An 85,358-nucleotide genomic window follows, 5' to 3' on the forward strand; every position below is an offset into this window, starting at 1 on the left:
AATCAATTACTTTTGGCAGTATTTGTACGGTTACACTCGAATCATGCATTAAAATGACTTCTACTTGTTCATCACTTTGATTACGTACTCTTTCGAGTATGGCAGAAGGATTGTCATAGCTTTTCCAGTCGTATGTATCGATTGTCCAATCCCACATTTTATACTGGGCCGATACAAGTGCGTCACGGTAATTCTTTTTTAAGTAAGGCATACTACCATATGGAACGCGAACGAGATGTGTATTTAATTTCGTAACTTGCTGGACAATGCTTTGTGTTTGCTCCATTTCTGCAATTAAAGTGGAAGGGTCACCAGTGTAAAGGCGTTTTACATCATGTGACATGCTGTGGAGACCGATATAATGTCCTTCTTTAATTAATCTTTGCATCGTTTTTGTGTAATGTGGCACTTTTCCGCCAATAACAAAGAAAGTTGCTTTTCCGTTCTTTTCTTTTAAGATGTTTAAAATTTGTGTAGTATATTTGTTTGGCCCGTCATCAAATGTTAAGTACGCAATTTTTTGTGTAGGAGAGGTCGTTTCAGTATTTGGATGATATTCAGCAGGAATAACAGTTGTTGCTTCAGTATTAGATGATGCGTACATAGTAATGGTTAAAAATAAAATAATACATTGCAATACTCGCTTGATCATAACATTCACCCTCAGTTTGACAATCAAGATGTAAAAAGAAAACTTGATACGTTTCTTATTATGTATATCTTTCTCCAATAGAGGAACTCTCAAACAATCTATATTTTGGAAATGTAAAATAATGAATAAAAAAATAGCATCCTCTTATAAGAAAGAGGGTGCTATTTGAATATTTCATAATGGTAAAGGCTATACTACAATTAGTCTTCGCGTTTTTTCACTTTTTTATAAAAGGAAATAAGTGGTTTGTAACGTTCATGTACAAGCCCGATTATTTCAGCAATGATTTCTGTGAAGAAAATCAAAGCGAAAAGAAGAATAATGGATAACCATAACGTTGCACTAGTGAAAATAATGGCATTTACACTAAAGAAAATACCGAATGCGTATATTATTAGTACCGTTTTGCGATGAGAGAATCCCATTGCAAGTAAGCGGTGATGTAAATGCGATTTATCTGGTGCTGAAATAGGTTTTTTATTTACGATACGACGGATGATTGCAAATATCGTATCAAATATAGGTACACCTAAAATGATAATTGGAACAATAAAACTGAATAACGTTACACTTTTGTATAATCCAAGTAACGATATAACAGAAATACAGTATCCTAAAAATAGTGCTCCTGTATCTCCCATGAAAATTTTTGCTGGATGGAAGTTGTAGAATAAAAATCCAATTGTACTTGCTAATATAATTAATGCGAGTGGCAAGATAATCGCTGTTCCAGTACCCCATGGGCTAGTGAAGGCCATATATGCTAGCGTTGCAAGTACGATAGATGAAATCCCAGCAGATAATCCATCTAAGCCGTCAATTAAGTTGATTGCATTCGTAATACCTACAAGCCAAAATACTGTAATTGGATAAGCAAGCCATCCAAGTTCAGTATCCCCAAGGAATGGGATATATAATACTTGCACTAATAATCCACTTTTTACAATCATAATGGCAACTAACAGTTGTCCACCGAATTTTACTCTCGCAGATAACTCGTACATATCATCTAAAATTCCGATGATTACAATGATAATCGCACCTAGCGTTATCGATAACATTCTTTGCTCATATAAGCCGCCGACAACAAATCCTACAGCTACACCGATAAAGATTGCTAAACCGCCAAGACGTGGCATAATCTTTTGGTGCACTTTACGTGCGTTTGGCTTATCTGTCGCTCCTATTTTAAAAGCTAATTTAATAACTAAAGGAGTAACGACGAGTACAGTGATGAAAGATGCCAAAATGGCATAAATCACTTGTGAGTCCATTAATACCCCACCCTTTATAGTCTAACGTAATTTTTTTTTTGAAAATATATTTATCTGAAAATTATGATGTTTATTTACAGGCTCATAACATATGGTATCACAAAAAGATTAGAATTCAATCTTTTTTTCTTTTTACGGTTAATGGAAGCGGATAGAATATATGACAATTGTATATAGAATATTGAATCATATAAGAAGGTTAATCGTACTGGACTTTGGAATATGACATTTCCTCTTTTTCTTCGATAGTGAATACTTTTAGTTCAGTATTATAAGTGTTACACGTAGAAATGAGTAAGTCTCGTGTTAAAATGTGGGAATTTATCTGGAGTGAGCTGGTAACTGGATTCCCAATGATTAAGTTTCACTTTATATTATAGTGCATTTAATTTTACAAAAACTTTAAAAAGAATGAGGGAAGTAATTCATATAATGAAAAAGGAAAAGAGTTTTCTCATTTTTAATGTGAGAGGGGGAAGCACAGGGAGAATTCTATATTTCATATCTTTTCTATTGTATATTCCTGTGCGAAAAGGAAATGAAAATTACGATAGTAGGTACTGGATATGTTGGGTTGATTACAGGAGTAGGATTGGCAAAGTTGGGGCATTCAGTTACATGTTTTGATATAGATGATGAGAAAATTGAACGGATAAAACAAGGGGATTTACCTATTTATGAGGTTAGATTACATGAATTAATAAATCATGCATATGAGAATAATGCTTTAACTTTCACATCAAATAAAGAAGAGGCGTTTGAGGATGTAGAGTTTATATTTATTGCAGTTGGAACACCACCTTTATTAGATGGGACGGCGGATTTAACGTATATTCAGAGTGCTTGTAATGATATTGGAGTATATGCGACGAACGATATTATTGTTGTTACGAAAAGTACAGTTCCAGTAGGTACAAATGATGTAATGAAAGGATGGATTGAGGAGGAGTTAAAGGGGAGATATACATTACATATCGTATCGAATCCAGAGTTTTTGCGTGAAGGTTCAGGTATTTATGATTTCTTTCATGGAGATCGTATTGTAATTGGAGCAGATAGTGAGGAAGTAGCAAGAAGAGTAGAGAGTTTGTATAGCAAATTACGCTTAGAAACGTATGTTACAGATATTAAAAGTGCAGAGATGATTAAATACGCGTCGAATGCCTTTTTAGCTACAAAGATTAGTTTCATTAATGAAATTTCAAATATATGTGAGAAGGTAGGCGCAAATGTATTGGATGTTGCTAAAGGGATGGGAATGGATAAGAGGATCGGTGCATCTTTTTTAAATGCGGGTATTGGATACGGGGGATCATGTTTTCCAAAAGATACGAAAGCGCTGGTGCAAATTGCGGGAAATGTTGCTCATGATTTTCGTTTGTTAAAAGCGGTTATTGAAGTAAATAATAAGCAACAACTGCTATTGATTGAAAAAGCGAAAAAAGTCATGAACATGAATAAAAAGCGGATTGCAGTTCTTGGCGCATCCTTTAAACCGAATACGGATGATATTAGAGAGGCATCATCTCTTATTATAATAGAAGCATTAATTAATATAGGTGCAGATATTGTTCTTTACGACCCAAAAGCAATTCAATATGTGAAAAATATATTTGGAGATGCTATACAATATAGTAGATGTATAGATGAATCGATTAGAGATGCGAGTGCGGTTTTTATCGTAACAGAATGGGAAGATATTCAAACTTATCCGTTAGAAAAGTACGTACAACTTATGAGGGAGCCTATTTTATTTGATGGGAGAAATTGTTATACTGATGAAGATGTTAAGAAACAAAAGATAGATTATTACTCGGTGGGAAGAAAAAGTATTTGTAATAGAAAAGTTTCTGTTATGCGTTAAAAAGGGATGTACTCATACATATTTTTATATGTCATAATAGAAGCTGTAATTAGTGAAAGAAAAGAGGCAATCACATGACTGAACGTTTAAAAGTAATGACAATTTTCGGGACACGTCCAGAAGCAATTAAAATGGCACCTCTTGTATTAGAGTTGCAAAAACACCCAGAAAAAATTGAATCGATTGTGACTGTAACAGCACAACATCGCCAAATGTTAGACCAAGTATTAAGTATCTTTGGAATTACGCCAGATTTCGATTTAAATATCATGAAAGACCGCCAAACTTTAATTGATGTTACAACGCGTGGCTTAGAAGGTTTGGATAAAGTAATGAAAGAAGCGAAGCCGGATATTGTACTTGTACATGGTGATACAACAACAACATTTATTGCAAGCTTAGCTGCTTTTTATAATCAAATTCCAGTAGGTCATGTTGAGGCGGGCCTTCGTACGTGGGATAAGTATTCTCCATACCCAGAAGAGATGAATCGTCAATTAACAGGTGTAATGGCGGATCTTCATTTCTCACCAACAGCAAAATCAGCAACGAACTTACAGAAGGAAAATAAAGATGAGTCACGTATTTTCATCACAGGAAATACAGCGATTGACGCGCTACAAACGACTGTAAAAGAAACATATAGTCATCCTGTACTAGAGAAACTTGGAAATGATCGTCTTGTACTTATGACAGCTCACCGTCGTGAAAACTTAGGTGAACCGATGCGTAATATGTTCCGTGCAATTAAGCGTCTTGTTGATAAGCATGAAGATGTACAAGTTGTGTACCCTGTTCATATGAACCCTGTTGTTCGTGAAATAGCAAATGAAATTTTAGGTGAACATAACCGTATTCATTTAATTGAGCCGCTAGATGTAATTGATTTCCACAATGTTGCAGCTCGTTCATACTTAATGTTAACTGATTCTGGTGGTGTACAAGAAGAAGCTCCATCACTTGGGGTACCAGTTCTTGTTCTTCGTGATACAACAGAGCGCCCTGAAGGTATTGAAGCAGGTACGCTGAAATTAGCAGGAACAGACGAAGAGACAATCTTTGGTCTTGCTGATGAGTTGTTATCAGATAAAGAAGCTCATGATAAGATGGCGAAAGCATCTAATCCTTACGGTGATGGTCGTGCATCAGAGCGTATTGTAGAAGCAATTTTACAACACTTTAATAAGTAAATAAAAAAGGCCCAATCGGATAGATTGGGCCTTTTTGTTATGGCTGATTGCGCATAATCCACTCTGCATGAGCATTTGTAGAAGGTGGCGGATCAGTTGGTGTTTTATTTTGGTTTGTTTCTTTTTTTGTTTGTTCGTTAGAACTTGAATTTGAATCAGGATTTGAGTTGTTTTTTGTAGTTGGATTTTTTGCTTTTTCTCCTAATTCTTTTTCAATTTCGTTACGCACCGTTTCTACACTGATTGGATCTGGAAGGAAGTAATAAATACCGCCTATCTTTTTGTCTTCGCCTTCAAGCTTTAACGTTTGCATTGTAGAAGGATCAAATCCAGAAATTTTATTGTAAAGAGCAAGTCCGTCTGAAATAGGAATGTCGGTTTTTATATATTTTCCAACGACAGCCGTTAAATCTTTAATTTTAAATACAGTAGATGTGGAGTTTAGTTTATGAGCAACAGCGGCCAGTAATTGTCTTTGTCTAGCAGCTCGACCATAATCGCCATTTGGATCTTGCTTTCGCATACGGACGTAAGCAAGTGCTTCTTCACCGTTTAAGTTTTGCTGTCCTTGCTTAAATTGAATTTTTTTGTAGTAATCCACGTCAGAGCGCTCCCAGAAATCGAAGGGTACGTCAACAGTAACACCGCCAACAGCATCAACGATACCTTTAAAGCCTTGGAAATCAATTTTAAGATAATGGTCTACAGGAACTTTTAGAAAGCCTTCGACAGTTTTGATTGCCATTTCTTCTCCGCCGTAAGCATGGGCAGCGTTAATTTTGTCTTCTTTATTTTTACCAACAATTGTAACTCGAGAATCACGAGGAATACTCATAAGTGAAATCTTTTGCGTTTTCGGGTTGACTGTTGCAAACATTAATGAGTCTGTACGACCATTTTGACCGTCTGTCGCATAATCTTCTATACCCATAATGAGAATTGTAAAAGGTTCCTTTGTAATTTCTACATCTTTGTTTCTTAAATCCGATTTTTCACGAGTAAAACCACTATACATCCCCATAAGAGAAGAGTAAGAATTTAACACATAAACTCCTATACTGCCAAATAAAAATGCGAAAATAAGGAAGAAGAAAAGTTTCCTTCTTCGTTTCTTTTTTATTCTGCTATTTTGGAGATGATAATAACGTTCTTCCATATATAATCTCCTTAGTTCGTTAGTTCATTTGTAGGGAAGTAATTCACTACATTAATCTTTAAAGGTGATAAAAGAGTTATGCTTAGATAACATCTTGTTCTAAGTACAACATATCTCCTTCTGTAATTGTACATTTCCCGTTTGTTAATTCAATCATCCAATCTGTAAAGGCTTGTTTGCCGTCTTCTTCAACATACGTATCAAATGTGACATTTTCTAGATAATGTATATCTTTAATGGCATATTTTGAATTGCGTAATTCATTTTCCACTTTGCCAAGTAATGTGTAATCAATCTCGGTTTGCATCACACGCATTAGTTTTCGCTGGACAACACCGACATGATTAATGCCTTCGCTTGTACACTTTCCATATGCACGAATTAATCCACCTGCGCCAAGTTTAATGCCACCAAAATAGCGTGTTACGACAACAACGGTATCTTTTAGTCCACGTTTTTTAAGTACTTCTAGCATTGGTACGCCAGCTGTACCGCTAGGCTCGCCGTCATCATTTGCTTTTTGAATATGATCTTGTTCGCCAATTAAATAAGCGGAACAATTATGTGTTGCATTCCAATGTTGTTTTTTTATTTTTTGTATAAATTCTTGAGCCTCTTCCTCAGTCGTTGCTCGACTAATATAACAAATAAATCTTGATTTTTGAATGACGATTTCGTGTTCGCCGTAGTCTTTGATTGTTAAATATTGTAATAGCACTTGTATACGCCCCTATCTATCAAAATGACTAGTACTTTCCATTTTAAAAGCGAGCCTTTTTATATTCAAACATTTTTTCTAAATACGTTGAAGTTTTTGGTGATTATTTTATCTTTTTGTTGTAATTTGTCGAGATGGTGAGTATAATTTCAACCGGCATTTCCCTGTATGGATGCACCATTTGTAGTTTTCGTGTAAAATTAGGAAATAAAACTTTTTATAAGGCAGGTACGAAAATGAAAATAGCTATTGTTACTGATAGTACAGCATATATACCGAAGCAAATTCGTGATGAACTCAATATATATATGATTCCATTAAACGTTGTGTTTGGAACAGAATCTTATCAAGAAGAAGCTGAAATTTCAGCAGATGATTTTTATGTGAAAGTACGTGAACAAGAGGAACTTCCAAAAACTTCTCAACCAGCAATCGGAAAGTTTGTTGAGCTATATGAAGAACTAGCTAAAGATTATGATGCAGTTATTAGTATTCACCTATCAAGTGGAATTAGTGGTACATATCAAACATCAACAACAGCTGGACAGATGGTAGAGGGTATTGATGTATATACGTATGACTCTGAAATTAGTTGTGAAGTACAAGGATTTTATGTGCGTGAAGGTGCAAAGTTAGCAAGTGAAGGAAAGAATCCAAAAGAGATTATCGCTCGTTTTGATGAAATGAAGAAAACGATGGACGCCTATTTTGTAGTTGATGATTTACATCATTTGCAACGTGGTGGTCGATTAAATAGCGCGCAAGCTTTCATCGGCAGTCTGTTACAAGTGAAGCCAGTTTTATATTTTAGAGATAAAATCATTATTCCGTTTGAAAAGATTCGTACACGTAAAAAAGCATTAAAACGTATCATTGAAATTTTTGATGAGCAAGCAAGTAAAGGTGTACCTATGGAAGCAGTTATCATTCATGCGCAACGTGAAGAGGAAGCGAATGAATGGAAGAAAGAATTAGAAGCAAAATATCCTCACGTCACAATTCGTACAGGTTATTTTGGAGCTGTAATTGGTACGCACTTAGGTGAAGGTGCATTAGGTCTTGGATGGTATACGAAGTAATAAAGATATAAAAAGCTCTCTTTTTAAGAGGGTTTTTTTACGGGTATGTTACGTTTAGTTGACAAGTTAATATTTGGAAATGGTAAAATGTACGTAAAATAAAATAATGAGGAAAGTTTTATAACTTACTTTTTACAAGAAACTATATTATAATAGAAGAGAGGTGAAACATATGGAGCATAATTCTTGTTTATGTCCAAAGTTTGAGTCAGCTTTTACTTTGCTTAGTAAGAAATGGACTGGCTTAATTATTAAATCTTTGCTTGAAGAGTCGAAACGTTTTAGAGAAATCGCAGATATTATCCCAAATATGAGCGATCGTATGTTGTCAGAGCGTTTGAAGGAATTGGAAAGCGAGGGCATTGTAGTTCGTAATGTTTATCCAGAAGTACCAGTTCGAATCGAGTATGGCTTAACTGACAAGGGAAAAGCGTTAGAAAGTGTTATGGATGAGGTCCAAAATTGGGCTGAGAAATGGATGAAGTAGCATTTCATTTGTATTCGTATATTTAATAAAACGTAAGGGATTCCTTACGTTTTTTCTTTGTTCACAGAAGTGAGAAAAGTATATAAATTTCTACACATACATACAAAAATATACGAATTTTGCGCTAGAGCTACAAATAATATTACATTTGTTTTACAAAAACGTAACATTAGCAAAAAAAATCCCGAATTATGGTATAAATTTTATAGGTTATATACGGAAAAAGAAAAAAGAAAGCGGTGTAAAAAATAAAATGAAAAAGCTAAAAATGGCATCTTGCGCATTAGTTGCAGGGTTAATGTTTTCAGGACTAACACCAAATGTATTTGCAGAAGATAAAATTTCTGACGTGAAATCACAAATTAATACACAAAATGACACTTTACATAAACAACAACAAGAACGTGATGAATTACAAAAACAAATGAATGACTTAAACAAAACAATTCAAGGTTTAGATAAGTCTGTTCAAGAGAATGCTGCAAAACTTGATGAAACAACGAAAAAAGTTTCTGATACTGAGCAATTAATTGAAAAGAAAAATAAAGATATTGCAGAATTACAAACAAAGATTGCAAAACGTGAAGAGTTATTAAGAAAGCGTTTAGTTGCACTTCAAGAACAACCAAATACGAACGTTGTAACAGAAGTTCTTGTAAACTCTAAAAACGTTGCAGATTTAGTTGATCGTTTAACTTCTGTTTCTAAAATTCTTGAGTCTGATGAAGATATCATGAAAACACAGCAAGAAGATCAAGCTAGTGTGAAAAAAGATGTTGCAACGGTAAAAGAGAAACAAAAAGAATTAAAAGAAGCACAAGCTCAAATTGAAACTGCTAAGAAAGAACTTGACGCTGAAAAAGAGAAAAAAGCAACAGCGGTAAACGATTTAAGCGGTAAAATGGATACAGTTGTAACTTCGATGACAAGTACGGAAGGTCAATTGAAAGAGCTTGAGAAACAAGCATTACAATTACAACGCATTGCAGAAGAAGAAGCACAAGCAAAAGCTGCACAAGAAGCTGCTGCTCAAAAACAAGCAGAGCAAGCTGCTAAAGCTGCGCAAGCTCAGCCAGCACAAGCACCTGCAGAGCAAGCTGCACCAGCAAACAATGGTGGACAAGCTCAAAAAGAAGAGCCTAAAAAAGAAGAACCTAAAAAAGAGGAACCAAAAAAAGAAGAGCCTAAGAAAGAAGCACCTAAACAAGAAGAGAAAAAGCCAGCTCAAAATGTGGGTGGCGTAATTGGTAAAGCACAAAGCTATTTAGGTTTACCATATGTTTGGGGAAGTGCATCTCCATCAAACGGTGGTTTTGACTGTAGTGGATTCATTTCTTACATCTTTGGTGTAGGTCGTCAAGACGTTGCAGGTTACTGGAACTCAGTTTCTAAAGTAGGTAGCCCACAACCAGGAGACTTAGTATTCTTCCAAGGTACTTATAAAGCAGGTCCATCTCACATCGGTATTTACGTTGGTAATGGCCAAATGATCCATGCTAGTGATAAAGGAATTGCGTACGGTGACATTAACAGCTCATATAACCAAAAACATTTCTTAGGTTACGGTCGATTCTAGGATTTATAAAAGAATAAAAAACGTGTATAAAGTCGATAGCTTACTATTTTATAAGTAGGTTATCGGCTTTTTTGAGTTTTTACGGGATTTGAAGAAGGGTTTATAGTAGTGCTGGAGGTGATTGTTGATGCTGGCGGGGAAACAGTTGCTATTAGACGAACTTTCTTCAGATTTACAGAGGGAATTAAATGATTTGAAAAGGAAGGGAGAGGTCATATGTGTACAAGGTGTAAAAAAGAAGAATTCTAAATATATGTGCCAACGCTGCGGAAATGTAGATCAGCGGCTATTTGCGTCGTTTTTATGTAGAAGGTGCAGTAAAGTGTGCACATATTGCCGGAAGTGTATAACGATGGGGAGGGTAAGTGAATGTGCTGTACTTGTTCGCGGGATTGCTGAAAGAAAGAGAGAAAAGAAATTAAACTTGTTACAGTGGAACGGGAAGTTGTCTACTGGTCAGAATTTGGCGGCACAAGGTGTTGTAGAGGCTATTAAGCAAAAAGAATCATTTTTTATTTGGGCTGTATGCGGGGCTGGGAAAACAGAGATGTTGTTTTACGGTATTAACGAAGCGCTTCAAAAAGGAGAAAGAGTTTGTATCGCAACGCCGAGAACGGATGTTGTTCTGGAATTAGCACCGAGATTACAAGAAGTATTTCCATATATAAAGGTAGCGGCTTTATATGGAGGGAGTGTGGATAAAGAAAAAGATGCAGTACTAGTCGTTGCGACCACGCATCAATTATTGCGTTATTATAGGGCGTTTCATGTCATGGTTGTAGATGAGATAGATGCTTTTCCATATTGTGCAGATCAAATGTTACAGTACGCGGTAAAACAAGCGATGAAAGAAAGGGCGGCGCGTATTTATTTAACTGCGACTCCAGATGAAACGTGGAAGCGAAAATTTAGAAAAGGTGAACAAAAAGGTGTTATTGTTTCTGGACGATATCACCGTCATCCTTTGCCAGTTCCTTTATTTTGTTGGTGCGGGAATTGGAAAAAAAGCCTCATTCATAAAAGAATTCCTCGAGTTTTACTACAGTGGTTACAAACATACTTAAATAAAAAACATCCTATTTTTTTATTTGTCCCCCATGTGCGATATATAGAAGAGATAAGCCTGTTGTTAAAATCATTAAACAAGCGAATTGAAGGTGTACATGCAGAAGATCCGGGGAGAAAAGAAAAAGTAGCGGCTTTCAGAAAAGGAGAAATCCCATTATTAGTTACAACGACAATTTTAGAGCGAGGCGTAACGGTGAAAAATTTGCAAGTAGCGGTTTTAGGGGCTGAAGAAGAAATATTCTCAGAAAGTGCACTCGTACAAATTGCGGGCCGAGCAGGGCGGAGCTTTGAAGCACCGTATGGAGAGGTCATTTATTTTCACTATGGTAAGACAGAGGCGATGGTGCGCGCGAAAAAACATATTCAAGGTATGAATAAAAATGCCAAAGAACAAGGATTGATCGATTAATGCATTGTTTACTTTGTGATGAGTGTTTTGTAGAAAAGGTTAGTTGGTACACTTTTTTTGTAAAGTGTCATAGAAAATATATATGTGATAGATGTGAGCAGAAACTTTCCTATATTATAGGAGAAATTTGCATGGAGTGCGGCCGACCTTTAGAATTTGTTCCTGCCTCATTTCAAGAAAACGGTATTTGCATAGATTGTATAAGGTGGATGAATGAGGAGAAGTATCGTCCTTTTAAAAACCGTTCGTTATACATGTACGATAATGAGATGAAAGAAATAGTAGCACAGTTTAAGTTTCGGGGTGATGCAGAGTTAGTGCGCATTTTTTATCGTCCTTTTCGAAGTTTATTTCAAAAGTATTTTGCTGATGTTTCAAACGTTATCGCTGTTCCGCTTAGTAAGGAAAGGGAAGTTGAACGTGGCTTTAATCAAGCAGAGTTATTAGCAACTTGTTTGCCTGTCCGTATTTCTGATTTTTCCTTAAGACGGCGAGAAACAGAAAAGCAAAGTAAGAAGACGCGTAAAGAAAGGGTGTCAGGAAGCAATCCTTTTTATTTTCAGGGAGAAGAGATGTTTTGTGGGCAACATATTTTACTCGTTGATGACGTGTATACGACAGGAATTACAGTTAGGCAAATCGGAAGTTTGTTATATGAAAGAGGGGCAAGGGAAGTATCTAGTTTGACACTTTGTAGAAGTTAATATGGCAGTGTCGAAAGGGATAATAAAAAGGCGATAAGTCTTCTTTGACTTCATATGTTGTCATTCGTTATAGTCAAAATATGGGGCGAATGCCCTGATTTTTAGAGTGAAGGGAATGGAATGAACATGCAAGGACGAGTGAAATGGTTCAATGCAGAAAAGGGATTTGGATTTATTGAGCGCGAAGATGGTGACGATGTATTTGTCCATTTTTCTGCTATTCAACAAGATGGGTATAAGTCATTAGAAGAAGGGCAACAAGTAGAGTTTGACATTGTAGATGGAGCACGTGGACCACAAGCAGCTAATGTTGTAAAACTGTAGGAATATTGTTTTTGGGAAGAGAAAGCTGCATTTGTGGCAACGTTATATATATGGTAGAACCTCTTGTTTTTCGCAAGGGGTTTTTTGTTATAGGGTAAGTTGTCAAAAAGTTGTTTCTTTTCCGTAACGAATTGGCCACAGTTATATTCGTTATTCACGATGTTAATAGGATAAAATAAAGATAGAAACGATGCATCTTTTCATTTCAACAAAAAACGATAAAAAAATCGCAATTCCACTAATTTTTTTAAAAAAGTTAGAAGGAGTTTTTAAGCCAGTGTCGAAATTATAGTACATAGGCTTGAAAGGAGGAATTCATCTATGAAATTCAACATTCGTGGTGAAAATATTGAAGTAACTCCAGCATTAAAGGAATATGTAGAGAAAAAACTAAGTAAGTTAGAACGTTATTTTGATACTTTCCCAGAGATTAAAGTTAATTTAAAAGTATACTCTGACAAGCAACGTGTCGAGGTAACAATACCATTTACTGATTTATTACTTCGTGCAGAAGAAACTAATAGCGATATGTACGCTGCTATCGATTTAGTAGTTGATAAAATTGAGCGACAAATTCGTAAACATAAAACAAAAGTAAATCGTAAGTTACGTGAGAAAGGTTCTATGAAAACAAACTTTATCCTTCCAGAAGCAGTAGCTGTTATGGATGAGGTAGAAGAGGATGAATTAGAACTTGTACGTACAAAACGATTCGATTTAAAACCGATGGACGTTGAAGAAGCGATTCTACAAATGGATATGCTAGGACATAATTTCTTCGTCTTCACAAATGCTGATACAAATGAAACTAATGTTGTATATGGCCGTAAAGATGGGAAATACGGTTTAATCGAAACTAAATAATAATTCGAAAGCGCAGCCGAATGAGGCTGCGCTTTTTTTGCTGAAAATAGATTTTTAAAAAACTTTTCTTAATTTAGAACGAGACATTCGGCCGATTGTTGTCATAGTTATAAGACAAGTGTTACAATTATCATTAGGTATATACATTTTAGTTTTTTTAATTAGGAGAAAAATTGGCATAACATACATTTGATTTTTACAACGACTGATTGTAATAGAGAAAAAGAAAACAATCGGAAGTTTTATTTTAATAAAAGAGGAGCGTATTTCCTATGATCGGTATTTTAAAAAAGGTGTTTGATGTAAACCAACGCCAAATTAAACGTATGCAAAAGACAGTTGAGCAAATTGATGCATTAGAGTCATCTATTAAGCCACTAACTGATGAACAATTAAAAGGAAAGACGCTTGAATTTAAAGAACGTCTAACAAAAGGTGAAACAGTAGATGATCTACTACCGGAAGCTTTTGCAGTTGTTCGCGAGGCGGCAACTCGTGTTCTTGGAATGCGTCCATATGGCGTACAGTTAATGGGTGGTATTGCCTTACATGAAGGGAATATTTCTGAGATGAAAACGGGTGAAGGTAAAACGTTAACATCTACATTACCTGTATATTTAAATGCTTTAACAGGAAAAGGTGTTCACGTTGTTACAGTCAATGAATACTTAGCACAACGTGATGCGAACGAAATGGGACAACTTCATGAGTTCCTTGGCTTAACGGTAGGAATTAACTTAAATAGTATGTCACGCGAAGAGAAACAAGAGGCTTATGCTGCTGATATTACGTATAGCACAAATAATGAGCTTGGATTCGATTACTTACGTGACAACATGGTTTTATATAAAGAGCAGTGCGTTCAACGTCCACTTCATTTTGCTATTATCGATGAAGTCGATTCTATTTTAGTCGATGAAGCACGTACGCCGCTTATTATTTCGGGACAAGCTCAAAAATCAACAGAGCTATACATGTTTGCAAATGCATTCGTTCGTACGTTAGAAAATGAAAAAGAGTATTCATTTGATGTGAAAACGAAAAATGTAATGTTAACAGAAGATGGTATTACGAAAGCAGAGAAAGCTTTCCATATTGAAAACTTATTCGATTTAAAACATGTAGCACTTCTTCACCATATTAATCAGGGGCTTCGTGCACACGTTGTTATGCACCGTGATACAGATTATGTTGTACAAGAAGGCGAAATCGTAATTGTAGACCAATTCACTGGTCGTCTTATGAAAGGTCGTCGTTATAGCGAAGGATTACACCAAGCAATTGAAGCAAAAGAAGGTGTAGAAATTCAAAATGAAAGTATGACGCTTGCGACAATTACATTCCAGAACTACTTCCGTATGTATGAAAAATTATCTGGTATGACTGGTACAGCGAAAACAGAGGAAGAGGAATTCCGTAACATTTACAATATGAACGTTATTGTAATTCCAACAAACAAACCGATTATTCGTGATGATCGTGCTGATTTAATCTTTAAATCAATGGAAGGTAAGTTCAATGCTGTTGTTGAGGATATTGTAAATCGTCATAAACAAGGGCAACCTGTTCTTGTAGGTACAGTTGCAATTGAAACTTCAGAGCTTATTTCAAAAATGTTAACGCGTAAAGGTGTACGTCATAACATTTTAAATGCGAAAAACCATGCACGTGAAGCAGATATTATTGCGGAAGCTGGTATGAAAGGTGCTGTAACGATTGCGACGAATATGGCTGGTCGTGGTACAGATATTAAGCTTGGAGATGATGTGAAAATCTTCGGTCTAGCGGTTATTGGTACAGAACGTCATGAAAGTCGTCGTATTGATAATCAGTTACGTGGTCGTGCTGGTCGTCAAGGGGACCCTGGTGTGACGCAGTTCTACTTATCGATGGAAGATGAATTAATGCGCCGATTTGGTTCAGATAATATGAAAGCAATGATGGATCGTCTTGGTATGGATGATTCTCAGCCAATTGAAAGTAAAATGGTTTCTCGTGCGGTAGAGTCTGCACAAAAACGTGTTGAAGGAAATAACTATGATGCACGTAAGCAGTTATTACAATACGATGATGTACTTCGTCAGCAACGTGAAGTGATTTATAAGCAGCGCCAAGAAGTAATGGAATCGGAAAACTTACGTGGCATTATTGAAGGTATGATGAAATCTACAGTAGAACGTGCTGTTGCGCTTCATACACAAGAGGAAATTGAAGAAGATTGGAACATTAAAGGTCTTGTTGACTACTTAAATACAAACCTTCTTCAAGAAGGAGACGTAAAAGAAGAAGAATTACGTCTCCTTGCTCCTGAGGAAATGAGCGAACCGATTATCGCGAAATTAATAGAGCGTTACAATGACAAAGAAAAGCTTATGCCAGAAGAGCAAATGCGTGAGTTTGAGAAGGTTGTTGTATTCCGCGTTGTAGATACAAAATGGACAGAGCATATTGATGCGATGGATCATCTTCGTGAAGGTATTCATTTACGTGCTTACGGTCAAATTGATCCACTTCGTGAGTACCAAATGGAAGGATTTGCAATGTTCGAGTCAATGGTTGCTTCTATTGAAGAGGAAATTTCTCGTTACATTATGAAAGCTGAAATTGAACAAAACTTAGAACGTCAAGAAGTTGTTCAAGGTGAAGCTGTTCATCCATCTAGCGATGGCGAAGAAGCGAAGAAAAAGCCAGTTGTAAAAGGTGACCAAGTGGGCCGCAACGATTTATGTAAATGTGGTAGCGGTAAAAAATATAAAAACTGCTGTGGTATTGTTCAGTAATATAGGGCGGTAGCTTTGGCTGTTTTGCAAACTTTTATATCAAAAATGTATAATTAAGAAGGGTTAAACTCTCTCCGTAATAAGTGGAGAGAGTTTCCCTTGTTTTCATACGAAAGTAACAGCAATTACATAGAGGTGAAGGAAATGGAATTAGTAGAAATTAGACAGGAATTAGAGAAAATGGCTAAGCGATTAGCGGCTTTTAGGGGGTCTCTTTGACCTTCCTACTAAGGAGAAACAAATTGCAGAATTAGAAGAAAAAATGATGAGCGCAGGATTTTGGGATGACCAACAAGGCGCGCAAGCTGTAATTAATGAAGCGAATGCGTTAAAAGATATGGTTGGAAGTTTCCGTCAATTAGATGAAACGTTCGAAAATTTAGAAGTAACGCATGAGCTTTTAAAAGAAGAATACGATGAAGATTTACATGAGGAATTAGAGTCAGAAGTAAAAGGCTTAATTCAAGAAATGAATGAGTATGAGCTTCAGTTACTATTAAGTGATCCTTATGATAAAAATAATGCAATTTTAGAATTACATCCAGGTGCAGGTGGAACTGAGTCACAAGACTGGGGTTCTATGTTATTACGTATGTATACACGTTGGGCTGAAAAACGTGGATTTAAAGTAGAAACGGTTGACTATTTACCGGGTGATGAAGCTGGTATTAAGAGTGTAACTTTATTAATTAAAGGTCATAACGCTTACGGTTACTTAAAAGCAGAGAAAGGTGTACATCGTCTTGTACGTATTTCACCATTTGATTCTTCAGGTCGTCGTCATACATCGTTCGTATCTTGTGAAGTTGTACCAGAGTTCAATGATGAAGTTGAAATCGAAGTACGTACAGAAGATTTAAAAATTGATACGTACCGCGCAAGTGGAGCGGGTGGGCAGCACGTTAATACGACAGATTCAGCAGTTCGTATTACACATACACCGACAAATACAGTTGTAACGTGTCAGTCGGAACGTTCTCAAATTAAAAACCGTGAGCATGCGATGAAGATGTTAAAAGCGAAATTATATCAAAAGAAACTAGAAGAACAACAGGCACAATTAGATGAAATCCGCGGGGAACAAAAAGAAATCGGATGGGGTAGCCAAATCCGTTCTTACGTATTCCACCCGTATTCTCTTGTAAAAGACCACCGTACAAATACGGAGGTTGGTAACGTACAAGCAGTTATGGATGGAGAGATTGATCCATTTATTGATGCTTACTTACGTTCTCGCATCTAATAAGTGAAAAAAAGCCAACTAAATTGTTGGCCCACGCTGAGGATATAGAGGATATAAAGAATTTGATTTTATTTTTATAGATGAAGTAAAGAGGAAGAGAAGTTGGAAACGACAACTTCTCTTTTTGATGGGATTATATGTAGATTACAATGGTGTATATTGTTTTGTAAAAAGTAGAGAATAGTAAAATAGAGCGATAATAGGGTAAAGATTTATATAGAACATTTCTAATTTTCCTTTTAAAAAGGATTCTTTATAGAAGTTTTTTAAGCTGTTCACAGAATTGAAACAACTTATGAAAGCTTTATTTTATCAAGGTTCTCACTGTATTTTTGAGGAATATGAAATACACCTTAGTTTTTCTATATAAAGATAATGCTTATAATGAAAATGAGTGTGTTAGGAATAAAAAGAATATCAACAATGGGGAGCGATAGAAGTGAAAAAGAAATTGTTGGCTATTGCGCTAGGGACATCGGTTGTTTTTGCTTTAGGAGCATGCGGAAATAAAGAAGAGAGTAAGTCTTCGAAACAGTCTGCAAGCACAGACAGCGCAGAACAAATTTTCCAAAGAAGTTGTGCTGGATGTCACGCGACAGATTTATCAGGGGCAACTGGACCTGATTTAAGAAAAGTAGGCGGTAAGTACGACGCTGCAGATATCGAAGAGATTATTAAAAAAGGCCGCGGTTCAATGTCACCAGGACTTATTCAAGGTGAAGATGCGAAAAAAGTATCTGAATGGTTAGCTGAACATAAATAAAAAAGGTGAACTGGACGAGTTGATAATATAGGTCAACTCGTTTTCTTTTTCATTTATGTAACATAACTGTAACAAAAATGTATCCGAACTGGAAACCGTTTGATGTTACAATGGGGTTTGTAGAATTTTGCTGAAATATATTACATAGAGTGGTATTGCTTATGAGAAAGCATAAGTAAACTACCTTCAACAAGGATGACTAAGTGAAAATGAAGGATGTCTTTTATTTTCAGATGTACAGAAAAGTATTTCGAAAAAAATCATTAAGTATTGGGTGATAAATAATGATAAAAATGACGAATGTTTATAAGGAGTACCCGAATGGTATGAAAGCCATTGCTGGTCTTACAGTTAACATTAAACAAGGTGAGTTCGTATACGTAGTTGGACCGAGTGGAGCCGGAAAATCTACATTTATTAAAATGATGTATCGTGAAGAGAAGCCATCTACAGGATCAATTAATGTAAATGGACTTGTTATTGAAACATTGGCAGAAAGAGATGTTCCATATTTTCGTCGTCAATTAGGCGTAATTTTCCAAGATTTTAAATTACTACCTAAATTAACGGTATATGAGAATGTTTCGTTTGCTTTAGAAGTAATTGAAGAAGAACCAGATGCAATTCGTGAGCGTGTAACAGAGGTTTTAGGTCTTGTAGGTCTTGAAGATCGTGCAGATGCAATTCCAAGTGAACTTTCAGGTGGAGAGCAACAACGTGTTGCGATTGCAAGAGCGATTGTAAATCGACCAAAGGTTGTAATTGCCGATGAGCCAACAGGTAACTTAGATATTGAAACAGCTCTTGATATTATGAAGATTTTTACTCGCATTAATGAGCGTGGTACAACAATTGTTATGGCGACGCATAATGCAGATATCGTAAATACAATCCGTCATCGTGTAATCGCGATTGAAGGCGGAAAAATTGTTCGAGACGAGATTGAGGGAGGATACGGATATGAAGGCTAAGACCCTTAGTCGACATTTGCGAGAAGGTGTAAAGAATCTATCACGTAACGGATGGATGACATTTGCTTCTGTTAGTGCAGTAACAGTTACATTATTACTTGTAGGTGTCTTTTTAACAGCGATTATGAATATGAACCATTTTGCGACGAAAGTAGAGCAAGATGTAGAGATTCGTGTACACATTGATCCAGCTGCGAAAGAAGCTGATCAAAAGAAATTAGAAGAAGATATGAGTAAGATTGCAAAAGTAGATTCTATTAAATATTCTTCTAAAGAAGAAGAGTTAAAACGTTTAATTAAAAGCTTAGGTGATAGCGGAAAAACGTTTGAGTTATTTGAACAAGATAACCCACTTAAAAACGTATTCGTTGTAAAAGCAAAAGAACCAACAGATACAGCGACAATCGCGAAGAAGGTTGAAAAAATGCAGTTTGTCAGTAATGTTCAGTACGGAAAAGGGCAAGTTGAACGATTATTTGATACTGTAAAAACTGGTCGTAACATTGGGATTGCGTTAATTGCTGGTCTTTTATTCACAGCAATGTTCTTAATCTCTAACACAATTAAAATTACAATTTATGCTCGTAGTACAGAAATTGAAATTATGAAACTTGTTGGTGCAACAAACTGGTTCATTCGTTGGCCATTCTTGCTAGAGGGGTTATTCTTAGGAGTATTAGGATCAATTATTCCAATTGGCCTAATTCTAGTTACGTATAATTCGTTGCAAGGTGTGTTTAACGAAAAACTTGGCGGAACAATTTTCGAGCTTCTACCATACAGTCCTTTCGTATTCCAATTAGCTGGTTTACTAGTGTTAATCGGTGCGTTAATCGGTATGTGGGGAAGTGTAATGTCAATTCGTCGTTTCTTAAAAGTATAAAAAGTTGCAAACATAATTCGTACAAGCTTATCATATAGTAGAAATAGGTAAAGGCATCACACACTGTGTGATGCCTTTTGCTACACCACCTGTGTGTTTTGGAAAGGGGAATTCCGCATTGAAACGTAGAGTTGCAATTATTGGAATGGTTGTTGCATTTTTAATTGGTGCTGGCGGAATGTTTGCAGGCATGTCTGTATTTGGGGTTAACCCAGCAGAAGTAACGCAAACAATTTCGAGTGGGAATGCTAGCACTGCGCAAGGGAATTTGGCAAAAATTAATGAGGCGTATGCACTAATTGATTCACGTTATGTGGAAGACGTGAAAGATGAAAAGTTAGTTGAAGGTGCAATACAAGGCATGTTGTCTACGCTGAAGGACCCTTATTCCACGTATATGGATAAAGAAACAGCCAAACAGTTTAGTGAATCGCTTGATCCTGAATTAGAGGGGATTGGGGCTGAGGTGAACAAAACGGACGATAAGCTTATTATCGTATCACCAATTAAAGGTTCACCAGCAGAAAAGATAGGAATTAAACCGAATGACCAAATTTTATCTGTAGATGGAAACAGTGTGAAAGACTTATCACGTGAAGAAGCAGTATTAAAGATCCGTGGTAAAAAAGGAACGACTGTCGCAATTGAAATTAAACGTGCGGGAGTAACTGATCCGATTGTATTTAAAATTAAGCGTGAAAAAATTCCGATCTTTACAGTGTTTAGTTCTGTGAAGCAAGAGAGCGGAAGAGATATCGGTTATATGCAAATCACTTCTTTTGCTGAAAATACAGCGAAGGAATTTAAGGATCAGTTAAAAGAGTTAGAGAAGAAAAATATAAAAGGCTTAGTTATTGACGTGCGTGGTAATCCTGGTGGCTATTTAAATAGTGTAGAAGATATACTGGGAGAAATTATGACGAATAAAAAGCCGATGCTACAAGTAGAGCAGCGAAATGGTGAGAAGAAGAAATTCTCTACGGAACTGAAAGAGAGAAAACCATATCCAATTTCAGTATTAATTGATAATGGAAGTGCTTCTGCTTCAGAGATTTTAGCTGGTGCACTGAAAGAAGGAGAAGGATACGATTTAATTGGTGAAAAGACATTTGGTAAAGGTACTGTCCAGCAAGCTGTTCCATTTAAAGACGGCAGCAACATTAAATTAACGATGTTTAAATGGTTAACACCGGATGGGAACTGGATTCATAAAAAAGGAATCGCGCCAACAGTAGAAGTGAAGCAACCAAATTATTATCATGCGACACCAATTCAAATTGAAAAAACACTTTCATACAATTCAAATGATGTACAAGTAAAACATGCTCAAGAAATGCTTAAGAGCTTAGGATATGTACCAGGTCGTGAAGATGGATACTTTAGTAAAGAGACAGAATCAGCGCTGAAAGCATTCCAAAATGCGAATGAAATGGAAGCGACAGGACAGCTTGATAAAAAGACAGCTGAAGCGATTCAAACTAAAATTATCGAAAAAATCCGTTCTGGAGAAAATGATCTACAATTACAGTCAGCATTAAAATTAATGGCAAAATAAGAAGAAATACAGGCAGTTTGCTGCCTGTATTTTTTTGTGTTAAACAAACGTTTGTTTAGTTATGATAATATAAAAAGAAAGAATGATATAAATGGTGGTGAATGAGTTCGTGGAGTCGTGGATTTTTGAAATAATGCGGGCAGTTGGACGTTTTTTCTTACACCCTGCTGTCTATATATTTGTAATAAGTAGTATCTTCGTTGGATACTTACGTATGTTAAGAGAACGAAAAGATTTTTCTTTTAAAGTTTATGATATTTGGTTTGAACTGCGAACCTCTCTATTTGCAGGGATTGGATACGGATTAGTAGTATCTATTATTACGATTGGGCTTGGACTTGTTGTTTCTAAAGCAAGCTTATGGGCCATTTTAATTTGGACATTACTATTTGGATTAACGGCTATGTATCGATATTTATCGGCGGCTTATACATTTAGCGTTGCGATTGTATGTGTTCTATTATCTTCTAAGCTACCAGTTTCCTTCTTACAGCTTCGAGAAGGTGAAGAGAATACCATTGTATCCCTTGCTATTTTGCTAGGCGTTATGCTTATTGTAGAAGGCTTATTGATTTCTAAAAACGCAGTAGGATATTCTACACCGAAGATTAGGAAGGGGAAGCGTGGATTAAAGATTGGTTTACACGAATCAAAGCGTTTATGGATCGTTCCTATTTTTATTCTTGTACCGGGTGATGCGGTAACGCAGTTTATTTCATGGTGGCCTGTCGTTTCAATAGGTTCAAATACATATTCTCTATTTCTCGTTCCATTTTTAATTGGATTTATGAGAAAGATTAAAAGTTATGAGCCGACGGAAGCTTTATTATTTACAGGAAGACGTGTTTATGGGTTAGCAGGACTTGTGCTCGTTTTAGGAATCGCAAGTTACTGGTGGCATGTACTTGCAATTATCGCGATGGGAGTCGCAATGCTTGGGCGTTTCACAATTTCGATGCAAGAGAAAATTACTGATGAAACAAGACCAGCGTATTTTGCTGCACGCAATGATGGGCTCGTTGTACTAGATACAATCCCAAATACAATTGGAGCAGAGCTAAAATTACTACCTGGAGAAATTATTACGAAAGTAAATGGAGTCATTCCAAAAAGCGCCGAGGAATTTTATGATGCGCTTCAAACGAAGACGACAGGAGCATTTTGTAAATTAGAAGTATTAGATACAAATGGTGAGCTTCGTCTTGCACAAACTGCATTATATGCTGGTGGACATCACGAATTAGGTATTGTATTCGTTGAGCAGGAGCATGAGTGGGATTCGGAAGCGATGTAATAGAAGGAATGGTATCACCTTGTGGTGGTACCTTTTTTTGTTTGGGGGGAGGGTAGTTAGTAAATGAAATTTATATCGGCGATTATTTGAATATATCGACTCTCTGGAAAAAATGACAAATACCAAAAATCTTATTTTTAGTTTCATAGACGGATAACTTGAATAATTATTTGATAATGGTTATCATTTAGAGAGTCTTTTTAATTTTGGAAAATGGAGGTAAGATATGCTGCGTAAATTTTTTTCTTACTATAAACCGTATAAAGGTTTATTTATACTCGACTTTTCTTGTGCGGTTGTCGCAGGATTACTAGAACTTGGCTTCCCGCTTATCGTAAATCAATTTATTGATAAGTTATTGCCAGGACAAAACTGGACGCTTATTTTATGGGCTTGTTTCGGTTTACTTGCAGTGTATATATTAAATGCAGGCTTACAATATGTTGTTACATATTGGGGACATATGCTTGGTGTTAACATTGAAACGGATATGAGGCAGAAATTATTTGATCATATTCAAAAGCTATCATTTAGATTTTTTGACAATAATAAAACAGGTCATTTAATTTCACGTCTTACAAACGACTTAATGGAAATTGGGGAAATTGCTCACCATGGACCAGAAGATTTATTTATCGCTATTATGACTTTAGTTGGGGCATTTTCATTTATGATGATGATCAACTGGAAGTTAGCGCTATTAACGTTCTTCGTCATTCCATTCTTATTATGGTTAGCACTTTACTTCAACAAAAAAATGACAGGTACATTTAGACGTTTATTCTCAGACGTTGCTGATTTCAATGCATGTATTGAGAATAATGTTGGTGGTATTCGCGTAGTACAAGCATTCGGAAATGAAAAGTTTGAGAAAGAGCAATTTGCTGTTAACAACGCTCGTTTCCGCACAACGAAATTAATGGCGTATAAAATTATGGCATTAAATTCATCGATTAGTTATATGCTCATGCGTCTCGTAACACTCTTCGTCTTAATATGCGGTACATGGTTTGTTCTGCAAGGTGAATTAACGTACGGTGGATTTATTGGATTCGTTCTATTAACGAATATTTTCTTCCGCCCCATTGAAAAAATTAATGCGGTAATCGAAAGCTATCCGAAAGGGATCGCTGGTTTTAAGAGATATGTAGAGCTTCTTGAAACAGAGCCAGATATTGTAGACTCTAAAGGTGCGATGGAAGTTAAACATGTACATGGTGATATTCAATATAACAACATTACGTTCGGATATGAAAATAAAGAACCGATTTTAAATGACATTAGTTTGAACATACATGCAGGTGAAACGGTTGCGTTCGTTGGACCATCAGGAGCTGGAAAAACAACGTTATGTAGTTTACTCCCACGTTTTTATGAACAATCGTCTGGTTCAATCCAAATTGATGGTATTGATACGAAAGATATGACATTATCTTCACTTCGTAAACAAATTGGAATTGTGCAGCAAGATGTGTTCTTATTCTCAGGAACGATTCGTGAAAATATTGCTTACGGAAATTTAAAGGCGTCAGAAGCTGAAATTTGGCAGGCGGTAAAACGTGCGCAGTTAGAAGACTTAATTTACTCACAACCAGACGGTTTAGATACCGTTATCGGTGAGCGTGGTGTGAAACTTTCTGGTGGACAGAAACAGCGTCTAGCGATTGCTCGTATGTTCTTGAAAAACCCACCAATTTTAATATTAGATGAAGCGACTTCTGCATTAGATACAGAGACGGAACTAGCGATTCAAAAATCGCTTGCAGAACTATCTGTCGGCCGTACAACATTAGTTATCGCTCACAGGCTTGCAACGATTAAAAATGCAGATCGTATCGTCGTTGTAAATAAAGATGGTATTGCAGAACAAGGTTCGCATGAGGAACTAATTGAGCAAGGCGGAGGATACAGCCGATTATACGAAGCTCAGTTCAGTTCATAAATATAATTTCTGCTGAATTAGTGCACCATAAGTAAGTGAAAATCTTATATGGGAGGCTATAAAGCATGATTGTAACAACAACGTCTACAATTCAAGGAAAAGAAATTATTGAGTACATCGATATCGTCAATGGAGAAGCGATTATGGGCGCGAATATCGTTCGTGACCTTTTCGCTTCTGTTCGTGACGTTGTCGGCGGCCGCGCGGGTGCTTATGAAAGTAAATTAAAAGAAGCGCGCGACATCGCAATGGAAGAAATGAAAACTTTCGCAAGACAAAAAAATGCGAATGCAATTGTTGGTATCGACGTGGATTACGAAGTAGTTCGCGAAGGGATGTTAATGGTTGCGGTGAGCGGGACTGCTGTCCGTATATAAAAGTGAAAAAGCCGTGCTGATGCACGGTTTTTTCACTTTTATTAATGCTATTCTGTGTCGAAGTTCCAATATTTCTTGGGAAATGCGGAAGGCCTTGTCGATATATAGGGAAGACATTAGAGCGCTTCTTTACATTTTCGGATTTGAACTAATAATGTTTCGTATTCTTGTTCGAGAGATGTGATGTCATCGTGATGATTTGGTATGGAAATTCGGCCGATGATTTCTGTTAATTTTGTTTGTAATCGTAATAATTCTTGTTCAGTAACGTTTACAGAATCCCCGGTTGTTCTTTTTGTGTATTGCTCGTAATTACCATGGAATATTCTTGGTTCACTCTCATCTACTTGTAGAATATGGTCTGCAACAGAGCGAATAAAGGCACGGTCATGGCTAATGAAAAGTATTGTGCCAGGGTATTCTTATAACATAATTTCTAATTCTTCTTGCGTTGCTAAGTCTAAATAGTTTGTCAAACTTATTTCTGTTCGCTATTTTTGAATTTATTATTATACAATTGTGCTTTTGCCAGCGCCTCAGCATCGTTTTGGATTTCATCTAGTCCATTCGCATCCCCAATAATATATCCTTCAAATGATGAACCAACAAAATCAAAGATGTATTGAAACTGAGCGATAAGCGGCAATGCTTTCAGTTTAGGATTGTCTCCGCCAACGATGACAACATACATTTTTTTGCCTTTCATTTTTTCTTTGAAATGAAGAGATGTATCGCGCAAGCTTTGTGACCAACGATCGACGAAGTTTTTCATATGTCCGCTCATTCCGTACCAGTATAGCGGTGTAGCAAAGATAATTGTGTCGTGCTCTAACATGCGTTTCGTTAACTGCTCATAATCATCATTTACAGGTTGGAATCCTTCTGCATCATGACGTTGGTCTGTAATAGGATGGACTGTATGGTCTCGCAAGTGAATTTGTTCTGTTTCAATGCCCTCTATCATCATATGTGTTAAAGCTTCTGTATTTCCGTTTTGTCTTGAACTGCCATGTATAACAAACATGTAATCATCCCTTTTCTTTTGCTTGTTTTAGGAGTGAAACGTGTTTTTGCAAATTTGTTTGGATGTTGGAAAGCAATGAGATTTGCTTTGTTACTTCATTGAGCTTATCTTCATAAAGCGTAAGAATGCTGCTGCACGGATTGTCGTATAGGTGCGGTTCAATTGCAAGGCAACGCAGCATCCTTGCCGTCTCTTCTAAATTTAAGCCAATTTGTAAGTACATTTGAATAAGTTCTACTTTTTCGATGGCACTTTCATTAAAATCACGGTAGCCATTTGCGAGGCGCTTAGAAGGGAGTAGTCCCTTTTCTTCGTAATGTCTTAGTGATCTTTCACTAACGCCAGTTTCTTTTGATAATTCTCCAATTCGCAATGTGTTTCACTCCTTTTACATGTATTGTAAACCTTCACACTAATGTGAAGGTCAATGCTGTTTTTTCGCAAAAGAGTCTACATGATTTAAAAACACCTGAATGGCTTTAGACGGGATGAAGTATTTGCCGCGCACGATGGAGAATGGACGGATGAGTTGTTCATTTGGAACTTCGACGTGGAATAGCTCTTTTGCCAGTAGCTCTTTTCGTACAGTCCAATCAGAAAGTATAGCGATGCCAAGTCCGGCACTAACTGCTTCCTTAACGCTTTGGATACTACTAAATGTAAAGAATCGTTTCATTTTCAAATGGTGTTGATGAATAAAGCGGTCACTATAAGCACGTGTACCAGAACCACTTTCTCTTAATACCCATACTTGATCTTGGAGTGTACTTTCATTTATTTCATTTGTGCGGAGCAGTGGATGATTTGGCGGAACGACGAGCTTCATTTCATCTTGCATAAACGTTTCAACGTCAACGTCGGCGAATACGACTTGCCCTTCCACTAAGCCGATATCGATTTGATTAGAGCGAAGGCTTTGTAAAACGTCTTCTGTATTTGAGATAAAGGTATGAACTTCGACGTGTGGATTTTCATTCGCATAGTTAGCCAGTATTTTTGGAAGTAAGTATTCGCCAATTGTGAAACTAGCACCGATGCGAAGAGTTCCTGTTACAACGTTATGTAATTCGTTAATTTCTTGTTTGGCTTCTTCGTAAAGAGAGAGCATTTGCTTTGCATGTATATATAGTATGTTTCCAGCCTCCGTCACTTGGACGTGCTTTGGGGAGCGCTGAATAAGAGTAGTGCCAAATTCGTTTTCTAAGTTGCGTATATGCATACTTACGCCAGGTTGTGAAAGGTTTAATAATTCTGCTGCACGTGAGAAGTGTTTCTGTTCAACGACAGTAACAAATATTTTTAAAATGTCTACGTTCATGTAATGGGCTCCTTTCTTTTTCTATCATCTTATCATAAGTATTTCTGATGATAGAGATTCAATATTGATATTAAACTTATTATAGAAACTCTCTTATAATGTAAGTAGAAAGAACATGCATGTTCCAATACGATTATTGGAGTGGTTCAAAGTGGAACAAACACTTGTTATACAAAAGAAGAAGGGCTTTGGATTTTCGCAAGGAATTGGGATTACATTATTAATCGCAATTGCCGCGAAATATTTAGCAGAGCTTCCATTTTTAAATATTATGGGACAATTAGTAATTGCTATTCTAATTGGGATGGTTTGGCGAGCAGCTATCGGAGTTCCACAAGAAGCGATAGCTGGAACGAATTTCGCGAGTAAGAAGTTACTTCGCTTTGGGATCATCTTACTTGGAATGCGATTAAATCTTGTTGATATTGCGAAGGCAGGGCCGAAAGTATTGGTCATCGCTGCGGTTGTTATTGCATTTACGATTTTCGTTGTATATGGACTAACGAAAGTATTTAAAGTAGAAAAGAAACTCGGAATTTTAACAGCGTGTGGAACAGCAATTTGCGGTGCGGCAGCGGTCGTGGCAATTGCACCGCAAGTGAAAGCAAAAGATGACGAAACAGCAGTTGGAGCAGCGATTATCGCAATTTTAGGTACTATATTTACGCTTATTTATACGTTATTATATCCAGTGCTTGGTTTATCTCCATACGGTTACGGTGTATTCTCAGGTGCGACGCTTCACGAAATCGCTCATGTCATCGCAGCTGCGGCGCCAGGAGGAAGCACGGCTGTAGATATCGCAGTTATCGTGAAGCTAACGCGCGTTGCAATGCTTGTGCCAGTAGCGATTTTAATCGGATTATGGTTTGGTAAGAGTGAAGGTAGCGAGGAAAAAAGATCATGGCGCGAACTTCCAATTCCGTGGTTCATCTTCGGGTTTTTAGCAATGAGTGCAGTGCATTCGCTTGGGATTATTCCAGAAGTTGTTGCGGGATACATTGTTGTCATTGCTTATATGCTAATCGCAATGGCGATGGCGGGGCTTGGTTTAAATGTAGAGTTTAAAACGTTCCGTAAGTTAGGAAGTAAAGCATTCGTGGCGGGGCTGATCGGCTCGGTTTGCCTTTCTATTCTTGGATACGTTCTTGTATATGCGTTAGGATTTATGTAGTAGGACGAAGAAGCTGTTCCAAAAGATATTTTGGGACAGCTTCTTTCTTATGCTTATAGTGCTATCGATGTCGATATATTAAAAAAACGCTGATATAAATTGAATTACTCTTGTACTTCGTTAGAGTAGATGTTCAGTGAAACGTTTTTCTAAAATTTGTAAAGATATCTTTGCTTAAAACTGGAAAATACTTATAATTCAAGTAAAGATATCTTTACTTTTGAAGGTGGATTCTATGGGTGTGAAAAATATAATAAAAGAATTAAGAAAGCAAAATCATATAACGCAAGTTGAAATGGCAAAGGCGATGCAGGTGACGCGGCAGACGATCGTGGCGATTGAAAATCATCATTACAACCCGAGTCTAGAGCTATCCTTAAAAATCGCCAAATATTTTGGAGTGAAGGTGGAGGAAATCTTTACGCTGGAGTAAGGAGAAAGAAAATAACTGACAAGCTTGAGAGATTTCAATTAAATTAAACGTTTAAATATATAAGGATTGGTTTTGGTTTATTAATAAGTATGGCATCAACGAGCGTGTTAGCAACAAAGAATAATAGATAGAAAAAGGGGAACTGGGATGGAATTACCGGTGTTATGTGTCGCTACAGCTATATTTGCGCTTCTTTGGGGAATGCAAAACTTTTCTCGTAATCCAGTGCCAAGTATTTGTATTATGATTGGTACTGTAGGTTTAACGTATTATTTATTAGTATTAGCCCATTATCATAAAACGGCAACGAGTGTTGTTGTTGGAGCACTTATTTTATTTTGTGGGCGCGCCATACAAAAGGGGTTATTTCCATAAAAGCTGTTTATACACTTTGTATAAACAGCTTTTTGTATTTTTTTACAAATTACTTGAAAGTTACGTAACGTCATCTTTTATAATGAAGGGGAAGAGGTGATGGTAGTGATTTCAATACAAGAATTGACGAGAGAAACAGGGGTTACAGTACGTACATTACGTTATTACGATCAAATAGATTTGTTAAAGCCGAGCGGGAAAACAGAAGGTGGGCATCGTTTATATAGTGAAGTTGACGTAATAAGGCTGCAACAAATTTTATTTTTAAAGGAAATGGGATTTTCATTAAAAGAGGCTGCGAATATGTTAGTAAAAGGTGAGCTTAACTTAAAGGATTCTCTTGAAAAACAACTTCGGTTTGTACAGGAAGAACAAAAGAAATTTAATCGAATGGAGCGTGTTTTACAAGCTGTTGTTTATTCGGTAGATGTGGAGGGAGATCTTGATTGGAAAGTTATGTTTGAACTTATTCAGCTTTCGAAACAGTCTCCTCGTATACGTGAAATATTCCAAAATGAAGTGTTTTCAAAGGAAGAACAAAAGTTGCTTCACAATTTGCCGAATATGAGTGAAGAAGATCCGAATGTTTTAGAATGGGTAGATTTATTAAAGCAATTCCGTACTTTTATGAAGGAAGGTAAAGAAGCTGCTAATGATGAGGTACAAGGGGCAACGAAAAAATTAATGCAGAAGTGTTTAGAAATGGCTAATGGTGACGAAGCATTTTTAGATAAGTTATGGGAAGTTAGAAAATCGAAGGAAGATTCACAGAAAATGAGCATGTATCCAATTGAAGAAGAACTTTTAATATATATGGATGAAGCTTTTCGTATTTATGATGAAAAGGAGAAGGATAAATGAGTATACTCGCAGAATATCGTTGGTATTTTTTAATTGGGGCAGAAATTGTATTTTGGTTATCAGCTATCGGTTTCTTTTTACTCCGTTACGGATTCCGTTTGAAAAAGGCGAGCTTTATTATGGGGATTGTACTCCTCGTAAATGAAGTGTTTATTTTAACATTAGGGGTAGTGGACTATTATCAAACAGGAAAGTTCTCTAATTTTCAAATCATTACTGTAATTATTTTATTGTATGCAGTTTTCTACGGGAAAAAGGATTTGAAGAAGCTGGATATATTTGCGCAAAAGCTAGTTGCGAAATGGCGTAATGAACCAGCGCCAATTATGGAAGAGCACGTAGAATTAACAGGTATGGCCTATGCGAAGCAGGAAATAAAAAATTGGGTATTACATCTTGTTTTATTCGTTGGTGTGCACATATTCTTTTTCTTTGCGTATGGATTTATTTCGTTTGAACAATGGGGTAATTGGTTAGAATCGGGAATCGTTTTAAATAAAGCTGCAAGTCGCGTGAGCCAAGTGTGGGCAATTATATTTTTAGTTGATACAGCGATTTCATTTTCATATGTGATTTTTCCGAAGAAGGAGAAAGGAAAAGAAAAGCTACTTTCATAGTTGAAAGTAGCTTTTGGGTATACAAATAATTTTTATAGGAGAGGATGACAATAGGAAAAAGAATCAGTTTTATATGTCTATTTCTCTTTAGTTTAGTAGCATGTGCACCATCTAACACTACAATTAACAAGAAGAATGATGTCATTGTAAAGGGAACCAGGATTTCCAATCTAGATAAATTCGAGCAGTTCGTTTGGAATGTGGAACAAGGGAAAGTTGATGAAATAAGAATTGTACAGTATACCGATGAAGGTGACCCGGTTTTTCAAACGTTAGAGCATAGTGGGAAAGATATCCTTTATGTGTTAGATAGTAGACAAGACAAATTTGCTGGTGAGGATAAAAGGTTATATAAAGATAGCTGTAAAAGGATTGTTAAAGAGCAGCGTGAATCGCAAACGGCTTATAGGTTAATAGACTGTGTGAATGAAAATGGGCGCAATGGATATGACTTAGTATATGTACCTAAAAAATAGAGTTAGTAGAGGAAGGAAGTATTTACTCCTTCCTTTTTCTATGTGTATATTGTCGAAAACTTTACCGAATATCTGTTCGTTTTTTTAGGTTTTTTATAGGTATTCGTGGTAAAATAATAATACAGATTTTTATGAGGAGGTCGGATTTTCTTGGAACGTCAATTTGAAATTGTCTCAGCGTATTCCCCGCAAGGTGATCAGCCGGTAGCTATAGAGAAGCTTGTAGAGGGAATTAATAGTGGAAAGAAAAAGCAAGTGTTGCTTGGAGCGACAGGAACGGGTAAGACATTTACGATTTCAAATGTCATTAAAGAAGTGCAAAAGCCAACACTTGTCATGGCTCACAATAAAACATTAGCAGGTCAGTTATATAGTGAGCTAAAAGACTTTTTCCCGAATAATGCAGTTGAATATTTTGTTAGTTATTACGATTATTATCAGCCAGAAGCGTATGTACCACAAACAGATACGTTTATTGAAAAGGACGCGCAGATTAATGATGAAATTGATAAATTGCGTCACTCGGCAACGTCTGCATTATTTGAACGGGACGATGTAATTATCGTTGCGAGTGTATCGTGTATATATGGTTTAGGTTCTCCTGAAGAATACCGCGAGTTAGTTGTGTCACTTCGAGTTGGTATGGAGAAGGACCGCAATCAATTGCTTCGTGAACTTGTTGATGTACAGTATGGACGTAATGATATTGATTTTAAGCGTGGTACATTCCGTGTGCGCGGAGATGTAGTTGAAATCTTCCCAGCATCACTTGATGAGCATTGTATTCGGATTGAATTTTTCGGCGATGAAATTGATCGTATTCGTGAAGTAAATGCGTTAACAGGTGAAGTATTAGCAGAACGTGATCATGTAGCAATCTTCCCAGCATCTCACTTCGTTACACGTGAAGAGAAAATGAAGGTCGCTATTGAAAATATCGAAAAAGAATTAGAAGAGCGTTTAAAGGAATTAAATGATAACGGTAAGTTGCTAGAAGCACAGCGTATAGAGCAACGTACACGTTATGATTTAGAAATGATGCGCGAGATGGGCTTTTGTTCAGGGATTGAAAACTATTCCCGTCATTTAACACTTCGTCCAGCGGGTGCAACACCGTATACGTTATTGGACTATTTCCCGGAAGATTTCTTAATTGTTATGGATGAGTCGCACGTATCAGTGCCACAAGTAAGAGCGATGTATAACGGGGACCAAGCACGTAAGCAAGTGCTTGTGGATCATGGATTCCGTCTGCCGTCAGCTTTAGATAATAGACCGCTCATGTTTGATGAGTTTGAGGAGAAAACAAATCAAGTTATTTACGTTTCGGCGACGCCAGGACCGTACGAGTTAGAGCAGTCACCAGAAGTAATAGAACAAATTATTCGTCCAACAGGGCTTTTAGATCCACCAATCGATATACGACCTATTGAAGGTCAAATTGACGATCTATTAGGAGAGATTCAAGATCGTATTGCAAAAAATGAACGTGTACTAATTACGACTTTAACGAAGAAAATGTCAGAGGATTTAACGGATTACTTAAAAGATGTAGGAATTAAAGTGAACTATCTTCACTCTGAAATTAAAACGTTAGAACGTATTGAAATTATTCGTGACCTTCGCCTTGGTAAGTTTGATGTACTTGTCGGTATTAACTTATTACGAGAAGGATTAGATATTCCAGAAGTATCACTTGTAGCTATTTTAGATGCAGATAAGGAAGGGTTCTTGCGTTCAGAACGTTCGTTAATTCAAACGATTGGTCGTGCGGCGCGTAATGAAAACGGCCGCGTTATTATGTACGCAGATCGCATAACGAGATCGATGGGAATTGCAATTGAAGAAACGCAGCGTCGTCGTACTATACAAGAAGCTTACAATGAAGAGCATGGTATCACGCCGAAAACGATTCAAAAAGGCGTTCGTGATGTAATCCGTGCAACGACAGCGGCTGAAGAGACAGAAACATACGAAGCAACTCCTGCTAAGAAAATGACGAAAAAAGAGCGCGAAAAGACAATTGCGAAGATGGAAGCAGAGATGAAAGAAGCAGCAAAAGCGTTAGACTTCGAGCGTGCAGCTGAACTAAGAGATTTACTATTAGAATTAAAAGCGGAAGGGTGAAAAGAGTGAGTAAGAGCAAGGATTTTATCGTTGTAAAAGGTGCTAGAGCACATAACTTAAAAAATATTGATGTAACCATTCCGAGAAATCAGCTTGTTGTTGTAACGGGATTGTCTGGTTCGGGGAAATCATCATTAGCATTTGATACGATTTATGCAGAAGGGCAGCGCAGATATGTAGAATCGTTATCTGCGTATGCGCGCCAGTTTTTAGGACAAATGGATAAGCCGGATGTAGATACGATTGAAGGATTGTCACCAGCGATTTCAATCGATCAAAAAACGACGAGTCGTAATCCACGTTCAACTGTCGGAACAGTGACGGAGATTTATGATTATTTACGTTTATTATTTGCACGAATTGGTACGCCAATTTGTCCGAATCATGGGATTGAAATTACATCACAAACAGTCGAGCAGATGGTAGACCGTGTTCTTGAATATCCTGAGCGTACGAAATTACAAGTGTTAGCGCCTATCGTGTCTGGGCGTAAAGGAGCGCATGTGAAAGTACTTGAAGATATTAAGAAGCAAGGGTATGTTCGTGTACGTGTTGATGGTGAAATGCTTGATGTGTCTGAAGAGATTACGTTAGATAAAAATAAGAAGCATTCCATTGAAGTTGTAATTGACCGTATTGTTGTAAAAGAAGGAATCGCAAGCCGTCTTGCTGATTCACTTGAAAGTGCATTAAAGCTTGGCGGAGGCCGAGTGTTAATCGATGTAATGGGAGAAGAGGAACTTCTATTTAGTGAACATCATGCTTGTCCGCATTGTGGTTTTTCAATCGGAGAATTAGAGCCGCGTATGTTCTCATTCAACAGTCCGTTCGGAGCATGTCCTTCTTGTGATGGACTTGGTTCAAAGCTAGAGGTAGATTTAGAACTTGTTATTCCGAACTGGGATTTATCATTAAATGAACATGCGATTGCTCCATGGGAACCGACAAGCTCACAATATTACCCACAGCTTTTACAATCTGTATGTAATCATTACGGCGTTGATATGGATGTGCCTGTGAAAGATATACCGAAAGATTTATTTGATAAAGTGTTGTACGGAAGCGGTGAAGAGAAAGTTTATTTCCGCTATGTAAATGAATTTGGTCAAGTAAAGGAAAATGAGATTTTATTTGAAGGTGTTATTCCAAATATCGAACGTCGTTATCGTGAAACGAGTTCTGATTATGTCCGTGAGCAAATGGAAAAGTATATGGCAGAGCAAGCTTGTCCGAAGTGTAAAGGTGGACGCTTAAAGCCTGAGAGTTTAGCTGTTTTCGTTGGTGATAAAACGATTGCTGATGTAACGAAGTATTCTGTTCAAGAAGTACAGGAATTCTTCTCGAATGTGGAGCTAACGGAGAAACAACAAAAAATTGCTCATTTAATTTTAAGAGAAATCCAAGAGCGCGTTGGGTTCTTAGTGAACGTCGGTTTAGATTATTTAACGTTAAGTCGTGCCGCAGGAACTTTATCAGGTGGTGAGGCGCAGCGTATTCGTTTAGCGACGCAAATTGGTTCTCGTCTTACTGGCGTACTTTACATTCTTGATGAGCCTTCTATCGGTTTACATCAGCGCGATAACGATCGTCTTATTCGTACATTGCAAGAAATGCGCGATTTAGGTAATACATTAATCGTTGTTGAGCATGATGAAGATACAATGATGGCTGCTGATTATTTACTTGATATCGGACCGGGTGCAGGTATTCACGGTGGGCAAGTTGTATCGGCAGGGACACCAGCTGAAGTGATGCAAGATGATAATTCGTTAACAGGAAAATATTTAAGCGGTAAAGAGTTTATTCCAGTTCCACTTGAAAGACGTAAAGGTGACGGACGTAAAGTGGAGATTGTCGGCGCAAAAGAGAATAACTTAAAGAACGCGAAGATGTCATTCCCACTCGGTACGTTTGTAGCGGTAACAGGTGTATCTGGATCAGGTAAAAGTACGATGATTAATGAAGTACTATATAAATCGTTAGCGCAAAAGTTATATAAAGCGAAAGCGAAGCCAGGTACTCATAAAGAGATTAAAGGTCTTGAACATTTAGATAAAGTAATTGATATTGATCAATCGCCAATTGGTCGTACACCACGTTCTAATCCAGCGACGTACACAGGTGTATTCGATGATATTCGTGATGTGTTTGCACAAACGAACGAAGCTAAAGTGCGCGGATATCAAAAAGGACGTTTCAGCTTTAACGTAAAAGGTGGCCGTTGTGAAGCGTGCCGTGGAGATGGAATTATTAAAATCGAAATGCATTTCTTACCAGATGTGTATGTTCCGTGTGAAGTTTGTCACGGTAAACGATATAATCGTGAAACGTTAGAAGTGAAATATAAAGATAAGAATATTTCTGAAGTGTTAGGGATGACAATTGAAGATGGAGTAGAATTCTTCGCCAATATTCCTAAAATTAAGCGTAAACTTCAAACGCTTGTAGATGTTGGGCTTGGTTATATGAAATTAGGTCAACCAGCAACAACATTATCTGGTGGGGAAGCACAGCGTGTGAAATTAGCTTCTGAATTACACCGCCGTTCTACAGGTCGTACGTTATATATTTTAGATGAGCCAACGACTGGTTTACATGCGCATGATATTGCACGTCTTCTAGAAGTGCTGCAACGTCTTGTTGAGAGTGGTGAGACGGTACTTGTAATTGAACATAATTTAGATGTGATTAAAACAGCTGATTATATCGTTGACCTTGGACCAGAAGGCGGGGACAAAGGTGGACAAATCGTCGCTTCGGGAACGCCAGAGCAAGTAGTAAAAGAAGAGCGCTCGTATACTGGTAAGTATTTAAAAGAGATTTTAAATCGTGATAAAGCAAGAATGAAAGAGAAAATAAAAGAAGTAGAGTTATCGCAATAAGTGTATGAATAAAACCGAGTGGAAATGACGCTCGGTTTTTATTGTATAGGGGGAGATGATGGAGTTTTTAGATGTGTTGCGAAAGAAGAATATGAAGGTAAGAAAGTTCCAAAAGTGGGGTGTATATTTTCGGAAGCGCTGGGAGAATAACTTTGCAAACCATTTAAGTGATGAAGAAAAAGAAGTGCTTAGAAGGAATAGAAGCAGAGAGCGCGTTTCATAATGAAGTGAAAAAGGAGTGCTACATTTTCTACCAACACTGTGATGAGGTACTATTAATAAAGGATGCGAGTTTATTACATATGGATGATACATTGTGTGAGACAGATGATGCGTATAAAGGTGATATCTATATTGTAGATAAAGATTTCACCTGGACTTTTGTAAAAACTCATGAACATAGATGGTGTGGTCCCTATTTCACAAAGAAATGTTGGTAGGTATACAAGCGTGAAGAGTAGAATAAGTTGGTATAAGTATTTGTATGATACTTGCGTTTATTGTCTATTAGCGTATGATGAAATATATATGTTAAAAGGATGTGTAAGAAAATGAGATGGATTGTATCACTTCTTGTAAATAGCGTTGTGTTAATCGCTGTATCGGGACTTTTAAAAGGGATTGCACCAGACGCGTTTTACGTAGCAAATATACAAACTGCAATTATTGCGAGTATTATTTTGGCTGTTTTAAATGTGTTCGTAAAGCCGTTTTTAATTTTAATTACGCTACCAATTACTGTTGTAACTTTCGGCTTCTTCTTAATTGTTATTAATGCGATTACGTTAAAAATAGCAGATTCATTATTAGGAGATGCTTTTAATATATCAGGATTTGGTGTAGCGATTGTTGCGGCAATTTGTATTTCAATTTTTAATATGATTATTGAAAAGGCAATTGTGGAACCTCTATATGAAAAAAAGAGAAAATGACAAAAAGAAAAACATTTCATTATTCGTATGAAATGTTTTTTTCTATTTATCAGAAACCGTATTTCTTGTTTCCAGAAAAAAATGGTACAATATCCGGTAGAATGGAATTTTACATCAAACGAGACTGAACCCGCAGCGGAGTGGAGGTTTATACATATGCCAAAAGTAAGGACAAAAGATTTAATTGAACAATTTCAATTGGAGTTAATAAGTGGTGAGGAAGGAATTCATCGTCCGATTGATACAAGTGATTTATCACGACCTGGAATTGAAATGGCAGGATTCTTTACATATTATCCAGCTGATCGCGTGCAGCTTCTTGGAAAAACGGAGCTTACGTTCTTTGATACGTTAACGACAGAACAAAAACAAGAGAGAATGAAAGCGCTTTGTACCGAGGAGACGCCATGTATTATTATAACTCGTAATCAAGATGTACCAGATGAGTTATTACAAGCATCACGTGAATCAGGCATGCCTTTATTACGTTCTTCTCAAACGACAACGAGATTATCAAGTCGTTTAACCAATTATTTAGAAGGTAAGCTAGCACCAACAACTGCTGTTCATGGTGTATTAGTGGATATTTACGGTGTTGGTGTTTTAATTACAGGTCAAAGTGGTGTTGGTAAAAGTGAGACAGCTCTTGAACTTGTGAAGCGTGGCCATCGCCTTGTTGCGGATGATAGTGTAGAAATTCGCCAAGAAGATGAAGACACATTAGTAGGAAGCTCACCAGATTTAATTGAGCATTTATTAGAAATTCGTGGTCTAGGTATCATTAACGTTATGACGTTATTCGGTGCAGGGGCAGTGCGAAATTATAAGCGTATTACACTTGTTATTAATCTTGAAATTTGGGATCAAAAGAAAAATTATGATCGCTTAGGTCTTGATGAAGAGAAGATGAAAATTATTGATACAGAACTTACGAAGATTACACTTCCAGTTCGTCCTGGTCGAAACTTGGCTGTTATTATTGAAGTAGCAGCGATGAACTTCCGTTTAAAACGTATGGGAGTCAATGCAGCACAGCAGTTCTCAGAACGATTAATGAGTGCGATTGAGTTAGGGAATCAGGAGTAAACATTGGAGAGGGAGGTCATACATATGCTGTTAGGTTCTGTACCGCAGCTTGACCGCGTAGCTGTCCAACTTGGGCCGTTTCCTGTTTATTGGTACGGGATTATTATCGGTACAGGTGTGCTATTAGGTCTTTGGCTAGCAACTCGCGAGGGAGAAAGGCTAGGTATTCCAAAAGATACATTTGTTGACCTTGTATTAATTGCAGTACCGATCGCTATTCTATTTGCGAGAATGTATTATGTTATTTTTGAATGGGAATATTACGCGCAAAACCCGAGTCAAATTATTAATATTCGTCAAGGTGGCTTGGCGATTCATGGTGGTTTAATCGGAGCGGTTATTACCGGAATTCTTTTTGCAAAGCGACGCGGGGTTTCATTCTGGAAGTTGGCGGATATTGCTGCGCCAAGTATTTTACTAGGACAAGCAATTGGCCGATGGGGAAACTTTATGAACCAAGAGGCACATGGTGATGAAGTAACGAGACAGTTTTTAGAAGGTCTTCATTTACCAGATTTCATTATTAATCAAATGTATATTGAGGGTGTGTACTATCATCCGACGTTTTTATATGAATCATTATGGAATTTTGTAGGTTTAATTTTACTACTTGCATTAAGAAAAGTGAACTTACGCCGCGGGGAATTATTCTTCACATATTTAATTTGGTATTCAGTAGGACGCTTCTTCGTAGAAGGCTTACGTACAGATAGTTTAATGCTAGGACCACTTCGCATTGCACAAGTAATGTCAATTGGACTTGTTGTTATTTCTATTATTTTCATTATTGTGAGACGAAAAATGGGGCAAGCTGATAAAAGATATTCGGAAAATTAGAGAAAAGTAGCATCTTATTGTAAGATGCTGCTTCTTTCATATTCAGGAAAGCGAAAGGACTAAGGCAATGAGAATAAATACAGTGTTATTTGATTTAGATGGAACTTTAATTAATACAAACGAACTTATTATTTCTTCTTTTTTACATACTTTAAATACATATTATCCAAATCAATATAAGCGTGAAGATGTGTTGCCATTTATCGGTCCATCTTTGCATGATACTTTCAGCAAGATTGATGAAAGTAAGGTTGAAGAGATGATTACAAGCTATCGCGAATTTAACCATGATCATCATGATGAATTAGTAGAAGAATATGAAACTGTATATGAAACAGTTCGAGAGTTGAAGAAGCAAGGTTATAAAGTTGGTATTGTTACAACGAAAGCGAGACAAACCGTTGAGATGGGATTACAGTTGTCAAAGCTTGATGAATTTTTTGATGTTGTCGTGACAATTGATGATGTAGAGCATGTGAAACCACATCCAGAGCCACTTCAAAAAGCGCTTGAATTATTAGATGCAAAACCAGAAGAGGCATTGATGGTTGGGGATAATCATCATGATATTGTCGGTGGTCAAAATGCGGGGACGAAAACAGCTGCGGTTTCATGGACGTTGAAAGGTAGAGCGTATTTAGAAGCTTACAAGCCGGACTTTATGCTAGATAAAATGAGTGATTTGCTACCGATTTTGTCTAATATGAACCGTTCATAAAGGTCCAAGTAAGTTAGTAGAGGAGCGAGCTCAGTGCGACGGACAACGCGCTATCCTGTTTCAGGAGGAAATTCATTATGGAATGTGTATAAAACAGTGTCTTTTTGGAAGGTAATGAAAAACTTTATTATTATCCAAATTGCGCGTTACACGCCATTTTTATCTGTGAAGAATTGGTTGTACCGTACTTTTTTACGGATGAAAGTAGGAAAGAAAACATCATTTGCACTTATGGTAATGCCGGATATTATGTTCCCAGAAAAGATAACTGTGGGAGAGAATTCGATTATTGGTTATAACACAACGCTTTTAGCACATGAATATTTAATTCGTGAATATCGACTTGGGGAAATCATCATTGGAAATGAAGTGATGATTGGAGCGAATGTAACAATATTACCAGGTGTGAAAATTGGAGATGGTGCGACTGTCTCAGCTGGCACACTTGTTCATAGAGATGTACCGAGCGGAGCTTTCGTAGGTGGAAATCCAATGCGTATTATTTATACGAAAGAGCAAATGACCGCAAGAGAAGGTTCATGGTGAAAATGTAACATTTCTCTTCTTTTTTTATGAATAAAAAGGAAATAATTGAGTAGAATATACTGTTTTGTTTTTTACGGAATCGTTTATACTTATAGATAGAAGAATGTGTGAACGAAGAAAACAAAAAACTGGAGGATATATGGGGAAAAATCAAAGAATATATAAGGAGAACGGACAAGTTATCTCTTTTAATCAGCTAGCGGACTTCTTTTATAAAAAAGGGATGAGAGCTTACAAAGGGCAAAAATTGCAAGATGCAATTAAATATTTTCGAAGAGCGGCACAAAGTGAGAAGGAGCCGTTTATTTTATGTCAATTAGCATCAGTATTATCTGAGGCTGGTGAATATCAAGAATCGAATCAAATCTTCTTAAAGTTAGTTAGATCTAATCCAGAACTTGAACAGTGCTATTATTTTATTGCAAATAATTATGCATATATGGGGTTATTTCAACAGGCGAAGAAATATGCGGATCGCTATTTAGAATTTGCAAAAGAGAAGGAATTCGTAGAAGATACATTAGAACTTCTTGAGATTATGGAAGAAGAAGCAATGGGTGCGGAAGAGATTGAAGATGAAGATGATTTAATTGTTATGCAGGAAGAAGCGAATCGTTATATTCGTAATGGACAATTGGAAGAAGCGATTGCTACATTAGAAATTGTTACGAAAGATTATCCGGAATTTTGGTCAGGTCATAATAATTTAGCCATTGCACATTTTCAATCTGGTAATGTAGACAAGGCACTGAAGTTAACAGAAATGATTTTAGAGAAAAATCCTGGTAATATACATGCGCTTTGTAATACGCTTATTTTTCTATATTCAATTGGAGAGCATAAACAAGTAGAAGCGTTAGCGGGACAGCTAGTTTCAGTATATCCGATTTCATTTGAACATCGTTTGAAACTGGGAACCACACTTGCAACGATTGGTTATTTCGAGCATGCATATAAATGGTTCAAATTATTAAAGCGTCAAGGATACGAGGGAGACGTTAGTTTTTATTATTGGTTTGCATATTCTGCTTATATGGTGAAAGATCAGCAACTAGCTGAAAAAATGTGGCAACATGTCGTGGAATTGCACCCTGATAAAAAAGGAAAAGAGCCCTGGAATGCGCTGAATTTAGCAGATGAAGGACAAAGTTTGCTATTTGAAGAATTACGAAAATCATTTCAGCAAAGTGCGACGTTAGAAGAACAAATGCTGGCTTTATATTTAATGAATGAATTGTCAACGCCGGAGAAGGTTGGATTCTTCTTTGATATAACGCAAGCGAAGAACGGTGTTCCCATCGTATCACAACTTGCAAATTACTTCTTTTTACTTAATAGTCATAAGAGTATTCCAGCTGATTTACAACAATTTGAGCAGTGCGTACGAATCGCGGATGCATTATACAATTATACGAAAAAAGATGATGAATTAATTGAAGAGTGTTTACACTTTTGGTTTTGTACGTTCATACGTTTATATACATCTGGAGATATATTTACAAATGTGTACGGCTGGTCAGCTGCGATTGAATACATTGTACGCGGCGAACAAGGAAATAAAATGACACAGTCGGAGCTTGGAGATGTATATAATGTATCTGTAGCGACTGTCCGAAAGTATGTGCAAGCTGTTAAGCGTACGCACACATAAGATAAGCAAATCATTGGGAAAAAAATGATGCTAACAGTATAATGAGGGTAACTTAATTGTGTAGGAATGGATAGGAGTGAATAGTGTGTCAGAAGAAAAAATTTATGATGTCGTTATTATTGGTGCAGGACCAGCTGGTATGACAGCTGCAGTATATACATCTCGTGCAAATTTAAGCACATTAATGCTTGAGCGTGGTATTCCAGGTGGCCAAATGGCAAACACAGAAGATGTAGAAAACTACCCAGGTTATGAGTCTATTTTAGGACCAGACTTATCAAATAAAATGTTTGAGCATGCGAAGAAATTTGGTGCTGAATATGCATACGGTGATGTGAAAGAAGTCATCGATGGTAAAGAATACAAAACAATTATTGCTGGTAAAAAAGAATATAAAGCACGTGCAATTATCGTTGCAAGCGGTGCAGAGTATAAAAAAATTGGTGTACCGGGTGAAACAGAACTTGGCGGCCGTGGTGTATCATATTGTGCAGTATGTGACGGGGCATTCTTTAAAGAAAAAGAACTTATCGTAATTGGCGGCGGAGATTCTGCTGTTGAAGAGGGTGTATTCTTAACGCGCTTTGCATCAAAAGTAACGATTGTTCACCGTCGTGACACGCTTCGTGCACAGAAAATTTTACAAGACCGTGCTTTCCAAAATGAAAAAGTAGATTTCATTTGGAACCATACTATAAAAGAAATCAACGAAGCAAGTGGTAAAGTAGGAAGTGTAACACTTGTCGACGTAAACAGTGGAGAAGAGAAAGAAGTCAAAACTGACGGCGTATTCGTATACATCGGTATGTTACCATTATCAAAACCATTTGTTGAACTAGGTATTACAAATGAAAATGGTTACCTTGAAACGAACGAACGTATGGAAACGAAAATTCCTGGTATTTTTGCAGCTGGTGATGTTCGTGAAAAAATGCTTCGTCAAATTGTAACTGCAACAGGTGACGGTAGTATTGCAGCACAAAGTGCTCAACATTACGTAGAAGAATTATTAGAGGAATTAAAAACTGTATCAGAAAAATAAGGGATAATATACCTTGTGAGAAGAAAGCTACCGACAGGAGCTTTCTTCTTTTTTTGTTTGAAAATGTCAAAGTTTTGTCAAAAAATATTAGGATTATAAGATTTCTTATTGATATACTGGACTTTACGGAAAAAATCACTATAAGAAATGAGGAATTTATTCAGTATGGAATGGCGTAATATATATCGTGGATTTTGTATGGGCGTTAGTGATTTAATTCCTGGTGTGAGCGGCGGTACAATCGCTGTTGTGTTAGGGATTTATGAACAATTGCTTGCGGCAATTAGTGGATTCTTTAGTCGTGAATGGAAAAAACATTTAGGATTTTTAATTCCCCTTGCAGCTGGTGTGGCAGCAGCATTTTTAACGTTAAGTCACGTTATTAAATATTTACTTGCAAATCATTATGAACCGACTCAATTTTTCTTCCTCGGTTTAATTATTAGTATATTACCGATGTTAATGAGAGAAGCTGATGCAAAGTCATCGTTTAAAGGTAAGCACATTGTTTTATTAATAGTTGCAGCAATTCTTGTTGCGATTACAGTTTTCTTTAAACCAGATAAGGCAGCAGATCCAATTACGACGTTAACAATTTTAAATGCAATTGGTTTATTTTTCGCAGGATGGATGGCTAGTATGGCCATGCTGCTTCCTGGGATTAGTGGATCGTTTATTTTATTAATTATTGGTGTGTATCCAACAGCAATTAACGCTTTAACTACACTTAATTTACCTTTAATCGTGGTTATCGGTGCTGGTGTTATGGTCGGATTTGTTGTAAGTAGTAAAGGCATTAGTTTTTTATTAGATCGTTATAAAAGTATGACATTTGCGGCAATTATTGGACTTGTAATCGGTTCGATTGTAATTGTGTTCCCTGGGATTCCGACTGGCGGATTTTCAATTATAAGTTCGATTATTACCTTTATTTTAGGATTTGCGATTGTTACTTATTTCGGTAAGAAATAAAGGCTTTAATCCCCTTGGCGATAAAAATCGTTAAGGGGATTTTTTATGCTATTCATTGAAAGTCTAAGCATTTACATTGCTTGTTATAGAAAGCTTTTTTAAAATTGTTGAGTAGCATATGCTTAACGAAAGAGGACTGGCTCCTTCGTTGTAGCAAACTGTTTTTGATAGTATAATGAAAGAAGTATGCAGTGAGGAATTTTACTGCAAGTAGCTGAGGTGAAGAAACATGCAAAGAGTGACAAACTGTGTGTTAATTAGAGATAATGAAGTACTCTTACTCCAAAAACCTCGCCGAAATTGGTGGGTTGCACCAGGCGGGAAAATGGAGCGTGGTGAGACTGTAAGAGATTCCGTTGTTCGCGAGTATCGTGAAGAAACAGGTATTTATTTGAAAAACCCAGCGTTAAAGGGGGTCTTCACCTTTGTCATCCAAGAAGGTGATAAAGTTGTTTCTGAATGGATGATGTTCTCCTTTTTAGCGACAGATTTTGCAGGAGAAAACAAACTAGAGAGCGAAGAAGGCATCATTGGTTGGCATACATTTGACAAAATTGATGATTTAGCAATGGCGCCAGGAGATTATCACATTATTGATTACTTAATTAAAGGAAATGGCATAATCTACGGTACATTTGTATATACCCCAGATTTTGAGTTGCTTTCATATCGATTAGATCCGAGTTAAACCGTCAAGGAGAGGATACGATGACAGAGAATAATGATATAAAAATGGTAATTATTACAGGGATGTCTGGAGCTGGAAAAACAGTAGCTTTACAAAGTTTTGAAGATTTAGGATATTTTTGTGTAGATAATTTGCCACCGATGTTATTGCCAAAGTTTATTGAACTTATGGCGGATTCAAAAGGGAAAATGAATAAAGTGGCACTTGGTATTGATTTACGTGGCCGCGAGTTTTTCGAACATTTATGGGGAGCGCTTGATGATTTATCAGAACGTACATGGATTATTCCTCATATTTTATTTTTAGATGCGAAAGATAGTACGCTTGTAACTCGTTATAAAGAAACGAGACGTTCGCATCCACTTGCACCAACTGGTTTGCCGTTAAAGGGAATCGAAGCAGAGCGCGATTTATTAACAGATATGAAGGCACGAGCGAATATTGTGCTTGATACATCGGATTTAAAACCGAAAGAATTACGTGAAAAAATTGTTCACTTGTTCTCAACAGAAACTGAGCAAGCATTTCGTGTAAATGTTATGTCATTTGGATTTAAGTACGGTATTCCAATTGATGCAGATTTAGTATTTGATGTTCGTTTTTTACCAAATCCATATTACATTCCACATATGAAGCCATTAACAGGACTAGATGAAGAAGTTTCTTCGTATGTACTGAAATTTAATGAGACACATAAGTTTTTAGAGAAGTTGACGGATCTGATTACTTTCATGTTGCCTCATTATAAAAGAGAAGGCAAAAGTCAACTTGTAATTGCAATTGGATGTACAGGTGGACAGCATCGTTCTGTTACGCTTACAGAATACCTTGGGAAACATTTGAAACCAGAGTATAGTGTTCATGTATCTCATCGTGATGTGGAGAAGAGAAAGGGCCATTAAGGGATGAAAAAAGAGAGAAAGCCTAAAATTGTTATCATGGGAGGCGGAACTGGACTCTCTGTTTTATTAAGAGGATTAAAGCAATATCCTGTTGATATTACAGCAGTTGTTACAATCGCTGATGATGGTGGCAGTTCAGGTAGATTACGTGATGAGCTAGAAATTCCACCTCCAGGTGACATCCGTAACGTACTTGTTGCGTTATCGGATGTAGAGCCACTGGTGGAAGCTTTATTTCAGCACCGTTTCACAACAGGGGACGGACTGAAAGGTCATGCGTTAGGAAATCTATTGTTGGCAGGTATGACCTCAATTACAGGAGACTTTTTCCATGCAATTACGGAAACAAGTAAAGTATTAAATGTCAGAGGACGTGTATTACCAGCAGCGAATCAAAGTGCGGTACTTCATGCGGAACTTGAAGATGGAGAAATTGTAACAGGCGAATCAAAGATTCCTTATTACGGAAAGAAGATTAATCGTGTCTTTTTAACTCCAGAAGATGTAGAGCCATTGCATGAAACCTTGGCTGAGATTAAACGAGCTGATTTACTCGTTTTCGGTCCAGGAAGTTTGTATACAAGTATATTACCCAACTTAGTTGTTAATAAAATTGGGGATGCTGTTCTTGCTGCAAAGGCGAAGAAGGTGTATGTATGTAACGTTATGACACAAGCGGGTGAAACGATGGGATATACTGCTTTTGATCATGTGCAGGCTTTACACGATCATTTAGGGCAACCATTTATTAATACTGCAATTGTAAATAACCGTGATATTCCTTGTGAATTACGTAAGTTATATGAGGAAGAAATGTCTACACCAGTTGTAGTGGATGAAGAACGTTTTGCTGAAAATAATATTGATGTCATTCAAGGTGGATTAGCGAAGTATGATGATCGTGTTGTAAGGCATGATACGTTAAAGTTAGCTTCGATTTTATATTCATTGTTATAAATATGCGTTGCCTCGTTTGAGGTAGCGCTCCTCATTCATATAGGACAAGAATTTTGTTCCATAATAATCGTATAAGGAGGTGTTGACTGTGTCATTTGCATCAGAAACAAAGAAAGAGCTGACGAACCTTGAAATGAAGGAATGCTGTGAAAAAGCTGAATTATCAGCGTTACTTCGAATGAATGGATCGCTTTCTTTTTCAAACCGTCGTCTATCTATTGATATTCAAACAGAAAATGCGGCAATTGCAAGAAGAATTTATACGCTTTTGAAAAAGGGATATGACGTAACGGTAGAATTGCTTGTTCGTAAAAAAATGCGATTGAAGAAAAATAATGTATATATCGTAAGGCTTGTTGAGAAGTCTCGCGAAATATTAGCCGATCTTCATATCGTGCGAGATGACTTTTCATTTATTCGAAATATATCACAAGAATTGATTGAGAAGAAGTGTTGTAAACGATCGTATTTACGCGGTGCATTTTTAGCAGGTGGTTCAGTAAATAACCCAGAAACATCATCTTATCATTTAGAGATCTTTTCGTTATATAAGGAACATAATGATGCTATATGTGAACTGATGAACGGATTTGATTTAAATAGTAAGACGCTGGAAAGAAGAAAAGGGTACATTACGTATTTGAAAGAAGCGGAGAAAATTACGGAATTTTTAAATATTATTGGTGCTCATAATGCGCTTTTAAGATTTGAAGATATTAGAATCGTACGTGATATGCGTAATTCCGTAAATCGTTTAGTGAACTGCGAAACAGCTAATTTAAATAAAACAATTGGTGCAGCGCTAAGGCAAATTGAAAATATCCGCTATATTGATGAGACGGTTGGTCTTGATATATTGCCAGATAAACTACGAGAAATTGCGCAGCTACGAAGAGATTATCAAGATGTAACATTGAAAGAGTTAGGTGAGATGGTATCCGGGGGGAAAATTAGTAAATCGGGTATTAATCATCGTTTGCGTAAAATCGATGAAATTGCAGAGAAATTACGCGCGGGGGAAACGGTAGCAAAAAAATAAGAGGTTAAAGGGGAAATGGAGCTGTGGTTCAAAAACGAGTTCAGGTTTCATTAAAAAACGGTTTACAAGCACGTCCGGCTGCGTTGTTTGTACAAGAGGCAAATCGCTTTCATGCAGATATCTTCATCGAGAAAGACGGAAAGACAGTAAATGCAAAGAGCATAATGGGGATTATGAGCTTAGCAATTGGAACTGGTAGCATGATAACAATTACAACAGAAGGTTCAGATGCAGAAGAGGCTTTAGAAGCATTAGCTGCATATGTACAATAAGAAGCTATCGCGTATATGCGATAGTTTTTTGTTTTTGCTGTTTACTTAAAGGGAGTTTTCGGGATAGGGGGTATGTAGGTGGTTTGTCCTTGTCGTAGATTGTCGGTAAATCGATATGTTGTGTCGAACCGTTGATATATTAAAAAAATCGTTGATATAATTTGAGTTTTGTTCGATATAATTGAAAAATCGTTGATATATTTAGAGAGATACTGGATGGGGTATGTGAGCGGGGAACAATTATAAAAGAAGCGCCCAATTATAGGGCGCTTCCGCTTTTAGTTGTATCCAGCTCCAGCGGCTAGAATGGTCGGTGGCTTCGCTTCTTCCGCCGAGGTAAAAAGCACCTCTTTGTCAGAAGCTCCATCCTCCTCCCATTCTGAACGAGCCGCTTCCGCTTTTAGTATATCCAGCTCCAGCGGCTAGAATCTCCGGTCGTTTCGCCCCTTCATTCGAGGCAAAAAGCGCCTCGGAATCAGGTGCTCCATCGCCCTGCGATTCTGAACGAGCCGCTTCCGCTTTAAATTAATTAACGATTTGTAAAGATCTTATCGATTAAACCGTATTCTAAAGCTTTTTCTGCTGTCATGAAGTTGTCGCGGTCTGTGTCGCGTTGTAGTACTTCAAGTGGTTGACCAGTGCGGTCAGCAAGAATTTGGTTTAGTTTTTCACGTAAGAATAGGATACGTTTAGCAGCGATTTCGATTTCAGTCGCTTGACCTTGTGCTCCGCCAAGTGGTTGGTGAATCATTACTTCACTGTTTGGAAGTGCATAACGTTTTCCTTTTTCACCTGCTGCAAGTAAGAATGCACCCATAGATGCTGCCATACCGATACAGATTGTTGATACTTGTGGTTTAATAAACTGCATTGTATCATAGATTGCCATACCTGCTGTGATAGAACCACCAGGGCTGTTGATGTAGATGTGAATATCTTTTTCTGGATCTTGAGATTCCAAGAATAAAAGCTGGGAAACGATTGAGTTAGCTACGTTGTCATCAATTGCACTACCAAGCATAATGATGCGGTCTTTTAATAGTCGAGAGTAAATATCGTAAGCGCGTTCTCCACGATTTGTTTGTTCAATTACTGTAGGAATTAAATTCATCTGTTATTTCCTCCTTCTAAAGCTTTCTTAGTCTTATAATACAATTATGGTCAATAAAGGTCAAACGAAACCACTTTAAATCAAAAAAATATGTAGTTGTATCATGAAATATTCGCTATGTTTTCGAAATTCCCTGCTTATGTATCTTCAACATCATAACCGAATTCCATAAATTTAAACGTTATGAAAACTGGAGAAAAAGGAAAAGAACGCTTGTTAACTGAAGCGTTCTTTCGATAATTAGTCTTTTAAAAGATAGGTAACTCTATTTAAAATCTTTTCGATTTGTTTCGCGTTTTTACTATACATTTCGCTTGCTGATTTCGACTTTGTTTCTAGAGAAAATAGTTCAAGATCAGCATGACATTTTTTTAAAGATGCTAATAATAAAGGCTTATTTTGAGGAGAAGGCATTTGTAGTTTGTCATTGTAAATGTCGATAGTAAGTTGTCCGTATGAATCTACTTGACCGAGAAAAACATTTTCGATAACAACACCGAGCTTTTCTAGTTCAGAGTGTAGCCAAGCGCGGTTATGCCCGCTTGCTGAAAGTGGTTCATCTAGTACATTTCCATCCATAATAACAGTTTGTGGTTCTTTTTCATTTGGCACTTTTAAACCGAGATCTTTTGCAGTAAGTGGCTGAGAATCTTTCTTTAATAATACATTTAATTCTCCGCTCGGTTCTAAGACAGCAAATTCGACTTCAGCTATACTGAATGCACCATTTCCTCTAAGAAGCTCAAGTAACTCATCACTTGTATATTTTTCTTTCTTTAAATTATCCTCAAGTACTTTTCCATCTTTTATTAACACTGTAGATTTTCCTTCAAAGAAATCTCTAGCAGTTTTGTTTTTCAAGGAAAGAATTCCGACGAAAAAAGGTACGGAGGCGAAAATAAGTATTGCAAAGACACCGTGGAAAAACTTTTGATCAAGCCCTGTAGCTATTTGAGCAGCGATATCACCGATTGTCATTCCCGCTATGTATTCAAAAAAGGAAAGCTGAGAGATTTGCCTTTTTCCTAAGCACTTTGTAATAGTGAATAAAATAATTAATATGAATACAGAGCGAAGGATGACAAGTGTCCATTCCGGTAGGTGAGACATAGTCATTTCCTCCAGTCTACTTAAAACCCTTTATATTGAGGTTCTTCACGTTCTAATACTGAAACTCTATCCTGTAAATCAGCGATGACACTGTCCATTTCTAACATACATTCATGAAATACGCGTTTAGCTTCATCGTCTGTAGAATTTAGTGAAAGGGAACTTAAGCTTGCTTGAGCGCCTCTTACACTAGCAAGGCAAGTTTTTACGCTAGCGATAACAGTCATATAAACACCTCTTATCCTTTCGGTTTAAATAACAATGCTCCAATGAAGCCGAAAATAATAGCTGCTGATACACCGGCGCTCGTTACTTTAAACATGCCGGTAATAACGCCAACGATGCCATGTTTTGCAGCTTCTTCCATTGCGCCATGAACGAGGGCATTACCAAAGCTTGTAATAGGTACAGTTGCCCCGGCTCCAGCGAAATCAATTAATGGCTCATACAAATTAAATCCATCTAATATAGCTCCAGCAACAACGAGTGTTGCCATTGTATGAGCGGGTGTTAGTTTGCCGACATCAAACATAAGTTGGCCGATTACACATATGAGTCCGCCAATGACGAAAGCCCAGAAAAAAATCATTGCGTTGCACCTCCAAATTCAATCGAAACGGCATGAGCGATACACGGAATCGTTTCTTCTTGTTGGAATGTAAGTGGAGATAGTAAAGCGCCTGTCGCAACGACAAGTATTTTTTTGAACTCTCCTCTTTTCATTCGGTTTAATAAATGACCGTACACGACTGTTGCGGAACATCCAGGCCCGCTAGCACCAGCTATGACAGGTTGTCCTTCTCTATAAATGATAATTCCGCAATCTTGAAATTGTTCGCTCGTTACTTTCGTTCCGTGTTTATGTAGTAAGTCATAAGCAATTTCGCGTCCTACATGTCCGAGATCGCCTGTTACGATTAAATCGTAGTAAGAGGCATCAATTTGGCGTTCACGTAAATGGGCTTCAATTGTATCAACTGCAGCTGGAGCCATTGCGCCTCCCATATTAAACGGATCCGTTAATCCCATATCAACCACTCGTCCGATTGTTGCAGAGGTTACCCTTGGACCGTGTCCAGTATCGCTTAAAATAGCGGCTCCTGCTCCGGTTACTGTCCACTGTGCAGTAGGCGGCTTTTGTCCACCGTATTCGGTAGGGTAGCGGAATTGTTTTTCTACAGCAGTATTATGGCTTGAAGCTCCAGTTAATAAATATTTTGCACCTTTTGCATTTACGATACTTGCCCCAAGTGCTAAACCTTCCATAGAAGTAGAACAAGCTCCGAATAATCCGAGATAAGGAGTGCCCAATGTGCGGCAAGCAAAGCTTGTAGGGGTAATTTGATTAATTAAATCTCCTGCGAGTACAAATTGAATATCATCTTTACGAAGTTCTGCTTTTTCAGTAGCGCGACTACAAGCTTCTTCGAATAAAATTTTATGTGCTTTTTCATAGGAATCTTGCCCGAGCCATAAATCTTCATGAAGGATATCGAAGTCTTCTGGGATGTTTCCCTTTGCTTCAAATGGTCCACCGACAACCCCTGTTGAGATAATGACTGGTTTGTTTTCAAATACCCACGTTCGGTGTCCTTGTAACATTTATAGCCCTCCCCATTGAACGAGAATCGTTTTAATAAGTGCGATGACAAAAGCCGAAAATACACCAAATAAAATAACAGAACCCGCTAGTTTAAACATATTGCCGCCAACGCCAAGGACAAATCCTTCCGTTCGATGCTCAATACATGCGGCAATAACAGAGTTACCAAATCCAGTAACAGGTACAGCTGTACCAGCACCAGCAAACTGTCCAAAACGATCGTATATACCAAATCCAGTTAGTAACATAGAAATGAAAATAAGAGTTGCGACTGTCGGATTTCCTGCTGAGCGTTCAGTGAAATCAAAATATGTGATATAAAAAGTAGAAATGAGTTGACCGATGAAGCAAATAAAACCACCGACGAAAAAGGCTTTTATACAATTTTTTAAGACAGGTCGTTTCGGTTCGCGTTCTTGTTCGAATTTTTTATACTCCTGTTGTACAGGGGTTAAGTTTTTATCTTTACTAGACATTGCAATCCTTCCTTTTCTTTTAAAAAGCGTTAAGTGTTAGACTCCATTTTTTTACCAATGAATTTTAATTGTTTATTAATTTCATCTTTAGATACTTCTTTTTCCTTAATTTTTCTTTCGAGTTTTTCGAGTAACATAAAGATTTTTTTATCTGTACTGACACGAACATCGAAAGTAGGATGCTCATCACTTAGCTGCTTTTGAAGCTTTTTACGAAGAGGTTTTAATCCAAACCTTTCGTGATGCTCAGGTGTAACTGCTATGTAGAGATCTAAATTTGAATTCACTGCTGTGCTTTTTATAATTTCATCCATAGCGAGAGCTCTTTTCTTCGCTCCTTGTGATATAGATTGATTAAAGGATTCCGTACTCGTCTTTGTTAACTTTGGACCTTTTTCTTTCTCCGTTCGTTTTGCTTCTTCTTTCACTTTTTTATCTAAAGGACTATTATCACATCCAGTAAAAGAGCTAAATAGAAGTGCAAATAATGCGGTTATGAGACCGAGTTTTCGCATAATTATCATTCCATTTCTATTGCAATATGTAATGTGATAGAAAAAGGATGACTGCATATCATCCTTTTTCTATTTCACAGCAAGACGGATTCGTTATTGCTGTGAGTATTGTGGTTCTTCTTGTTGGACTTCTTCAACGCGTGGGTTTAAAGAATCGATAATCGTTTGTGTTTGCTGCGCAGCTGTTTGAAAAAGTTGCTTAGCTTGTTGGTTATCCGTATCAAGAGCGAATCCCTCTAAGCTAGCTTGTGCACTTTTTAATCCAGAAACAGTTTGCTTTAGTTTCGTAATTACAGTCATTGAATGAAGCCCCCTTTGGAATATCAATTCATAGGTTATAATTTGTGAGTTGGGGAGAATTTATGATTGGAAAATTTAGGGGTGGAATAGATTTTATATGCTTTTAGCTAAGATGTATAAGGTATTACGGGGATATTTTTATTGATTTAGATGGATTTTATTGCTATTATTATGAGAAGAAAATGAAGTGTTTTCTATAATCATGCGCCCATAGCTCAGTCGGATAGAGCGGTGGTTTCCGGTACCACGTCTGCCGGGGGTTCGAATCCCTCTGGGCGCGTCAAAAAGTCCTAACTTACGTTTTGTAGGTTAGGACTTTTTTTATTTCCCTCTTGTTATATCTGATAATAAGATTTACTATTAGTACTTGATAATAATTTTTATAACTTATTATTTTCTTTCAATATTATTCAAATTTCGGTTGTAAGTTGTAAATATTATTAATACATATAAATTAATAATATTTTGGAATGGGCGTCTGCGTGAGGATTCTCCTTTTACCAAACTTATTGTACAATAGAAACAAGGGGGAGATTAGTTTGAAGGCAAGTCTTTTACAAGAACAAAGCTTACGTTTGGCAATGACACAAGAGTTAAGGCAAGCGATTACAATGCTTCAGTATAATGTACAAGAATTATCGGAGTTTTTGTATGAGCAATCGTTAGAGAATCCCCTTATTGAGTTAGGTGGTTTTGAGAGGGAGAAGAAAAAGAGCTCTAACAACAGTAAAAGTACCAGCAAACAAGTCGAGAATCAGATGGAAATCTACAGTGTGGATTCTACAACGATTCAGCAACACTTATTAAATCAAATACAGTATTATAAAATAGATGAAGAAGAGCGGAAAGTGGCTTCTTTCATTATTATGAACATGGATGGAAACGGGTATTTACAAGAAACGAATGAAGAGTTAGCAGAGCTCCTTTCTGCGCATATTCATGTAGTTGACCGCTCTGTAGAGCTTGTCCAATCACTGGAGCCAGCAGGGGTAGGGGCGCGTAATATTCAGGAATGTTTAACCTTACAATTGAAGCGCTTACAAAGAAGGGATGGATTAGCGGAAGATATTGTAGAGGAGCACTTTGCTTATTTCGTGAAGAAGGATTGGCGAAAGCTCGTTCATGTGCTGAAGTGTAGTAATGAAGAATTACAATCGGCGGTGAACTGTATTACATCATTGCAGCCGAAACCGGGCCTTGCGTATTCTTCGGATAAACCACTGTATATTGTGCCTGACATGGCAGTGAAAAAAGAAGGCGATCGCCTCGTTTTACAGATGAATGAGAGAAATATGCCGAGAATTGAAATTCACTCTGAGTACAGTGCGCTTCTTAATAATAGTGAAAGTGAAGTAGCATCTTACGTTTCAGAAAAGTATCAGCATGTGCAATGGATTATGCGCAGTTTGAAACAGAGAAAACAAACACTTCTGCAAGTGATGACGATTATTATGGAAAAACAACGTGATTTCTTTTGGGAAGGTCCAGCGTATTTGAAGCCGCTCGCTTTAAAAGAGGTGGCGGAAGAGCTAAGTGTGCATGAGTCTACGATTAGTCGTGCAACAAGAAATAAGTATGTGCAAACGCCACACGGTTTATTTGAGATGAAATCGTTCTTTAGTAATGCAGTTTCGACGACAGAGGATGAGGCAGTTTCAACGAAGCGAGTGAAACAGTTTATTCAAACGCTTGTGGAAGCAGAGAATAAGAAAAAGCCACTCTCAGATCAAAAGATTTCAAAATTATTAGAAGAAGAGCATGAAATTGTTATTTCTCGAAGAACGGTGGCGAAGTATAGAGAACAAATGCATATCCCAGCTTCGTCATTGCGAAAAACAATCGGATAGGTGAAGAAGATGAAAGTTGTGCTGTATACAAAAAAGAATTGTGGTCTTTGCGTGCAGGCGAAACAAGTTTTGCAGGAAGTACAATGTGAATATTCTTTTCAAATCGAGGAAATAGATATATATGAAGATAATGACCTTTTAGAAAAATATCATTTAATGATTCCGGTTGTAGAAATAGACGGAAAACAAGTAGAATATGGTAACATTCACAAAGGTGTCATAATAAACTATATAAAGAATGCAGTTAAGAGTTGAATAAGTTTCTATCTCCTGTTACAATAATACACGTAGCAGGGATTATTTTTTTAACCTATGTGGGACACAAAATGTCACTACGGGACGTAAAGTGACCACCGAGGAAAAATGAACCAATGTAGTGAGGAGAAAAGATATGCGCTCATGGATTCAGAACACAAAAAAATTATTACCTGATCTGCTACCTGTTATGCAAACGAGAATGCAAATTCTTCAATACATTAGGCTCATGCAGCCGATTGGAAGAAGAAACTTATCAGCAAGCCTCGGTATGACAGAACGAGTATTGCGAAGTGAAGTTCAAGTTTTGAAAGAACAAAACTTAGTTCACGTCGCTTCTTCTGGAATGACTTTGACAGAAGAAGGAACAGCTTTAGTTCTTGCTTTGGAAGACTTTATGAAAGAAATTTCCGGGTTAAAGGTTTTAGAAAAGCAACTTAAGGAAACATTAGACTTGGATGAAGTTTTCGTTGTCCCTGGTGATAGTGATGAATCACCTTGGGTCAAACTGGAGATGGGCCGTGCTTGTGTGACTTGTATAAAAGACCGTCTGACAGCGAATAATATCGTTGCTGTGGCTGGAGGAACTACGCTAGCTGCTGCTGCGGACATGATGCAACTTGATTGTAAAGATTTACATATGCTATTTGTCCCAGCACGTGGTGGAATCGGAGAAGGTGTTGAATTAGAAGCCAATACCATTTGTGCCAAGATGGCGCAAAATACGATGAGTAATTATCGCTTATTGTATGTTCCAGACCATGTTAGTAGCGAAGCATATGCGTCTATTGTGACAGAGCCTTCCGTGAAAGAAGTTCTTGAGTTGATTCGATCTTCCAATATCGTCATTCATGGAATAGGTGATGCGTTAACAATGGCACGTCGCAGAAGTACTTCGGAAGCAGATTGGTTAAAGATTCAAGCAAGCGAAGCAGTTGGTGAAGCTTTCGGTTACTACTTTAATGAAGAAGGAAATGTTGTTCATAAAGTAAGAACAGTTGGTATGCAATTAGAGGATTTACAAAATGTATCTCACGTTGTTGCAGTCGCTGGAGGTTCTTCAAAGGCAAAAGCAATACAGGCTGTAATTAAACAAGGGCACACTTCAATTCTAATTACAGATGAAGGTGCAGCAAAACAGTTAACAAAGGGTTTTACCCTTTAATATAATCCCCCAAGGAGGAAATTCAAATGACTAAAATTGGTATTAATGGATTTGGACGTATCGGACGTAACGTATTCCGCGCAGCTCTTAACAACTCTGAGGTAGAAGTAGTAGCAATCAACGACTTAACAGATGCTAAAACATTAGCTCACCTTTTAAAATATGACACAGTTCACGGAACTTTAAACGCAGAAGTATCTGCTAACGAAAACAGCATCGTTGTTAACGGTAAAGAAATTAAAGTTATCGCTGAGCGTGACCCAGCTCAATTACCATGGAGCGACTACGGAGTAGAAGTAGTAGTAGAATCTACTGGCCGTTTCACTAAAAAATCAGACGCTGAAAAACACTTAGGTGGATCAGTTAAGAAAGTTATCATCTCAGCTCCAGCTTCTGACGAAGATATCACTGTAGTTATGGGTGTTAACCACGAACAATACGATGCAGCTAACCACAACGTAGTATCTAACGCTTCTTGTACTACAAACTGTCTAGCTCCATTCGCTAAAGTATTAAACGAAAAATTCGGCGTAAAACGCGGAATGATGACAACAATTCACTCTTACACTAACGACCAACAAATCTTAGACTTACCACACAAAGATTTACGTCGTGCTCGTGCAGCAGCTGAAAACATGATCCCAACATCTACTGGTGCAGCTAAAGCTGTAGCATTAGTATTACCAGAACTTAAAGGTAAATTAAACGGTGGCGCTGTACGTGTTCCAACTGCTAACGTTTCTCTTGTTGACTTAGTTGTTGAACTTGACAAAGAAGTAACAGTTGAAGATGTAAACGCAGCATTCAAAGCAGCAGCTGAAGGCGAATTAAAAGGTATCCTTGGATACAGCGAAGAGCCATTAGTATCTATCGACTATAACGGATGTACAGCTTCTTCTACAATCGATGCATTATCTACAATGGTAATGGAAGGTAACATGGTTAAAGTACTTTCTTGGTACGATAACGAAACTGGTTACTCTAACCGCGTAGTAGACTTAGCAGCTTACATGACTTCTAAAGGTCTTTAATTCTTAATTATATAAGCAATCAATGACAAAACGAGGGAGAGGGTTTGTTCCCTCTCTCTCTTCTTTCGTTTTAAAAGCAAATGTGTTAAGCTTTTGAATGGGTTTTGTCAATCCTAACTAGTAGTCGGAGGGAAATCCAATGAACAAAAAATCAATTCGTGACGTAGATTTAAAAGGTAAGCGTGTATTTTGCCGCGTTGATTTCAACGTACCTATGAAAGAAGGCAAAATTACAGATGAAACTCGTATCCGTGCAGCTCTTCCTACAATTCAATATTTAGTAGAGCAAGGTGCGAAAGTTATTTTAGCAAGCCACTTAGGCCGTCCAAAAGGTCAAGCGGTAGAAGAATTACGTCTTACTCCAGTAGCAGCACGTTTAGGTGAGCTTCTTGGTAAAGATGTTAAAAAAGCAGACGAAGCATTCGGACCAGTTGCACAAGAAATGGTTGCAGCAATGAACGAAGGCGACGTATTAGTTCTTGAAAACGTACGTTTCTATGCGGGCGAAGAAAAGAACGATGCAGAACTTGCGAAAGAATTTGCAGCACTTGCTGACATCTTCGTAAACGATGCATTCGGTGCAGCTCACCGTGCTCACGCTTCTACAGCAGGTATCGCAGACTACCTACCAGCAGTATCTGGTCTATTAATGGAAAAAGAGTTAGATGTATTAGGTAAAGCACTTTCTAACCCAGAACGTCCATTTACAGCTATTATTGGTGGTGCGAAAGTAAAAGATAAAATCGGTGTAATTCGTCATCTATTAGACAAAGTAGATAACTTAATCATCGGTGGCGGACTTGCTTACACGTTCGTTAAAGCTTTAGGTCATGAAATTGGTCTATCTCTATGTGAAGACGACAAGATTGAACTAGCTAAAGAATTTATGCAACTTGCAAAAGAAAAAGGCGTAAACTTCTACATGCCAGTTGATGTTGTAATCACTGAGGAATTCTCTGAAACTGCAACAACTCAAATCGTTGGTATCGACTCTATCCCTTCTAACTGGGAAGGCGTAGACATCGGTCCTAAAACACGTGAAATTTATGCAGATGTAATTAAAAACTCTAAGCTTGTTGTATGGAATGGACCAATGGGTGTATTCGAAATGACTCCATTCGCAGAAGGTACAAAAGCAGTAGGACAAGCATTAGCAGATGCAGAAGATACATACTCTGTTATCGGCGGTGGTGACTCTGCAGCAGCTGTTGAAAAATTCGGTATGGCTGATAAAATGAGCCACATTTCTACTGGCGGCGGTGCGTCATTAGAATTCATGGAAGGTAAAGAGCTTCCAGGTGTAGTTTGTCTTAACGACAAATAAGTAGCAGCCAAAGAAAAAGGACGGTGCAAAGCATGCGTAAACCAATTATCGCAGGTAACTGGAAAATGAATAAAACTCTATCTGAAGCAGTTAGCTTCGTAGAGGAAGTTAAAGGTCAAATCCCAGCAGCTTCAGCTGTTGATGCAGTAGTTTGCTCTCCAGCTCTATTCTTAGAGCGCCTTGTAGCAGCAACTGAAGGAACTGATTTACAAGTAGGTGCACAAAACATGCACTTCGAAAAAAATGGTGCATTCACTGGCGAAATTAGCCCAGTAGCACTTAGCGACTTAAAAGTAGGCTACGTAGTACTTGGCCACTCTGAGCGTCGTGAAATGTTTGCTGAAACAGACGAATCAGTAAACAAAAAGACTCTAGCAGCATTTGAACATGGTTTAACACCAATCGTATGTTGTGGTGAGACTTTAGAAGAGCGCGAAAGCGGAAAAACATTTGATCTAGTAGCAGGTCAAGTGACAAAAGCACTTGCAGGTTTAACAGAAGAGCAAGTTAAAGCAACTGTTATCGCTTATGAGCCTATCTGGGCTATCGGTACAGGTAAATCTTCTTCTTCTGCAGATGCAAATGAAGTATGTGCGCACATCCGTAAAGTTGTTGCAGAAGCTGTTTCTCCAGAAGCTGCAGAAGCTGTTCGTATTCAATACGGCGGTAGCGTAAAACCAGAAAACATTAAAGAGTATATGGCACAATCTGACATCGACGGCGCTTTAGTTGGCGGTGCTAGCTTAGAGCCTGCTTCGTTCTTAGGTCTTCTGGGGGCGGTAAAATGAGAAAGCCAACAGCTTTAATCATCCTTGACGGTTTCGGACTTCGTGAAGAAACTCACGGGAATGCTGTAGCACAAGCTAAGAAACCTAATTTTGATGGTTACTGGAACAAATTCCCTCATACAACGCTTACAGCTTGTGGTGAGGAAGTAGGTCTTCCAGAAGGTCAAATGGGTAACTCTGAGGTTGGTCACTTAAATATTGGTGCTGGCCGCATAGTATATCAAAGCTTAACACGCGTAAACGTTGCAATTCGTGAAGGTGAGTTCGATCAGAACGAAACATTCCAAAATGCAATTAAAAGCGTAAAAGAAAAAGGTACTGCTCTTCATTTATTCGGTTTACTTTCTGATGGTGGTGTGCACAGTCACATGAACCATATGTTTGCTCTTCTTCGCTTAGCAGCAAAAGAAGGTGTGGAGAAAGTTTATATCCATGCGTTCTTAGACGGCCGCGATGTTGGACCACAAACAGCAAAAGGTTATATCGATGCAGCAAATGAAGTAATTAAAGAAACAGGAGTAGGACAATTCGCGACTATCTCTGGTCGTTATTACTCCATGGACCGTGACAAGCGTTGGGATCGCGTAGAAAAATGTTACAGTGCTATGGTGAATGGTGAAGGCCCTACTTATAAATCAGCAGAAGAGTGTGTAGAAGACTCTTATGCGAACGGTATCTATGATGAATTCGTATTGCCGTCTGTAATTGTTAACGAAGATAACACGCCAGTTGCAACAATCAATGATGATGATGCAGTTATCTTCTATAACTTCCGTCCAGACCGTGCAATCCAAATTGCTCGTGTATTTACAAACGAAGACTTCCGTGAGTTCGATCGTGGTGAAAAAGTACCTCACATTCCAGAATTCGTATGTATGACACACTTCAGTGAAACTGTAAATGGTTACGTGGCATTCAAGCCAATGAACCTTGATAACACTTTAGGTGAAGTTGTTGCGCAAGCGGGATTAAAGCAACTTCGCATCGCGGAAACCGAAAAGTATCCGCACGTTACATTCTTCTTTAGCGGTGGTCGTGAGGCTGAATTCCCAGGAGAAGAGCGTATCTTAATTAACTCACCGAAGGTTGCAACGTATGACTTGAAACCTGAAATGAGCATTTACGAAGTAACGGACGCTTTAGTAAATGAAATCGAAAATGATAAACATGATGTTATCATTCTTAACTTTGCAAACTGTGATATGGTTGGCCATTCTGGGATGATGGAACCAACAATTAAAGCAGTAGAAGCAACTGACGAATGTTTAGGAAAAGTTGTAGAAGCGATTCTTGCAAAAGATGGTGTAGCACTTATTACTGCTGACCATGGTAATGCCGATCAGGAGTTAACTGCTGATGGCGAGCCGATGACAGCTCATACAACTAACCCGGTTCCTTTCATCGTTACAAAAAATGATGTAGAGCTTCGTGAAGGTGGTATTTTAGGAGATATCGCTCCAACAATGCTTACACTTTTAAATGTGGAACAACCGAAAGAAATGACAGGTAAAACAATTATTAAATAATTTGCTTATATAAAAAGGAGAGAATTTATTATGTCAACAATTATTGATGTTTATGCTCGCGAAGTCCTTGACTCTCGTGGTAACCCAACTGTAGAAGTAGAAGTTTACACAGAAAGCGGCGCTTTCGGACGCGCTATCGTACCAAGTGGTGCATCTACTGGTGAGCACGAAGCAGTAGAATTACGTGACGGTGACAAATCTCGTTACCTTGGTAAAGGTGTTGTTAACGCAGTAAACAACGTTAACGAAATTATCGCTCCAGAAATCGCTGGTTTCGATGTAACTGACCAAGCTGGTATCGACCGTGCTATGATCGAATTAGACGGCACTCCAAACAAAGGTAAACTAGGCGCTAACGCTATCCTTGGTGTATCTATGGCAGTAGCTCACGCAGCAGCTGACTTCGTAGGTCTTCCATTATACCGTTACCTTGGTGGATTCAATGCAAAACAATTACCAACTCCAATGATGAACATCATCAACGGTGGTTCTCACGCTGATAACAACGTTGACTTCCAAGAGTTCATGATCTTACCAGTTGGTGCTCCAACATTCAAAGAATCAATCCGTATGGGTGCTGAAGTATTCCATGCACTTAAAGCTGTATTACATGACAAAGGTCTTAACACTGCAGTAGGTGACGAAGGTGGATTCGCTCCAAACCTTGGTTCTAACCGTGAAGCTTTAGAAGTAATCATCGAAGCTATCGAAAAAGCTGGTTACAAAGCTGGCGAGAACGTATTCTTAGGAATGGACGTTGCTTCTTCTGAGTTCTACAACAAAGAAACTGGTAAATATGACCTTGCAGGCGAAGGCCGTACTGGCTTAACTTCTGCAGAAATGGTTGATTTCTACGAAGAGCTTTGCAAAGACTTCCCAATCATCTCTATCGAAGATGGTTTAGACGAAAACGACTGGGATGGTCACAAATTATTAACTGAGCGTATCGGTGATAAAGTACAATTAGTTGGTGACGATTTATTCGTAACTAACACTCAAAAACTTGCTGAAGGTATCGAAAAAGGTATCTCTAACTCAATCTTAATTAAAGTTAACCAAATCGGTACTTTAACTGAGACTTTCGAAGCTATCGAAATGGCTAAACGTGCTGGTTACACAGCAGTTGTATCTCACCGTTCTGGTGAAACTGAAGATGCTACAATTGCTGACATCGCAGTTGCAACTAACGCTGGCCAAATCAAAACTGGTTCTATGAGCCGTACTGACCGTATTGCTAAGTACAACCAATTATTACGCATCGAAGACGAACTAGGCGAAATCGCTGTTTACGATGGTATCAAATCTTTCTATAACATCAAACGATAATTGTAGAAAATAACGACAGACCGTGAGAAATCACGGTCTGTTTTTTTATGCTAAAATTGTTCGCCCGTCATAAGTGACATGAAATGTTTGAAGAAGCGGTTATAATCAAAATCAATTGCGATTTGATGACTCGGCCAATCAATAAATGGCTTAGATTCTCCTAAAGAGCGAAATTCTCCAATGCTTGCCCCCTGCGCATAAGATTCTGTCATGACAACGATAGGTGATTTGTGATAGGTAAACATAGAGTTATCAAGTAAAGCGAGTATTGGCATTGTGTCATGGAAGGGGCTACCCTTTAAATGTGGTAGGGCGTCTTTATAATATCCGTAGTAATAATGATCGAATAAAGGTTTGACAAGTGGGGCTTTTCCTTTTGTTTCAATATACTCCGCCATCTCGGGTGTAATGACGGAATATTGGGTGACGTTTAATGGGTATATGTACATGTTAGCTGTAGATTGGAGGACTATATTAGCAGCAGTAGGATCGCCATAAAAGTTTGCTTCGGAAATAGGGGTAACATTACCAGGGTGTAAAAAGGCACCGCCCATTACGTAGTAAGATTTAACTTGCTTCATTAACTGTTTACATACGATGAATAAAATTGCTAGGGAGGTAAGTCTTCCTAAACTTACAATGATTAATTCATCTTTATACTGCTCAATAAGAGGAATAACTTCAAAAAAATTCTCCATTTCTCCGTTAGTCACATTTACCTTTGGAATAATTGGCCCGAGCCCCTGTTTCCCATGTACATCCGTAAAAAACGCAGGTGGGGCACCAGTAAGAGGACGTTCTGAACCACCGAATATCTTGATATTTCTATTCTTTGTTTCGTTATTAAAAAAATGAGCATTTTGTACGGCCATTTTTTTCGGGACATTGCCGTAATCAGCAACAATACCGATAATTTCTATTTCATCAATAAAGAAAGCTAAGAGGAGAGCCATCGTATCATCAATCCCAGGATCACAAAAAATGAGAACTTTTTTTGGCATATGTTCACCACCTATCTTGTTTATCCCTTACAAACCCGCTTGATGAGGGCTAACAATCAGTATGGATGTGGGAATCCTCATGGATTAAAGTTTCACTTTATATATATGTAAGCTTAAGGATAAAAAGATTATTTTATTGAAATAATAGTCTTATAAATTCAGAAAATAAAAACTTTTTATATTAGGTCAAGGTTTTTGACGTAATTTTCGTTTGGAAATGCAGTCATATCAAGGTTGTAAGCGTATAACACAGGCTGTTTTTGCTGTCAAGTTGATAAATTGCAGCTTTTTACAATTTATACTATGATAAAGATATTAACAGAAGATCGTATAAACATGAGGGATGATGAACATGAAATTTACAAAGATTCTTGTCCAAATTGCTGCTCTTTACGTGTTTTATATGGTTGGAACTTGGGTGCAAGAAATGCTAAATATTCCAATTCCAGGAAGTTTGATTGGGATGTTCCTCTTACTTGTTTTACTTAGCCTAAAAGTTCTTCCAGTGAAATGGTTCGATTTAGGAGCAGAAACACTCGTTGCTATTATGCCGTTTTTATTAATTCCGCCAACGCTTGGCTTAATGAATTACGGTGCTTTTTTTATGAGTAAAGGAATTTCTCTTTTCATTACAGTTGTAGCGAGTACATTTTTAATTATTATTGTCGCAGGACATACAGGACAATATCTTGCGAATAGGAAGGAAAGAAAGTCGCGATGAGCCAAATATTAATCGGAATCGGTTGGGTTCTTTTTACGGTGCTATTATATCAATTATCTAAAAAAATCTATAAATTATTTCCAACACCATTCACCATTCCAATGCTTGTAGCAACAGGATTAATGGCTTTCCTATTTATCGTGCTTGATATACCATATCAACATTATATGGAAAGTGGTGGTGGCTGGATTGCAAAGCTACTTGGACCTGGTGTTGTAGCATTTGCAATTCCTCTTTATAAACAACGTCATGTTCTGCAAAAATATGTTGTACCGATTGCTGGTGGGGTATTAGTAGGTACAACAGTTGCAATCGCTAGTGATTTTGCCATTGCTTCACTTATGGGAACAGATAAAAGCTTAATCTTATCGTCTTTACCAAAATCGGTGACAATGCCAGTTGCGATGAGCGTTTCTGAACAAGTTGGTGGTGTACCTTCCTTAACAGCAGCTTTCGTTGTTATCGCAGGTATTACTGGAACAATTACAGGACCTCTCTTATTAAAATGGAGCCGTGTTACAAACTCAGTTGGTAAAGGTATCGGATTTGGATGTGCTTCTCATATTATGGGCGTTATGAGAGCGATGAAAAATAACGAACATGAAGGTGTTATTGGATCGGTAACAATGACATTAACAGCAATTTTGACATGTTTACTTGGACCGTTATTTGCAATGATGTTTATGTAATAGAAGAAAAGCGAGGGCAACTCTATAGCTCTCGCTTTTCTATAGGATTTATGCTACAGTTACAATAACTGAATCTTTGTAGGAGGTACGCCAAGTGCATACGTTATTATCCGTTTTACTTATTACTGTATCGATTTTAATGATTGTTATGGTACTTATGCAGTCTAGTAATAGCTCAGGCCTTTCAGGTGCAATTTCAGGCGGTGCAGAGCAATTATTTGGTAAGCAAAAAGCACGTGGAATTGAAGCGGTATTAAACCGTATTACAATTGTTTTAGCTGTATTGTTCTTTGTATTAACAATTGCTGTTACGTACTTAAACTTATAGAATTGAAAGAAGAAGCGTTAGTAAGATGTACTAATGGTTCTTCTTTTTTTGTTTTGCCATTTGAAAGATGTTTCTAATTAGATTATAGAAATGTAAATATGGTACACTAGATATAGAAAGAATACGACTAGATTACAGAAGAGAAAGAGGAGAAGTACATGATGAAATTAGCATCTCCGAAACCATTTACATTTGAGGGTGGAGACCGCGCTGTTTTATTACTACATGGATTCACAGGGAACTCAGCTGATGTACGTATGTTAGGGCGTTTCTTAGAAAAGAAAGGCTATACTTGTCATGCGCCAATTTATAAAGGGCACGGTGTACCACCAGAAGAGCTTGTTCATACAGGCCCTACAGATTGGTGGCAAGATGTAACGGAGGCATATCAGCTTTTAAAAGATAAAGGTTTTGAGAAAATTGCTGTTGTTGGATTGTCACTTGGCGGCGTATTTTCTTTAAAATTAGGTTATACAGTACCGGTTTTAGGTGTAGTACCAATGTGTGCACCGATGTATATTAAGAGCGAAGAAACGATGTACCAAGGTATATTGGCATATGCCCGCGAATATAAAAAACGTGAGCAAAAATCACCAGAACAAATTGAACAAGAAATGCTGGAATTCCAAAAGACACCGATGAATACATTAAAAGCATTACAACAATTAATTGCTGACGTACGTAACAATGTGGATATGATTTATGCACCAACATTTGTTGTACAAGCACGTCATGACGAAATGATTAATACAGATAGTGCTAACATTATTTATAACGGTGTAGAATCTACGTTAAAAGACATTAAATGGTATGAAGACTCTACGCATGTCATTACACTTGATAAACAACGTGATGAGCTACATGAGGATGTATATAACTTCTTGGAGCAACTAGATTGGTAAGATCTAGTTGCCTCTTTTTTTCATAAGGAATTTTTTGTGAAAACTGTAAAAATCATAAGGGGAGTATTGAAGTTTCGCTTTATACATCCCCTATCTTTCGGATACACTAAATAATATAAGGTTTTAAAGGAGGTATTTTTGCTTGGAAGAAATCACACAAGAACATATTGATAAGTTGTTATTATTTATGAGAGAAGAAGCGTATAAACCGCTAACGATACAAGAGTTAGAAGAGGCATTTGGAATTGAAGGTTCTGAGGGCTTTAAAGATTTTGTAAAAGCACTTGTAATGATGGAAGAGAAGGGACTTGTTATTCGTACACGTAGTAATCGATACGGTCTTCCTGAAAAGATGAATTTAGTACGAGGTAAGTTAATTGGACATGCACGTGGCTTTGCTTTCGTTGTGCCAGAAGAGAAGAAAACTGGAGACGATGATCTTTTCATCCCTCCTACAGAATTAAACGGTGCACTTCATGGCGATACAGTATTAGCACGCCTTAGTTCTCAATCGAGCGGTTCACGTCAAGAAGGTTCAATTGTACGCATTTTAGAGCGTGGAACGAAAGAACTTGTTGGTACATATACAGAATCGAAAAACTTTGGATTTGTTATACCTGACAATAAGCGCTGGACGAGTGATATCTTTATCTTGAAAAGTGCATCAATGGGTGCTGTAGAAGGTCATAAAGTAGTTGTGAAAATTACGAGCTATCCAGAAAACCGTTTAAGCGCAGAAGGTGAAGTTATTCAAATTCTAGGTCATAAAAATGATCCAGGAGTAGATATTTTATCTGTCATTCATAAACATCATTTACCTTTAGCATTCCCTGAAGAAGTGATGGAGCATGCAAACAGTGTACCAGAAACGATTTCAGAAGAAGATTTAAAGGATCGTCGTGATTTACGTGATCAAATGATCGTAACGATTGATGGTGCAGACGCGAAAGACTTAGATGATGCTGTTACAGTAACGAAGCTTGAGAACGGTAACTACAAGCTTGGCGTTCACATTGCGGATGTAAGTCATTACGTTCAAGAAGGTTCTCCAATTGATGTAGAAGCAGCGGAAAGAGCGACGAGTGTGTATCTTGTTGACCGTGTAATTCCGATGATTCCACATCGTCTATCTAACGGTATTTGCTCATTAAATCCGAAAGTAGACCGTCTGACATTATCTTGTGAAATGGAAATCAACAACTTAGGTGATGTTGTTAAACACGAGATTTTCCAAAGTGTGATTAAAACGACAGAGCGTATGACGTATGCTGACGTAAGAAGCATTTTAGAAGATGAGGACGAAGAGTTAATTAAGCGTTATGAGCCATTAGTACCGATGTTTAAAGAGATGGGTCAATTGGCACAAATTCTACGTGAAAAACGTATGCGCCGTGGTGCAATTGACTTTGACTTTAAAGAAGCGAAAGTATTAGTAGATGAAGAAGGAAAACCGACTGATGTTGTTATGCGCGATCGTTCTGTATCAGAGAAGTTAATTGAAGAATTTATGCTTGTTGCGAATGAAACAGTAGCAGAGCACTTCCACTGGATGAACGTACCGTTTATGTACCGTGTCCATGAAGATCCGAAAGAAGATAAGCTTGAGCGTTTCTTCGAGTTTGTAACGAACTTCGGATATGCGGTAAAAGGACGTGCGAATGAAGTACACCCTCGTGCGCTGCAACAAATTCTTGAAATGGTTCAAGGACAGCCTGAAGAAGTAGTTATTTCAACGGTTATGCTTCGTTCTATGAAGCAAGCTCGTTACGATGCGGATAGTTTAGGGCATTTCGGTTTATCAACTGAGTTCTACACACATTTCACATCACCAATTCGTCGTTACCCAGATACAATCGTTCATAGATTAATTCGTGAATACATTATTAATGGTAAAGTCGACAATGAAACGCAAGCAAAATGGCGTGAAAAATTACCTGAGATTGCAGAGCACTCTTCTAATATGGAACGCCGTGCTGTTGAAGCAGAGCGTGAAACAGATGAGATGAAAAAAGCAGAGTATATGGTTGATAAGATCGGTGAAGAGTATGACGGTATGATTAGCTCTGTAACAAACTTCGGTTTATTCGTAGAGCTTCCAAATACAATTGAAGGTCTTGTACACGTTAGTTATTTAACGGATGATTACTACCGTTATGACGAGCAACATTTCGCTATGATTGGAGAACGTACAGGAAACGTATTCCGCATCGGTGATGAAATTACAATTCGCGTTATTAACGTAAACAAAGACGAGCGTGCAATCGACTTTGAAATCGTTGGCATGAAAGGTACACCTCGTCGTAAGTTCAAAGATCGTCCAGTCGTTATCGAGCAGCCAAGAACAGGCAGAAAGAAACGCGGTGGACGTAGCGAGCGCAGTAATGAGCGCGGCGGTGAACGTGGCACAGGTAGAAAGTTTGACCGTGGTGGCAAAGGTAAAAGCACAGGAAGAGGATCCGCATCAGCAACAGCGTCCACGTCTGCTAGTCAGCCAGGGAAAAAAGATGGTAATGGCAAGAAGAAAAAAGGATTCTTCGAAAACGTACCAGGATTCAAGAAGAAAAAGAAAAAGCGTAAGTAAGAAAAGGATGGCTTCGCTTTGATGAAAAGCGAGGCTTTTTCTTTTTTTATTAGTGGCTTGAGAGCGAGCCACTTTCGCTTTCTAATGGAATCCAGCTACAGTGGCTAGAATGTTCGGCGGCTTCACTTCTTCCCGAGAGGCAAAGAGCGCCTCAAGGTCAGAAGCTCCATCCACCTCACATTCTGAGCGAGCCACTTTCGCTTTTAATGGAATCCAGCTACAGTGGCTAGAATGTTCGGCGGCTTCACTTCTTCCCGAGAGGCAAAGAGCGCCTCAAGGTCAGAAGCTCCATCCACCTCACATTCTGAGCGAGCCACTTTCGCTTTTTATTAACATTTGTTACAATAGTAAAAATAGAGGAGGGACGTTATATGCCAAAGGGTACAGGTAAGGTTATTGCACAAAATAAAAAAGCATTTCATGATTATTTCATCGAAGAAACATACGAGGCAGGGCTTGTCCTTCAAGGAACGGAAATTAAGTCGATTCGCGCTGGTCGCGTGAACTTGAAAGATGCATTTGCACGTATACATAATGGTGAAGTATGGGTTCATAATATGCACATTAATACATACGAACAAGGGAATCGTTTCAACCATGATCCACTTCGTACGAGAAAATTACTTCTTCATAAAAAAGAAATTGATAAGCTAGCGGGCGCTGCAAAAGAAACAGGTTACGCATTAGTTCCACTTAGAATCTATTTGAAAAATGGATTTGCAAAAATGGCACTTGGTTTAGCAAAAGGTAAGAAACAATATGATAAACGTCACGATTTAAAAGAGAAAGAAGCGAAACGTGAAATTGCACGCGTGTTCCGTGATCGCCAAAAGATGTAATACAGATATTTACATTTGTAAAACGGCGCGCGTATGATATAATAACTTATGTAAGGTTGTTGCACATTGAAAAACAGCTCTTAGTAGCTATCACGATATTTTCTTCGTATGCTCCATTTTTATCATGGGGACGTTACGGATTCGACAGGGATAGTTCGAGCTTAGGTTGCGAGTCGAGGGGATCGGCCTCGTTAAAACGTCAAAGCCTATAATTGGCAAACAAAACAATCTTTCTTTAGCTGCTTAATTGCACTAAAGGTTCCTCCCTCCATCGTCCATGTGGTAGGGTAAGGGACTCAAACTAAGTGGACTACGCCGGAGTTCGCCGTCTGAGGACAAAGGAAGAGAACAACCAGACTAGCAACTTGGAAGCCTGTCGATAGGCCGAAGAGTTCGCGAAATGCTAATATATCGACTACACTCGTAGAAGCTTAAGTGCCGATATTTTTGGACGTGGGTTCGACTCCCACCGTCTCCACCAATACATATTTGGTGGTTTTTTTATTTTGTATGTGATATGAACCATAAGTTTGCCGGAACGGCAAGCTTATGGTTCTTTTTGTTTGCGGCAAACTTATGCTTCCAATTTTTATGTTATAATTAACTTTAATTTGTAAATTTTTAATTCATATAAATTATTGTAATTTTACGTTTAAGTAGAGGAGAAGTGACATGGGTGTAGCTGAAAATTTTAAGGCATTTGCTAATAATTTGAGAACAACTAATCATGCTATTGTTTCTGAAAGATGTAAACGTGTTACTAAAAGAATTAATTTAGATTTTAGGGGTTTAGATAGTTCCACATCAAATTCTAGATATGTAGGTTCTTATGGAAGGGGAACAGATATCAACGGTTTTAGTGATGTAGATATATTAATGGTTTTACCATATGATATGTATGTAAAATATAATGGTTATATAGGTAATGGCCAATCGGCTTTATTACAAGCGGTACGTAATTCTATAAAATCAACCTATCCTAATACAGAAATTGGTGGGGATGGTCAAGTTGTAGTAGTAAATTTTAGCGATGGTGTTAAATTTGAGATTGTACCCGCCTTTTTAAATGAAGGAGGAAAAAGTTATACATATGCTAATTCTAACAGTGGAGGAAGTTGGAAAGTTTGTAAGCCTATACTTGAAATAGAGGCTATAAATGAACAAAATACAATGTATAACAAGAAAGTTAAGCACCTTGTACGTATGGTGAAGGCTTGGAAAAATAAAAATAATGTATCGATTAGTGGATTGTTAATAGAGACATTAGTAATGAATTTTATGAAAGATTGGGAGCACAATGATAAATCATATATTTACTATGATTGGATGGCTAGAGACTTTTTTAAATATCTTTCTGAATGCAATCCTGAACAAGGGTACTGGTTGGCTTGGGGAAGCAAACAATATGTTTGGCGAAAGGGTAATTTTGAGTATAAAGCAAAACAAGCATATAAAACTACTTTGGAAGCAATTGAATATGATAAAAAAGGTTATACATATTCAGCAAAAGAGAAGTGGCAAGAAGTATTCGGGAAATCATATGTAGGTTAGTGGGGAAAAAGATGGATAAAGAAACGTTATTACATAATATAGCTCGAACTGCTTATAATATAGGGTTTGGGGGAAAGAAACATTTTGTAACGTACGATATATATCGTGTTTTTCCACGACTAATTAGTATCCTAGTTACTATTATAGGTGTGTATCAACTATCTATTTGGTATAAATCAGTTGATAATGAAGGAGTAAAAGATTTTATATCAATTTCGTTAATTGGTGTAGGTATTATAGGATTAGTTCTTGATTTGTTAGGAGATAACAAACAGGAATATAATATTGTAGGCAAAAAAATGTTACGTTATTTTAATGAACTAAGTGACATGTATTTCGAAATAAAAAATCAGCAAGGGCCCATAAATAATTGGGAGTCGTATGAACGGAGAAGAAGGGAAATAATTGACGATGTTGATGAATGTTCTCTATCTAATCAGGCGATTTTTACACATTGGTGGACTCATATTGCTTTTTTTAAGACTATGCAATCAAACTGGGTTATTAAAGAATTGAAGTTAGGATTTAAAGATAGATATCCCATTTTCCATATTGAAACTTTAATCTTTTTAATAATTATTGTTTTATTAATTGTATTTATAAAATAGGAAGTACATGGAGTTGTTAAGATTAATAAGGGGCGACTGAGATACATGTCACTTCGAGCATAGCCTATATTCTCCAGTATATAAGTTTAGCAATAATAATTAGATCAATTACTTATAAATAATGTATATATGAACTGATTTTATATTTATTGAATATCAGTACGTTTATTTTAATTTTTCTGATTATTATATTGTATTTATTTGCTAATGTGATACAATATATAGGTATTGTTTTCATAAAATACCTATATATTGTTTTTATTTTAAGGGAGAGTGTTAAATGGATTACTTTTACAAACAGAAATTGAGAAATATTGAACCGAAAAGAGTTAAATTGGAAGAATTAAGGGATCTTACTAGGCAATTTGATTTAGATATGGAAATTAAAGATGTTTTTTCTTTAGATAGGTTTGGGGTTTTATCAGATGAAATTCAAGTAGATGGAAGTTCAACGCTATTGGAAGCTTTTAACTACGTTGATAATGAAAAAATGGATTTAGTAGATTCTTTGAAGGATATAGAGTTTTGTGGCTTTGATGACAAAAATAATATTATTTTAAAATTTAAAACTATAGATGATTTACAAGTATGTGGAGTTTATAATTTTACATACGAATTTTTAGATGATTTATTTTCCTTAGGCGGATTTTATAGCTTTTCCGAAGAAAAACATACATTTGATATATTATCAAATGCTATCACCGAACTTTTCAAGAAATTCCCAGAAGAAAAAAGGCAATATCGATTTTTAAAATACAATAACGACTGGGTACTAAGAGGAGTAACTTCAACTTTATATAGAAATTATGATAATCATTTAGTACTGTATTTAAGCTTGTTGGCTCTTCATAGTTATGCAAAAAAGACAGGAAATCGATTTGTTGTATCTGGCGGACAAGTAAGTGATTCTGATATTTCAATCTTCTTTGAAGATCAATCACCTGTTCATGTTGAAGGAGTTGGTGATGTTTATTTTGGTGTGTTTGTATCAAATGGTGAAATTAGACAAAAGAGATTTACTTTTGAAGTGACATATAGAATTGATAATGGTGAAACTTCCTTTGGAGCAATGCCTGAATTAGAAGAACCATTAGTTAAAGTGACTCATAAACTAAAAGTAGAATCCGTAAAGAGAAAAATTGATAATATTTTTGAATTGGATCAATATAAAAAAGAGATGCTAACTTATATTGAAAACTTGAGAGATATACAAAAGTTGTCTCCTGATGCAATTCACTATTTGTTTAATAAAATTATCAGATCTAAACAAAAATTTAGTGATGGTACTAAAAATAGAGTAAAAGAACTCAAAAATGACAAGGATATCATTAACAATACCCTTACATTAATTGAATTCTTAGGGAGAATTAATGAAATAACTACAGATATTAATGAAAGAATTCATTTACAAAGGATTTATGATAATGTAATAAGAATTATTACAAAGGCTGATTGATTCAGCCTTTTTTTATTTTGAATAATTTTAGTTGGATTGAAAATAAAGATTGATAACTTTTTAAAAATTTTGATGAAAATATCTATTTTGTAGCATAAATCTTATTCTGTTAACCGATTAAGCATTAAAGAAGCAATTTAAATAAATTTCATAAACAAGAAAACCGCAGTAAGTTAATATACAGTGATATTATTAAATATAATTGAAGGTTTTAAAATTTTGTCGAAATGACCAAAGTTAATCTAGATAGTCTTATTTAAAATTGTTGTAATAGTAGATAATAAAGTATTTTTGGGGGAGAAATGTATGGAGTTGGTTTATGCAGGGATAGAAAAATTTAGGAACTATAAAGAAGTTGAACTAAATTTTAGTGAAAAATTCATTATAAAATTTGATAATTATAATAAAAGCATTAAAATAACACCAAACAAATCCTATATGGCAATTTATCCGGATTATATAACAAATATTAATGCTATAGTGGGTAAAAATGGTGTGGGTAAAACAAATTTATTAGACGTATTAGGACTAAGAACTAGTGATAGAAATAAAAATAATGATGAATTTGAAGTAAGATACAAAAAGAATAAAGGTCCCTTTCTATTACCAGATGATATTGAAGCTGAAATTAAACATTCAATTTACTTCTTCATCTACTATATGGGGAAGGATGATAATGATCAAGATTTATTTTGCTTTGAAGGTAATGATATTGAGAGCTTTCAAAGCATAATAAAATTTGAATCTGGGACTGGATTAGATATTAAATATTGGATGAGTAAATATTGGTTTGCGTTCATATGTAATTATCGAGAGGAAATGTTAATACATAAATATGATTTAAATGTTACGTTGGGAGAATACAGAACAGAATTACGCAAAGATGGTATGGAGTATTATAGAAATAATAAAAGAGAACAGGATAAACTTGTGATAATATCACTTCGTGAAAATCTAAGTGATAAATATTATCATTATAATTCTACTCAGCCAACAGATGATCACAAAATTTCTGTACCAAGAAGGAATGCATACTTTCAATCAAAATTATTAGCTATGAAAGTTCAAATGCTATATAAACAATTGCAAAAACCTAAAAGGCTTATGTTTCAAAATGACACATATACTCTAAAAATCAGTTATAACAGTTATTTTTTAACTAACGGTATTGATGATGAAAACAAATTAGTAATGCAGTTTTCATATAAGGAACTTAATGGAAGAGAAAAGGAAGTATGTAAAGTACTCGAATCCTTTGTACAATACTTTTTTATGTCTATAAACAATATTGAAAACAATGAGTTAAGGAGAAACAAAGAAAAACAATTGTTTGGAATTAATGTAAAAAGAAAGTCTTTGGAAGGATATAAGGATTATTATTTTAATATTATAGAAAGACTAGCTGATATTTACATTAAAGATAAGGAAGGCACTCAACATGTTTTAAAATGTTATACGGATTTAGCTGACGAATTATCCATGAACAAAAGTTTTAAATTTCATAAGAATTATATAAGTATAGATATTACAAAACAAGTAAGTATGAAAGAACTTTTACAAGTAGTTGACGTAACTGTTGATGAAAAACCAAAGAGTGAATTTAATGAAATGTTTAATGTGTTTGGCGGTTTCTTTGATTATTCAATTGAAAATCTAAGTGACGGTGAAACTGCATATTTAGGATTCTTTGCTTCACTATATGAACAGGTTTCGCTACTTACACCTGCTAAAGAAAAATATATAATTTTATTAGATGAACCAGAGTCGAGAATGCATCCTGAACTAACAAGAAATTTTATAGATGAGATGGTACTCTTTTTAAGGGATTTAAGTGAAAATAAAAAGAAATTTCAAGTTGTTATTTCAACACATTCTCCATTTATATTATCGGACATTCAATCTAACAATATTATCTATTTAGAAAAAGATAGTACTGGTTATTGTAATCCTGTAAAAAGTAGGCTTAATACTTTCGGGGCCAATATCCACACCCTTTTAAAAGATGGATTTTTTATGTCTTCTACAATGGGAGAGTTTGCGACTAATAAAATAAAAGAGGTTATTTCATCAATTAATGATAGAAATATTGAAGATGTGACTGAAGAACAAAAAAACGAGTGGTTATATATTATCAATTCTATCGGTGAACCATTGATTCAAAAAAGAATCATGAAAATGTTTAATGACAAATTTATATTAAACTATACTGATTTATATAATGAAAACTTAAAACTGAAAGGAAAGTTAAAAAAATATGAGGAACCTAGAAAGATTTCAGCTACAATTGAAGTTTTAATGAAACAAATAGAAAAACTCCAAATACATGTAAATGAATTAGAGGAAAAGCAAAATGATAAAAATTGAAATAGATGACCATATTAAGGAATTAATTGAAAAGGGGCATTTTCAAGATATAAAAAATAGAGTTAAATCGAGTATTGAAGAGGTACATGCAATATCAGATTATAAAAACTTACATGACTATTTCTTTGATGAATTCGGAAACATCGATGAAAAGAAACTTGAAAAATTAATAATCGGGAATAAAAGCAATTTAATTGAAATTATTAAAAATATTGGTGAAATCCCATTGAAAAAGAATAATACATTTGAAAAATTATATACAAATTTCACCAATAGAGCCTGGTCAAAATCACTACTGGAAAAGTTAAATATTAGAGTTTGTCCATATTGTAACAGGCAGTATACATTTACTTTAGCAAAGGCAGGAATTCGACCTCAATTCGACCATTTTTTTCCGAAGAGCCTGTTTCCTTACCTCTCGGTTTCTTTGTATAATTTAATACCTAGTTGCAGTATTTGTAATTCTAAAAAGCATGCTTTAGATACTTACCAGAATGATTTGTATTATCCTTATGAGGATGAATTTGGTAGTGATGTTGTTTTTCAAACGAGTCCTATTAATAACGATTTTTTATATTGGGCAGGAACAAGTAACAGTTTTGATATAAAGGTGATATGTAAAGATGAAAAACAAAATAGTAAGGTTGAAAATCTAAATCAGTATATGAAAATTGAGTCATTATACAAAGAGCATAAAGATTATGTTAGGGATATTATTCGAAATGCAGTTATTTATAATGATAGTAGAATTGATGAATTGTTAGATTTGTTTCCGGATTTATTTCAGTCAAAAAATGAAGTAATTAATTCAATATTTATGAGTAATATTGATAAGGGAAGTTGGGATAAGCGCCCTTTATCCAAGTTAACACATGACATATATGAAGAGTTTAAAATATTTTCGAGTAAATAATAGCACTATATGGATGAAAAGTTTATCTGTTGCAGTTACAGTGGGAATATTATGTATGGCTACTAATACATTTTTGTTTTAATGTAGTCAAAAGTTGTTAAGAAATATGTTAGTTCAATAAAAATATAATAGCCTGTCTAATACATTTTTGTTTTAATGTAGTCAAAAGTTGTTAAGAAATATGTTAGTTCAATAAAAATATAATAGCCTGTCTACAGTATACGTATAGACAGGCTATTATATTTTTACAACGGGATTATGATTGTTTGAGCTTTTAAAATTAAAAAACTTTATCGTTATTGTACATTTTAAGGTTACATTTTGTTGGGGAATTACTCAAAATAAAAAAAGCCGAATTATCTTCGCCTTTTATGGTCAATTACGTAGAAGCTAAAGTGCCCTTCAGGGTGGTCTTATGACATGGAACTTCATTCCTCAACACCATCACTGGACTTATTCTTTAGCTTCCTGATCAGTTGTCCTGTATCGTTTGGTAGTACCCTTTACAAAAGGTCGGTAAGACTTTAAGCAATTCTGCTAATCATTTTGTAAACTGGACTTACTCCACCATTCATAGGATTTGTTATTAGGACTTTATTATACTATATGTAGCGAAAATAAACAATTCTTATAATATTGATAAATTTGGAAGACCATAAATACGATGATGAATCTTAGGGCGAAGTATATTATATAACTCCACATAAGCAATAGAAGCACTTCTATTTGTACTTTTTTGGTAATACATATACTTATAATATTCTAAGAAGAAATTAGCTAAAAAATCGGCGGCTTGCATTAAACCGTGGTTTTTTTCTGAATTATAATTGACTACGAAATTATGCCAATAAAAATCATTGTTCCATTTAGGGAAATTATATCTTAGAGTCAGGTATTCATGTAAGCGTAATTCAGATTCGTGTGGTCTGGCAGGATCACCATCTATATTAACAACGACAGTCTTTCTTTTCTGCTCTGTATAAGGTTCGGCAATTCTACTAATAATTTTACTTAAAAAATAATTTTCACTTTGTTCCTTCTTACGAGATGAAGCCTCTTTAACAAATTCAGAATGAGCCTTAGTAGCCATAGTTTTATCAGCTACTAAGTAGCAAATTCGTAAATCATCCCAGTCAGCTAAACATTGAAAAACTTTACTTTTTTGTTCGAAGGTAGCGTTTTTCCCCTTTAATTCTCCTTCTTTTGAATTATCATCAAAGCTTTTCATAATATTATCTAGCCGATTTTTCAAATGGTTAGGCGCTCCTTTTATAGAAAAACCTGCCCATACATATAAGTTTCCATTATTACTATCTATATTTCCCGAATCATCTAAATATATATGCAAAGATATTTCCCCTCTCTATTTATCCATAATATAAGTAAACTCGCATTATATAAGGGAAGTCAACCCTTAATTTTGCCGTAAATAATGCTCTCGTCGTACTTATTTTTGAAAAGGCTTTTTATTTATATTTGGAAAAATAGAATGTTTATGTATAAAAACTAGTGTCCATATTTATAATAGGATATTAAAAAAAGTGCGGTGTGAAAAGTGTTTTATGCATATTCAAAAAGGAATCCATTATATGAGGTCAAACCTATGGGGGGAGGGAGTCCTTATATGGAATGTTTAACAAGTTACTTAATTAGGCTGTCAGAAGTACATAAAGTTTATCCGTCAGCGTTGCTTGCTTATATCGTTGCACCAAAACTTGATAAAGAATTTCTTATTAATAGCGTTAAAAGAGGTGGCAATAGATTTTACGATGGTGCCCGAACAATTAATACTTTTGAACAAAATGCTGTAGATATGGTAACTGTTTTAGAAAATCTAACAGGAGTACAGCATTTGAATCGATTGACATTAATGGGATTGAAGGAAGTAATTCCATCACGATATTTATTAAAGAAACAACTTTCCTGGTGCCCAGCATGTTATGAAGAGCAAATGAATAATGAAGAAAGTTATTATAATCCATTATTGTGGCACCTGGAGGTAGTTAAGGTATGCCTTAAGCATAAATGTAGATTAGAAGTACATTGTCCTTCTTGCAATAAAAATCTTCCTATTTTACACAGGAAAAGTCAAAACGGATACTGTGTATATTGCAATACATGGCTAGGTATAGAAAAAGGTAACAATCAAGATTTACATAATCTAGAGCTTAATTACAAAATAACTTTAATAGCGGAAAAATTTATAAATCATAAAGAAGAGATATCGGTTTCAGGAAATAGACAACAAATCATTAAAAATTTAAATTATCTTGTTGAAACCTATGAACAGGGGAATCTACAAAGGTTTGCGAAAAACTTAAACTTAGCAAAAACAACTCTTTGGGATTGGTGTAAAGGAAAGGTTTTACCACCCCTTCCTAGGATTTTTGAAATATGTAGCTTATTTGATATTTCACCGGTTGATTTTTATACCCAAGATATTAGTACAAATAAAAATCTAATTACCTTGAATGTAGAGACTCTTTTAAGGAATCGGGGTACAAGAGAAATTAGATTTGATTGCACTAAGGCATTGTCCATACTTAGAGAATATGCCAGCAATTCAGAACGAATTATATCTATGAATGAATTAGCTAAGTTGATAGGCTATCCAAAACGAACACTTTATGAACATTTTCCAGACTTATGCAAGATTGTTTCTGCAAAGAATAAAGAATTTACTAAAAGACGAACTCAACAGGCCTATGAAGATAATTGTTTAATAATTGATAACTGTGTTGAAATTCTAGGGAAGCACGGCGTATATCCGAGTAGAAGAAAGATAGAAGAAATTGCCCATAAGCCGGGGTTACTTAAAGATAAGAAGTTAAGAGAGTATTTAAATAGATTGGTGCAAAATGAATTTTCTAATGAAAGGAGGTAAGTCATGTTCAGTGAACAGGAGTTTCAAAGCTGGTGTATTTTATTAGATTTTACCAAAGAGACAGTTAGTACAATTCAAAAAATCCGGACATCACCGCCTTCTCGTAGTGTTAGGAGTTCAAAGAAAAACTTATCTGGGAAATACCCAAGTAAGAAAATGGGGACGTCTATTCAATACGAGAGTTATACAGTTGAACTAGTTGCTATGTACCTAATGGAATATGATGATGATGTACTCGAATATTATGATCAGCCTATTACCTTAAAGTTAGATTATTCTCGTGAAAATGGTAAGAGAATCTCTTTTTATTACACCCCAGATTTTTTAGTATTAAGAAAAGATGGTGCACAGATTGAGGAATGGAAAACAGAAGAACAACTGGTTAAGCTCTCAGAAAAAGATCCAATAAGATATTTTAAAGATGAAGAGGGGAATTGGAGATGTCCACCTGCAGAAATTGCAGCCAGTCAATTAGGCTTGGACTTTGTTGTTCGATCATCAGCTGAAATAGATATAAAGGTGCATAGAAATCTTATATTTCTAGAGGCATATCTCAAGAATGGACACTATACAGTATCAGAGGACAAGAAAAAAGAAATTATTAATATTCTTTCTTCGAATTTAGGGATGAAATTATCCGAACTGCTCGCTTCTTTAAAAACAACAAATGCTGATGATGTATATACATTGATTGTGAAGAATGAAATATATGTGGACCTGGTGAAATATATAATTGCCAATTCTAATGATGTACCAATTTTTTTGAGTGAACAGCATAATAAGGCGTTTGAAAGTATTAATTCAACAAAAACTGAAAATATTCATCCTGTAACAGCTGTAACAATAGATGTTAATGCGACAGTTATGTGGGACGGGATTGTTTGGAGGATTGTAAATGTAGGCTTTCAATCAATTTCGCTTTATTCGGATGAAAATGGATTATTAGAATTACCTAAAATACATTTTATAGAGTTGCTGAATAACGGTAGGATAGATCTCAAAAATGAAAAAGAGGAGAGTAGAAAATATGCGCCCTTTATAGAAAATATATTAGAAATGGGGCCAGAAGAGTTGGCAAAGGCTAATAGAAAGATAAATGTAGTTAAGCGAAAATTAAATAATGAAAAAATACCTAGTAGTGAAGTTTCTGAAAGAACTTTGAGACAGTGGGTAAAAGACTACAAAGAGGCTCAACAGATATATGGAAATGGATATATAGGTTTATTAACTAAAAATCAAAGCAAGGGTAATCGAGAGAAAAAGCTTCCAGCTGAAACAATATCTTTAATAGAAGAAGTAATTGAAAGGGAATACGAAAATCTTAAACAGAAGAATAAAACGATTGTATATGGACAGCTAGTCATTCTATGTGAAGATAAAAATATTCCTGTCCCAAGCTTTAAAACGTTTTGTAAGGCTATTAAGCATAGAAATCGGTATGAACAAGTCAAGAAAAGACAAGGAGAACGGTCAGCTTATAAGCATGAGCCTTTTTATTGGAATTTAGAAAAAAGCGTTCCAAAACACGGGGATAGACCTTTTGAGATTACACATATAGATCATACACAGTTAGATATTCAGGTTGTATGTTCTAGAACGAGTAAAGTATTAGGAAGACCGTGGTTAACTTTATTAGTGGATGCTTACTCTAGGATGGTCCTTTCCCATTATATTACCTTCGAGTCACCTAGTTACAGATCAGTGATGGTAGCAATGAGAGAATGCGTGCGTAAATATCATCGACTTCCACAATCTATTGTAGTGGACGGAGGAAAAGAATTTCACAGCATTTATTTCGAAACATTTACAGCTATGTATGAAATTAACAAAAAGGTAAGACCACCAGCAAAAGCTAGATTTGGAAGTGTAATTGAAAGATTGTTTGGCACCTCGAATTCTAATTTTCTTCATAATCTAAGGGGGAATACTCAAATTATGAAGAATGTTCGACAAGTTACCAAGGCTGTAAATCCTGTAAATCAAGCGATATGGACTTTGGAAAATTTGGAAGATGTATTTGGAAAATGGCTAGTGGAGGTATACAGCAATAATGTACATCCATCATTGGAAGGGCTTACGCCTAATGAAGCACTTAATGAAGGCATATATAGAACAGGAGAGCGGAAACTTGATTTCATCTCGTATGATGAAAATTTTATCGTTACTACTTTGCCGTCTACAAGGAATGGGGTAGCTAAAGTGAATTTACGTACAGGTATTAAAGTGAATTATATAAATTATTGGAGCCCTGCTTTAAATAATTCTAAACTTGAGGCGAAAAGTGTACCTGTGAGATATGATCCATTTAATATCGGAATTGCTTACGCGTATGTAAACAAAAAATGGATAACGTGTACCTCAGAATATTATCATGAATTAAAAGGGAAAACGGAACGAGAGTTAAAATTGGCTATGGAGGAGATTAAGAAAAGAAAACAAAATCATGTCAAAGGGTATAGCGTCACGGCTAAGAAAATTGCTGAATTTATTAATAATATTGAGGGAAAAGAGAAATTAATGGCAGAAAATATGAAGAGGCAATTGTCTTCTAAAGGGGATCAAAACGAATTTGAAGAAAAATATCCTTCTGCTATTTCATCAAAAGCTAAAGATTTATTGGAAAATATGGAATTCCAAGAGTTTAATATCTATAAGAAGGGGGGCTGAAATTAAGATGAATAAATATAAAGAGAATGAGAATATACCTTCATTTGTTGAACAAGATAAGAAATTAAAGCAATTTGAAAGTTTTGTGGTAGGACATACTATAATTGAACAAGTCAAAGAACAACTCATATCTTGTATCCTTAATCCGGCAGGAACCTTTATCTTTTTAGTTCTTGGACCAAGTGGGGTAGGAAAAACAACTTTAGCTCAAGTGTTAGAAGAATATTTCATTGAACAAATGAAGGAAGAATTAGTAAGGGATCGAGGGAGAATTCCTATAGTAAGAACTGAAGTTGTAGGATTTGATTCTGGAAAATTTACTTGGAAAGATTATTATTATCGAACTTTAGGGGCATTACAGGAACCGCTTATAAATCATAAGGTTATTATAGAAAACCAAACGGATAATGTGCAAAATTCTAAAATTAACTATCATAGCAGATCTACATGGTATGCGTTAAGAAGCTCTCTTGAGAACGCATTTAAGTTTCGAAGACCTGTAGCTTGTATATTGGATGAAGCGCAACATTTGCTAAAAGTATCAGGATCTAAAAGTTTACAAAATCAGCTAGATACTATTAAGTCTTTAGCCAATCAAACAAAAGTACCTCACATATTAGTTGGTACATATGAATTAAAAGAATTTTTCAATTTAAGTGCTCAGCTTAGTCGTAGGACAATTAGTATACACTTCCCAAGATATAAAGCCAGTAACGTAGATGAATACCGTACATTTTTATCAGTGATTCATATGTTGCAAAAAAACATGCCTCTAGAAGAAGAACCAAATTTATTACAGCATGCAGATTTTATTTATGAGCGTACATTGGGCTGTATAGGTATATTAAAAGATTGGTTAACTCGTTGTCTCGGAGATGCTCTTCATAATCAAAAAAGCACTATTACAAAAGAAATGCTATATAAATATGCTATGCCAATCCAGGCTTTAGAAATGTTGTATGGGGAAATTGAACAAGGTGAAGCTTTATTTGATAAAAATGAACAACATAGGATGAATTTCTTATATAAAATAGGATTAAAAGAGAGAGAGGAAAAGCAAGTGGAAAAAACAGTTGCAACTAGAGGGCGTAAGGTAGGGATACGTAATCCAAAAAGAGATCCTGTAGGTAAACAAGATTATATGGAAGGCTGAAAATATGGATATATCAAAAAAGCCAACAGTTAGTTATTTCTATCCTATAAAACCTATAAATATTGGTACTCCAATGGTTGAATGTTTAAATAGTTATCTTAAAAGACTTGCTGATGCACATAAAGTTAAATTAAGAACCCTTGTTTCTCATATTATTTTTTTGCATCCAGAGAAGCGTCCCTTACTTTCTAAAGAACCTCAACTAGGAAGTTTTACCAATCAGGCTTCTTATTATAGTATGGCAAAAAGTACATCGATAATTGCTGAATCCTTAGAACTGCTAACGTTACAAAAAGGTTTTAAGTACATGACGATGTTAACTTGGAAGGATGTCGTATATTCTCAGGAGTTATATAATTTTGATAAGAAGTGGTGTCCCCACTGTCTTGATGAATGGAAGAAGGTTGATGAAGAAATATATGAGCCATTTATTTGGTATTTTGATTGTGTCACTGTATGTTTGAAGCATAAAAGGAAATTAGAAGCTTTGTGTCCTAATCCAAAATGTAGGAGAGAACAAGCAGCTATTAGACAGTCTCGGGGGCATTGTTATGCATGTGGTAATTGGTTAGGACAAAGAGAATATGATTTTTCGGAAAAGCAATATGAGATAACTCAAAGAGATGAATGGATTAATAAAAGTATAGGAGAATTGTTACAAGTAGCTCCATACATTGTTCCTCCGACAATAGAAGAGCTTGCTTTAATGCTTGAACAGTATGTAACAGTTCTTTTTCAAAGTGACCATCGTCAGTTTTGTAAAGCGTTAGGAATACATCCTATGACTCTAAAAGCAATTATGCTTAGAAAAAAACGGATATCACTACAAGCACTTTTATCATTAAGCCTATATACTAAAATTCCATTGTTAAAGTTACTGAACCTGTCATATAAAAGTTCTAATGACTAAAATAGTAAGATTAAATACCTCATGCTGATAATAGGTATTTTTATTTGTCTTGCTGTAACATTCACGGCAAGTTTATGGGTTAATAATTAATTCACGGCAAAGTTATGCTTCTTTTTTCCTCGAAGAATCAATTAAATCTCTTCAAAAAACATGTGGTTTCCGGCAAAGTTATGCTTCCTTTAGTGGCAAATTTATGGGTAAAGTCACATTGTATGATATGAACCATAACTTTGCCAGATTGGCGAGGTTATGGTTTTTTTGTTTGTGGTTTTATAGAATGCTGAAGTTGATGGGACGGTATCCTTGAAACAGAGAATAAAAAAATGGTTATTGATGATAAGTAGGGAGGTACTATAGCTGCTAGTAAACGCCCAACTGGTGAGTTTGTATTAAAATTTTAATTTATTACAATCTTCATATGTTTTGTGTTTTTAACCATACCTATTGTAAGATTATATAGAGTTCTCCTAATAAGCTGTTTTAATGGATTATTTAGGAATCTTAAATTTATAAATCTTAAATTGTTTTTTCGGGATAATTTTTTTATCTAAATAAGTTATATTGAAGTAGAGGTGAACCATCGGTGAGGCAGGTGTTAGTAATTAAGAATGAACGGTCTTCAGCAAAGAAAATTGTAAGCGGTCTAACGCAAGAAGGCTATTTCATTTTAAAACTTCACAATGAAAACCAAGGTTTAAATATAATATATGAACAAGATTGGGATATTATCATATTGGATTGGGACTCATTAAGTATATCGGGACCAGAAATTTGCAGACAAATACGACTTGTTAAAACGACACCGATCATTATTGTGACCGACAATATTTCTAGTAAGGATTGCATAGCAGGGCTACAAGCAGGAGCAGATGATTATATAAGAAAACCATTTGTGAAAGAAGAATTAGTAGCAAGGGTTCAAGCAATTTTAAGGAGAAGTGACTGTATTCAGCAAAATGAGACAAACTTTTATCAGTTTAAAGATCTCTTTGTTGATGCATCTAGTAATATTGTGAAAAAAGGTGGCGAAAATCTCTCGCTTACTAAGCGCGAGTACGATTTACTTGTATTTTTAATCAAGAATAAAAATACAATATTGAGCCGTGAAATGCTTTTGAATCAGGTTTGGGGATATAACGTAGTAGTAAATCCAAATGTAGTAGATTTATATATTGGGTATGTAAGAAAAAAGTTAAAGTGCGAGAAGAAAGAAAGATATATTCAAACGATACATGGCAGAGGTTATTCAATGATTGAATGATAAAATAAGGTAATAGAAAAAAGAGTAAAACTGTGAAGTGACCCCTAAAAG

General features: G+C 36.4%; 81 protein-coding genes, 1 tRNA gene, 1 other RNA gene and 1 pseudogene (1 of these 84 only partly in view). 66 read left to right on the plus strand and 18 right to left on the minus strand.

The features are described 5' to 3' along the window. On the minus strand, positions 1 to 652 hold the 5' portion of the coding sequence (locus tag DN403_RS05050) for a polysaccharide deacetylase family protein (protein ID WP_000597185.1). The gene continues 86 nt to the left of window position 1, outside the view; 652 of the gene's 738 nt are visible here — the first part of the coding sequence; its start codon is at positions 650 to 652; the stop codon falls past the left edge of the window. Positions 653 to 852: 200 nt separating this feature from the next. Then, on the minus strand, positions 853 to 1,926 hold the full coding sequence (locus DN403_RS05055) for a glycosyltransferase family 4 protein (RefSeq protein WP_000378320.1): 1,074 nt from the start codon (positions 1,924 to 1,926) through the stop codon (positions 853 to 855). Positions 1,927 to 2,464: 538 nt separating this feature from the next. Here DN403_RS05055 and DN403_RS05060 point away from each other — a divergent pair. Together DN403_RS05060 and wecB are read left to right on the plus strand one after the other, a co-directional pair. Continuing rightward, entirely contained in the window at positions 2,465 to 3,790 is a 1,326-nt protein-coding gene (locus DN403_RS05060) for a UDP-glucose dehydrogenase family protein (RefSeq protein ID WP_016078169.1), read from the plus strand. A 74-nt stretch (positions 3,791 to 3,864) separates the two neighbouring features. Next, complete coding sequence (wecB, locus tag DN403_RS05065) at positions 3,865 to 4,980, plus strand: non-hydrolyzing UDP-N-acetylglucosamine 2-epimerase (protein ID WP_000140145.1); 1,116 nt, start codon at positions 3,865 to 3,867, stop codon at positions 4,978 to 4,980. A gap of 37 nt (positions 4,981 to 5,017) precedes the next feature. Here wecB and DN403_RS05070 read toward each other — a convergent pair whose 3' ends face one another. Together DN403_RS05070 and DN403_RS05075 are read right to left on the minus strand one after the other, a co-directional pair. Further along, complete coding sequence (locus DN403_RS05070; RefSeq protein ID WP_000392802.1) at positions 5,018 to 6,136, minus strand: LCP family protein; 1,119 nt, start codon at positions 6,134 to 6,136, stop codon at positions 5,018 to 5,020. A gap of 82 nt (positions 6,137 to 6,218) precedes the next feature. Then, positions 6,219 to 6,854 (minus strand): YigZ family protein, encoded by a 636-nt coding sequence (locus DN403_RS05075; protein ID WP_000926669.1) that lies wholly within the window; start codon positions 6,852 to 6,854, stop codon positions 6,219 to 6,221. A 236-nt stretch (positions 6,855 to 7,090) separates the two neighbouring features. Here DN403_RS05075 and DN403_RS05080 point away from each other — a divergent pair, with 236 nt between their 5' ends. The 16 genes from DN403_RS05080 to DN403_RS05155 all read left to right on the plus strand — a co-directional run bounded on the left by DN403_RS05080 (position 7,091) and on the right by DN403_RS05155 (position 25,173). Beyond that, a complete protein-coding gene (locus DN403_RS05080; protein WP_000684725.1) occupies positions 7,091 to 7,933 on the plus strand; it encodes a DegV family protein in 843 nt (280 codons plus the stop codon). Between the two features lie 172 nt (positions 7,934 to 8,105). Further along, positions 8,106 to 8,420, plus strand: coding sequence for a winged helix-turn-helix transcriptional regulator (locus tag DN403_RS05085; protein WP_000400857.1), 315 nt, complete (start codon positions 8,106 to 8,108; stop codon positions 8,418 to 8,420). Between the two features lie 148 nt (positions 8,421 to 8,568). Continuing rightward, positions 8,569 to 9,996 (plus strand): C40 family peptidase, encoded by a 1,428-nt coding sequence (locus DN403_RS05090; RefSeq protein WP_000499487.1) that lies wholly within the window; start codon positions 8,569 to 8,571, stop codon positions 9,994 to 9,996. A gap of 127 nt (positions 9,997 to 10,123) precedes the next feature. Next, positions 10,124 to 11,473: an ATP-dependent helicase ComFA gene (comFA, locus tag DN403_RS05095; protein ID WP_002083580.1), complete on the plus strand. Its 1,350-nt coding sequence runs from the start codon at positions 10,124 to 10,126 to the stop codon at positions 11,471 to 11,473. After that, the gene (locus DN403_RS05100) at positions 11,473 to 12,177 is read left to right on the plus strand and encodes a ComF family protein (protein WP_149185326.1); all 705 of its coding nucleotides are present in this window, start codon (positions 11,473 to 11,475) and stop codon (positions 12,175 to 12,177) included. Before comFA ends, DN403_RS05100 begins: the two co-directional genes overlap by 1 nt. Positions 12,178 to 12,303: 126 nt before the next feature. Further along, complete coding sequence (gene cspC, locus DN403_RS05105) at positions 12,304 to 12,501, plus strand: cold shock protein CspC (protein WP_001990088.1); 198 nt, start codon at positions 12,304 to 12,306, stop codon at positions 12,499 to 12,501. 321 nt (positions 12,502 to 12,822) lie between these two features. Beyond that, positions 12,823 to 13,365, plus strand: coding sequence for a ribosome hibernation-promoting factor, HPF/YfiA family (gene hpf, locus DN403_RS05110; protein WP_000671187.1), 543 nt, complete (start codon positions 12,823 to 12,825; stop codon positions 13,363 to 13,365). Between the two features lie 272 nt (positions 13,366 to 13,637). Beyond that, positions 13,638 to 16,145: a preprotein translocase subunit SecA gene (gene secA, locus DN403_RS05115; RefSeq protein WP_149185327.1), complete on the plus strand. Its 2,508-nt coding sequence runs from the start codon at positions 13,638 to 13,640 to the stop codon at positions 16,143 to 16,145. A 144-nt stretch (positions 16,146 to 16,289) separates the two neighbouring features. Beyond that, positions 16,290 to 17,388 (plus strand): peptide chain release factor 2 gene (gene prfB / locus DN403_RS05120; protein ID WP_097807990.1). Its coding sequence is split into 2 segments (ribosomal slippage): positions 16,290 to 16,361 and positions 16,363 to 17,388, totalling 1,098 coding nucleotides; the frame shifts between segments, so codons are not numbered across the junction. A gap of 439 nt (positions 17,389 to 17,827) precedes the next feature. Continuing rightward, positions 17,828 to 18,151 (plus strand): cytochrome c551, encoded by a 324-nt coding sequence (gene cccB / locus DN403_RS05125; protein ID WP_000727971.1) that lies wholly within the window; start codon positions 17,828 to 17,830, stop codon positions 18,149 to 18,151. A 284-nt stretch (positions 18,152 to 18,435) separates the two neighbouring features. Beyond that, positions 18,436 to 19,122 carry a cell division ATP-binding protein FtsE gene (gene ftsE / locus DN403_RS05130; RefSeq protein ID WP_000594331.1) on the plus strand — a complete coding sequence of 229 codons (687 nt, stop codon included), beginning with the start codon at positions 18,436 to 18,438 and terminating at the stop codon, positions 19,120 to 19,122. Beyond that, complete coding sequence (gene ftsX, locus DN403_RS05135) at positions 19,112 to 20,005, plus strand: permease-like cell division protein FtsX (protein WP_000645028.1); 894 nt, start codon at positions 19,112 to 19,114, stop codon at positions 20,003 to 20,005. The genes ftsE and ftsX overlap by 11 nt, the downstream gene beginning before the upstream one ends. A 118-nt stretch (positions 20,006 to 20,123) precedes the next feature. Then, positions 20,124 to 21,560: a S41 family peptidase gene (locus tag DN403_RS05140; protein WP_000830306.1), complete on the plus strand. Its 1,437-nt coding sequence runs from the start codon at positions 20,124 to 20,126 to the stop codon at positions 21,558 to 21,560. 91 nt (positions 21,561 to 21,651) lie between these two features. Next, positions 21,652 to 22,854, plus strand: coding sequence for a PDZ domain-containing protein (locus tag DN403_RS05145; protein WP_003255226.1), 1,203 nt, complete (start codon positions 21,652 to 21,654; stop codon positions 22,852 to 22,854). 226 nt (positions 22,855 to 23,080) lie between these two features. Further along, entirely contained in the window at positions 23,081 to 24,796 is a 1,716-nt protein-coding gene (locus DN403_RS05150) for an ABC transporter ATP-binding protein (protein ID WP_000944606.1), read from the plus strand. A gap of 65 nt (positions 24,797 to 24,861) precedes the next feature. Then, positions 24,862 to 25,173, plus strand: a complete 312-nt coding sequence (locus tag DN403_RS05155; protein ID WP_000637523.1) for a heavy metal-binding domain-containing protein — start codon at positions 24,862 to 24,864, stop codon at positions 25,171 to 25,173. A 116-nt stretch (positions 25,174 to 25,289) separates the two neighbouring features. Here the strand turns inward: DN403_RS05155 and DN403_RS05160 are convergent, their stop codons facing one another. The 4 genes from DN403_RS05160 to DN403_RS05175 all read right to left on the minus strand — a co-directional run bounded on the left by DN403_RS05160 (position 25,290) and on the right by DN403_RS05175 (position 27,515). After that, positions 25,290 to 25,580, minus strand: coding sequence for a macrolide transporter (locus DN403_RS05160; protein WP_346655087.1), 291 nt, complete (start codon positions 25,578 to 25,580; stop codon positions 25,290 to 25,292). Between the two features lie 71 nt (positions 25,581 to 25,651). Next, positions 25,652 to 26,197: a flavodoxin family protein gene (locus DN403_RS05165; RefSeq protein ID WP_000497616.1), complete on the minus strand. Its 546-nt coding sequence runs from the start codon at positions 26,195 to 26,197 to the stop codon at positions 25,652 to 25,654. Between the two features lie 4 nt (positions 26,198 to 26,201). After that, complete coding sequence (locus DN403_RS05170) at positions 26,202 to 26,570, minus strand: MerR family transcriptional regulator (RefSeq protein WP_001219215.1); 369 nt, start codon at positions 26,568 to 26,570, stop codon at positions 26,202 to 26,204. A gap of 51 nt (positions 26,571 to 26,621) precedes the next feature. Then, positions 26,622 to 27,515, minus strand: a complete 894-nt coding sequence (locus DN403_RS05175) for a LysR family transcriptional regulator (RefSeq protein ID WP_001100014.1) — start codon at positions 27,513 to 27,515, stop codon at positions 26,622 to 26,624. Between the two features lie 151 nt (positions 27,516 to 27,666). Here DN403_RS05175 and DN403_RS05180 point away from each other — a divergent pair, with 151 nt between their 5' ends. From DN403_RS05180 to DN403_RS05285, 22 genes and pseudogenes are all read left to right on the plus strand, one after another. After that, complete coding sequence (locus DN403_RS05180) at positions 27,667 to 28,689, plus strand: YeiH family protein (RefSeq protein WP_000438421.1); 1,023 nt, start codon at positions 27,667 to 27,669, stop codon at positions 28,687 to 28,689. A gap of 235 nt (positions 28,690 to 28,924) precedes the next feature. Continuing rightward, complete coding sequence (locus tag DN403_RS05185; RefSeq protein WP_000538356.1) at positions 28,925 to 29,122, plus strand: helix-turn-helix transcriptional regulator; 198 nt, start codon at positions 28,925 to 28,927, stop codon at positions 29,120 to 29,122. Between the two features lie 147 nt (positions 29,123 to 29,269). Continuing rightward, positions 29,270 to 29,497, plus strand: a complete 228-nt coding sequence (locus DN403_RS05190) for a hypothetical protein (protein ID WP_000422656.1) — start codon at positions 29,270 to 29,272, stop codon at positions 29,495 to 29,497. 99 nt (positions 29,498 to 29,596) lie between these two features. Further along, a complete protein-coding gene (locus tag DN403_RS05195; protein ID WP_000260349.1) occupies positions 29,597 to 30,358 on the plus strand; it encodes a MerR family transcriptional regulator in 762 nt (253 codons plus the stop codon). Beyond that, positions 30,355 to 30,975, plus strand: a complete 621-nt coding sequence (locus tag DN403_RS05200; protein ID WP_000025208.1) for a hypothetical protein — start codon at positions 30,355 to 30,357, stop codon at positions 30,973 to 30,975. The genes DN403_RS05195 and DN403_RS05200 overlap by 4 nt, the downstream gene beginning before the upstream one ends. A gap of 44 nt (positions 30,976 to 31,019) precedes the next feature. Continuing rightward, on the plus strand, positions 31,020 to 31,451 hold the full coding sequence (locus tag DN403_RS05205; protein WP_000151993.1) for a DUF4362 domain-containing protein: 432 nt from the start codon (positions 31,020 to 31,022) through the stop codon (positions 31,449 to 31,451). A 150-nt stretch (positions 31,452 to 31,601) separates the two neighbouring features. Beyond that, positions 31,602 to 33,578 (plus strand): excinuclease ABC subunit B, encoded by a 1,977-nt coding sequence (uvrB, locus tag DN403_RS05210; RefSeq protein ID WP_000441044.1) that lies wholly within the window; start codon positions 31,602 to 31,604, stop codon positions 33,576 to 33,578. Positions 33,579 to 33,583: 5 nt separating this feature from the next. Then, on the plus strand, positions 33,584 to 36,460 hold the full coding sequence (gene uvrA, locus DN403_RS05215) for an excinuclease ABC subunit UvrA (protein ID WP_000045589.1): 2,877 nt from the start codon (positions 33,584 to 33,586) through the stop codon (positions 36,458 to 36,460). Between the two features lie 58 nt (positions 36,461 to 36,518). After that, positions 36,519 to 36,900 (plus strand): annotated as a pseudogene (locus tag DN403_RS05220) (DUF4275 family protein). Positions 36,901 to 37,011: 111 nt separating this feature from the next. Continuing rightward, on the plus strand, positions 37,012 to 37,392 hold the full coding sequence (locus DN403_RS05225; protein ID WP_001267308.1) for a phage holin family protein: 381 nt from the start codon (positions 37,012 to 37,014) through the stop codon (positions 37,390 to 37,392). A gap of 156 nt (positions 37,393 to 37,548) precedes the next feature. Next, the gene (gene hprK / locus DN403_RS05230) at positions 37,549 to 38,478 is read left to right on the plus strand and encodes an HPr(Ser) kinase/phosphatase (protein WP_001127251.1); all 930 of its coding nucleotides are present in this window, start codon (positions 37,549 to 37,551) and stop codon (positions 38,476 to 38,478) included. A gap of 24 nt (positions 38,479 to 38,502) precedes the next feature. Beyond that, positions 38,503 to 39,315 carry a prolipoprotein diacylglyceryl transferase gene (lgt, locus tag DN403_RS05235; RefSeq protein WP_149185328.1) on the plus strand — a complete coding sequence of 271 codons (813 nt, stop codon included), beginning with the start codon at positions 38,503 to 38,505 and terminating at the stop codon, positions 39,313 to 39,315. A gap of 67 nt (positions 39,316 to 39,382) precedes the next feature. Continuing rightward, complete coding sequence (gene ppaX / locus DN403_RS05240) at positions 39,383 to 40,033, plus strand: pyrophosphatase PpaX (RefSeq protein WP_001222403.1); 651 nt, start codon at positions 39,383 to 39,385, stop codon at positions 40,031 to 40,033. A 33-nt stretch (positions 40,034 to 40,066) separates the two neighbouring features. After that, the gene (locus DN403_RS05245; protein WP_001255086.1) at positions 40,067 to 40,579 is read left to right on the plus strand and encodes an acyltransferase; all 513 of its coding nucleotides are present in this window, start codon (positions 40,067 to 40,069) and stop codon (positions 40,577 to 40,579) included. A 139-nt stretch (positions 40,580 to 40,718) separates the two neighbouring features. Further along, positions 40,719 to 42,230, plus strand: a complete 1,512-nt coding sequence (locus DN403_RS05250; RefSeq protein ID WP_000517718.1) for a tetratricopeptide repeat protein — start codon at positions 40,719 to 40,721, stop codon at positions 42,228 to 42,230. Positions 42,231 to 42,315: 85 nt separating this feature from the next. After that, positions 42,316 to 43,272: a thioredoxin-disulfide reductase gene (gene trxB, locus DN403_RS05255; protein WP_001288077.1), complete on the plus strand. Its 957-nt coding sequence runs from the start codon at positions 42,316 to 42,318 to the stop codon at positions 43,270 to 43,272. Between the two features lie 165 nt (positions 43,273 to 43,437). Continuing rightward, the gene (locus DN403_RS05260) at positions 43,438 to 44,244 is read left to right on the plus strand and encodes a DUF368 domain-containing protein (protein WP_149185329.1); all 807 of its coding nucleotides are present in this window, start codon (positions 43,438 to 43,440) and stop codon (positions 44,242 to 44,244) included. Positions 44,245 to 44,473: 229 nt separating this feature from the next. Further along, a complete protein-coding gene (locus tag DN403_RS05265; protein WP_001190080.1) occupies positions 44,474 to 44,932 on the plus strand; it encodes an NUDIX hydrolase in 459 nt (152 codons plus the stop codon). A 20-nt stretch (positions 44,933 to 44,952) separates the two neighbouring features. After that, positions 44,953 to 45,834, plus strand: a complete 882-nt coding sequence (gene rapZ, locus DN403_RS05270; RefSeq protein WP_000138458.1) for an RNase adapter RapZ — start codon at positions 44,953 to 44,955, stop codon at positions 45,832 to 45,834. Positions 45,835 to 45,837: 3 nt separating this feature from the next. Beyond that, positions 45,838 to 46,791, plus strand: coding sequence for a gluconeogenesis factor YvcK family protein (locus DN403_RS05275; protein ID WP_000712185.1), 954 nt, complete (start codon positions 45,838 to 45,840; stop codon positions 46,789 to 46,791). 88 nt (positions 46,792 to 46,879) lie between these two features. Continuing rightward, a complete protein-coding gene (gene whiA / locus DN403_RS05280; protein ID WP_000006563.1) occupies positions 46,880 to 47,830 on the plus strand; it encodes a DNA-binding protein WhiA in 951 nt (316 codons plus the stop codon). A gap of 23 nt (positions 47,831 to 47,853) precedes the next feature. Next, positions 47,854 to 48,102 carry an HPr family phosphocarrier protein gene (locus DN403_RS05285; RefSeq protein WP_000250307.1) on the plus strand — a complete coding sequence of 83 codons (249 nt, stop codon included), beginning with the start codon at positions 47,854 to 47,856 and terminating at the stop codon, positions 48,100 to 48,102. A 529-nt stretch (positions 48,103 to 48,631) separates the two neighbouring features. Here DN403_RS05285 and clpP read toward each other — a convergent pair. The 8 genes from clpP to DN403_RS05330 form a co-directional block, all read right to left on the minus strand. Next, on the minus strand, positions 48,632 to 49,213 hold the full coding sequence (gene clpP / locus DN403_RS05295) for an ATP-dependent Clp endopeptidase proteolytic subunit ClpP (RefSeq protein ID WP_001049162.1): 582 nt from the start codon (positions 49,211 to 49,213) through the stop codon (positions 48,632 to 48,634). Positions 49,214 to 49,453: 240 nt separating this feature from the next. Continuing rightward, on the minus strand, positions 49,454 to 50,323 hold the full coding sequence (locus DN403_RS05300) for a DUF421 domain-containing protein (protein ID WP_000018932.1): 870 nt from the start codon (positions 50,321 to 50,323) through the stop codon (positions 49,454 to 49,456). A gap of 20 nt (positions 50,324 to 50,343) precedes the next feature. Further along, entirely contained in the window at positions 50,344 to 50,550 is a 207-nt protein-coding gene (locus DN403_RS05305) for a DUF1657 domain-containing protein (protein WP_000215916.1), read from the minus strand. A gap of 11 nt (positions 50,551 to 50,561) precedes the next feature. Beyond that, positions 50,562 to 50,912: a stage V sporulation protein AE gene (gene spoVAE, locus DN403_RS05310; RefSeq protein ID WP_000575919.1), complete on the minus strand. Its 351-nt coding sequence runs from the start codon at positions 50,910 to 50,912 to the stop codon at positions 50,562 to 50,564. Next, positions 50,909 to 51,925, minus strand: coding sequence for a stage V sporulation protein AD (gene spoVAD / locus DN403_RS05315; RefSeq protein WP_000938972.1), 1,017 nt, complete (start codon positions 51,923 to 51,925; stop codon positions 50,909 to 50,911). The genes spoVAE and spoVAD overlap by 4 nt, the downstream gene beginning before the upstream one ends. Then, positions 51,926 to 52,402: a stage V sporulation protein AC gene (gene spoVAC / locus DN403_RS05320; RefSeq protein ID WP_000095399.1), complete on the minus strand. Its 477-nt coding sequence runs from the start codon at positions 52,400 to 52,402 to the stop codon at positions 51,926 to 51,928. A 29-nt stretch (positions 52,403 to 52,431) separates the two neighbouring features. After that, a complete protein-coding gene (locus tag DN403_RS05325) occupies positions 52,432 to 52,917 on the minus strand; it encodes a YhcN/YlaJ family sporulation lipoprotein (RefSeq protein WP_001228545.1) in 486 nt (161 codons plus the stop codon). A 93-nt stretch (positions 52,918 to 53,010) separates the two neighbouring features. After that, on the minus strand, positions 53,011 to 53,217 hold the full coding sequence (locus tag DN403_RS05330) for a DUF1657 domain-containing protein (RefSeq protein WP_000216166.1): 207 nt from the start codon (positions 53,215 to 53,217) through the stop codon (positions 53,011 to 53,013). Positions 53,218 to 53,421: 204 nt separating this feature from the next. On the opposite strand from DN403_RS05330, the gene DN403_RS05335 reads away from it, so the two are divergent. The 9 genes from DN403_RS05335 (at position 53,422) to eno (ending at position 62,479) form a co-directional block, all read left to right on the plus strand. Beyond that, positions 53,422 to 53,497 (plus strand) — tRNA-Arg (locus DN403_RS05335). 259 nt (positions 53,498 to 53,756) lie between these two features. Then, positions 53,757 to 55,064, plus strand: coding sequence for an RNA polymerase factor sigma-54 (rpoN, locus tag DN403_RS05340; RefSeq protein WP_000647951.1), 1,308 nt, complete (start codon positions 53,757 to 53,759; stop codon positions 55,062 to 55,064). Between the two features lie 9 nt (positions 55,065 to 55,073). Next, on the plus strand, positions 55,074 to 55,319 hold the full coding sequence (locus DN403_RS05345) for a glutaredoxin family protein (RefSeq protein ID WP_000869737.1): 246 nt from the start codon (positions 55,074 to 55,076) through the stop codon (positions 55,317 to 55,319). Between the two features lie 136 nt (positions 55,320 to 55,455). Then, a complete protein-coding gene (gene cggR / locus DN403_RS05350; RefSeq protein WP_001258185.1) occupies positions 55,456 to 56,484 on the plus strand; it encodes a gapA transcriptional regulator CggR in 1,029 nt (342 codons plus the stop codon). Positions 56,485 to 56,510: 26 nt separating this feature from the next. Then, entirely contained in the window at positions 56,511 to 57,515 is a 1,005-nt protein-coding gene (gene gap, locus DN403_RS05355; RefSeq protein WP_000161234.1) for a type I glyceraldehyde-3-phosphate dehydrogenase, read from the plus strand. Between the two features lie 139 nt (positions 57,516 to 57,654). Continuing rightward, positions 57,655 to 58,839 carry a phosphoglycerate kinase gene (locus DN403_RS05360; protein WP_001036332.1) on the plus strand — a complete coding sequence of 395 codons (1,185 nt, stop codon included), beginning with the start codon at positions 57,655 to 57,657 and terminating at the stop codon, positions 58,837 to 58,839. Positions 58,840 to 58,871: 32 nt separating this feature from the next. Continuing rightward, positions 58,872 to 59,627 (plus strand): triose-phosphate isomerase, encoded by a 756-nt coding sequence (tpiA, locus tag DN403_RS05365; RefSeq protein WP_001231042.1) that lies wholly within the window; start codon positions 58,872 to 58,874, stop codon positions 59,625 to 59,627. Continuing rightward, positions 59,624 to 61,153: a 2,3-bisphosphoglycerate-independent phosphoglycerate mutase gene (gpmI, locus tag DN403_RS05370; protein WP_001231141.1), complete on the plus strand. Its 1,530-nt coding sequence runs from the start codon at positions 59,624 to 59,626 to the stop codon at positions 61,151 to 61,153. The genes tpiA and gpmI overlap by 4 nt, the downstream gene beginning before the upstream one ends. 30 nt (positions 61,154 to 61,183) lie before the next feature. After that, positions 61,184 to 62,479, plus strand: a complete 1,296-nt coding sequence (eno, locus tag DN403_RS05375) for a phosphopyruvate hydratase (RefSeq protein WP_000103951.1) — start codon at positions 61,184 to 61,186, stop codon at positions 62,477 to 62,479. A 50-nt stretch (positions 62,480 to 62,529) separates the two neighbouring features. On the opposite strand, the gene DN403_RS05380 is transcribed toward eno, so the two are convergent. Further along, positions 62,530 to 63,480, minus strand: coding sequence for a nucleoside hydrolase (locus DN403_RS05380; RefSeq protein ID WP_001125040.1), 951 nt, complete (start codon positions 63,478 to 63,480; stop codon positions 62,530 to 62,532). Between the two features lie 352 nt (positions 63,481 to 63,832). Here DN403_RS05380 and DN403_RS05385 point away from each other — a divergent pair, with 352 nt between their 5' ends. From DN403_RS05385 to DN403_RS05440, 12 genes are all read left to right on the plus strand, one after another. Beyond that, positions 63,833 to 64,201: a CidA/LrgA family holin-like protein gene (locus tag DN403_RS05385; protein ID WP_000673223.1), complete on the plus strand. Its 369-nt coding sequence runs from the start codon at positions 63,833 to 63,835 to the stop codon at positions 64,199 to 64,201. After that, complete coding sequence (locus DN403_RS05390) at positions 64,198 to 64,890, plus strand: LrgB family protein (protein ID WP_000078304.1); 693 nt, start codon at positions 64,198 to 64,200, stop codon at positions 64,888 to 64,890. The genes DN403_RS05385 and DN403_RS05390 overlap by 4 nt, the downstream gene beginning before the upstream one ends. A gap of 94 nt (positions 64,891 to 64,984) precedes the next feature. Continuing rightward, the gene (gene secG, locus DN403_RS05395; RefSeq protein WP_000557266.1) at positions 64,985 to 65,218 is read left to right on the plus strand and encodes a preprotein translocase subunit SecG; all 234 of its coding nucleotides are present in this window, start codon (positions 64,985 to 64,987) and stop codon (positions 65,216 to 65,218) included. Between the two features lie 161 nt (positions 65,219 to 65,379). Further along, positions 65,380 to 66,120: a carboxylesterase gene (estA, locus tag DN403_RS05400; protein ID WP_000761986.1), complete on the plus strand. Its 741-nt coding sequence runs from the start codon at positions 65,380 to 65,382 to the stop codon at positions 66,118 to 66,120. A 142-nt stretch (positions 66,121 to 66,262) separates the two neighbouring features. Then, complete coding sequence (gene rnr / locus DN403_RS05405) at positions 66,263 to 68,701, plus strand: ribonuclease R (protein WP_000391343.1); 2,439 nt, start codon at positions 66,263 to 66,265, stop codon at positions 68,699 to 68,701. A gap of 371 nt (positions 68,702 to 69,072) precedes the next feature. Next, the gene (gene smpB, locus DN403_RS05410; protein ID WP_001123917.1) at positions 69,073 to 69,540 is read left to right on the plus strand and encodes an SsrA-binding protein; all 468 of its coding nucleotides are present in this window, start codon (positions 69,073 to 69,075) and stop codon (positions 69,538 to 69,540) included. A 126-nt stretch (positions 69,541 to 69,666) separates the two neighbouring features. Beyond that, positions 69,667 to 70,021, plus strand: a transfer-messenger RNA (tmRNA) gene (gene ssrA / locus DN403_RS05415). Positions 70,022 to 70,212: 191 nt separating this feature from the next. Then, positions 70,213 to 71,091: a nucleotidyltransferase gene (locus DN403_RS05420; RefSeq protein WP_149185330.1), complete on the plus strand. Its 879-nt coding sequence runs from the start codon at positions 70,213 to 70,215 to the stop codon at positions 71,089 to 71,091. Positions 71,092 to 71,102: 11 nt separating this feature from the next. Next, positions 71,103 to 71,699 (plus strand): SLATT domain-containing protein, encoded by a 597-nt coding sequence (locus tag DN403_RS05425; protein ID WP_149185331.1) that lies wholly within the window; start codon positions 71,103 to 71,105, stop codon positions 71,697 to 71,699. 280 nt (positions 71,700 to 71,979) lie between these two features. Further along, entirely contained in the window at positions 71,980 to 73,155 is a 1,176-nt protein-coding gene (locus tag DN403_RS05430; protein ID WP_149185332.1) for a hypothetical protein, read from the plus strand. 306 nt (positions 73,156 to 73,461) lie between these two features. Beyond that, the gene (locus tag DN403_RS05435) at positions 73,462 to 75,519 is read left to right on the plus strand and encodes an AAA family ATPase (protein ID WP_149185333.1); all 2,058 of its coding nucleotides are present in this window, start codon (positions 73,462 to 73,464) and stop codon (positions 75,517 to 75,519) included. After that, positions 75,506 to 76,432, plus strand: a complete 927-nt coding sequence (locus tag DN403_RS05440) for an HNH endonuclease (protein ID WP_149185334.1) — start codon at positions 75,506 to 75,508, stop codon at positions 76,430 to 76,432. Before DN403_RS05435 ends, DN403_RS05440 begins: the two co-directional genes overlap by 14 nt. A gap of 628 nt (positions 76,433 to 77,060) precedes the next feature. Here DN403_RS05440 and DN403_RS05445 read toward each other — a convergent pair. Next, complete coding sequence (locus tag DN403_RS05445; RefSeq protein WP_179958924.1) at positions 77,061 to 77,780, minus strand: DUF3800 domain-containing protein; 720 nt, start codon at positions 77,778 to 77,780, stop codon at positions 77,061 to 77,063. Between the two features lie 276 nt (positions 77,781 to 78,056). On the opposite strand from DN403_RS05445, the gene DN403_RS05450 reads away from it, so the two are divergent. The 5 genes from DN403_RS05450 (at position 78,057) to DN403_RS05470 (ending at position 85,307) form a co-directional block, all read left to right on the plus strand. Continuing rightward, entirely contained in the window at positions 78,057 to 79,316 is a 1,260-nt protein-coding gene (locus tag DN403_RS05450) for a TniQ family protein (protein ID WP_255451788.1), read from the plus strand. Positions 79,317 to 79,319: 3 nt separating this feature from the next. Further along, positions 79,320 to 81,983, plus strand: coding sequence for a TnsA endonuclease N-terminal domain-containing protein (locus DN403_RS05455; RefSeq protein WP_149185337.1), 2,664 nt, complete (start codon positions 79,320 to 79,322; stop codon positions 81,981 to 81,983). Positions 81,984 to 81,990: 7 nt separating this feature from the next. Then, positions 81,991 to 83,136: an AAA family ATPase gene (locus DN403_RS05460; protein ID WP_149185338.1), complete on the plus strand. Its 1,146-nt coding sequence runs from the start codon at positions 81,991 to 81,993 to the stop codon at positions 83,134 to 83,136. A gap of 4 nt (positions 83,137 to 83,140) precedes the next feature. Beyond that, complete coding sequence (locus DN403_RS05465) at positions 83,141 to 84,046, plus strand: TniQ family protein (RefSeq protein ID WP_149185339.1); 906 nt, start codon at positions 83,141 to 83,143, stop codon at positions 84,044 to 84,046. 583 nt (positions 84,047 to 84,629) lie between these two features. Further along, positions 84,630 to 85,307, plus strand: coding sequence for a response regulator transcription factor (locus tag DN403_RS05470; RefSeq protein WP_061884744.1), 678 nt, complete (start codon positions 84,630 to 84,632; stop codon positions 85,305 to 85,307). Positions 85,308 to 85,358 lie beyond the last annotated feature (51 nt).

The organism is Bacillus sp. AY2-1, from assembly GCF_008368965.1.
Classification (GTDB): domain Bacteria; phylum Bacillota; class Bacilli; order Bacillales; family Bacillaceae_G; genus Bacillus_A; species Bacillus_A thuringiensis_S.

Coding starts and splice junctions, on each gene's coding strand:
- DN403_RS05250 (WP_000517718.1), top strand. CDS start 40,719: ATGGGGAAAAATCAAAGAATATATAAGGAGAACGGACAAGTTATCTCT.
- DN403_RS05260 (WP_149185329.1), top strand. CDS start 43,438: ATGGAATGGCGTAATATATATCGTGGATTTTGTATGGGCGTTAGTGAT.
- DN403_RS05345 (WP_000869737.1), top strand. CDS start 55,074: ATGAAAGTTGTGCTGTATACAAAAAAGAATTGTGGTCTTTGCGTGCAG.
- secA (WP_149185327.1), top strand. CDS start 13,638: ATGATCGGTATTTTAAAAAAGGTGTTTGATGTAAACCAACGCCAAATT.
- DN403_RS05275 (WP_000712185.1), top strand. CDS start 45,838: ATGAAAAAAGAGAGAAAGCCTAAAATTGTTATCATGGGAGGCGGAACT.
- spoVAE (WP_000575919.1), bottom strand. CDS start 50,912: ATGATTTTTTTCTGGGCTTTCGTCATTGGCGGACTCATATGTGTAATC.
- DN403_RS05390 (WP_000078304.1), top strand. CDS start 64,198: ATGAGCCAAATATTAATCGGAATCGGTTGGGTTCTTTTTACGGTGCTA.
- DN403_RS05150 (WP_000944606.1), top strand. CDS start 23,081: ATGCTGCGTAAATTTTTTTCTTACTATAAACCGTATAAAGGTTTATTT.
- wecB (WP_000140145.1), top strand. CDS start 3,865: ATGACTGAACGTTTAAAAGTAATGACAATTTTCGGGACACGTCCAGAA.
- DN403_RS05100 (WP_149185326.1), top strand. CDS start 11,473: ATGCATTGTTTACTTTGTGATGAGTGTTTTGTAGAAAAGGTTAGTTGG.
- DN403_RS05385 (WP_000673223.1), top strand. CDS start 63,833: ATGAAATTTACAAAGATTCTTGTCCAAATTGCTGCTCTTTACGTGTTT.
- spoVAD (WP_000938972.1), bottom strand. CDS start 51,925: ATGTTACAAGGACACCGAACGTGGGTATTTGAAAACAAACCAGTCATT.
- hpf (WP_000671187.1), top strand. CDS start 12,823: ATGAAATTCAACATTCGTGGTGAAAATATTGAAGTAACTCCAGCATTA.
- rapZ (WP_000138458.1), top strand. CDS start 44,953: ATGACAGAGAATAATGATATAAAAATGGTAATTATTACAGGGATGTCT.
- DN403_RS05380 (WP_001125040.1), bottom strand. CDS start 63,480: ATGCCAAAAAAAGTTCTCATTTTTTGTGATCCTGGGATTGATGATACG.
- DN403_RS05455 (WP_149185337.1), top strand. CDS start 79,320: ATGTTCAGTGAACAGGAGTTTCAAAGCTGGTGTATTTTATTAGATTTT.
- DN403_RS05460 (WP_149185338.1), top strand. CDS start 81,991: ATGAATAAATATAAAGAGAATGAGAATATACCTTCATTTGTTGAACAA.
- eno (WP_000103951.1), top strand. CDS start 61,184: ATGTCAACAATTATTGATGTTTATGCTCGCGAAGTCCTTGACTCTCGT.
- cggR (WP_001258185.1), top strand. CDS start 55,456: ATGCGCTCATGGATTCAGAACACAAAAAAATTATTACCTGATCTGCTA.
- ftsX (WP_000645028.1), top strand. CDS start 19,112: ATGAAGGCTAAGACCCTTAGTCGACATTTGCGAGAAGGTGTAAAGAAT.
- DN403_RS05450 (WP_255451788.1), top strand. CDS start 78,057: ATGGAATGTTTAACAAGTTACTTAATTAGGCTGTCAGAAGTACATAAA.
- DN403_RS05420 (WP_149185330.1), top strand. CDS start 70,213: ATGGGTGTAGCTGAAAATTTTAAGGCATTTGCTAATAATTTGAGAACA.
- DN403_RS05085 (WP_000400857.1), top strand. CDS start 8,106: ATGGAGCATAATTCTTGTTTATGTCCAAAGTTTGAGTCAGCTTTTACT.
- DN403_RS05165 (WP_000497616.1), bottom strand. CDS start 26,197: ATGTTTGTTATACATGGCAGTTCAAGACAAAACGGAAATACAGAAGCT.
- estA (WP_000761986.1), top strand. CDS start 65,380: ATGAAATTAGCATCTCCGAAACCATTTACATTTGAGGGTGGAGACCGC.
- DN403_RS05060 (WP_016078169.1), top strand. CDS start 2,465: ATGAAAATTACGATAGTAGGTACTGGATATGTTGGGTTGATTACAGGA.
- DN403_RS05425 (WP_149185331.1), top strand. CDS start 71,103: ATGGATAAAGAAACGTTATTACATAATATAGCTCGAACTGCTTATAAT.
- gap (WP_000161234.1), top strand. CDS start 56,511: ATGACTAAAATTGGTATTAATGGATTTGGACGTATCGGACGTAACGTA.
- ppaX (WP_001222403.1), top strand. CDS start 39,383: ATGAGAATAAATACAGTGTTATTTGATTTAGATGGAACTTTAATTAAT.
- clpP (WP_001049162.1), bottom strand. CDS start 49,213: ATGAATTTAATTCCTACAGTAATTGAACAAACAAATCGTGGAGAACGC.
- ftsE (WP_000594331.1), top strand. CDS start 18,436: ATGATAAAAATGACGAATGTTTATAAGGAGTACCCGAATGGTATGAAA.
- cspC (WP_001990088.1), top strand. CDS start 12,304: ATGCAAGGACGAGTGAAATGGTTCAATGCAGAAAAGGGATTTGGATTT.
- tpiA (WP_001231042.1), top strand. CDS start 58,872: ATGCGTAAACCAATTATCGCAGGTAACTGGAAAATGAATAAAACTCTA.
- DN403_RS05155 (WP_000637523.1), top strand. CDS start 24,862: ATGATTGTAACAACAACGTCTACAATTCAAGGAAAAGAAATTATTGAG.
- DN403_RS05070 (WP_000392802.1), bottom strand. CDS start 6,136: ATGGAAGAACGTTATTATCATCTCCAAAATAGCAGAATAAAAAAGAAA.
- spoVAC (WP_000095399.1), bottom strand. CDS start 52,402: ATGTCTAGTAAAGATAAAAACTTAACCCCTGTACAACAGGAGTATAAA.
- lgt (WP_149185328.1), top strand. CDS start 38,503: ATGCTGTTAGGTTCTGTACCGCAGCTTGACCGCGTAGCTGTCCAACTT.
- DN403_RS05265 (WP_001190080.1), top strand. CDS start 44,474: ATGCAAAGAGTGACAAACTGTGTGTTAATTAGAGATAATGAAGTACTC.
- comFA (WP_002083580.1), top strand. CDS start 10,124: ATGCTGGCGGGGAAACAGTTGCTATTAGACGAACTTTCTTCAGATTTA.
- DN403_RS05190 (WP_000422656.1), top strand. CDS start 29,270: ATGGAATTACCGGTGTTATGTGTCGCTACAGCTATATTTGCGCTTCTT.
- hprK (WP_001127251.1), top strand. CDS start 37,549: ATGCCAAAAGTAAGGACAAAAGATTTAATTGAACAATTTCAATTGGAG.
- DN403_RS05205 (WP_000151993.1), top strand. CDS start 31,020: ATGACAATAGGAAAAAGAATCAGTTTTATATGTCTATTTCTCTTTAGT.
- gpmI (WP_001231141.1), top strand. CDS start 59,624: ATGAGAAAGCCAACAGCTTTAATCATCCTTGACGGTTTCGGACTTCGT.
- DN403_RS05360 (WP_001036332.1), top strand. CDS start 57,655: ATGAACAAAAAATCAATTCGTGACGTAGATTTAAAAGGTAAGCGTGTA.
- DN403_RS05145 (WP_003255226.1), top strand. CDS start 21,652: ATGGTGGTGAATGAGTTCGTGGAGTCGTGGATTTTTGAAATAATGCGG.
- DN403_RS05175 (WP_001100014.1), bottom strand. CDS start 27,515: ATGAACGTAGACATTTTAAAAATATTTGTTACTGTCGTTGAACAGAAA.
- DN403_RS05435 (WP_149185333.1), top strand. CDS start 73,462: ATGGAGTTGGTTTATGCAGGGATAGAAAAATTTAGGAACTATAAAGAA.
- DN403_RS05225 (WP_001267308.1), top strand. CDS start 37,012: ATGAGATGGATTGTATCACTTCTTGTAAATAGCGTTGTGTTAATCGCT.
- DN403_RS05185 (WP_000538356.1), top strand. CDS start 28,925: ATGGGTGTGAAAAATATAATAAAAGAATTAAGAAAGCAAAATCATATA.
- DN403_RS05465 (WP_149185339.1), top strand. CDS start 83,141: ATGGATATATCAAAAAAGCCAACAGTTAGTTATTTCTATCCTATAAAA.
- DN403_RS05325 (WP_001228545.1), bottom strand. CDS start 52,917: ATGCGAAAACTCGGTCTCATAACCGCATTATTTGCACTTCTATTTAGC.
- DN403_RS05200 (WP_000025208.1), top strand. CDS start 30,355: ATGAGTATACTCGCAGAATATCGTTGGTATTTTTTAATTGGGGCAGAA.
- DN403_RS05080 (WP_000684725.1), top strand. CDS start 7,091: ATGAAAATAGCTATTGTTACTGATAGTACAGCATATATACCGAAGCAA.
- DN403_RS05305 (WP_000215916.1), bottom strand. CDS start 50,550: ATGACTGTTATCGCTAGCGTAAAAACTTGCCTTGCTAGTGTAAGAGGC.
- DN403_RS05440 (WP_149185334.1), top strand. CDS start 75,506: ATGATAAAAATTGAAATAGATGACCATATTAAGGAATTAATTGAAAAG.
- DN403_RS05195 (WP_000260349.1), top strand. CDS start 29,597: ATGGTAGTGATTTCAATACAAGAATTGACGAGAGAAACAGGGGTTACA.
- DN403_RS05330 (WP_000216166.1), bottom strand. CDS start 53,217: ATGACTGTAATTACGAAACTAAAGCAAACTGTTTCTGGATTAAAAAGT.
- smpB (WP_001123917.1), top strand. CDS start 69,073: ATGCCAAAGGGTACAGGTAAGGTTATTGCACAAAATAAAAAAGCATTT.
- DN403_RS05430 (WP_149185332.1), top strand. CDS start 71,980: ATGGATTACTTTTACAAACAGAAATTGAGAAATATTGAACCGAAAAGA.
- DN403_RS05300 (WP_000018932.1), bottom strand. CDS start 50,323: ATGTCTCACCTACCGGAATGGACACTTGTCATCCTTCGCTCTGTATTC.
- DN403_RS05055 (WP_000378320.1), bottom strand. CDS start 1,926: ATGGACTCACAAGTGATTTATGCCATTTTGGCATCTTTCATCACTGTA.